Below are 115,343 nucleotides of genomic sequence, written 5' to 3' on the forward strand. Positions count from 1 at the left end.
CCGTCTCCGTCGTTGCGTTCTTGGTCGTGAGGGATGAGATGCTCAAGGCGGAGGAGGACGGTAGTGTGACTGTCGTACTCACATCGATACCGGAGGCACTTGAGGCACTCTCTGAGGTTGAGTTTGCTTCGTCGGCATCACCGCACCCACCAATGCCAAAACCAACGAGCAGAACCGACACCCCCAACGTAACAAGAGAGAAAAAGTGTCTCTTCATACTCCCCCTGTTTCTTCTGATCTGGTCTCCCCCATCAAACGAAGCAATCCGGATGCCAGGGGCCTCTATTCTTATCCCCATAAAATCAATCAGAAAATTGATGGGTAAGAAAAGAAAATGGGTGGAAATGAACCCGATGGGTGTTAGATTGTTGACGGTCACTAGAGCGGGCGTTCGTCACCCGCTCTCGTGTACAAATAAATATGACAGTCACATTAACGGGCTTAAATCGACTGTCACATTTACGAAGACTGGTTGCTTTTTTATCATTTTGAGAATTTGATTGTTGCCATTGATAATCTAACGTGGTATTTTTCTACCCGTTCTGTAACTCATTTATTTGAGACCGTTTTTAACCGACTTCAAGGGGGATAAGTGGGGCGGCTTCATTCAGAGGGTAAAATTCCGGAAAAGATTGATGATTTGAGGGCACTTTTTGAGATTGTCGAGAGGGGAAAAATTACCTGGGAGGCGACTTTTGATGCGATCCTCGATCCTGTTCTGATCATCAACAAAAACTACCAGATAGAGAGGGCTAATCTTGCTGCTGCCGACCGATCAGGTCTTTCCGTCCGCGAAATGGTCGGGAAACGTTGCTACGAAGTCTTTGCAGAGCGTCAAGATATCTGTCCCCGGTGCCCCTTACAAAAGACGATCTCTTCTCGGGCTCCCCACATGGTTGATATTGACCGTTTGAGGAGAAGTTCGGATTTTCAGGTTAATTCCTATCCGTTGTCTCTTGATGCAGAGGAGCCATCGGTTGTCCATCACTACCGTGATGTGACTGGAGAGAAGATGCTCCAGAAAAAATTGATTCAGAGTGAAAAGATGGCGGCGATCGGCATGCTTTCCGGTGGTATTGCCCATGAAATCAATAACCCTTTGGGCGGTATTCTCGCCTTTGCTCAGCTTTTGCAATCAGAACTCCCCCCCGATAGTCCGACTCAGGAAGACGTAAAGGAGATTCAGGAGGCGGCGCTCCGATGCAAAAAGATTGTCGCCGATCTTTTAGCGTTTGCGCGGCCGGCCACGGCGATTGAGAAAAGCCCCCATAATCTTAGTCAGCTTGTTGAGAGGGTCCTCCCGCTCCTCCGGCTTAACCTGAAAACGAAGGGGATTAGCATCAGGACAGATTATGACAAAAACCTTCCCCCCGTCTGGGGGGAGGGGAACCGGCTCCAGCAAGTCTTTCTGAATCTCATTCAAAATGCCGCAGAATCGATGAAAAATGGGGGAGAGGTGCTTGTTCGGACGGAACTGAGCGCCGATCGTTCGGAAGGTTATGTGGAGGTGAGGGATGCCGGTCATGGGATTAGTCCGGAGAACATGGCCCGTATTTTTGATCCATTTTTCACAACCAAGGGAATTCATGGCACCGGCCTGGGACTCGCAATATGCGATTCAATTATCAATGATCATCATGGTCGAATTGAGGTCAAAAGCGAAATAGGTCAAGGGAGTCTGTTCCGTGTCATTCTCCCGATTTATAGCAGAGAGGCCGAGACAACAGAGGAGATTTATGCCCCAGTCCGTACTCATCGTGGAAGATGAACCGGTTCTCCAGAAGGCGTTGGTTCGTTTTTTCGAAAAGAGATCCTATGAAGTAACAGCGGGTTCCAATGGGCAGGACGGTTTGGCTTTTCTGGAGAAAAAACCATTTGATCTCCTGCTCGCCGATCTGATGCTGCCCGATATTTCCGGGATTGACCTGATCCGTCGTGGCCGTGAAATCCAGCCTTCGCTCGTTTCCCTCGTCATGACCGGCTACGGGACGATTGCGTCGGCTGTGGAGGCGATCAAGGCCGGCGCCTTCCATTACATTACCAAACCGTTTGAGTTAGAAGATCTTTACTCGCTTGTGACCAAGGCGCTCGAACTTCGGTATCTAAGGCAGGAGAACAAGGCGTTGAGACAGGAATTGAAAAAAAAGTTTCTTCCGGAGAACATCATTGGGAAAAGCAAAAAAATGCAGGAGATCTTCACCCTTTTGCGGAGGGTTTCGGAGAGCGACAGCACGGTTCTGATCCTGGGTGAAAGTGGCACCGGAAAGGAGCTACTGGCCAAGGCGATTCATTACAGTTCCCGACGGTCCGACCGTCCGCTGGTGACGATCAATTGTGCCGCTATCCCTGAGACGCTTCTTGAGAGCGAACTGTTTGGTCACGTCAAGGGGGCTTTTACAGGGGCGATCCAGACCCATCAGGGGCGTTTTGAGGAGGCGAACGGGGGGACGGTTTTTTTGGATGAAATTGGGGACATGAGTCCGCGACTTCAGGTGAAGGTTTTGCGTGTTCTCCAGGATCACCGTTTTGAACCGGTTGGCTCCAACAAGACTCGTGAGGTCGATGTCCGGATTATTACCGCTACGAACAGGGACCTTGTTCAAGCGGTCAAGGAGGGGACCTTTCGGGAGGATCTTTTTTATCGATTGAATGTTATTCCGATAACCCTGCCTCCCTTAAGGGAGCGGAAGAGTGATATCCCGCTGTTGATTCATCATTTTTTAAACAAGATTAATGGAGAGAACAAAAAGAATATTGCTGGTTTTGAGTCGGAGGCAATGGACTGCCTGATGGAGTATGCCTGGCCTGGTAATGTTCGCGAATTGGAGAATCTGGTTGAACGACTGACGATCCTGAAGGGGGAGGGATGGATCAGGGTAGTCGATCTTCTCCCCCATCTCAGGAGTGAAAAAAGGCCGGAAGAGATGTTCCACTCCCTCTGTTTGCCGGAGGGCGGTGTTTCGATTCGTGCCTTAATGGATGACTTTGAAACTTTGCTTATCCGCAAGGCGTTGGACAAGTGCGGTGGGAACAAGAACAAGGCGGCCGCTCTTCTGCAAATGAACCGGACAACACTTGTTGAGAAGATCAAGCGGTATGAACTCATACTTTCGGGAGAAGGGCTTAAGGAGGGCTGAGCATGGAGGAGAGAGGGGAAATTCTTCTGGTGGACGATGAGGAGTCTCTGATTCATGCCTTCGAGAAGCTGGCTCGTCGCAACCAGTTTCGCTTAAGTGTCGCAAGGAACGGTCTTGATGCGCTTGAAAAGCTTGCAAGCAATACGGTCAGTGTGGTCCTGCTGGATCTCAACTCGTCCGGTCTCGACGGGTTGCAGATCCTTGATTATATCAAAAAGAACCATTTGTCGACGGAGGTGATCATGATGACCGGCCGTGGCTCCATTGAGACGGCCGTCTCCTCTCTAAAGAGCGGCGCCTATGATTACCTCCTGAAACCGTTTGATGATCTGGATCATGTGGTGAACACACTGATCAAGGCCCAGGAAAAGGCAGAACTGGTGCGGCGCCTAAAGACATTTGAAACAGCCGAATCTTCGGAAAATGGATTTGATACACTGGTCGGCCAAAGTCAGAAGATGAAAGATGTTTTTGACCTGGTGGTGAGTGTTGCTCCCAGCGAGTCAACTGTCCTGATTATGGGTGAGAGCGGAACCGGGAAGGAACTGGTGGCCCGATCAATTCACAAGAGAAGCTTCCGAAAAGAACGCCCTTTTATTGTAGTCAACTGTGCCGCCCTTCCGGAAACGCTTTTGGAGAGTGAACTTTTTGGCCATGCGAAGGGATCTTTTACAGGAGCGGTTGCCGACACAAAGGGACTTTTTGAAGAAGCAGATCATGGGACTCTTTTTCTTGATGAAATCGGCGAGATCCCTCCCTCGATGCAGGTCAAGCTGCTCCGTGTCCTCCAGGATGGTGAAATCCGGCGGGTTGGAGGATCGGAGGTCAAGCACGTTGACGTGAGAATCCTTTCGGCAACGAACAAGGATCTTTACCAGAAGGTGAAGCAGGGGAGTTTTCGGGAGGATCTCTTTTACCGATTGAATGTGATTACCCTCTATCTTCCGTCCCTCCGGGACAAGAAAGAAGATATCCCTCTGATGGCCTACCACTTTATGAAGAAGTATGTCGCTAAAATGGGCAAGAAGGTCGGTCAGATCTCTCTGGATGCGATGCAGGCGTTGCAGGCTTATGACTGGCCTGGGAACGTTCGGGAACTGGAGAATGTCATTGAACGGGCGGTTGTACTGACGGAGGGAGACGGCATTTCGGCGAGGGATCTGCCTTCCAAGCTTCTCGGAGAGGTTTTTTATGCGCCGGATCCAAAGCACAATGGGGAGGAGGACATTTTACGGCTTCCCTACCACAAGGCCAAGGAGAGGACGATCCATCTTTTTAACCGCTCCTACGTCTCCCAGTTGCTGCGTTATGCGGAGGGAAATATTTCTATTGCATCGGTCCAGGCCGGCATGGATCGGAGCAACTTTAAAAAAATTATCAAGAAGTGTGAGGTTAGTGTTAGGGAATTCAAAAGAGGAAGGGAGAAGCGATGACGGGAAAAGTCCTTTTAATTGGGTTTCTTGAGAAGCCGGACAAGAAGGTAGGCAGCTTTTTGTCCAAGGAAGGATGGGAACTTGTAGAGGAGACACCGGTAGCGATTCTTGGTACAAAACCGGTTCCCTCCGTGGACGTGGCCCTTCTTTCGTTTGGAAACGAAGAGGTGGATGGGGCGACACAGGCGATTCAAAAACTCCGGTCGGGTGCCCAGGAGATTCCTGTTGTTTGTCTGACGCGCCTCTCTCATGTGGATCAGGCCGTCATGATCATGAAGAGCGGTGCCTTTGATTGTCTTCAGACGCCGGTTGATATGGGAAAGCTCAGTACCGTTCTCAAGAACGCAGCCCAAACGGCCCGCCTCAAGAAAAAGGTGCTTCTTCTCGAGAGCCAGGTCGGATGGGAAGGAAAGTTTGATGATATGGTCGGCGTTTCTCCGCAGATCCGCGAGATTTTCCAGATGGTCCATACCGTTGCAAAAAGTAATGCGACTGCCTTGATCCTCGGAGAGAGCGGAACCGGGAAAGAGTTGGTGGCACGGGCGATTCATCGCCACTCGGAACGGTCCAAAAACAAATTTATTGATATCAACTGTGCGGCGATCCCCAGAGAGCTCCTGGAAAACGAGCTTTTTGGGCACGAACGGGGGGCCTTCACGGGGGCGGACCGTCTTTATGTCGGGAGTTGTGAACGGGCTCATGGTGGAACCCTCTTTCTGGATGAGGTGAGTGAAATGGACCCATCACTTCAGGTCAAGTTGCTGCGTGTCCTTCAGGAGAGGAGTTTTGTCCGGATTGGCGGAAACCAGAATATTCAGGTCGATATCCGGGTGATTGCTGCGACCAACAAAAACCTGAAGTCCGAGGTGGAAAAGGGGGCGTTTCGGGAGGATCTTTATTATCGGCTCAATGTCGTCCCGATCATCCTCCCCCCCTTGCGGGCGCGACGTGAAGACATACCGGTTTTGGCGCAATTTTTCCTTGAGAAGTACGCCAAGGAGAACAGAAAATCATTTAAGGGTTTTACCCCTGAGGCGATGGAGTGCTTCGTTAATTATGACTGGCCCGGGAATGTGCGGGAGCTCGAGAATAATATTGAGCGCATTGTCGTATTGCATGATGAGCCGAGGGTGAAACCGGCCCATCTGCCCCGCTTTATATTGAGTGTGGAGAAAAAGGGGGGGCAGGAGCTTGGTGCCTGGGATGCCAATGGGTATCAAAAAATTCTCCCCCTCCATCTGGTGGAACAGTACGCAATTGAGTCTGCGATTGAACGTTGTCGCGGAGATCTGCTTGCTGCCGCACGCAAACTGGGGATTGGTCAGGCGACGATGTATCGAAAAGTGAAACGATACGGTATCAAAATGGCGAGCTAGTGTAATATCCCATAAATTCCTTTACGCTTCGTTGCCCACTCGTTCGTGATCCTCACGTACATTCAAGTACGCTCCGGTCGCTCGTTTGTGGGTACGAGGCCTATTATCCAATTTTTGACACATTAAAATTCACCCTTAAACTTCCAGGATATGGTTTTCTTGCATTTCTACTCTATCTTTGGTTCCTGGGCCGGCAGATCCGTGGCCGTTCTTCCTCACACAAGACGCTTCTTACATTTGCAACCTATCATCAGAAAAGAGATAGTTCGTCATAAAAGATCACGTTCCTATTATGCCTACACGGAGCTACAGCGTGATCCTGGGGGGCAAGGGATCAGGAGCCCTGTAGAAGCGGAGATACGAATTAGCCGAGCTGAATACGACTCTATCCAGCCCCACCAGAGCCGAATAATCCTTGTTACCAAGCCAGGTTGGTTGGGACAGGAGTGGTTGGTCTCTTATAGAATAGAGTGAGATTTTACCAACAACTCATTGTGACGGGACCCGAACAAGGGGTCAGTGATCACTTTTAATCCATTTGCGCCCGTCCGAAATGGGTCTCTCCAAACGCCTTCTGGGGAAGGGTTGGGAAGGGATAAATGGATTGATCGGTTTGAGATTGTTGATTCTTCCCACCGTCAGCTGTTTTGGTGGACGGCCGGTATTTCTACCCTGGCCTTTTCTGCTGCTGTTCTACGCCTGGGTCATGTCCCTTCTCGTTTTTACTATGGAGTGACGTACCGAGTTCCAAAAGGTCGATTGGGACAACCGATGAGGCTTCTTGATTCAGATTGGATCTTAAAGGTTGAGCAGGTAGAGCCAGGCCTTTGCAGCATTACCTCTGCGGTTCCAGCAAACAAACGACAACCGTTTGTAGAACTTAAACAGGTTCAGGCAGGTAAATTGGGGACGGAAGAGGTTGTTGGCAAGGTAGGGTCAGCCAGAATTTGGCTGGCGGATGATCGGGGTGTCATGTTTTCCATCCTGGATGCCCATCTGGATCAGCCTGTTTATACTTATATCGCCCCGGGAAGCGCCGCACACCGCCTCTTGATGGACAACAGGCACCTCTGGGAGGGACAGGGGGCAGCGATTAAAAACATGAGTGTTGTCCATCTGGCCGCAAACGTTTTCGCGTCTCATCAGGAGAGATTGTTTGAGGCCGCAGCGAAGGGAGGGACATTGACACTCCCTGTCTATAAAACCCAGGGGCCGTGGGGACATCCTCTAACACATATTTTTCGATGGCGTTATGGACAGGGGAGGTCTGTCTATTTCATTCAGGAATTGGGGGAAGACCAAAAACTCTATACAACAACGCTGATCCCCGATGAGATTTACCTGACTCGTCCTGAGGAGAAGTGGCTTAAACTGACCTATGCACAAATAACCTCCGATTCAAAGTTTCCCTGGAATGCCTCCCTGTTGGTGCATGAGGAGTCAACCTTGGGAAAGGCGTTGCTTGCGTTACAGGCCCGGTGGGTTCATGAAGAGAAGGGTGTTTACTACCTTTCTCCGAGTGTCTTCGGGGAGGCGGTAAAGGTTTTTGAGGCACAGTCTTCCGAAGTGATTCAATTTTATCGTAAGGCCGCCTTGGATAAGATCGGGCAACTTTCCTTAGATCCTCTAGCAAAAAATGCCAGCACGGAGGAGATGATTCGCTGGGCCCTGTTTGATGTAAAACCGCCCCGCAGAAGAGCGTGAAGAAAACAGATTCCCTTTCTCCAGGAAGTTATGAAAATTTTGTTTCTCAGCTTGCCGATCGGGAATACTTCGGCCAAAAACTGGGGTTAGAGCGCATTCAAAGGCTCCTTGATCAGCTTGGAAACCCGGAGAAGAGATTTCCCTCTATTCATATCGCCGGTACCAACGGCAAAGGTTCCACCGCGGCGATGATCGCCACCATCCTTAAAGAAGCCGGATATCGGGTCGGCCTTTATACCTCGCCGCATCTGATCGATTTTTGTGAGAGGATCCGCATTCTCTCTCCTTCCATAACTCACCCCCAGCCCCTCTCTTACATTAAGAGAGGGGAGAGCAATCCCCCCATACAACCTGGTCAAGTCCTCCACTACGCCCGTCTTATCAAGGAAGCGGAAGAGGAGCCGCTTACCTTTTTTGAACTTGCGACGGCGATCGGGTTTTTGCATTTCGCGACTGAGGGCGGGTATCCACCGGAGGAGGGTAAGGAACCTGTTGATATCGCCGTTATCGAGGTCGGGATGGGGGGACGACTCGATGCAACGAACGTTATTACACCACTTGTCTCGGTGATCACAACGATTGGATTGGATCACACCCAATATCTTGGGGATTCGATTGAAAAGATTGCCTTTGAGAAGGCCGGGATCATCAAGCCGGGGGTGCCGGTGGTGGTTGGGGATTTGCCGGAGGGGGCCGCAGAGGTGCTGCGAACAATAATATCCCCCCACCGAGATCCCCACGGTCATCAAGAGGCCCCCCTTGGTTTAAGGGGGGCGAAGATTATCCCGGCGCTGTTTGAGGGGGGATACAAGATTGGTCTTTCAGGCTCCCACCAACAACAAAACGCCGCTGTGGCCATGGCGGTTATTGCTGAATTAAGGAGACAAGGCTGGTCCATCTCCGATGCCGCCGTTTCCGAAGGGCTTGCCAACATCGACTGGCCGGGCCGTCTTCAAACGATTCAGGAAGAGCCATGGATCTTGATCGATGGAGCCCACAATCGGGAGGCGATGGAGACCGTCCGGCGGTATCTCGAGCAGAGCCTTCAAGGGCGACGACTAAAAGTCTTATTTACCGCGATGGCCGATAAAGATATTTCAGGAATGTTGGGCGAGATAGGGTCGGTCGCTTCGGAGATCGTTGTGACCGAACTCCCCATGAAGAGGGCCGCCAGCTCCGATGAGCTTTTACGTTTGGTAAAAGAGAATGGCATGGAAGGTCAGTTCATAAGTCCCCCCGAAAAAGCTTTCCAATTGATGAGGGAATCCCTTAAAGAGGATGAGGTGTTGCTGGCAACGGGCTCCTTTTATCTGGTGGGAGAGCTTCTCCGATGCTTGTTAGATCCTTAAGTCTTATCGTCTGTCTCTTTTCATTCTCCCTTTCAGCGGATGATGGGCGTTTGATCATCGAAAAGATGGTTCAGAGGATACGTGGCCACGCCAATATCGCGGAATACGAGATGACGATTCAGCGTCCCTCCTGGACACGCACAATCCGCCTCAAGGCGTGGGATGATCGTGCTCACAGCCGCGTTTTTGTGCGTCTCCTGGAGCCTCCGAAGGATGCGGGGATCTCTTTCTTGAGGCTTGATTACAATCTCTGGAACTATCTCCCGAAGGTGGAAAAGGTTATGAAGATTCCGCCCTCGATGATGCTCCAACCCTGGATGGGGAGTGATTTTTCGAACGATGATCTTGTTAAGGAGTCAAGTTACATCGATGATTATGAGCATCAGGTGGTGGGTCACGAGATGAAGGAGGGGGAGAAGGTCTTTAAAATCGAGCTCATTCCAAAACTGCATGCGCCGGTCGTCTGGGGAAAGGTCGTTTTCTGGGTCCGTGAAAAAGATGATCTGCCGATGGAGCAGCATTTTTTAGATGAGAGGGGAAGGCTGATCAAGGTCTTGACCTTTAAGGATTTCAAAATCATGGATGGTATTCTTCACCCCCTCCTCTGGGAGATGGAAAATAAGCAGAAAGAGGGACAGAAGACGATGATTCGGCTCGTAAATGTTGACTTTGACCCTTTGCCTCCGATTCCCACGTCGGTGTTTACGGAACAGAATTTGCGACGCTAACCTACGTTCTCCTTTCTCAACTCCTGCCAGGCATAATAACCATCAAGATTGAGGATCGGCAGGAGATTTATTAAACAGAGGAGATAGGAACCGGCTGTGAAGAGCCACAGAACCAATTGGGACTCCGATCCTTCGAACAGGAATAAGAGGCAAGAGGAGAGTCCTCCCAGGATGAGATGGGTGTACGGGCCGGCGAGTGAGACAACAATCCTCTGCCACCGACTTGCGAGCCACATGTCGGAGGTATCCACGAAAAGGATCGGGCTGATCCAGTTCCAACCGACTCCTATTCCGAGAATCCGTCGACCAAATGCCTTCGTCGTAAAGGCGTGCCCTCCTTCATGAATGGGGCCGGACAGTAGAAGAAGCACGATGAGAGGTAGAGTGATGCCTGGAATTTCATCGAGATTCATTTGGGACCATTTCAGGGGGAGGTCTTTAAGAAAGAGTAGAAGACCCGATAGGGTGAGGAGGCCGATCAGTAACTGCCCACTCCTGGAGAAGAGGGGACGGATGAACCGGTAGAGACGGGAGATGAGGGGATCAACATTTCGGAGCATGAGTCTCCATTCAAACAGATGTTGCAGTCCTTGTAAAATCCTTTGGCCCCACGAGGGGATCAGAAGGAACGATGCCCTTGTCGTGCGACTCTTGGCAAATCCTGAGGCGACCAGCCCTGAGATAGTCTCTGCAATTGAATGTGGCGCAAAAAGTCCGAACTCTTTCAAGTAAAGAAGGGTTAGATCTTTCAGATTTTTATGGCCGTCGAGATTTTGCCAAATAAATATCCCTTGGGAGGAGAGTCGGAAGTAGGTCCCATCGCCTCTATTGGCAAGGATCGTCATCACGGTTCCATCTTCCGAAGTTGTTGTTTGTTCCTCAATGCCGGTGGTTCGAATCGGTCGATCGCGAAGACTCAAGATTTCAAACATTCCGAGGCGAAGTTCGCGACTCTCGCCGACCACCTTCATGAAATCCTCCCGTTTTAATTCCAGGAGTTCGGTTTCCCCTAACGCACGAACGGTCGCATTTCGGGTAGATTCTGTGAGAAGGGCGGTCTCTCCAAAGAGGGCACCTGCTTCCAGGATAGCCAGTTGCCTTTTCCGCCCATTGTCTTTCTGAATCACTTCAACCCGACCGGTTTTGACAAGAAAACAGGAGCTGGCCACTTCCCCCTCACGAATAATCGTGTCGCCTTGTTTGATGGAAAGGCAATGGATCTTTTGAGCCAGAAGGTGCAGGCGGTCGACTTTAAGGGAGCCAAAAGGGGTGGCCCTCTTCAAGAAATCGATGACAAGGAGCTGCTCTGTCTTTACATTCCCTTGCTGATTTGTGATTTTAATTCCTCGTCAGGTCGGTTCCAGTCGATCTTTCGGAGTGTCGTCAATTCCTCGCTATTTAGCTTGACGCCTGATTTCTGGATCGTCCCTTCAGGATCTTTGCGGAATTCCACCCTGAATTTCTGGTCGTTCATCCACTTGTCGATCAGTTTGCCGATATCTTGGTAGCTCATGGGTTCTGTTCTCCTTTTTGAAAAGTGAGACGTTACCTATATAGGAAACAAGCCTCTCTTGATAGCTTTTTTTTGGGTGGGCCGCCGCGAGACTTTTTTTCGCCCGTTCACAATAGAGCTCAATTAAGAAGGCTGTGAGACGGCCGATCCCCTTGGCAAAGAGAAGGGACCTGGCCTTTTCAAGAGGTCCGAACAAAACCCTCTTTTCGGCCTCGGAACATCTTTGAAGGCAAAGGGCGATCGGGAGTGTCCTCGTACCGTTCCTCAAGTCCCGACTGATGGGGGCCTGAAACAGGTCATAGAAGTCGGTGGCGAGTTGGGTCGCGGTTCCGAGATTTCGTCCCATCTCTTCATAGGAACTGATTTGGTCTTCTGCTCCTCCGGCCAGTAATGCGGCGATTGAGGCGAGGGTCGCGATACCACTGCTCTTGGCCCTCACGGAATCTTCGACCTCTTGTGTCTGGACATTTGTTTTCCCCGTCATTGCGAGTTCCCTTTGCTGCCCGGTGGCGGCCTCCAACAGTCCCTTTGCAAATCGGAGCTGGATCTTTATGCGGAGCTCTTCGGTCGTCTTGAGCTCTGCGATCAAAATCTGGGGGAGTGCTGAGAGAAAGAGTGAGGAGCCGAGTTGGAGTTCTGGCGTTCTGTGGTTCGGCCAGTGAGCTATCGCATCCCCATCGGCGATGTCATCGATAATATCCATTCCCAGGAAGAGGAACTTCCCCAGTGCGGTCAGCGGAAGCGCCTCCTCTTCACGTCCGGCGATTCCGCCATAGACGAGGAGGGGAATATCGACATACGGAGAGTTTTCCCCTGTCGGGAACTGATCGAGAAGCGAATGCAGAAGAGAGCGCTGATCCTGGGAGGAGATAGAGATATCGATGAATGATCGTGCCGGATCACTCTCGTCTTGGAGAGGCAGGGGAGCAAAAGCGACTCGTGACATAAAGTGGGGGGTATGCTACCAGAAAAAGGGTCAAAGAAAAGGATTTTTCCATGGAAAATCAGATCCTACTCGAGGCGGTTGAGAAAGTTTATCGGACCAATGGCCTGCCGGTTAAGGCGCTCACGAATGTCTCTTTGACGTTTGCCTCCGGTGAGTTTGCTGTCCTGGCCGGACCTTCGGGCTCAGGAAAATCGACCCTTTTGAATCTCATCGGGGCGCTTGATCGTCCAACGTCAGGCGGCGTCAAAGTGGCCGGGAGAGATCTTTTACAGATGAATCTCCGGCAGCTCTCGGAATTTCGGCTTCGAAAGATTGGATTTGTCTTTCAGTCCTACAATCTGATTCCTGTCTTAACGGCGATTGAGAATGTTGAATACATCCTGCTCCTTCAGGGAATCGATCCAAAGGAGAGACGTGAGAGGGCCATGGCCCTCCTGGAACGGGTCGGTCTTCTAGACCAGGTTGGCAAGCGACCGGGTGAAATGAGTGGGGGGCAGCAACAGCGAGTTGCCGTGGCCCGGGCGCTTGTGAGTCGCCCCGAGTTGATTTTGGCCGATGAGCCAACGGCGAATCTCGACTCACAGACAGGGGCAACGTTGATTGATCTCTTTCGAGAGTTGAACGAGCAATTTCAAACAACCTTCCTCTTTGCCTCACACGATCCGATGGTCATTGAGCGGGCCCGGCGTGTGGTCCGGCTTAAAGATGGTCGGATTGAGTCATGAGGCTTCTTTTGAAATTGGCGTTTCGAAACATCTTCCGTCATAAGAAGCGTTCTCTCATTACGATGACGGCGATTGCCGTTGGTTTGGGGGCCCTTATTTTTATGAGGAGCTTTATGCATGGGGCCCATCTCCAGATGGTTCGTAATGTCACGCGAACACTGACCAGTGATGCCCAAATTGTTCCTAAGGCGCTTGAAAATTTTTACAATACGAATGGGGCGATCGAAGATCCCGAGCCGATCCGTCGTATTCTCCGTTCGGACCCCCGAATCCTGGCATTTTCTGAAAGGATTATCGGCGGAGGGATGATTGCCTCTGAGAAAAAATCGATGGCGACGTTTATCATCGGTTTTGATCCGGCGCAGGAGGAAAAAATAGGTACCCGCCGGGAGGTTGTTTCTGGTCGGGCCCTGACGGAAGCGGACGAACAAGGTCTCATTTTGGGCGAAAAGATGCGTCAGATTCTGGGAGCCCAAATCGGAGAGTCGATTGTGCTGACGGCGCAAGACTTCTATGGATCCCTCACGGGCGAGAGATTTACCGTTCTGGGGACCTTTCAGACAGGAAATGATCAGGTGGACAACAGTATGGTGATCCTCTTGAAGCAATCCGCCCAAAGACTCCTTTCTTTTGAGCAACGCGTTTCGAAATTCGCCCTCCGGATAGATCCCCGTTATTTAACCGATGATGTTGTGCACGATTTGAGGGGCAAGATTGTAGATCCAAATCTCAAGGTGGTGACCTGGCAGAATCTGATTCCGATGATCGCGCAGATGATCCAGTTTCAGGACGGGATGAGCTTTATCATTATGGCGATTGTTCTGTCCGTTGTCGCCACCGGGATTCTCAATACACTGATGATGTCTATTATGGAGAGAATTCGTGAGTTTGGTCTCATGATTGCTCTGGGAACAAAGCCGTCACAGATTATTCTTCTCATTCTTCTTGAGTCCTTTTTCTTGAGTATCTTTGGTGCCCTCGGTGGGCTTTTTCTGGGATCCGGACTTATCTTTTACTTCGGCCATATCGGGATTGACCTGACACGGTTTGTTTCCGCCTTGTCCAATCTCATGATTGGATCACAGGTCTTCCCCCACTTTGACCTGCGCTATTCTCTGATTTTCCTGCTCGTTGTCCTTGTCAGTAATCTCCTTGTTTCCCTCTATCCGGCCTGGAGGGCCGGGAAGTTAGCGCCCTTGGAGGCGATGAGACAGGTATGACCTCTATTCTAATGCTGGCCTACAGAAATATTCTCCGGCACAAAAAGAGGTCATTCATCATTGTTGCTGCCATTGCGATCGGTCTTGGGGCGATTCTCTTCTTGCGTGGTTTTGCCTCCGGGGCTCAGAGGCAGATGATTGATAACATCGTTTCGGTCATTACAAGCGAAATCTCAATTGTTCATAAATCGATGGAAAACATCTATAACACCAATGGAACGATAAAAGATCCCGAATCGGTTCGGCGTCTCCTCCGTGAAGACCCGCGTGTTGCCGGTTTTGCCGAGGAGGTCTTTGGTTCCGGTATCATTTCGTCTCCGCAGGCCTCCATCATGACCTTTGTATCGGGGGTTGATCCGGGGCAGGAAACGGCGATTGGAAGTCGTTTCCCGATCGTTTCAGGGCGGCTTTATGCCTCGGAGGAGGAGCACAGTGTTGTTATAGGTGAAAAGATGCGGAAGATTCTTGGGGTTGAGTTGGGTGAGAAGGTTGTCGTAACGGTTCAAGATCTGGGCGGAACGCTGACGGGTGAGTCGTTTACGCTCGTGGGGACGCTCGAGATTGGCAATGATCAGCTTGACAGTGGAACCGTTGTTCTTTCTTTGGGGGCAGGAAAGAGACTGCTCGGAATGGGAGATCGACTTTCCAAATTTGCCGTGAAGGCTCACGATCGGCATGAGATTCCGGCGCTTGTGAAAAGTTTGAAAGAGAGGCTTACCGGCACCGATCTCATTGTGATGACGTGGGACGAACTGATTCCGATGCTCTCACAGATGATGCGATTTCAGGATGGAATGATTTTCATTCTCCTTTTAATTGTTCTTTCCGTCGTAACGGCTGGTGTTCTGAATACGCTCCTCATGTCGATTATTGAGAGAACAAGGGAATTTGGACTCATGTTGGCACTAGGGGTAAAACCGTTTCAGGTTGTTTTGCTACTGATTGTCGAAACGCTCCTTTTAAGTCTTATGGGGGTTGTCGTCGGGATTTCGCTCGGTACGCTGGCGATCCTCTATTTTGGTCATGTTGGCATTGATCTGACCCGGTTTTTGTCGACATTCTCCAATCTCCTGGTTGGTTCCCACGTTTATCCGCGTGTTGACTGGAGCTATGTTGGGATTTTTGTGATGGTTGTGTTGGTTGCCAATATTTTTATCGCCTTTTACCCGGCTTGGAGGGCCTCAAGGCTCCAGCCTGTCGTAGCGATGAGGCAGGTGTAATTTTGGAGAGATTCCTCCGACACTTTCCCCTGCTGGTGCTGTTATTTTATTTTAGTACACCTGCTCTTGCCCTCTCTCTGGTTGAAAGAAGCAAGATCTCACTTGATCTCGGCGGCTACTACAAAAACCTCTTTTTTACCTCCAAACGCCAGGCAACGGGGGATTTCTATCTTGCCGACTTAAACCGGTTTCGGCTCGAGTGGGATGCCCATTTTCTGGAAAAATTTTCAGCCAATGTGGTCTGGGATCAGGAACTCATCGGGGGTAATTATATTGCTACGGAGGAGTTTGCGACACGGCAGGCCAATAGAAATATCGCCACTCCTGATCTGGAGTACCAACTTCATAGGAGCAACCATCTTTTTTATGGGCAGAATTTTTACCGCGCCTATTTGCAATATAAGTCTTCTTGGATGACGGTGACGGTCGGCCGTCAGCGGGTTGATTGGGGGGTGATGCGGATCAATCCGATCACCGATCTGTTCATCCGGCCGCCGATCTTTGATGTCGAGAAGGACGAGGTGATAGCGCCAGTTGCTGCTAATCTCCAGATCCCGATCGGTTCCACCTGGAAGCTGAATCCGGTTTATACGGTTCAGTCCGACTTTGACCGTTCGCGCACCGGTTTGCGAGTTACAAAAACGATCTGGCGATTTGATGTTTCGGCGTTGGGGGGAAGATTTCTAAGGGATACAATGGCCGGCTTTGATTTTGATGGGGACATTGCCGACATCGGTGTCCGGGGGGCGCTCACACAGGACTGGACTGGGGCCGGGAATAATTTTATCCAGGCGGCAGTCGGTCTGGACTATGGATTTCCAAACACCCTCTATCTTGCGGCGGAATATTTCTTCAACGGACAAGGGACGAACAACCGGTTAACAGCGCTTCCGTTCCCTGCAACAGCCCCCTTTTTTCAAACGGCTCATCGGCATTTTTTTGGAGCTGAGGCGCGTTACGAGTTGACGCCGTTGTGGAAGATCCTCCTCATTTCACAGACGGATATTGTCGGTAAAAGTATCGTTGGTAATCTGGAGACGACCTATTCCCTCTTTTCCTGGATGGACCTCAATGGGGGGGCGCTCTTTCCGGTTGGTCGTGATGCAGGAGAGTTTGGGGCAGTACCGAATTTGTATTATCTGCAGGCCCAGTGCTTTTTCTGATCGCCTCTGTTGGGACTGTTGAAAAATGCCATCTGCTGCGTTCCCCTCGTCGCCGGCTCCTCGGGGTGCCTTGCAGCTGGGCATTTTTGAACAGTCCCCAAAAGCCATTTTTCATGCGACGTCGCTTGCGTTGGTTTGTAGTGTTGTGGTTGGTCTTTGCAGGCGCTCTTTCATTTAGCCCAAGTCGAATTGCCTTGGGATCAGCATCCACATCTCCCGGGGTAGTGAGTCAGAAGACCTTTCTTGGTTCTCTCAAGGAGAATGCGACAAAGGTCCTAAAGAGATTAAGGACAAATCCAGCCCCAAGCCGGGAAGTGAAGAGACGGTCTCTTGTCAAAAAGACGTTGCCCAAACAATACACGGTGTCAGACGAGACACCTGGCTTTGTATCCGGACAATTAATCATAAGTCTTAAAGACTGCGAAAAGTCATTTCTGGATCCTGGAATTCAGTCAAAAATCAATGGGCAGTATGGTTTTAGGAATGAACGGAAATTTCTATCCAAGATTACAGAAGGTGGGAAGACTCGAGGAGGCTTTCAGAAGGCAAAATTGAGCTGTATTCGTACGATCGATCTGGAGGAAGAGACGGATTTGAGTAAGGTGATCGATACCATAAGAGCCTTGCCAGAGGTTAAATATGTCCAACCGAATTACCGTTATTTTCCGGATGCGATCCCAACAGACCCTCAATATGATCTCCAATGGTCCCATCAAATAACCGAGGCAGAGGCGGGATGGGATTTTCAGACGGGATCCCATGAAGTGGTTGTGGCCGTCATTGATAATGAAATTGGATGGACTCACGAAGAGCTTGTCTCTCGGATTTGGGCAAATCCATCAGATGTGGCCGACGGTATTGATAATGATGGGAACGGATACGTTGATGATGTTCGGGGATGGGATTTTAGTGGTGGTGATAATGATCCGATGCCGGATCCCGGACAAGATATTCACGGGACAAGTGTTGCCAGTATTATTGGAGCGGCCGCCAATAATGGAAGGGGTATTGTAGGGGTCATGTGGGATGTTTCCCTCATGCCGCTTCGCATCTCATATACCACGGAATCAGTTACAGAAGCACTCTACTACGCCCTGCTCCAGGGAGCGGACGTTGTTAATATGAGTTTTGGGAACTATGAAATCGGACGGTATGGTACGGATACCACAGTTCATGAGGCGATCCAGGAGGGGACAACAGCGGGTATTGTTTATGTAGCCACGGCTGGAAATGATTCGATCGAGGCACTGAGATACCCCGCCGCCTTATCCGAAGTGCTTAGTGTTACGGCAACCGATGAGGAAGACCAACGCGCTTCCTTCTCAAATTATGGTGTTTGGTGCGATATAGCGGCCCCCGGAGAGAACATTCGTGCGGCCTCTCTCTATCCGAGCCTTGGTTCTGCCTACGATCGAGACCAGGATGGCACCTCCTTTGCGGCCCCCTATGTTTCTGGCTTGGCCGGTCTTCTTAAGCTTCAGTTTCCGGATCTTGATGCGGCGGGAATTCGCGACCGGATTCTCTACACGGCTGATCCAATCGACACAGATCAGCCGATCGGGATGGGTCGTGTTAACATGAGAAGGGCGCTGGATCCTTCTGTTTCAATTGAGCCATTCGCTATGATTTGGGCGCCATCCGGAAACTCGCGTTACGATACCAGTGAAACAATAACTGTCGTCGGCACTGTTCGGGGCGATTCCTACTTCGTCCGGTATCGCCCTCTATCTTCAACCGGAGGTGAATGGACCACTTTGGTATCGGGGACGGGAAACCATGATAGAGAGGAGTTAGCCGTCTTCGATCTGGAAGAGATTGAGCCAGGTCGATATTCATTACAGCTTCGTTCTGTTCAGGGAAGTAATGAGGCAATCGTTGAGCGTGAACTTCTCGTAGGTCATTTTCTGACAGGCTGGAGACAGCCCATTTCATTGAGACCCTTTGATTCCAGCTGGGAGCTTCTCCATCTAAATTTTGGTGACATGGATCATGATGGCAAGACGGAGACTCTGGTAACAGGAACGGTGCCGGCCCATCTCCTTGATTTCGAAGGATCTGAGATGCCTGGATGGCCAGTTGAACTCGCCGTGGCTGGGACATCAGGTCAGGGGGCAATCGGAGACGTTGATAATGATGGAGATCTCGAAGCAGTCGTTCAGGCAACAAGTACAATTTTCATATTAAACCTGGATGGATCAGTTGTTTCAACTCGTAGTTTAGCGATGGGAACCTCGGGGATAGCAACCCCGGCTCCTATCCTCACAGACTGGGATCAAGATGGAGACCTCGAAATTATTACCGTTGAGTCAACCCACATGGATGCTTTGGGCTACCGAATGGTTGTTGCTCACCATGACGATTTTATCGGGACAATTCTTTTTGACAGGATCGGGAATGGCCAGCGTCTCTTAACTCCCGCCGTTCTGGCCGATTTTGACGGAGATGACAGCGTCGATGTTGGTCTACGGCCAAGACGACAGGTCTTCAGCTCTCCCAACATGGAAACCTTGGTCGTTTCACACGAGGGCTCCACTTTGTTTTCCCGTCTCCTTGATACACTGGAGACGCCCGTTTCAGGCATAGCGCCGGCTGGTTTTACATTTGGTGACGAGTCTCGCGCATGGATTCTTTATACCCACAGTCCCGAAGAGATTCGACTCGTCAGAGTTGATACGGGGGACTTCTACCAATGGAACCTTCAGCAGCTTCTCGGTCTCTCGTTGACTTCGTGGGAGGATAATTATCCTCAGGTTGCCGGAGGTGACATTGACGGGGGCGGAGATTTTGAGATCGCAATTTCCTATGACGACAAAGTTGCGGTGCTCAAAAAAGGTATCTTGAACGGAACCACGCCGGAAACGATGGGCTCTCTTTTAGAGGGCTGGCCGGTTGAGCTCGATGGAGAAGCGTTCTCTCCTCTCCTGGTCGATCTCAATAATGACAACCTGCCGGAAATTATCGTTGCCTCGCAGGGACGTGCTGTTTATGCCTGGCACTCGGATGGAAGTGCCGTGTCAGGATTTCCTCTTCTAACAACCTACCCCGTTGCAACAACCCCTGTCGTGACGGATCTCAACGGCGATGGTCAGGTTGATATTCTGGCTCTTGACCGCAGGGGATATTTTTATCCATGGAGTCTGGAGAGGCCATTCAATCCCAATGGAGTTGTTTGGGATCGTGAAAATGGCAATCCAAGGCTCACCCGAACCTATCCGCCTGGTTTCCCCGTTTATGCTCGTTGTGGAGATGGTTTTTTCTCACCTGGAGAGGCGTGCGATGATGGGAATGAGATCAATGATGATTCTTGCCGCAATGATTGTTCCGTGCCGATCTGCGGAGACGGCATTCAGGACTCCGGAGAAGAATGTGATCTGGGAGAGGGGAACAGTGATACGATTCCCGATGCCTGTCGCACCCGTTGTCATTTAGCATCGTGCGGAGACAGTGTTACGGATGGAGGTGAAGAGTGTGACGATGGAAATGACGTTAATGGCGATTCTTGTCGGAACAACTGTTTTCCCCCGATTTGTGGTGATGGAATTTTAGATTCGGGTGAACAATGCGATGACGGGAACCGTAATGAACGGGATGGGTGTCGACGTGACTGTATCACTTGTCGAAGAGCTGGAGAGATCCCAGCGGTTTCTGGCATTCCCGGCGGGAGTTGTTGCCCCGGGTTGCATGTTCAAGGACATCTTTGTGCGCGGCCTCGCTTTGAGATTTCAAGTGAGACATGGCGTGAGCTGATGCAAAGAGTTTGTCGGAATGTTCCAAGGCTTTGTGGGGTTTTCCGATGAGGTGGGCCTCTATAGCATTTCAACTTTTAGCGGATACGACTGTACCCGCTAAAAGTTAGAAATACTTATGGTTTATCAACAAAAATGTACTAACCAAAAGCTGATCAACCATAATCCTTAATCAAGCGGCGTAGTATCTTCAGATTTTCCACATCCTCCTTCAGATCCTCTCCCTTTGGCGTCTCCAGCGACATCGGATGTTCTTTAAATCTTGGATCGTTCATCAAACACCGAAAACCGGTGAGTCCGATATGCCCCTTTCCGATATGCTCGTGGCGATCGACGCGTGAACCCAGCTCTTTTTTGGAGTCATTTAAATGAAAACATTTGATCTTCGAAATGCCAACGATTTTGTCGAACTCCTCAAATACCTTTTTGTATCCCTCTTCAGTACGTAGGTCGTAGCCGGATGCAAACGCATGTTGGGTATCGAAACAGATGCCGGTCCTCTTTTTCTCCTCTGTTCGTTCGATCAGTTGCGCCAGGTGTTCGAAGCGATGCCCTACGTTTGTTCCCTGTCCTGCCGCGTTCTCATAGCAGACGAGGACCTTAAACCCCTTTGTCTTTTGGTGGGCCCGATTGACTGACTCGGCAATTCTCTTGATCGCCTCCTCTTCGCCCGACCCGACATGAGAACCAGGGTGAAAAACAAGCGCCAAAAGCCCCAGCCTCTCGGCCCGTTCCAGTTCATGAATGAACGCATCGAGCGATTTTTTGTGGAGTGTCTTGTCCGGTGAACCCAGGTTAATTAGATAAGAATCATGCGCGAAGGCGGTTTGGATCTTGTGTTGATCCATGTTTCGTTTAAACGCCTCACACTCTTTGTCAGTTAATGGTTTCGCCGCCCAGTTGTGGTTCGCCTTGGTAAAGATCTGGATAATCTCACAGCCGACAGAGGCACCACGTTCGGGGGCCAGTCCAACTCCGCCGGCGATAGACATATGAGCGCCGAGATAAGGCATTATTAAAAACCAAATGGTCCGAGGTAGGTGGTACGGGCGGGATCTTTCCAATAACTCCTTGCCAGTTTTCTTCCCGATCCCTCTTTGTCCACCTTCTCGAGCCGTGTTTTTAACTTCCTTAATCTTTTTTTATCGGCAGAGGGAAGAGCCTTTTTGCCTCTTTGGTAGAGGTCCAGGAGGGCCAACCCAAAATGTTGTTTTTTGGGGAGTTCCACTTCAATCCAGGTGATTAGCTCGTTTTCAGGCAGGGAATCACTGAGCCACAAGAGAGATCGGGCGGCATTCCAGAAGTCAAGAGTAACGTAGGCCGTCTCCTTGTTGTAGGAGACCTCCCAAATCTTCTGCACGGCGTCTCTGATTTTTTGTGAGTGGGCATCCGAAATATTGAGTTTTCCCAAGAAACGTGAGCGGAAGAGGGGATCATCAGGCCATTTGGACTGTTCAGCAACGACCGCCATGACAATCCCATATTCAAACGATTCCCCTTCAAAAGGGTAGGTCGTCAGGATCGCCCTGATCTGCTCTCCATCGCACCCCCCTCCGGCAAGACCTGCCACTACAAAGTAGGGGAGGGGGCCGTTTGAGGCGGGTCCACCAAAAATCTCCTGATAGGTATTCGCCTCCTGTCCATTCGGAAGAAAACAGGCGTGCTCCTGGGTCCACTTTTTCGAAAGTGCCCTTGTGAGCGAGAGAAAATCGGTATCGGCATAAAAAGGCTGAAGTGTTTCGGCGAGGTCCAGTAGCTGATTCCGGGAGTAGGGGTACTGATTATTCAGCACAAAATAGGATTGGATCTCCTCCCGATAGGCACCGACAAGCCCCCATCGAACCTCCCCCTCCCGATCCCCTGTAATCCCTTTACGACTTAATTCTTCAACGAGGGGTGGGATCGCCTTGTAGGTATCTTCCTTAAGGGAGCTGATCCAGGCCTCGGTATATTCGTCAAGCGTACGGCAGGATGGCGTGTCTTCTTTCTCGCAAGGGGGCTGTCGCAGGATCGCTTCGAGCATCACTCCTTGATTCGTCTCTCTTAAGGCACAAGTTGTTTTATTTCTTGAATTGACTCGGATACTCTTTTGATCAAAAAGGTTTTCTTGATGGGGAGGTTTTATGGGAACAATAGAGGGTAAGGCCGTTGATCGGGCGATTCAGGATTATATCAACCGCTTTGTGCGGGAGAACCGGGCCGCACAGGTTTTTGCGGAGTCTCTTGAGTTAAGCGGTGTCGGTCTCTATCCGTTGGTTGATCACATCACCGTTCGGACGTTTGATGTCGACAAGCGGGCCAAGGAGTTTTTGGCCCTTGGTTTTGAATACGATCGGGAGATCGGCGTGCTCGAATACGACAACTGGTGGGCCAAGGTTTATCGAAAGCCAGGTTATCCGGCGATTTTTGTGGATCAGGCCTACTCCGGTAAGAGGGGAGAGGGGTGTGTGATTCCGCCGTGGGTCGAGAAGTTCGGTGACAAGACGCTTCATCATATTGCGGTACGCGTGAATGACATTGAGAAGGCGATCTCCTTTTTGAAGGCAAAACAGGTTGATTGTGTGGGAGAGATTGTCGGCGCGCGGGGGAGTTATCTCCGGCAGATTTTTACCAAGTCAGAGGTTCGGGACGGCAAACCGTTTTCGGTCCTCGAACTGACCGAGCGCCATGAAGGATATCTCGGTTTCCTGCCGCCGCAGGCGGATGGGCTCATGAAGTCGTCGATTAAGATCTAGATTTCTACCACTGGCCCGCTCCGCCTGTCCTTAGGAGATGCAGAGCCCCTGTGGTCATTCTTTCTACAGTATCGGCCGCGTAAGAAGGTGGGTGTCCTAGCGTAGTTAACAACGCTTCCAGCTCATTTCTCCATCGACTGGCATCAGCGATGTCTTTCGGAGGTGAGACCAGCCTTAGAGCTATTGTAAAATCCCAGCGTCTTATCTCGTCAATTCGATCTACAGCGAATAGAAGATTAGCCCCTCGTCCGCTGCTGCCCCTAAGGTCATGAATAATTTGACGCGGTAGCGACTTTTGAGGCAGCCCTCTGATAGAAACCTCCCTCGCGAGTGTCCCTACAGAGATGATTCCTGCTCTTGCACGGTCGAGCAACGAAGCGATTCTCGCGACGTCAATGGGAGTCTTTGCCTCGCTTGCCAGGAGCTGGAATCCCTCATCCAGGTAGTTTAAGACCAACCTTTCACCCGCAGATAATGCCCTTCCAATCATATCTTCCTCCTTCTCCTTTTAAGTCTTAATGCCGCATATGCGGAACGCCAACGCAGTAGTTATCGTCCCTTTAATAAACTTGTTGCGTCATTTTTTTAAAACAGGTAAATTCTCAAGGGATTTCAATGGGTTTTCCAACAACACGTCTGCGAAGGCTTAGGGTGAGTGAGACACTCCGCCGGATGATTCGTGAGACCCGGCTTCTGCCTGATCAACTGATCCAGCCGTTCTTTGTGGTGCATGGGAGAGATGTTCGAAAACCGATCCGGTCGATGCCGGGGGTTTATCAGTTATCAGTCGACACCCTCATCAAAGAGGCAAAGGAGAGTTACAAACTCGGCATCCCTGCCATCATTCTGTTTGGAATTCCGAAGAAGAAGGACGAACAGGCGTCCGAGGCGTATGATCTGGACGGGATTGTCCAGCGCGCAGTGAGAGAGATCAAATCAAAGATTCCTGGATTGGTTGTTATTACGGACGTCTGTTTGTGTGAGTATATGAGCCATGGGCACTGTGGTGTTGTGAAATCCACCCAACCCCCATTTGTCCTTCGACAGAGCTCAGGACAAGTCAAAGGGGGAAAGAGGGGGGATTTTATAATTGATAATGATTCCTCTCTAGAACTCCTCACAAAAACCGCCCTCTCCCACGCCGAGGCGGGGGCGGATATCGTTGCCCCCTCTGACATGATGGACGGTCGCGTGAAGGCAATTCGTGAAGGACTCGATCAATCCGGTTTTCAAAATACCATCCTCTTGAGTTATGCGGTCAAACATGCCTCCGCCTTCTACGGTCCGTTTCGGGAGGCGGCCGAGTCGGCCCCTAAATTTGGAGATCGAAAGACCTATCAGATGGACCCGGCCAACGCTCGTGAGGCGATCCGCGAGGCGCGCCTTGATGCTGAAGAGGGGGCCGACATCATCATGGTGAAACCGGCTGGCCCCTCGCTGGACCTGATTGCCGCGGTTCGTTGTTCCGTGAATTTGCCCGTGGCGGCCTATCAGGTCAGTGGTGAGTATGCGATGATCAAGGCGGCGGCCGAGAAGGGGTGGTTGGATGAAAAGGCGGCGATGTTGGAGAGCCTAACTGCGATTCGTCGTGCGGGGGCGGATTTGATTGTGACTTATTTTGCCAGAGAGACGGCACGATCACTTTAAATTTTATGCTTTAGATCTTACGGAACCCCGTTGGTTCCGTGGCAGGCGGGGCAGCCGGTGTTTCCTTGTGAGATCGCCTGGTTATAAACGGCCGTGATATCGACCGTGCCACCTGTTCGGTCAACAAGATGCACATTCTCGAGGTTGTGGCATGTCGTGCAGTCGGCGCGTCCCCATCCGCCCGTGTGTTCAACCTCCGTCACGACCAACCCCTCCGGCGAGTCCAGCAGATTGCCGTAGTCTTCTCCTTCATTGAGCTCACTCCCGAGACATCCGGAGAGAAGTAGGATCAGGATAAAAAGAAGAGGGTTCATCGCTTGGAACTCCCGCGCCCGGCGTGACATTCCTGACAAAAGGTTACGGTGTGACAGGCATCACACCTCCGGGGATTTGCCCGTGCTTCAATAGAATGGAAAAGTCTGAAATTTCTGCGATGAACCTTTTCGGAAACAGTGTCACGCCGCTTGTGGCAGTTGATACAGAACGTGGCATTAGTATGGCAGGTCTTGCATTCTTCCGGATTTTGTTTGGCCGGAACCTGATGTTGGCGGGTCCAGTCAACACGATGGCTCTGAGGCTTGGGAGGTCCCTCCTTGTGGCAAAGAGAACAGTCTTTGGTTGCCTCAATAATCGGTTTGGGGCTGTTGTGACAAAGATGACATCCGGCCTTGTTGACCTTGCTTCTGTCTCCGTAGGAGTCGGGATCGGCATGGCAGGTCTCACAGGCAACAGAAAGCGACTCAAAGATCCCCGTGTGCATTTCGTGGTTGTAGAGATCAAAGGGGTGGGGAGGCTTCTTTTTTTTGGCCAGGGAGGGAGAGGCGACGAGCAGGAGCGCGGTGATCAGAAAGAGGAGTCGTTCTTTGTTAAATTTTTCCATAGTGGTAATCCAGTTTTAAAGAACCGCGAACATCGCGGTCAAAAAGGTTGTTTCGGTTGTACTCAGCGCCTCCGGAGATCTTCCAGTTTTCTGCGGGCCGGTAACCAGTCCAGAGAACGGTGGAGAAGGCCTGGTCGTTGTCGCTGGTGATCTTTGTATAGGTGGCAAAATCAGCGCTTAGTTCGGATGAGAATTTCTCGTTCCATTCCTCCATCAGTGAGCATTTTGCGCCATGAACGGTTCCTCCAAAGCTGTTCAAAAAATAGTAAGAGGGATGAATGAGCAGTCCGAGTTGATCAAAGGTGAGAGGAAAGCCGGCCTCAAGAAGGTGTCCCTTTCGCTCGGTCTCTTCTTCGATCTCGTTTATCTGATAGGAGTAGCTTCCGATGAAATCCATCCATTCTTCGACGAGTGTTGAGGTTAGTGCAAAACGTCCTGAGATCGTCTCGCCTTGCGTAAAGAGACTAAGGATACTCGGGCGGTTGGTCTCCCGGTTGGCGTTGAAATAGTTTCCTTCCACGTTAACTGACAGACGCCGGTGAGCAGTTAGTTCTAAACCGGCCGTACCCGTCTCCAGTACCTTTGAGGAGAGATTATATTCCGCCAACCCATAAATTTGTGGTTTTATTTTTGAATTCCATCGTCTGGAGAGATCTGCGCCAAGACGTAGTTCATCATTACGTCCCAGATCGGCAACTCCCCAGTCATTTTTCCGCCAGGCGGCGTGCAGTCCCCCCCTGGTTCCAAACTCTTCCTTGAGGCGTATGGAGAGGCCGGTCAGCAGGCCATCGTCTTTGTTGAAATCCCCCTCCTCAACGGTCCTTGGAATCCCGCCGTAAACGGAGAGACGAAGCGGGCCGGCTGGTAGCAATTCTGCCCGGAGGCCATCCAGCATCTCTGTTGCGAACCCTTCGCTTAAGAATTGACGACCGAAGGTGATACTGGTCGTGGTCAGCGGTTGAAACTGAAGAAGGGCCTGATAAAGGTCGGCGTCGTCTAATCCCTGGTCGAGATCACGGAAGAGACGAAAAGAGGTCTCGCCACGCCAGCGGCCTGCTTGATAGCCGGCGCCAGCATACCCATTCAGTGGGACCTCTACCTCCTCCCTTGTATTTTGACGTCCCTGTCCGAGTAGCGTTACCTCCGCATGGAACGGTTCGGCAAAAATCGGAAGCGACCAGAGGAGGAGGATAATTCCCAGACCTTTAGTGGTCACTTTAGGCATATCTGTTCTTTACTTACCTTCGTTGATGACAGGTAGTACAAAATGCGGATAAAAAACGAGGTTCGACCGGTGTCGTACCGTGGCACTGGGTGCAACGGTCGGTATCACCATCGAGGATCGCCTGGCGGGCATTTGGATGCGCAGTGCTTGCCCAGCGGCCGCTTCGTTCACAACATCCCAAATGGGAGACCGCCCCATAATGCTCATGACAACTGGCACAATCCTTGACGGGATCTCCAGCGCCGCGGAAGTTGTCTCCATGGCATGAGGCGCACGCATTCTGTCTCGCCTCGGTCCCGTCATCGAGCCACTCGTTTATAATAAAACCAAATCCATGCCGCCTCGCCGATAGCCAATCGGAAAGATGTGGATAGTTGATGTGGCAACTGGCGCAAGCAGGGGCCCGTGCATCACGGCCCCGATCGAAGTTAAGGTGACAAACGACACAAGAACTGGCGGCTCCGGCAGGACCAGTACGGTAAGCGGTTCCATGACTTCCTCCATCACTGTTGGACCAATCCGGATCGGAAAGATGTTCCGAGAATCCACTGTGACATGTTCCACCGCAAGAGACCCCCGAGGCACCTCCCTGATAATTGCTACCATGACAAACGGAACAACGATTGGGAGAATCTGGAAAGCCGGCATCCTTTTGTGCAAGGAATGATTCACCATGTCGACTCATGTGGATTATAGAAGAGTCCCAGCAGATGTTTCCATTTCCGTCACAAAAATCTTCGTCACCCTCTTCACAGGGACGACAAAGCTGTTCTACGACCTGTCTCTCTCCAACCCACTCGTCACTCCTTGAGGAATGCGGGAACTCGGTATGACAGGAGTAGCAAGAGGGGGCGGCTTCGTTGCCCGTCAATGATTCACCATGACACCTCTCACCACAGACTCGACGATTGGCGGAATTCAGGGCGGTTTGGCCATGACCCGTTGTTTCCCAATTCGGGATCAATCCGTGGGGATAAAACCCGGCGTGGCAGTCAAGACAACTTCGGGCAGCGGCGTAGCCGCTTCTATCTGCCTGATGACAGTTGAGACAATCGGCATACCCTTCTGCCAGGACCTGTGAGCCGTGGCGGTTTCTTTCGGCCCAGTTGGCGGGATGAAGATTGGCATGACAGCCGTTGCAACTGGGGCCTCGTGTGACACCTCCTGCCGGTATGAGTCCTTCTCCATGACAGTGAGATGTGGCACACCCTTCCTGTCCAAAGTCCCGGACATAAAGGGTGTGGCCTTGGGGGCCGCCGTCCCTGTTCATCCAGCCGGTCGGATGTGGGTAGGCCCTGTGGCAGGAGTAACAGGAGCTGTTTGTCCTGATTCCCCCCGCGAGTTCACGGCCATGACAGAGTGTGCATTCTGCGGTGGAATGACTGAAGGTATATTCCCCATGTTGTTCAAAGTCACGCCAGGCGGCTCCTTCACGACCTCGATGAAGGAACGGATAGGGAGGGTGACAGCTCGAACAGTTCTCCCCGTTAACAAGGCGCTCGCCGCTCTCTCCATGGCATCGTTGACATGTCTCAGTACTTCCTTGCCGTCTCTGTTGGACCCTCTCTCCATGTCCTCCCTGAAACGGAAGCCACTCGTCTCTTGCGGGATGGGGGTAGTCTTCGTGACAGGAGAAGCAGTTTCTTTGGTTCAAGAGACGGCTGAAATCCTCTCCGTGACATCTTTGGCAAAGGTCGTTTCCATATTCACGGGCAACCGCTTTGTGCCCTTCGCTCCAATTTTCCTTGTGGGGATAGACGAGGTGACAGCTGTCACAGGAGATTTTAGAGGCGCCGCCCGCGAGATCATTGCCATGACATCCGGTTGCGCATCCGGCCTTTCCATCCTTAAGGACCTTGTCACCATGTCGGTCGGGACGGGCCCAGGTATCAGAGTGGGGATATAATTCATGGCAAGAATAACAGTTCGCCGCCCTCTCACCGCCGCGGAAATCGACCCCATGACAATTTTGACAGAGCTTTTTCCCTTCACCGAGTGCGGTAGCGCCGTGCTCTCCGATCTCTTTCCAGTTGTCAGGATGGGGATAGGTGGCGTGACATTGCACGCAGGAGACCTGTGAGAGGCCCCCTTTAAAGTCGGCTCCATGACATGTTGTGGCACATTCTCTTCTCCCCTTTTCTACTACGTGGCCTCCATGGGAGCCCTTCTCTATCCAACCTTGTTGATGGGGGAAGAGGGGATGACAACCCTGACAGGCTGGTGCCCCTGTTTTTTTAGAATCTTCCGATGCATGACATGGCAGGCATGAGGCAACCCCTCGCTCCGTTGCGGAGGTTCCGTGGGAAGCGGGACTGCTCCAATTTTCTGGGTGGGGGAAAAGGGCGGGAAGGGAGGCTGCCTCTCCCGGCATGAGATTAGGAGAGGCCGGTTCCGAAGTTTTGGAGGTTGCTTTTCTCTTGGCACAACCAGGAGCAACGATAAGAAGGAGCAAAACAATCCCTGCCCAAATCAAACTCCTTTTTTTTGGGGGCATCACTTAGGAACTCCTTTTCGTTCTAATTCTGCTGCAATTCTAAATTGTTAGCGCCTAGAGTCATATGATCATCATCATATGAAAACTATTTGAAGAGCAGGGGTAAAAGGCATACACTTCCCCCTGTGGATTGGGGGTGGTCTCATGCCCGGCCTGTATGTCAAGTTTGAGATTTTACCCGACGAGTTTTTATCCCATCTTACGGAGGCCGCCTACCGTGTTGCATTAAGACAAGGACTGAAAGGCTCCTTTCTTGATTTTGAGCTCTGCCTCAGAAAAGAAATTTGTGATGTAATTCAAAGGGATATGCTCGTTTCAGATCTTTGTGGGCTTTATACAATCTGTGAAGAAGCGATGAAGTGTCAGCCTTGGTCACGTGAGGCGGAGAATATCTACCACGGAGAACGCTAGCCCTTGTCACCTGTCCCGATAGGTTCTAAGTTATCGGGATGACCCACGCGGAAGATAATACAATTGCCCTGATCGGAAACCCCAATGTGGGAAAGAGTGTTGTCTTTGGTTTTTTGACGGGCCGCTATGCAACGGTCTCCAACTATCCAGGAACGACTGTTGAGATTACTCGGGGAGAAGCAAAGTGTCATGGAAAGCCGTTTTCCCTCATCGATACCCCCGGCATCAATTCGCTCGTCCCTTCCTCCGATGAAGAGGTGGTTACGAGGGACCTGGTCCTCAATAATCGTTTGAAAGGTGTCGTTCAGGTGGCGGATATGAAGAATCTCCACCGCGCCCTTCACCTCTCTCTCCAGCTGGTTGAGATGCAGATTCCGTTCCTCCTTGATCTCAATATGGAGGATGAGGCGTCCTCCCGCGGTATTGAAGTTGATGTGGCAGATCTTGAATCTCGTTTAGGAGTTCCCGTCATCAAGACGGTAGCGATTCAAAAAAAGGGGCTTGGTCTTCTCAAGGATAAAATAGATTCCCTCTGTTCTTCCCGATTCTGTTTTTCTTATCCTGAGAAGATTGAGGAGGCGATACGGAGTATCGAGCCGCTTCTCTTGGAGGGGGCTGTCTCCAGGCGGTTTCTGGCGGTCTCCCTCCTGTCGGGGGATGAGAGCCTCGAGCGGTCTCTTCAGGGATCGGTTTCGGAAGAAAGATTACGGTCGATTCGTCAGATCTGTCTTGAGACATCACGACATTACGCGCAACCCCTCTCCTATCTGATTGAGTCCAGAAGAATGCGGAGTGCCGCCGAATTGATGAATGCAGTCTTGAGGAAACAAGCAGGAGTAAAACGGGATGCGTTGGAGGCGTTGGGGAAGATTTCGATGCATCCCCTTTGGGGCTATCCGATTTTGGCGGGGGTGCTTTTTCTCCTTTACGAATTCGTTGGGAATCTCGGGGCGCAGATCGGGGTTGATTGGCTCGAAAATGGTATTTTCGGACAATACCTGAACCCTTGGGCGATCGATATTTTCTCGAGGCTTTTTTCGTTCCTGCCGATTCTCCGGGATCTCTTTGTTGGAGAGTACGGTTTAATCACAATGGGACTCACCTATGCGCTCGCAATTGTCTTTCCAATTGTGCTTACCTTTTTTCTCTTCTTCAGTGTTCTTGAGGATTCCGGCTATCTGCCGCGACTCGCGGTCCTGATGCACCGGCTCTTTCAAAAGATCGGTCTGAACGGCAAGGCGGTTGTGCCGATGGTCTTGGGTCTTGGGTGTGACACCATGGCGACCCTTTCTGTTCGCATTCTTGAGACAAAAAAAGAGAAAATCATTCTAACACTTCTACTCGCACTCGGCGTCCCTTGTTCCGCGCAACTGGGGATTATCCTCGGGATGCTCTCGGCACTTCCTCCTTGGGCTACGTTTGTCTGGCTCTTGCTCATTGCGGGGGTGATTCTCGGGGTTGGGGCATTAGCGGCACGACTCTTGCCGGGCGAGGCGGCAGGCTTCCTCATGGAAGTGCCTCCACTTCGAAGGCCGACGCTTGCCAATATCATCACAAAAACCCTGGCACGTCTTGAGTGGTACTTAAAAGAGGTGATTCCAATTTTTCTTGCCGGGACATTCTTTCTTTTTCTTCTTGATCAGCTCCAATGGCTTCCTAAAATAAGGAACTTCGGCAACCCGCTTGTGGTGGGGCTCTTGGGGCTTCCTTCGGAGGCAACCGAGGCGTTCTTGATCGGATTCTTAAGAAGGGATTACGGGGCGACCCGCTTTTTCGACCTTTTCCAAAAGGGAGGGATTGACGCAGTCCAGGCGATCGTTGCGCTTGTTGTGATGACCCTTTTTGTCCCCTGCCTCGCGAACTTTCTCATGATTGTGAAGGAGCGGGGAACGAAAGTAGCGCTCGGAATTGTGGCCTTTATCTATCCGTTCTCTTTCGCAATCGGCGCTGCCCTGAATGCCGTCTTGAGGAGACTGGTATGACACAATGTCCCCTTTGTCAGAAAAAATTTGACGAATCGACCTGCTGTATCGGATGTGGGCTCCGAAAAGGGTGTACGCTCATCCGGTGTCCCTCGTGTCAGTATGAGTTTGTAGAGAGGTCCGCGTTGGTCGATCTTTTTCAGAGGGTTGTTCGTGCCCTTCGGCGGTGGTATGGAGGAAAAGATGAAAAAACGGCTCCCTGAAATGGACGAGTTTTTGGAGCGTATCTGGACCCAGAGGGAAAGAGGCTCTTCCAAAAAAGAATCGGTTATTGCGGCGACCCCTGTTTCCCACGCGGAGCGCTGGTTATCGGCCCTGGAGAAGGAACGGTTGATTCATGTCGAGGGGGAACGTCTTGAACTGACTTCCGCCGGCGAACAGGAGGCGGAGAAGATTATTCGAAGGCATCGGTTGACGGAACGTCTCTTCTCGGACCTTTTTGAGACGTCGGAGGAGGTCTGGGAAAAGGATGCCTGTGAACTGGAACATGAATCGGTTCTGTCAGAAGAGGCGATCAGCGCAATTTGTGCCTTTCTGGGACATCCCCCCACCTGTCCGCATGGTCGTCCGATCCCGCGGGGGAGATGCTGTTCGGAGTCAGCTCAGGAACTGACTCCCTTTGTGGTGCCGCTCCATCAGGCGTCGAACAACGGATTTTATCGGGTTGTTTTCATAACCCCCAAGGGGCACGCGCCGCTCGATCGACTGGCCTCGCTCGGGCTCCTGCCGGGGCGGATCGTTCGGATTATTCAGAAAAAGCCGGTGGTGGTCGTCCGAGTAGATGAAACAGAAGTGGCATTGGACGACGAGATTGTTCGTAACATTTTCGTTCGCAAGGCCCTTTCATAGGTGTGTTGAAAAATGACTTTTGGGGACTGTTCAAAAATGCCCAGCTGCAAGGCACCCCGAGGAGCCGCGACGCAGGCGTACTTGAGGGTACGTCGAGGAGCCGGCGACGAGGAGAACGCAGCAGATGGCATTTTTCAACAGTCCCATAGAACCTGCGATATGGCGTGGGCGACTGTTCGGGGAAGACTCACCCCGCCCAGATAATTCCCAACCAATTTTAAGGATTGGAGTGTACGAAGTTCTTGAGAAATAGCCTCCAGGATCCGGTTGTGTCCAAGATTGTATTGGGGGATGGCTGCGGTATGTCGGCGTAGTTCCAGAAGATCGATCGTTTCATGGAGTGAGAGGACCGAAGAGGTCTCATCGAGGATCTTTTGAACAAGCCGGTCTCTCTCCTCCTCAACGATTTGTCGGTTTCTCGCCCCTCCGGCGTAGACGGTAACATAGTGATGCTGTTTATCGGTAAAAAGGGAAGGGAAGGAGCTGGAGTTCCAAAGAATGCCGAGGATCTGACGCTTTTCGGCGGTGGGGATCAGAAGCCCGAAGCCAGAGAGCCGGTTTTTCTCGTTTCGCCTGATCCGGAGGTGTGCGGTGACAAGCGGGGCATACTGGACCTGCCAGAGAAGATCGGCGAGAGAAGGGGTCTGGTTTTGAAATAATCGGGCAGCCTCATAGGCGGGGACGGCGAGATACAATTTTTCCGTTTCGTAAGTCGCCTTGTTCGTCAAGACCTGAAATCCCCGTGGCAGGCGAACAATTGATTGTACCGCCTCGTTTCGATGAAAATTCTCTTCCCCCATTTTTGAGGAGGCCTCCGCAAAAATGGAACCGAGCCCTCCTCGTATCTGATAGAGTGAGGAGGGAGGACCTCCTGTTTTTTTCTTACGGATGAGATGCCGGAGCAGAGAGCCGGATTTGATTTCAGCCTCCCTCATGGTGGGAAAGGCGGCGTCCAGTGAGAGCTGTGAGGAGTCTCCGGCAAAAATTCCGGAGACAAACGGATCGGCGAACGATTGGGCCGTCTCCCGCCCGAAGTGCCTTAAGAAAAAATCGAAGACCGATTCCTCCCCCTGTTGTCGGGGAGAGGCATAAAACAGCTCTCTCAAAAAACGAAACTTTCCGTTCCAGGAGAGGGCGTCGGTTGTGAACAATTCAAACGGATTCGAGGGGAGGCGGCTTATCTGACCTCGTTTGAGGATGAACCGTTGTTTGGCCTCCGGAGCGGGGGAGAGCAACGAATCCTTCATCCCGAGTGCTTCAATCATCTCCAGGATCATCGGAGGTTCTGCCAAGAAGGAGGAGGGTCCCATCTCAAGCAATCCTCCGGAGATTCGCTTTGTCTCCACCTTGCCGCCGAGTCGTGGTGAAGATTCAAGGAGGAGAAACTCCTCTTTCTTTTTCCAAAGGCAGAGGGCGACGGTCACTCCCGCGATACCGCCTCCCACGATCAAGGAACGGATTTTCATTGAAGTCCCCACTTTTTCACCCCTTGTCTCCTTCTGGTCTGATCAGGCTCATCTAGTCGACTGATCTCCATCATGTCGATTGTTCCTGAATACAACCAGAATGAATTTACCATGTATCCCATCCTGGAGCGGGAGGTGTTGGCCCCTTCTACCTATCTTTACATTCTTAAGGCAACGGATCTGTCTCGTGCCTGTCAGCCGGGTCAATTTGTGATTGTCCGTCTTCGAAAAGGGGGAGAGAGGATCCCCCTGACGATTGCCGATTTCGATCGTGAACGAGGCACGATTACGCTTGTTGTTAAAGTGATCGGAAAGACGACGGCCGAGATGGCGACTTTTGAGAGGGGAAGTTTTCTTCTGGATTGTGTGGGGCCGCTGGGACAACCGACCGAAGTTTTGCCGCTTAATCATGTCGTTCTTGTTGGTGGTGGGCTGGGGGTTGCCCCTCTCTTTCCGATTCTTCGCGGATTTCACGAGGCGGGTTCTTACCTCACGACAATCCTTGGCTTTCGATCCAAAAAGGATGCCTTTTGGGAGGGGAAATTTACCCGTTTCAGCGACCGACTTCTCCTCATGACAGAGGACGGTTCGTCCGGAGAGAAGGGAACGACGGTCGATGGGCTTCGTGACCTTGTTGACAAAAGTCCGATCGATCGGGTCATCACCATCGGTCCGCTGGCGATGATGCAGGCGATTGCCGAGGTGACGCGACCGTGGAAAATAACCACGATCGCCTCGATCAATCCGATCATGGTTGACGGGATCGGGATGTGTGGCTCCTGCCGCGTGAGAATGGGGGAACAGGTTCTCTTTGCCTGCGTCGACGGTCCCGACATGGATGCCCACCAGGTTGATTTTGAAGAGCTTAAGATCCGTCAATGCCGCTTTCAGGTTGAAGAGAGGGAGGCGTATCGGCGCTATCAGGAAGACTGCGGATTGCGCCAGAAAGGGATGTTGTCCTCATGACCGGGGTACCGAAAAAACTGAAACCTCAAAGAATTTTGATGAGGGAGATCTTCGCCTCCATCCGTTTAAAGAGTTTTGAGGAGGTGAATGAAGGGTACACCTTTGAGATGGCGCGTGAAGAGGCGACACGGTGTCTTTTCTGTAAAAAGCCGCTCTGTATCCAGGGCTGTCCCGTTGGCATCGATATTCCGGGGTTCATTCGAAAGATTGTTGAGAACGATCTTCCAGCCGCCCATTCGGTTCTTCGGGAATCGAATCCACTCCCGGCGGTCTGCGGTCGCGTTTGTCCCCAGGAGACGCAATGTGAGGCGAAGTGTGTGGTTGGCCGAAAGGGAGACCCTGTCGCCATCGGATGGCTTGAGCGCTTTGTCGGTGATTGGGGGATTGATAACCTTCACGAACATGAAAAAAAATTGTCTCGTCAGGAGAGCGGCAAGGTCGCCATTATTGGATCGGGCCCTGCCGGGCTTGCCTGCGCCCATGATCTTGCGCGTGCGGGTCTCTCGGTCACCATTTTTGAAGCATTGCACGAGGCGGGTGGCGTTCTTGCCTACGGGATCCCCGCTTTTCGTCTTCGGAGAAGAGTTGTTTACGAGGAGATCAGTGCCTTGCAGAGACTCGGTGTTCATTTTGAATTTAATGTCCTCATCGGTCGTCTGTTTACGATTGAACAGCTCCTGAAGGAGAAAGGATTTCAAGCGGTCTTTATCGGGACGGGGGCCGGTCTTCCCAAGTTTATGGGAATTCCGGGGGAGTATTTGTGCGGTGTGATGAGTGCCAACGAATTTTTGACACGGGCCAACCTGATGCATGGCACCGATCATCGTGATACGCCTGTCGGCATGGGGAAAACGGTTGCGGTGATCGGTGCGGGGAATACGGCCCTCGATTCAGCGCGGATTGCGCTGCGCCTTGGGGCCTCCCGCGTCCAGATTGTCTATCGGCGGACGGAAAAAGAGTCGCCGGCTCGGATCGAAGAGTTGCGGCATGCGAAAGAGGAGGGGATCGATTTTCAATGGTTGACCAATCCGGTAGCGCTTGTGGGGGATGCGGTGGGACGTTTGACCGGAATGAAATGTGTCCGGATGGAGCTCGGAGCGCCGGATGAAAGTGGCCGTCGGGCACCCAGACCGGTTCCTGGTTCTGAATTTTTGATCGATCTTGATACGGTCATCTATGCCCTGGGGACCGTTGCCAATCCGATCATCGGCCGGACGACTTTAGGACTGAAGACCAATCGATGGGGATATATCGAGATTGATCCGGAAACTGCGATGACCTCGCTCCCCGGTGTCTTTGCGGGGGGAGATATTGTGACAGGAGCCGCGACCGTTATCCTGGCGCTTGGAGCCGGCCGGCGTGCCGCCCGTGGAATTTTGAGCTACATTGAGAAATTAAAAACATCTGTCTTGCCAGGGAGAGAGGAGGGGGATCGTTATGCCATCTCAGTGTCCTAAATGCCATGAAGTGCTGGACGAGGATTATGTCTGTTGTGCTGGTGTTGAGTTCCAGTGGCGATGCAAAGACTGTTGTAAACGGAGTCGGGGATTTGCCATCCCGTTTGGCCAGTGTGAGTTGTGCGGAGGGAGTCTTGAAAAAATCTGTGAGGAATCTCCCTCCGATGCAAGAATCGCTATTCTGCAGGAGGCGTTTCAGATTGAGGTGGGCAGCAGTCTCTTTTATCAGCGTCTTGCCGAGGCGGTTGATGATCCGGAATCGGCCGACTTCTTTGAGGAGATGGCCGAGATGGAGAGGGAACATGCGTCAGAACTTAGCAAAAAATACCATCTTCACCTGGGAGACAGGGTCTTTCAGGACACCGGTCGACCGCTCCCCTATCCGTTTTTTGAGGACCTTTGTTTCTTTAACGAATCGGGGGAGATCCGTCGTCTCTTTGATTGCGCGATTCGACTCGAGAAAAAGACCCTGACATTTTTTGAGAACAAGGTGCCATTGATCCCGGAGGGGCGTGAGAGAGAACTCTATCAAGAACTTGCGGCCGAAGAGAGGGAACATATTGTACTCCTGGAATCGAGGAGGGACCGAACAGGAGGGGTTCTATGACGAAACTTTTGATCACCGATGAGCGAACGGGGCGGAAGTACGAGGTGCCAGTCCATGACGGGACGGTCGACGGGAAGGTCTTCCACAGTATTCGTACGAACGGGTCAGACCCGGGGCTCCTCGTCTACGACCCCGCCTATTTTAATACGGCTGCCTGCCGGAGTTCCGTGACCTATATTGACGGGGATCGCGGGATTCTCCTCTATCGCGGCTACCCGATTGAACAGCTCGCAGAGAAGAGCCACTACCTGGAGGTTGCCTGCCTGCTCATTCATGGTGAGTTGCCGACACAAAACGCCCTTGCCCGATGGACGGAACAGGTAACGGTCCACACGATGCTCCACGAGAACTTGAAGAAATTTATGGATGGTTTTCTCTACGATGCCCACCCGATGGGTATTTTGGTCAGCACGCTGGCGGCCCTCTCCACCTTTTATAAGGATGCCAAGCAGGTGGAGGATCCCGAAGTAAGGCGTCTTCAGATGATCCGGTTGATTGGCAAGATGATCACGCTGGCGGCCTACAGTTATCGGCACAGCATGGGGCTTCCTTATGTGATGCCAGATAATGATCTCTCTTATGCGGGGAATTTTCTCAGCATGATGTTCAAGATGGCGGAACCTAAATACAAGCCGCACCCCGTACTCGAGAGGGCACTCGACATGCTGTTTGTCCTGCATGCCGATCATGAACAGAACGCCAGTACGAGTGTCATGCGGAGTGCCGGGAGTACGCGCGGGGATCCGTTTACGACAACGGCGGCCGCGGCTGCGACGCTTTATGGCCCACTTCATGGGGGGGCGAACGAGGCGGTCTTGAAGATGCTCCGTGAGATCGATTCGGTTAAAAATGTGCCGGAATTTTTGAAAAAAGTTGTTTCTGGTGAGCGGCGCCTGAGCGGTTTTGGACATCGGGTTTACAAGAACTACGATCCACGCGGAAGGATCATCAAACGGATGGCGTATGAGGTGTTTGAGGTGACCGGAAAAAATCCGTTGCTTGATATTGCCCTTGAGCTGGAACGGATCGCCCTCCAGGACGACTATTTTGTGAGCCGTAAGCTTTACCCTAATGTTGATTTCTATTCCGGGCTTATCTACCAGTCGATGAAATTTCCGGTGGAGATGTTTCCGGTCCTTTTTGCGATTGGTCGGACGGCTGGTTGGTTGGCCCAGTGGGAGGAGATGATCCAGGATTCGGAACAGAAGATTGCAAGGCCGCGCCAGATCTATACCGGTGCGCCGCTTCGCGAATATCAATTGATCGGAAAGAGGGGCTAGATGGTACTTCAAAGCGGCATTTTGGGACGTCTGGAGGAAGGGGCAACGATTGACCTTCGGGCCGATGGGAAGGCGGGGAGTGGTCTTGTGATGATCCTCCAGACCTTTGCCGATGCGGTCTCCCGTGGAGGGATCTATCAATCGCAGGAGTGGCCGTTTTTCAGCTCGGCCCGGAAGGGGGCGAACGTCAGGGTTTTTTTAAGGATCGGGAAGGGGCCTATCCATGTGACCTGCCAGATCGAGAGACCGGACATCGCTGTTTTGGTGACGGAAAGAACGGGAACCGAGATCGATTTTGCCGGTGGGATGTCGGATGGGTTCTACGTTATCAATACGGAGCGCTCTCCCCTGGAGATCGCCAAATCGTTTCAACTGCGTGGAGAGATTTTTACGGTGGCCGGGGATCGATTGGGGCAAGAGTTTCTTGGACGTCCGATTCCAAACATCTCCGTTCTGGCTGCCTTGCAGAAGGCACTACCGCTGATCTCGGTTGAGCAGCTCCTTGAGGCGTTGACGGAGACCGGTCGGAAAAGGAGACTTGCGGATCGCTATCTCTTGGCGAATCAGAGCTGTTTCCGCTCCTCTTTAAAGGAGGTTCGTCACGCAACAGTTTTGGGGGAGGAGGGCTGGACCCATCCGCTTCCCGCTTTTGCAGGGTATAGAGGATATCCGATTGGGGGACAGAGCCGGCTTCGGACGAGTCTCACGAATCAGACTGCCAATTATGCCCCGCCGGGGAGAAGGCTCGTTTTTAGTGATCCGCTCGATCGATGTAATGGTTGTAGTCTCTGTATTTTTAATTGCCCGGAGGGGATCATCGAATTTGAGCCGCATGAAAAGCTCGGAGTTCGTGTGACGGGTGCCAAGTCGAACCAGTTTTGCAAATTGTGCCGGGAATGTATTGAGGTCTGCCCGGTTGAGCTGTTTTCTGAGATGAGGGAAGGGGCCTGAAAGATGCGGTTCAATCAGAAAGAGACAGAATTATTGCATGGCAAGTCATTTGCCGAGGTTGTTGATCTTGATTTGCTACGACGCTTACACCCTCCTCTCTATGAGAAGGCGACACAGGTGCAGAAGGACGGGAACGAGGCGGCCGCGATCGCCTCACTCCAGTTTTGGCGATCACCGATCTACGCCGGTTTTCCGATCACCCCCTCCACCAAGTGGCTTGAAACGATTGCTGCCAAGATTCACAGTGGAAAATTTGTGATCGATCTGAATGGACGGAGGGTCAGCACCAAAAAGATCAAGCAGTTGGAGGCGGAGCATGCGGTTGCTGATTATATGGTGGGAGCGGCGGCTGCCTGCAGGGACCTCCTCTTTATTACTGCTACCTCGTCGGTCGGACTCGACCATATGACCGAGACGACAAAATCGATCGGTTCGAGCGGTCTCGGGAATGTCATGCTCATCAATGTTTGTCGGGCGACCGCCAACTATCCGCTTTGCATTGAAGGAGATCCTTCCGATACTTTTGGACACCGGGATGACGGTTGGATCCAGGTCGTTTGTCGGGGGAAACAACAGATTTACGATACCCTCCTTCAACTCCCCTGTGTCGGGATGAATCCGGATGTCCTGATCCCGACGATGCCGGCCTATTACGGGATTAAAGACAGTCATCGGAGCGAGGTCTTTCAGGTGGAACCGGATCGCAAGATCCATGAGTTTCAGGACTTTCTGATTCCGAACCGATCCCCTCTCCCCGGCTTGATTGACGGAGATACCTCCATGGGAAACTGCGTGACCAGCGAGCATTTTCAGGGATTCAAGTGGGGGCAGAAAAAACGGATTGAACGGGTCCTCGGGGTTCTTGAGACGGTGGCCAGAGGTTTTGAGGGTTGTTTTGGCCGTCCCGGGATTTCCCCCTTTGAGGAGTATTTTATAGAAGATCATCCCTCCCGAATTTTGGTCACGATGGGACCCGATTCCGGAACGGCGTACGAGGTTGTAAGACAAAAGAGAAAAAAGGGAGAGAGGATCGGACTGCTTGTTGTCCGCCTCCTCACTCCGTTTCCTTCGGCTCATCTGCGGGAGATTCTCAAATCGGCGGAGGTTATTGGCGTTGTGAACAACGCCTTTCAGACGGAACGTGGTCACCTGACCGCTTTGGTCAGCGATGCGTTGTCGGGGTTGCCCATCAAGGTCACCGGGCTTTTTGCCGGATTGGGTGGTGCCGATATCTCCGTCGGTTCCTGGGAGAAGATCGTCTCATTGCTCTCGGGGGATGAGGAATCGGACGGACGTTTTGTCCATCAGGGGGTCGTTGTATGAGTATGACGAAGACCAGGCCTGTGATTCCCTACAAGGAGCTTGCCAAAAAACAGAGTTGCTTCAGGCCGGGCTCGACCCTTTGTGTCGGTTGTATGGAGTCGATCGCCTTTCAGGATATTGGCCGTGCGACTGATAACGGGGTTAAAACAATTTATTCGATGGGGACCTTCTGTGGCGAGGTCTCGACCCTTTTCTGGCCCCATGTTATTGCCTGGGGTCGTGGGGATCAGGAGCCGGAGCGATTTGAGGACTCCTTCTCCATTATTCACAATGTCTTTGAGTCGGCGCCGACCGTGGCGGAGGGGATACGCGATACAGCCGACCTCCTGTTCGATCTGGGGGCGTTGAAAAAGCCGATTCAGGTCATTGCCAATTCCGGTGACGGGGGGGCGCTTGTGATCGGGCTCCGATCGCTTCTCCACACGATTGCGCGCCGTACCCGGATTACGATTGTTGTGCTGATCAACGAGTTTTTTGCGAACACCGGGTTTCAGTATGCGGTGACAGCAACGCCTCACTCAGAGACCTCGACAACACCGGCGGGTGACTGGATCCATGGAAACAGTGCAGAACCGATCAATCACATCGGTCTTGCACTTATGGCGGGGGCTGGTTTTGTTGCCCAGGTCTCTCCCGCGTTTCCTAAGGATTTTACCGAGGCGTGCGAAAAGGCGTTGGCCTGTTCGGAGACGGCGGTCCTTTTTATTCCGTCTCCTTGTATTGCCGGGTGGAAGTTTGAAGAGGGGCGAACCATTGAACTGGCAAAACTTGCTGCCGAGTCGGGAATATTCCCCCTCTTTATAAAGGAGAAGGGGAAGGAGGGGAGGGTGCGCCCGGCCTCGTCGAATCCCCAGAACAGAACAGCACTCCTCCGTTTTTTAGCAGCCCAGCAACGGTTCAATCATCTCGTCCGAGAGGAGAAGGAGGGGAGTCTCGTGATCCTCCCCGGTCGTGAACAGGAGGTTCGCGAGATAGAGAACTGGACAGACCGAAATATCAAAAGCTTAAGCCGTCTGGCGGAGTGGAATTTTTAAACTGACGAGAATTATATTGTCACCTGATCTCAATCATATGTAAACGATTGTTGACAGGAGTAAAAGGCGAAGCAAGAAAAATTTAAAAAAAAGGAGAGTCTATGAACAAAATAAAAAGGATGGGAAGCGTCGCGGCCTGGGGGATCCTGTTTTTTGGGTTACTCCATGTTAATGCAGCCTTTGAGTTTCAGAGCGCCGAGGCGCTCGCTCAATGGGCGAGGAAGTATAACGTAAATTGCCAGACCTGTCATACCGCCTTTCCGCGGTTGAATTACTTTGGTGAAAAGTTCAAGAGAAACGGTTATCAGATGCCAGGTTCCCGTGATGGGGATGAGACGAAACAGAACGTTGGGAATCTCTGGTATGACAAGCTCGGTCATTTCCTTGGGATTAGAACGAATGTCAATGCTATCCGTTATGAGGCGAATGCCCTCACCAACAATACCCGTCCCCGTCTGAGTGTTGGAAACCCCAACTGGATCCAGTTTTTTACGGGGGGCAGCATCTTTAAGGATGCCTCGGTTTTTGTGGAAACCGAAATCTTGCCGACAGAGGCTGAGATCAACTGGTTTAGTCTCGGTTATCACAACCTGTTTGATTCCTCCCTTCTGAATGTCAGGGTTGGGAGAATCTCTCCGATGGAGAATCTGGGGCAATCCGGTCGACTCCGAATGATTCCGAATATCCGGATTGAGACTATTTCCGGGATCGCCAGCTCAGGTGGTGCTGCGGCTCCGGAGGATTCTGTTCCGCTCGCGAGTGCTCAGTCCTCCCTGGAGACTTATGGCTATCAAGGTCCATTCCTCTATTCGCTCGGCGTGACGAATGGTGCCCAGTTGACTGACGTTAACAAGTTCAAGAACTTCTTTGGGACCCTTCGTTGGGAGAAGGAGGATGGAGCATTGGCAGGAAGTAATATTGGCACTTGGGGTTATCTTGGTTGGGACACAACCGCTGCCAACACTCAGAGCAACAGATTTTGGCGGACCGCCGGTTCGGCCAATCTTCGTTATGAGAAATGGGATGTCATTGGGCTCTTTATCTATGGGAAGGATGATAATTGGAATCTTTCGACCGGTTTGGATCAGACCTCCAAAGGGGCTTCAGGCCAGGTCGGTTATCTTTTGACCGAACGATGGTTCCCTGCCCTCCAGTATGACTGGGTCGATGGGACCGATGGCTCCGATAATTTCAATCGGGTCAGTCCTGCGATTACCTTTATGCCTCGAGAGAACATGAGGTTTGATCTGATCGGCCGGTTTGATCTTCGTGATACGGCCGGTGGTCGTCGTCATGAAGGGCAGATCAATATTCGGAGTATGTTTTAGCTAGAGTCGGTGAGCATACTCCTCTCCTAGGTCCCACCATCGTGATTACGATGGTGGGGCTTTTTTGTTTGTTCAAATTTCCTCCGCAAACCTTTTGAGCGTCCTGGTGATATCTCGCGGTTGAAGCAAGACCTCGATTAAGGAAAATTGGTCTGAGCGATACGCCTTCTGAACGGCTTCTTTAAATTCAGAAGCCGTTTTGACCCGAAAACCGTTTCCACCCCAGAGCCTGGCCATTTCGGCATAAGGCCAATTGACCAATTTATTATATTTTGCCTCGGGGAGGAAGGTCTCCAGCATCACCCAGCTTTGATTGTTGAGAACGATGATGATCGGGTTGATCCCGTAACGTCGGCAGTGAGAAATTTCAGGCCCGGTCATCTGAAAGGCGCCGTCTCCAACCAGGACGATCGGTCTCTCGCCTGTCCCGAGTTGAACCCCCAGGGCGGAAGGGACGGCGAATCCCATGGTGGCGTAGTAGGTAGAGGCCATGACGCGTTCCGACTCGATTTCATAAGAGGCGAGCAGGGCGTCCCCCGTATCGGCGATGACAATCATCTGCTTTTCCGTCTTCAGGAAGTTGTTGAGGAGATCGACAACGTCCTGGATCTTGATTGGCGCACCGGGAGGGGGGGCGGTCGGCAGGGGAGATTTGTGATGAGGCAAAACGGTCCCCTTCTTTATTTTGCCCCGGTATTTTTCAAGGACCTGATCCAGGAGGTGACTCAAGGGAACCCGTTCATATTTGTGATGCCCGATCAGCAGTTCACCTCCGATACATTGAATAACCTTTTTAGGGCTGATCCCTCGCAGGCGGGCCGCCATGTTGGTGTCGGAAAAGAGGACACCGAGCATCAGGAGACAGTCGGAGCGCTCCACCGCCTCGCGAACCACCGGTTCACTGGCAAAGCCGAGATAAGTCCCAAGGTATTGGGGATGCTTCGGGGGGAAGGTCCCTCGCGCCAGGAACGAGGAGACAACGGGGCAGCCAATTTTTTCTGCAAGGGCAACTGTTTTTTCGGTCAACCCCCGTCGCTGGACCTCGATCCCTACCATGAGGCAGGGCTGTTCTGAATCCTGCAGGCGCGAGACGATCTCGAGAGAGGCCTCTTCAATGCCGGCCTCATCAACCGATGGAAGGCTCTTCTTCGGTCTCTTGGGATGGAGAATTGGTGCGTTGCAGAGGTCGCGTGGGACCTCCAAATAAACAGGGCGCATGAAGTCAGTTGCTGCCTGAAGCGCCTCCTGAATCCTGGTGGCGGCGGTTTTGGGGTCGTCCAGAATTGCTGAATAGCAGGTGAGTTCCTCATAGATATTGAGTTGACCCGTGAGTGCCTTCACCTGGTGGTGCAGGAGGATCCCCTCTTTTACTTTTTCTTGACGGTAAGGCCCGCCGCTGATGACGACCAAAGGGACCATTTCGGCATAAGCGCAGGCGACCTGATTGACCATGCTGAACGCCCCGACCCCATAAGTGACACAGGCAACCCCCAGGCATCGGCCGGCCCTGGCATGGGCCTGCGCGGCGAAGCCGATTCCGGCCTCCGTAGAGAGGGTAATCAGCTTAAGGTCGGAACGCTTCTCGATTTCATGACAGAAGGTGAGGACATAATCGCCAGGCAATGCGAAGATCGTCGAGACACCGTGGTCCACGAGGGAATCGAGAAGATAGGTGGCGAGTGTTAGAGGAGGGCTCATTTTTCCGTGCAAAAAACTCCCCAAGTGATAAGGGGGGACGGCCAGGAGATCAACATGAATTTTAGAACAGAAAACCCCGCCGTCTTGCTGCGGGGAGCTTCATCCCGGAGGTGAGTGTAAAAATTATGGGCTGATACTGCTCTCGTCCAGGACTTCCGGAGAAGGTTGTGGGGCTTGGGTTGGTGTCGGTTGAGGGGGCGTCGGAGGAGTCACTTCTTTTTCAAGAATTGTAAATGTCACTCGCCGGTTCTTTGCGCGACCGATCTCCGTATCATTTGTATCGATCGGTTCAGAGGAGCCGAAGCCCATCGCTCGGAGCCGCTCCGGTGCGACTCCTTTATTAATGAGGTACTGTCGGACCGCCTCCGCCCTCTTCTGTGAGAGGGTCAGATTATAGACCTCATTCCCCTTGCTGTCGGTATGCCCTTCGATCTGGATCTTCTTGATCTGGGGATAATCTTTGAGGGTTTGTGCGACGGCATCCAGAATTTCATAAGAGACCTCCTGGATCTCACCCCTGTTCTTTTCAAAATGAACCCTCTTTTTAATCCCTATCTCCGTTGCTGTGATCGTCACAATTGATTCGTCTGCTGCTTGGGGCGGCGGCTCCGGAATTGGCTCGGCAACCGCCGGGGGAGGTGGTGGGGGGGCGGGGCGCAATTTTTTCTCGCTTGGAGCCGTGTAGGAGAGTGCCCCGAGGGCTCGATAGCTTGGGGCTCCATAGCCATTGTTGAGTCCGGCCATCACTCCGAGAGAAAGATCAAGTCCTTCAACCCAGGGGAGGTGAAAGCGGAGGGCACCGCCTGCCTCGAAAGGGGTCTCCGTTGATCGTTGAAAAGGGTCCGAGGCGAGCAGCGAGGAGGAGATCTCTCCAATAACATCGACCTCAGGAATCGCCTTGATGGCAACACCAAAGCCAAGAAGGATTTCATCATCCCGCCGCGTTGTCGTCCCCGGGAAGGCGAACGCCTTTCGTATCCGATAGCCGGCGTTAAGTGCGAGCTGGACCTTTTCTGCGATCGTCGTGTCAACGACAAACCTTGCCCCTCCCGAGAAGCTGTTGTCACCGATAAAATGATTTCCATCTCCCGTTGGAAGAAAAAAGAATGGGGAGAACGCGATCCCTAATGGAAACTGTTCTGCATCGAGGAGTCTCAGTTTTGTCTCCAGACGAACATCGCCAAGTCCCAGACCTTTATCACGCGTGATGTTGGTGTTGTCGGCGGAGAGTCGATTAAGGCTGACAGCGTCGGCCCGTAACGCAATCGGCAGGTCGAGTCCTGTCTCAAGCCAGGGAAAGAGACCGATCGCCCCATAGAGGTGACTCATGAGGAGTTCATCCACCATCGTTTGCGTTACCGTTCCAACGCGTCGTGTGAGGATCTTTGGCGAAAAGTCGAAGGAGAGGCCGAGATGATACTGCCAGGGATTTAGGAGAGATGAACCTGAAGTAGTCAGGTAGGGGCTGTTATCGGTTGCGGGATGGAAATTTTGAACCGATCCGCTTGTAATTCCCCAAGCGGGGCTAACCCAAAGTCCCATTAAAAAGAGGACGACGATTTTTTTCATAAGGTCAGATCGTTGCATTCTTTCGTGTTTGACCGCGTTGTCAACTTTTTTTAAGACAGCGATCCCCCCCTCACCTCTAAAGAAGTTATTTGAGACAACTCCCCTCTCCCGCTGTGGGGAGAGGGTTATTTAGCGAGGATGAGGAGAAAGGTTCAGATACGAGGTGTGCAGCGATCCCCCCAATAAAAGGAAGGCTCCCCTGTGGCTACCTTCCGGTCTCCTCCAGGGGAGCTGCTTGGGGCATCCTGCCATTGGGTATCCGCATATCGCGGAATGGCAGGGCTAGGGCCTCTTTAATTTACCTTACCAGTCTGAGCATCGTACCGGTCAGGTTAGGTCCTCCGGTACCGATAATCCCCAGACTGGAAGGTGGATCCGAAACAATCAAAATTTGTGAGGAGGTCGCATTTAAATTGACGGCGATCGGGAACGAATCAACCTCGGCCATGGCCGGTCCTTTTAAAATGGTTCCTCGACCATCCTCGGCGTCGCACCGCAGGCAAATTCCACTCCTATTTCCGGTGACGGAGTGTTTGAACGGTGTTTGGTAATTGTACTTTGAATCACTGGTTAGCCCAAGCTCGCTTAATGCGAGCGTCAGAGACCATCGATTCAGGAGATCGGCAAACTCGCCATCCCCGAAGGAGGCCACGATATTCTCGGCGCCACTGGAATTTCCCTCCAGGAGATTCCGGAGAAAGGCCTCTCCCTTTGGTTGCTGTTCATAGAGGTATCGAAGGAAGAGATAGCCCGCTCCCCGTTCCGCGAGTGATGGGGAGGTGGTCGGAACAAGAGAGGTTGTGTTCGGTTTATCCAGAAAGAGTTTGACGCGGGAGTAGTTTTCAAGGCCATAGCCGCACAGGTCTTCCGCGAGGTGTGAGATCGCTTCATTGAGCCAAGGCTCCTCTGTTTTACCTTCTCCCAAGAGGGCATGACGATTGAAACTGATCATGTGCTGGTATTCATGGCAGAGGACCCCCGGCAGAATATTTTGCGTGGCGAACTCTGCGGTGATCGGGACCCCGAATTCTCCCTTGGGATCGGGCACGAGCGTATAAAAGATCTCCTGTTCGTTGGAACAGGGATTGGAGGCGCTTTTTGAGTAAAGGTCACCCGGGAAGAAAAAGCCTGTGACAATACCACCTGAAGAGGCCATTCCGTTGGTGACCCCACTCATGAGGACGCTTATGTAGCCGTCGTTGTTTAAGTCGGATTCATTGCCGAAAAGGTCCCTCTCAAGGGGGATTGAATTCTGATCAAAATTTAGAGCCAGTTCTTCTATTTCGTCATCCTTGATGTTGTCAGAGGCCTCCTTGTCCACATAGACGAGGAGATTAGAGGTGATGGCACGCAATTCCCCCGTGACTATTTTGCATCTTGCAATGGAACTCATCGAGGAGAGGACATTGAACGATTTCTTGTCGCCGATAGACGGGCCTTTTGACAGGCCGGAAAGGAGCGAAGATTGCTGAATAATTCTTTCGTCGGAATCCGGGAGTGAGACCGCTATCTCTCCCAAAAATTGGTGAAACTCGGCCTCTTCGGGATCCTCGCTTGAAAAATAAGAAGAGCTCAAGGCCAAATGGTCGCTTGCGATGAGAGAAGAGGGGAGCGAGAGATCGGCCAGCTGGACGGTGTAGTTACCTGAGGTTGTATTCGAGGCCGAGACGACGAGGAGATAACTGTCGTCCGAGCCCCCTTCCTCCAGGCTTATCATTCCACGACCTGATGAAAAATTGATTTCGGTAATCTCCTCAAGTGACATCTCGCCCAGCTCGTTGGAGGCTGTTGTATCTGTCTGTGAAGTCGATGCGTACCCGCCAGCGGATCTCCTCTCATTATCGCTGCACCCCGCGACCACCACTACCAACAGGAGGAACCCCCCTATACTGCACGCTCTCTGCATCTTCCCCTCGTTTCTTTGGGAAAGCCAACCCCGCCCTGTTGGTTATTAGGTGCAATAGACGTACCATTTTGATAATATAGTTAATAAAATTAAAAATATGTATTAGTATCAATATATTATATAATTATTAACAAACAAAATTTAACTAAAAAAATAATTAAAATGGGTTAATTTAAACCCTTTTATCTCGATTCAGATATTATTTTATTTAAAAACAAACGGTTAGATGTGTTGGCTTTTGCTATGAAACGTGTAGTGACGAACCCTCTGGAGAGGCTATTGTCTCATTGAATAGGACGATTCCTCCACGTCCAGACCTCTTTGCCGTATAAAGTGCTGTATCGGCCTCCTCGAGGAGCTTGGTCGAGCTTTGCGTTGGGATTCTCGAATCGAGGGAGGAGATTCCGATACTTGCCCCTACAGGAAAAATTTTGTTTTGATGAAGGAGTGGATTCCTCTGAATTTCATTGAGGATTCTCCTGGCAATCCTAAAGGCCATTTTTGATTTGGTTTCAGGCAGTAGAATTGCAAATTCGTCACCCCCATAGCGGGCGACGGTATCCAGGGAGCGGACCGATTTTAGAAGTAGATCACCAACCCTGACAAGCACCTGATCACCAACAGGGTGGCCACAGGTATCATTAATCGGCTTGAAACCGTCGAGGTCGATCATGAGCAGAGATAATGGTCTTTGAAAACGGGCGGCCCTTAACGATTCCCTCTCCAGAATCTGTAAAAAATAGCCATGATTGAATAGCCCTGTTAGACTGTCTCGAGACGCTTGGTCCCTCAGATGAAGTTGCCATTTACGGTGGGCGGCGACCTCCTGGTCCTTCAGAAGAACTTCCGAGATCAGATCGAGTAGCGAGATCGACTCAAGCTCCTCTTTGAGAAGATAATCACGGGCCCCTAGCTTAAATGCCTCACGTGCCGTTCGAATTTCCTCGTGGCCGGTAACGAGTACAACAGGTGTATGAATTCCCCCTCGTTGCAGCTCTTTTAACAGATGGAGGGCGTTGATCGCCGGCGGATGGTGATCGGAGAAGATCAGGTCGTAAAAATTTGTCTTGGCTGCCTGGAGTCCACCCTCGGTTTCATGAAAAAGCTCCGCCTTGATCGGGGCATCTGTATGGTACAGTTTCTCGCGGACAATAGAGAATCGGGATGGATCGCTATCGATCAAGAGGATTTGCAGTCTGTTTTTTTCCACGCGCCCTACCCCGCTTTGAAGTATAGCGGGCGATGATTATTTTGACAACTATAATTGTTACTATTAAAAAAATAATGATAAGCAATAAAAAAATATCAAATTGATTGTTTTGTTGAGTCTTTTTTTACTCTGCCAACGGCTGCTTGACCTCCTCGGCGTGTATCACTAGATTCTATTCACTATGTCCAAAATGTCTTTTAGAGGGAAAGAGGGTGGTGAGGCTTCACCCGTGAAGGAAGGTCCTGTTGATCCAACCAACCGGTCGGGGGCAACGGAGGGAAAAACTCAGGAGCTTGAACAAAAAGTGAAGGATCTCGATCAGGCGCTCCTTGAGATGAAGAACAGTTATCTTCGTGCAATGGCCGACTTGGACAATTACAAGAAAAGGGTCATTAAAGAGCGGGCGGAAATTATTCTCTCTACCAGCGAACGTCTTCTAAGGGAGCTACTGGAGGTGAAAGATCATTTAGAGATGGCGGTACAACATTCCCACGGAGCGACGGATGTAAAACCTCTTCATGAAGGGATCCTCTTGACCTTAAAGCAGATGGATCAGTTTTTGGAAAAGGTCGGTGTCACTCCGATCAAATCACTCGGAGAACCGTTCAGCCCCGCTTTTCATGAGGCATTGATGGAGGAGGAGAGCGTGGAGTTTCAACCCCGATCGGTCATTAAGGAATTTCAAAAAGGATATTTGTTTCAAGGCAAATTGCTGCGGGCGGCACGGGTCGTGATTGCCAAGGACAAAAAATTGTGAAGAGAAATTTCTGGATCCTTTTTGTTTTTTTCTTGTTTGCCTGTGGGCCCATGAGGGAACCGCGTGTTGCCGTGCCCCTTCCCCGTACCCCCGAGATGGAAACCGCCTTTCAGGGTGCTGAGGAACTCTTTCTTTCCAGAAAATATCCTGAGGCCGTCTCTGCCTATGAGAATTATCTCGCCCGATTTCCCTACAATTATTTTACGGCGAAGACCCACTACCGTTTGGGAGAAATCTATTTTTCCCGCGAGCAATGGAAGGAGGCGATTCCTCATTATCAGGAGTCACTTCGAAAAAAGATTTCATCGGAGTGGGGAGGAGAGGCGCTCTATGAAATGGCCGCCTGTTATTATCGTCTTGGTGAGCATGAGGCGGTTTTTAAAGCGTTTGGTCGAATGCCTCCGGACATCCCCGCTTCTCTCAAAGTGCGCTCCGGTTCTCTTCGTGTGAATGCGGCAAGAAAGGCAAAGAGTGCTGAGGAGGAGGTTCGTGGATTTCTTGAATTGGTGGATGGATACAGCCTTCTGGCTCCGGCGGAATCAAGTATTGGTGAGCTGACCTGGGTTTTCAATCAGCGGGAGTCGACTGAATTTGTACGTGAGTGGGCTGGTCTGTCCGGCTCTGCAGGAGAGGTTCGCTCGCTCAGACGGCTTTATCAGGACTTCAAGGGGAAGCTGTCGGGGGGATACGTCCTGTGGAAGCTGGTCAAGACGATGCATGCCATGGGCAACTATGAAAAGGTCGCTTCGTGGGGGGAGCTTTATCTTCAGGAACATCCAAAGCACGAGTTTGTTCCATCGGCCCATGCCCTCCTCGCTGAGATTGGCAAAAGAGAGGCTGGTGTCCGGCAAAAAGTGGGGGTTGTTCTTCCCCTTTCAGGCCGACTTTCTGTTTATGGTGAGTCGGTTCTGCATGGTCTCGAATGTGCTGCAGGAATTTTTGAGCCTTGTCGAGGTGATCTCGATTTGATTCTTGAGATTCGGGACACGGAGGGAGATCCTCAGAAGGCTGCGAGGTTTGTAGAGGAGTTGGCTGGAATTCCCGAAGTCGTTTCTATCATCGGGCCACTCTCACAATCAGAGGCAGAGGTGGCTGCGCCGATTGCGGAACGACTGGAGATTCCACTTGTCGCCTTGTCGCAAAAACCGAAATTGCCAGAGGTCGGTCGTTACATCTTCAGGAATTTTCTGACCATTGCGGATCAGGTGGCGACTGTGGTTCATTATGCCTGCCAGGAATTGAATCAAAAAGAGTTTGCAATTCTTTATCCTCAGGGGGAGGGCGGGCAGGAGTATCTTAAGGAGTTTGAAAGAGACGTGGGCGATTGTGGTGGGACGGTTATTGCCAAAGAGAGCTATGCCCTGGAGGCGGCCGACTTTCTTGGCCCACTTCGAAATCTTAAACTCGCTCGGCAGGACTATAATGTTGAGAAGAAGAACCCGTTTGATGTCCTCTTCTTTCCCGGCACCTACCGTCAAATTCCGGATCTGATGTCCGGTTTAAGTTTTTTGAAGATGGATCAGATTTTGGTCCTCGGGGGAGCCGGCTGGGATCATCCCGAGCTCACAACGATCAAGGAGCCGGGACTTGAGAAGGCGGTCTTTGTGAACGGCTTTTATGCGAGATCGGAGGAGTTTCGCACCAAAGACTTCAACGCCTCCTTCAAGGCGTCCTACGATCTCGAGCCGACCTTGCTGGAGGCTTATGCCTATGATTCCCTCAGACTTCTGGGGTCCGTTTTAAGGGGACGTCCGGGGATCACGCGCCCTGATCTTCAGGAGGCGCTTACCGGTGTTAAAAATTTTGAAGGAGTGACCGGAAACATCTCTTTTAATGAGGAAGGGGATGCCCGGAGGAGACTCTTTCTCCTTCAGGCAAAAGGTGGAGAGATTCGAGAGATAAGGTAGCCCATGGTGAAGCGCCTGGGGGAGTTTGAGTTCATCAGAGCAATTTCAAAGGGAAAGCAGAAGGGGCGAGGTGTTCTCTGCGGCATCGGTGACGATGCCGCCATCGTCCGTTCTTCAAGAGAGAAAGATCTTCTCATGACCACGGATATGGTGATCGAAGGGGTTCATTTCCGGACCGACACCTCTTCCCTGATTCAGATCGGTCGCAAGGCGATGCTCGTGAATCTCTCTGATATTGCGGCGATGGGTGGAGTTCCGAGATATGCAGTGGTTGGGGCTGGAATGCCCGTTCGTCTGCCAATGAATCGGAGGGTGTTGCTCATGGAGGGGATGGAGCAGGTGGCCCGTGAGAACCGGTTTTCCATTGTGGGGGGTGATACTAACCGATCGGATAAAATTCTTTTGAGTGTCACCCTGATCGGGGAGGTCGAAACGGGAAGGGGGCTGAAGAGGGATGGAGCGAGAAGCGGCGACCTGATTTATGTGACGGGAAAGTTGGGAGAGGCTGCAGAGGCGCTGAAGAAAAAAACTCACCATGAGCCGCCCAATCGGGTTCAAGTCGGTCGATGGCTCGTTTTCCGGAAGATGGCACGGAGTTGCATCGATATCAGCGACGGTTTTTTGGGGGATTTAAATCACATTCTTGAGGAGAGTCGGGTTGGGGCCGAGATTTGGACAGGTCGGTTGCCAGGAAAAGCATCGCTTTTACTCAAATTAACGGGAGGTGAGGATTATGAGCTCCTTTTTACCGCCTCGCCCCACCGGAAAATTCCCTCAAAAATTCATGGCATTCCGGTGACGGTCGTTGGTACAATAACTTCCCAGATGGGGGGAATCAGCCTTTGCGACGAAAAGGGGAGGAGGCTTCCGTTGCCTCGCCGGCTCGGCTTCTCCCATTTTTAAATGGTAACCTCTGAAAAAGGCCCATCTGCGGCGTTGGCCGCCTCGGACGCTCCTCGACGTACAACCGTAAGTACGCCTGCGTCGCGCCTCGCCGGCCTGCCTTGCATCGGGGCCTTTTTGAGAGCTTACAAATGATTTATCCTTTGCTGATTATCTTTTTTCTGCTGTTGATGTCGGCCTCCTTTTCCAGTTTTGAGACGGCTGTTTTCTCCCTTTCCCCCCTGGAGAAGCATCGATTGAAACAGGCGGGTGGTCTGTCGGCGCTTGTTCTTAAGGTTTTGGAAAAACCTCGAGAACTTCTGACGACCGTTTTACTGGGAAATGAGCTCGTCAATGTCGCGATTTCGATCCTTGCCGGTAGCCTGGCTTATCAGTTTTTGAAGGGGCATGACGTTCGGTTTGTTTATGTTTTATCATTGGCCGTTGCCACTTTTCTGATCCTCGTTTTTGGGGAGATCATCCCCAAAAACATTGCGATTCGAAACCGTCAGACGGTTTCCCATTTTCTGATTTTTCCGTTCAATGTCTTTTCATGGCTGATGACCCCGTTGCGCCGCCTTCTCACGGTGATCACCGACCGTCTTGTAGCACTTTTTGGTATTCTCCCTCAGCGGCGAATGATCGTTGAAGAGGAGTTCAAGACACTACTCGAGATGGGGCGTGAAGAAGGGACCCTGGAGGAGTTCGAAAGGACCTTTCTCCAGAAGGTTTTTGATTTTTCATCGATTCATGTTTCGCAGATCATGACCCCGCGTCGGTCGATCGTGGCGATTCCTGACACCTTTCCGCCGGAGGAGGTTTTGGGGGTTCTTCGCGAGAACCGCTATTCCCGTATTCCGGTCTATAAGGGACGCCTCGATGAGGTCATCGGCATCCTTCATGCCAAGAGCCTTCTCGATTTGAAGGTGTCCGAACCCTCCGTCATTAACCTGTCGGAGAGGATGAAAACATTTGTAACGGTTAGGCCCCATCAGAAGCTCCCGGAGGTTTTTGAGGAGTTCAAACAGAAGCGGGTCCATATGGGGATTGTGAAGGATGAGCATGGAAGTACGGTCGGGATCATCACCATGGATGATCTTTTGGAGGGTCTCTTTCCATGATCTGGGGCGATCTGATTCAGTTGTGTTTCTGGTCTGTTTTCTGCCTGTTTTTTGAGGCGGTTTTTTCCGGCACGGAGATGGCACTCGTTGCCTGTGACAAGCTTAAATTAAGTCATCGGGCCGGGCGGGGGGATCGTCGGGCCCGTATCGCTCTGACGCTCGCGAAAAAACCGGAGTGGTTTTTTTCGACGACCCTTCTGGGGCAGAATCTTTTTATTGTTGGCAATTCCATTCTTGTCACCTTCTTCATCTTTCGCCATTTCGGGATGGAGTATGAGTGGGTCGGTCTCTTGCTCGCGCCGATCGTTCTCATTTTTGGCGAAGCGGTCCCAAAATCTGTTTTTCAGCGTGGGGCGGACCGGCTGGGGCCCTGGTTTTCACCTTTTATCCTGTTCTTTTCGTATCTTTTTTCACCGATTGTCTGGCTTCTCTCCCGTTTGACGCTTCTCTTGATGGGAGGGGTGCGTGGAACGCTGCTCGGGGGGCATCCAGTCACTCCTGAATCGCTCGAATTGTTGGTCAAGAGTTCCGAGGTGCCTTTGAACCTTCCCGTTCATTTTCACAAAACAATCCTTCGAATCCTCTCCTTCCCCAAGAGGAAGGTTTATGAGGTCATGACCCCCCTTGCGGAGGTCTTTTCACTTTGGGACAGCCTTACGATCAAGGAGGCGATTGTACAGACAAGTGAGGGGGGATATTCCCACATCCCGGTTTTTAACAAAAAGGCCCATAACATTGTCGGGATTGTCGGTACCTTTGACCTTCTGATGGCGAAGAAGCTGACCGCTTCCGTCGAGTCTCTCATGCAGCCGCCTCTCTACGTGGCGAACCTCATGGGAATCCGGGATCTTTTTTACCTGTTTCGTGAACGGCGATCCAATATGGCAGTCGTCGTCGATGAGTATGGTGGTGCTGTAGGGATTGTGACTTTTGAGGATCTGATCGAAGAGATCCTCGGAGCGATTGATGATGAGTATGATCAGGCTGAAAAGCAATGGACGGCGGTTTCTGAGGGAAATTACCTCGTCAAGGGCAGGATGACGTTGGATGAAGTGAATGAGACGTTTTCATGGGCCTTGCCCAAAGGGCATTATGAAACTTTGGCCGGGTTTCTCTTAAATCGATTTGGCCGCTTTCCGGGCGTTGGAGAGACTCTGAAATTCGGTCCTTTAGTGTTTACAGTTCAGAAGGGAACCTCCCGGTTGCTTGATGAGGTCATGGTTCAGGTGGATAAAGGGAGAAAAGTTTGAGGGAGGAAAAGGTAGTTGTCATCGAACGTCTGGCCCATGGGGGAAACGGCGTTGGCCGGATCAACAACAAGGTTGTTTTTGTCCCCGGGACCGTGCCGGGAGATCGCGTCAAAATTTGCATTACTGAGAGCCGTGGCCGGTTTGATCGTGGTGAAGTTCTGGAGATTCTGGAACCTTCTCCGGGACGCATCTCCCCCCGATGTTCCGTCTTTGGTCTCTGCGGGGGATGTCAGTGGCAACACCTCGATTATGCCACGCAGCTTCGTGAAAAAACGGCGATCCTCAAGGAGAGTTTGCAACGGATCGGCAAGATTGCGGATGTTATCCCTCTCCCGATCATCCCGTCGCCGCATCACTGGAATTATCGACAACGAATCCAGTTACACACCGACGCCGAATCCCACGTTGGTTTTTACAGATCCGAACGTCATGAGGTTGTGGAGTTTAATCGTTGCGAGATTGCCTTTCCCCGGTTGAACGAACATCTTCAGGGGCTAAAATCCAATGGCTACAAAAATTTTCCGAGACATTTTGAACTTGCAGTTGATGGGGAGGAGGTCACCCTCTTTCCATTGGAAGAGGAGGGGAGGTTCTTTTCTCAGGTTAATCCGGAGTTGAATGAACGTTTGATAGAGACGGTGCTTCACTTCGCGCTGGGTCGCTCCGAACCAGCCTTCACCAAAAAATGGACCCTTGTTGAGCTTTACTGTGGATCCGGGAACTTTACCTTCTCGTTGGCCCGAAGGGTTGGGAAGGTTTTTGCCGTGGAGCATTCGCTGGCGGCATTGCAGGAGGCGGAAAAAAGGGCGGCCCATCTTGGGTTAACAAATATTGAGTTCTTGCAAGGTTCCGCTGAGTGGGGGTTGAAGAGATTTTATCGGAGGAAATCTCCTGTCGATATTCTTCTCCTTGATCCCCCTCGCCAAGGTGCCTCCGAAATTTTGGATCTCATTATTGTTCTTAAGCCGCGGGTGATTGTCTATGTCTCGTGTGATCCCACAACACTTGCGCGCGATGTCGGTTTTTGGAGCCGTCATCGGTACCGACTGGAAGAGGTGCAACCGCTCGACATGTTCCCCCAAACGTATCATCTTGAAACAGTTGTCAAATTAGTTCGTGCGTAAGAGTAATTTCTTGACGCTCACTCCAAAACGGGTCAAATCAGCTCCTGTATGTCGAGGCTGACGCTTGATCGGGATAGAATAGAGAGTTGCCGCAAGATTTCGGAGAAAGTCGCCCGTAATCTTCAGGATGTTGTTGATCATCATACAACCATTTCTGTGGAGAGGGCTGTCCTGAGGCTCTTTGGAATTGAGGAGGCCTACAAGGGGAGGCCATTGGTTGAGGCCGTTTTGAATACCCTTGGGCCAGAGGACCTCTCCAAGGGGATTTGCTATTGGCTCGGGAGGGCGCTCGTTTCACAAAGGACGACACCGATCAGTTTTTGTCTGAGGGTTGCCGAGGGGAGGCTTCGCTTCCAGGAGTTGCCCGATGTCGACCCGGAGGAGATTCGGGTTGTTTTGGTTCCGCTGGCCGAAGGGGCGATTAGCCGGATTGAACAGGCCAAAGAGACACGTAAAAAAAGGCTCCGCTCGCTCCCTCCTTCGCCCAGGCCTCTTCGCTACGTCACGCTCTCACCCTCATCCGTTGAGGAGCAACGGGAGGAGGCAAGGTCTGCCATTCTTCAGGGGGCGGATTGCATCGACATCGGTTCTGTCCCTCATTTGGAATTATTGCCGGAGAGATACCGTCTTTTTCGGAACCTGCTTGACGAGATTTCAGATCGTGAAGGGAGGTATATTCGACTTATTGCCTCGGCGACGGATGGTCAAATAGCAGAGGTGACAACGATCGCCGCCCTGGAGAAGGTCGATTATCTTTCGGGGGACCTGTTTTGTGATGTTTTAGGAGGAAGGGGGACGGTCAAACAGAACCTCATTGAGCATCAGTTCGCGCGAAGGGTCATGGCCTGTGCCGGAATTGTCCTCAATACAGGCGTGAATTTACCGGCCGCATCCGGTGGAAATTACTCCCAGGTGATTGCCACACATTTTCTCACAGAGAGTTTATCCCTTGCTGGAGGCATGGCGTTTGATCAGATCGGTCTGGGGCATCCTTTCCGGTGGTCACCGGAATCAGAGGAGCTTCTTCTCCACGAGATGTCTGGCTCCTGCCTGATTCGTGAGCTGTTCCCAAAGGCCCCCCTTAAATATCTTCCCCCTTCACCGGATTCTCTCCCTGAGGATCTGAACCCCAGGTTTCTTCAGTGGCTCTATCACTGGGTTGCCCTGGTAACCGGTCAGGAGATTTTTCAGGTAAAAGATGTGAAAGGGGATTTAAGGCAGTTGGCGATGATGAAACCCCTCGCGGAGGGATTCATGGACGAGATGGAGTTTGCCTCTAACGGTAAACTGGTTCGTCGGGCACGAACTTTTTTAGATGATGCCTTCCACCTTCTCCAGCGGGTTGAAAGATATGGTTTTTTGAAGTCATTTGAAGAGGGGCTTTTTGGGAACACCTCTCTTTTATCGACGTCGGATGAAGGGTCGATTCATAAGGGAGATCATTATTACAATCCGCTGCTGGAGCTTTTAAACAGGCCGTCTGAAGAGGAGACCTCGCCGATTACCCACACTTATCACAGGGGCTCTGAGAGGGGTCATGGGGAAAGACGAGGACGCCGTGTGGGAGGGCCTCCAAGACGGGGGCATGGCAGAGGACGTCCCAGACGTAAGCAAAGTCGGAAATGATTTATGCCAGGAATCGGCATTGTCCTAAATCCGCATTCCAAGCGTTATCGCAAAAATCCTGAAAAATTGAAGAGGATGGGTTTTATTGTTGGAGAGAGGGGAAACTTTGCGCCAACCAATAACGATCTCGACATCCGGCGTGTTGCTGAAGAGTTCAAAAGGAAGGAGATCGATATCCTCGCGATCACGGGGGGTGATGGGACGAATCATGTCACGCTCACAACGTTTATCCAGGTTTATGGGGATCAACCTCTTCCCAAAATTACCTTCTTGAGAGGGGGAACTCTCAATACGATTGCCTTTGGATGTGGTATCTACGGCGCTCCGGAAAAAATACTGACTAACCTTCTCTATAAATATCACGAGGATGAACCGTTTGAGCAGACGGAGATTGATATCATGAATATCAACGGCAAATACGGTTTTATCTGGGGATGTGGAGTGATTGACCGGTTCATGAACGCCTACTATCGGGGCGGCATTCCGTCTCCCACGCAGGCGGCCGGGACTTTGTTCAAGTCGATCGGTTCCGCGCTGGTCAATGGTCCGTTTGCCTGCAAAATGTTTGAGAGGATGGATGCCGAGGTTCAGGTCGATGGCGAAAGGTGGCCGTTCAAAAATTATTCCGCTATTTATGCCGGCTCCCTCGAATACCTCGGCCTTGCCTTTCGTGTCTTCTACAAGGCGGTGGAGCCAAGGCGATTTCATGCGGTCGGTTTTTCGCTCCCGCCGCGGAATGTGCTTGCTTACGTTCCACGCATGTTTTTGGGGAAGCGATCAGGTTGTCCTGACCTCGTGGAGAACTCCTGTGCTGAAATGGTTATCCGGCTTTCCGAACCGGTGGGGTATACGATTGATGGTGATCTACATCCACCGACCAATCAGTTTCACTTAAAACTCGGTCCCCGTCTCAAGGTCATCGTTCGTTGAGCCTGATTTGTTGGGTGTGTTGAAAAAATGGCATTTTTCAACAGTCCCTTGTTTGGCATGCTCCTTGCAGTTGAGGGATCCGGGTATGGTCTCTCCTTCGATTAAACTTAATGGAAGGCCGTTTCGGCTTCTCAAAATGATAAGTTTTATCATTTTGATAGGCGGTCTCGTCTTGGGTGTCGCCTGCAAGGAGGGAGAGCAGGAGCCTGGCACGCCGGAACCGACCGCGAATGTTCCAGAAGAGCAGAACCCTGATTTAGATGGTTCTACGGAGGGGCTTTCGGATCTGGAGGGGCGAATGGGTGAGCTCCCCCATGATGAGAAAACCGTTCCTCCCCTCCGTGATCCGAAGGTCCTGCAAGGCTCGGGACCGGAGATCATGAGTGCCTTTCCTCCCGAGATTGATGCCGATCAGGATGGGGTCGTCGATCGCTCTCTTCCCAATCAGCCGGAACTGCCGGTTGACAATTGCCCCCAATATTATAATCCGGATCAAGAAGACGGGAATCAAAATGGCATCGGCGATGTGTGTGAGTAATTTTCCAACGAACAATAAGGAGATTTTATGAGAAAAACCACGTGGTCTATAGTAATCCTGTTCGCCTTTGTTTCTCTGACATTAGGCGTAATTTCCGGCCATGTTGAGGCCCAAACTAAGGCGAGGACATCCTCAAGGACCCAACAGGGTATTGCCAGACAACCATCCCGGGTTCTTGAGCCGCGCTGCATTATAGGACGGGACGCCGTGTTAAATGATCCAAGTTTATCTCGTGAACAAATAAAGACCTACCTCGATTACATCGACAAAGATAAAGGATTCGTTTTTGATCGAAACGGTATGCTGGATGTCTTGAGCGGTTCGGGAGGAAGTGCAGCTGCCTGTGATGATGACTGTAATTGGTGCTGCTGTGATTCAAACGGCCAGAATTGTAGATGTTGCTGACCGTCCCTTAAAATCTTGAAAGTGAGCGTGAGCGATGTTAGCACCCGATCATGTCTTTGGGTGTTGGCCTCATGTCTGGAACCTCTATCGATGGGATTGATGCGGCTGTTGTTCGGTTCTCCTCGAAAGCGGATCAAAAACCCCTTCATCTCGTGGCGTTTGAAACCTACCGGTTCCCTCAAAAAATTCGGAAGAGAGTCCTGGCCTGTTCGGACGGCAAATTTTCGGACAAGGAAGAGTTGTGCCGCCTCCATTTTGAATTAGGCGAACTTTTTGCGGGGGCTGTTAAGAAGATTTGTCACAAGGCGAAAATTCCGATCGGCCGGATCGATTTTATCGGCTCCCATGGGCAGACGGTTTGTCATCTGGGGCAGGAAGGGAGCGTTCAACTGGGAGAGCCTTCCATCATTGCGGAGAGGACCGGCATTACCACAGTTGCCGATTTTCGGTCGCGTGACATTGCCGCGGGAGGAACAGGGGCACCGCTCGCCCCCTATCTCCATTACCACCTTTTTCACTCTTCCCGGTTGAGCAGGGCTGTTCACAACCTCGGTGGGATCAGCAATCTGACCTTTTTGCCAAAGAACGCCTCTCTCAAGGAGGTGACCGGTTTTGATACAGGTCCGGGCAACATGGTGATCGATGGTCTGATGCGTGAAAAAAGTGGCGGACGTCATCACTTCGATGAGGACGGAAGAGTGGCACTCCGAGGGCGAATCTCGCTTTCTCTCTTAAAGGAACTCCTTCGGGGACCGTTTATCGGTAAGCGACCTCCAAAAACGTGTGGTCGTGAGGAGTTTGGAAGAGATTTTGTCATGACGTTTCTGTCGCGGGGCGAACGGCTTAAGCTTCGGTTTGAAGATATTGTCTCAACGGCTACTGCCTTCACAGCGGTATCGATTGCCGAGAATTATCGTCGTTTTATCTTTTCCAAGGGGAGGCTTGATGAAATTATTTTTATGGGAGGCGGCGTGCACAACGAGACACTCATGACAATGATTCGTGCGGAACTGGTTGGGACGAAGATCAGCACACTCGACGAGTATCCCTTTGGTATCCCTTCCGATGCCGCCGAGGCGGTGCTTTTTGCCCTGCTGGCCCATGAAACCCTTCAGGGCCGTCCGACGAATCTTCCGCGTGTAACCGGGGCCAGAAAATCGGTAGTGTTGGGTACGATAACGCCCGGAAATTGAAAAGACTGTCCCTCTGGCACCCGATCGCGAGGAAGGTTTAAGAAAATCGGAGAACCCGATATATTCTATAAGAAAACCAACTTGCATATAGTTCGATCATATGAAACCATAGATTCTTATGGTAGAACGTCCGTTTTGGATAGGCCTTCTTCTGGAGGCCCTCAAGAAGCGCCCGATTGTTTGGCTGGCAGGGGTCCGGCGGTCGGGGAAAACCTCTCTCTGTCGCATGCTCTCCGGAGTTCGATACTTCGATTGTGAATTACCATCGGTGCGCCGAGAGGTTGAGAGCGAGAGTTTCTGGGAGGGGCAAAAGAAACAAACAGTCATTCTCGATGAAATCCATCGTCTCTCTCACCCCGCCGAAATTTTAAAAATTGCTGCCGATCATTATCCTTCGATCCATGTCATCGCGACTGGGTCCTCAACTCTGGCTGCTACAACCAAATTTCGCGACTCCCTGACCGGGCGAAAAACGCGTATCTGGCTGACTCCGGCAAACAGCCTCGATTCGCAAGTTTTTGGGATTGGGGACTTTAAAAAACGTCTCCTCCTCGGGGGGCTTCCTCCGTTTCTTCTCGCAGATCAGTGGGACGAATCGGCTTATCAGGAATGGCTGGATTCCTTTTGGTCCCGAGATATTCAGGAATTATTTCGATTGGGCAATCGGTCTTCTTTTCTCAAGTTTTTTGAACTCCTCATGGCGCAGAGTGGCGGTATTTTTGAGGCTCAGAAATTTGCCAGCCCTTGCGAAGTGAGTCGTCCTACGATTTCAAATTACCTTGCCGTCCTGGAAACAACCCTGACGGCCCATGTGATTCGTCCTTATTCCAAACGTCTTGCGACCGAGATAGTAACGGCCCCAAAGGTCTTCGGTTTCGATACCGGTTTCGTCTCCTTTGCCAAGGGGTGGACAACCCTTCCTAACGACCATGCAGGTCTTCTCTTCGAACATTGGGTTCTGAATGAATTTCACTCTGTCTTGCAAGAAACTTCCCTCAATTACTGGCGGGATAAGGCGGGGCATGAAATTGATTTTGTCTGGAAGAGGCGTGGCAAACCACCGGTTGCGATTGAATGCAAGTGGCATCAAGACCAGTTTGATGATTCTTCATTGAGAAGTTTTCGTCATCGCCACCCTGAAGGGGAGAATATTCTGATAACGGCGAATCAGCCGGGGAAGCGCTTGATCAAAAAAGGGCCACTCGAAATTATCCACTTAGGTCCCGAATCCGTACGCGATTGGATTCAGTCGAAGTACTAAGCGTGCCTGATGGAACCGGCGTTGGTCCCCGGTTATCCGATCGCGAGGAAGGTTTGACTTTGGAGGCCGGCTTTCCTAAAGGTATGCCTTCATGAAATTAATTCTTACCCCGCTTGAAAAGGCGTTGAAGCAGCTTGAGAAAGGCCTTTGGTACCTTACCTCCAACGAAAGTCAAAAAGATAGTGAGTTGCGTGAGCAATTCCGGGCTGCGGTGATCCATGCGTTTGAATTTAGTTTTGAATTGTCCTGGAAACTGCTGAAGCGTTATCTCGAAAACTACAGTCTTGAAAAAGTGGATGGGTTCACGACAAAGCAGCTCTTCCGCGTTGGATTTGAACAAGGTCTGATTCGCGATCCGAATGCCTGGTTTGATTATCTGGAGAAGCGGAACCCGACGACCCACACTTACGATGGTGCCGTGGCCGAACGTGTCTACGAGGGGGCGAAGGGATTCTTGCGGGATGCCCAGGATCTACTTCAAAAACTAAAATCAAAGACCGCGTGATCGACCTCCCCCCCCATCATCTTACAACAGTCCGTCGGATCCTTGCCGATACGATCCCCGGGTATGAGGTTCGGGTCTTTGGTTCGCGAGTCACCGGCACCGCAAAACCCCACTCCGACCTTGATCTCGCCGTCGTTGCCGATCACCCGCTTGACCTCAAAACATTGAGTCGCCTCCGTGAGGCGTTTGAGGAGTCGGACCTGCCGATTCGGGTTGATCTGGTAGAATGGAACTCGATCAGCGATGAATTTCGCAAGGTGATCGAGGAAAGTTACGAAATCATTTTGGAGGGGGAGAATTCATCCCCAGGACCGTAGATCTCTACATCGTGGCCACCCCGATCGTAAGTTTTGCAGGACGCCACTTGCTTTTATCTGGAACTTTTCTGTTCTGGTGTGCTAGAATGGTTCTTGTGTCTATAAAACGTATTTATCCGCCTCCGCCAGAAAACCCTGCCGTCTTGCGGCGGGGATGAATGGTCCGGGGATTCGAAGCATTGGCAGAGGAGGGTCGGGGCTACGGGGATTCCGCCAAGAAACCCCGCGGTCTTGCCGCGGGGAGCTTCATTTCAATAAGTTAAAAGTAGAATACTTGCGGAAATTTTTTTAACATGTCCGGCACCCTCTACATCGTTGCCACTCCGATCGGGAATCTCGAGGACATCACACTTCGGGCACTACGGATTTTAAAAGAGGTCGATCTCATTGCCTGCGAAGATACGCGTCACACACGAAAATTGTTGACCCACTATGAGATCACAAAACCGCTCGTGAGTTACTTTGAACACAATAAGATCACTCGGGGAGAACATTTGATACGTCAGCTTAAGGAAGGGAAGTCGATCGCCCTCGTCTCGGACGCCGGGACACCGGGAATCTCCGATCCCGGGTACAATCTTATTCACTCCGTTCTGGAGGAGGGGATCGAGGTTGTTCCGATTCCTGGCCCCTCCGCGGCGATTGCGGCGTTGTCGGCCTCCGGACTTCCAACCGATCAATTTCATTTTGTCGGCTTTTTGCCTCTTAAAGAGGGGAAGAAGAGACGTCTGCTGGAGTCGCTTAAAGGGGAGGGGGCAACTCTTGTGGTGTATGAGTCCCCTTTTCGTGTCCGGAAAACCCTGCAGATCGCCCTTGAACTGTTTGGCAACATCCCGTCTGTTGCGGCACATGAATTAACGAAAATTCACGAGGGGTTCTTTCGTGGCCCACTAGCCGATCTTCTCCCAAAGATCGGAAGGGATGTCCCTGAAAAGGGGGAATGGATCCTTCTTTTTGGTCTTCAGCGGTAGTCTCTCCAGAAATTCCAAAAATCGTTCCGGGCCGCCTCTTCATCATTCTCTTCTGAAGAGGCCGATTGACAGTCAGGGCAGAAACTGGCCTCCCCCTCCTCGCTATGGTTTCCACTACAGACCTCGGGTGGGTGGGGCATGGGAGAGGGAGGCAAGGTGTATGGTGGGGGATACGAATCATCATCGGACTCAGGCAGTTCGGGCAAATCCGGGCAAAGAGCGGGATGGGATTCTGAATCGCTCTGGTAATAGGCCGCCTCGGCGGCCTCTTGGTCCAGACTGTTTCCATTTCGGCTGACGCTTACCTCTGAAATCGTTTCGGTCTCCAAGTGGCACAGGTAACTGATCTCCAATACCCATTGATCGTATGAATTGGAAAGACGGAAGGAACAGTGAACCTCATCGTAGCCCGACATAAACCTGCCGGCGCAGCAGGCACAGGGGTCTTCTGAACCGTAGGGGCCATACGGATCTCTAAAGCAGACGACACAGGAACCGGTTCTGCTCGGATTGGGTGAAGGAGGAGGGGGTACCGGTGGCCGAGAGGAACACTCTTCACATAAGAGGAACTTCCCTGTCACCGGGTCATCATGGAATATATCGTATCCTCCCTCTTCCGTAAGGCAGCTGTAAAACTCGTGGCCGTGCTCTTCCTCAAAGGAACAGGTCATCATCGTTGCCTCACAGGAAACGACTTCCGTTGCGATATCCCGATGACAGACCTCGCCGGTTGCGGGGTCATACCAGACATCCGGATTCATGCGTGGATAGTCGACAAGAGGGTGATCAAAACAGTCCTCCTCGCAGGCACGTGTACAGGGACCGGTGGGGCATGGGAGAGAGGGATCTGTACAGACAGGGCAAATATACTCGTCTTCTCCCCCTTCGCAGATAGTATTACCGCAGGTTGGTACTGTCTCAAAACAGTCCTCCTCGCAGGCGAGTATACAGGGACCCATGGGGCATGGGAGAGAGGGATCTGCACAGACAGGGCAAATATACTCGTCCTCTCCCTCTTCGCAGAGCCCATTGCCGCAGATTGTTAACGACGGTGTCGGTAGACAATTTGGATCGCTCCGATAAAGACCTGTATCGGGATCGAGTCTAAACATGACGATTATTTGATCTCCCCCCTCCACTTTTTGGCAGGTATAGGTGTTTGTTAACACATCGAGGAGACAGGTCATGTCGGTTGTTTCGCAGTCGGTTGCCCCCGTCACTGAATCGTGGTGGCAGATCTGATTGGTTGTGGGATCGTACCACATTTCTGCATCAGGACAGGATGATAGTGAATCATTACCGGTCGGTTCTCCCTCGTCAAATCCAATAGAGACTGTCCCGCTGTTGTCGGGAATTTCATCTGTCTCTGTAGAGGTCGACTCCGGGGGGACTACGAGACAGGAGAGGTTCAAGATCAGGATCAGGGGAAGGAATAATTTCAATATCACGGCGGTTATCCCTGCAAGCGGTATGCCGCACAGAAATTTAGGGAAATCGGTTTATTTTCGATAAAAACTGACCTCATAATAAGAAAACCCGGAAAAGAGATTCCATTCAATTTGGAATGAGGAACGTTTATTCTTACAGCCCCAGATCTCGCATCTTGTTGTAGAGGGTCCGCGAGGTAATCCCCAGCAATTCAGCCGCCTTTCCATGATGCCCACCGGTCTTCTTCAAGGCATCGATAATCATCTGCCTTTCGGTCTCTTGTGCCTTTTTGCGGACGGCATCCGGCAGACTGACCTCGCCCAGTATCGGTACATGAATCTCAGGATCGATTTTTTTGGGTCCGACTTGAGCCTTCTGAACCTCCACCGGGAGGTCATTCACCTCGATCTGGTTTTTGGCAACCACCATTGCCCGTTTAATGACATTGCGGAGTTCCCTCACATTTCCAGGGTAATGGTAGGCCTGAAGTTTCTGCATTGCCGTTGGAGAAATTTCGACCACCTTATGCTGGATCGCATCCTGAAACTTCACGAGAAAGCGGTTTGAGAGCATCGGAATATCTTCTCTCCTCTCCCGAAGGGGGGGGATGGAGATCGGGAATTCATTCAAGCGGTAAAAAAGATCCATTCGGAATTTCTTCTCCTTGGCCAGCTCCTCCAGATCGGTATTCGTGGCGGCGATAATTCGGATGTCAGTCCGGATCGACTTGCGCCCTCCGATCCGTTCAAACTCCCGCGATTCCAGAAAACGGAGGAGTTTGGCCTGAACCGACGTCGGGATGTTGGAGACCTCATCGAGAAAGAGTGTCCCTCCGTTGGCCGTCTCCAGTTTTCCCTGAAGTGTGGCATCTGCGCCTGTAAAGGAGCCCTTTTCATGTCCGAACAGTTCACCTTCAATGAGCGTTTCCGGAATCGCGGCGCAGTCAATCGCAACGAAAGGCCCCTTGGAGCGCGTCGAGAGCTGGTGGATAACCCGGGCGGTTAACTCTTTTCCGGTCCCGGATTCCCCTGTCAGGAGGACGTTGACATCCGCCTTCGCAACCGAACGAACCAGGCCATGAAGGACCGCCTTTTGAACATTTTCAGATGAGAGCATGAACGCCTCGAGGTCCGACATCTCGGCCACCTCAAGCTTTAGCTCCTCAACCTCTTTTTGATAATCGGCATCGAGCATTTGGACGATCCCCCAATTTCCGGAAAACTTTTACCACCTATTGTTTAAATATGGAAGGAGTTTTCCGAATTGGTTTTTTTAAGGTGGTGTTTAAGTACTTCGACTCGTAATTACCATGACGTATCTGAAAAGCCAAAAAAATCAATCAAATTACTCGCTCAGCACTAGTCCTGAGTGAATAAATTCGTCACCTAAGATAATAGAGGGGGTCAAAAAAGCGACAGCTAAGGGGTTGATTTGCACCTGATTTTTGAACTTTCTGTTTTAAAACAAGTTTGTTATTAGCGGGTTAAGAAATTGGGTCTTTGGCACGTCGATTGCTTCATTTGGGAAGTGGGGGTGGGGTTTTATGCTTAACGGGGAAGGGATGGTATGAGAGGGTCATTTAAAAAACTTCTTAAACTGACCACGGTATTTGCTGTTGCCCTTCTTTTTGTCGGGGAGGGCGCCTGCCCGACCCCGGATGGTGGTGACACGACGGGGACGAGCACCGGTACGACAACCAGCAGTAGTGGGACCGCTGCACCTTCTCGGGGTAGCTCCAGCAGCAGTTCAACCGATTCGATTGATGATATTGATGAATCTTCCGATGATGCGTCGGAGGAAGAGCAGCCTGGTGTTGTTCCTCCAACCGCCGGGCCGGTGGAGATACCTGGTCCGTCTGCCTTCCGCTTTCCAACGAGGGTAACAATCGATATCTCCTCGTTGACGGGGGAGGCCAACCGTTCACAATCTTTGGTGGTTCAAAACCGGTCTAAGAGTGTCTGTACCGGCGGTGTCTGTAGTCTCATCACGATGGGGACTGATCTCGTCGATCTTTTACAGGAGATTGGGGACAAGGTCTTTTCGTCCGACGGGATGTTTAGCTGTATTGCGGTTGAGAGCTCCGCCACACAAACCTCTTATGACGGCAAGGTTTGTTCAGCTGACGATACCTACGGAGGTTGGGATCTTCATATTGATTTTGGAACCTTCTCTTCTTCGCGCACCGAGACCTCCCAATGCTCCGGTAGCACCGTTTCTCTGCCGATCTGTTTCCGTGTCTGGATCCGATCGGATAGTTCCTCTTCATGGCAACGATTTATGGCAGGATTTTTGAACACGGCCCCCGGTGATACAACGGGTGAAGGGGCGGGTGCCTTCTGGCTCCACCCGAGTGATTTCTTTCCCAGTGATTCATTGCCGGGCATCGACATGCAGTTTAAATGGAATCATGAGGACTTAACTGACAGGGGGACGGAGATTGCTTATGGCTACCATGTTGGACAATCGGATGGTGAGAAGGGGAGGGTCCTTGTGGCGGATGAAGAGCTCTCTTCACTCTGCTTCTCGAAACTCGTGAAGGTTCGGAAATACCGGGAGAGTTTCCTGTTTGGAGGGGCCTCTGACCTGAAGACAGTTGGATTGTGGGATGAGTGCCAGCCGTACTGGAGCGGTCAGCTCGTACACGACAACATCGGCGGACCGATCGATTGGCAGGACCGGAGTATCTGTGCCTACCGGCTGACCGGGGAGAGGATCAATTATGGTATTTGTACTAATGCGGGGATTAACTCAGCCTCCGAGAATTTTATTGATCTGCCGGAGACGGCGGAATTTACTTATCCCTCAACAACTGTTTTCCCTTTAAGTCCTCCGTAAGGAGTGCTCCTGTTCAAGCGAACGGAGATTCTGAGATCGCAGTGGATCCTCCAGATAGGCAACTCGATACTCCTCCGGCAGCAGGGAGGCGATCTCCTGATAAATCGTGCCCCCCCTTTTATCCGGAATTTGGGCGTACGCCTCCGCAGCGATCTCCATGAGGCCGTTTTGTTCACAGGTTTTTGCGAGTTCACGCAATCTGTCGTTAAGCTTTTCCTCCGGTGGGAGTCCCCCCTTTTTTTGAAGGGTCAGATTTAGAAGCTGCATTCGAAGAGAGAGCTCCTGATCGAAACGATCGGAAAGCTTTGCAGCGCTTTGGTACTCCGCCGCCGATCTCTCCGACTGCCGCACCTCAAGGTAGATCTCCGCCAGTGCATAGTGTCCCCAACCGTTCAAGAGGGGATCGGCTGTCTTTGTTGCCTGATCGACAACCTCTTCGAACTTCTCACGCGCCTTTTCATGGGATTGGATTGCCCGGTAGTAGTAGCCCCAGGCCAGTGTGATCCATGCGGTGAGTCCGGGGAAAGGGCCGGTTGAAGTCAGTGAATTAATCCTGCAGAGCATGTCATGTGCTGTTTGCGAGAGACCGAGGTTCAGATAGAGGAAGGCCCCCTTGAGATAATTTTGTATGATCTGATAAGGGGGGCTCACAAGATTCCGGTATCGGGTTGCCTCTTCAAGATATTGAATCGCCTCGTGGTACCGTCCTCGGCGTTGCGCGATCGTGATGAGGTTGTCGAGCATGATGAGGATATTATGGAGGTCACCAAGCTCCTTGGAGAGTGAAAGGGACTCCATAAAATAACGGTCGGCGTCTGTCACCTGTTGTCCCTGAAGCTCAATAAAGCCGAGCTGACTTAAGCTGACGGCGATCTGGTGCTTCTCTCCCAACTTTCGAAACAGCTCCAGTTTCTCTTTTTCAAACCGCCGTGCCTCATCAATCTGACCGGTGAGGGAGAGGGCGAGTCCCAGATTGTTGTTGATGAGGAGGCGGAATTTTTCCTTGTCGGGAGTGTTGGGGGAGGGGAGGGTTGTTTTAAAGAGGGTGATCGCCTTCTGGAACTCCCGGGTTTGAACATAAACGTTGGCGAGCGCGTTCATCAGCTCACTATGGAGGGGGTCCTTGTCATCGCTCTCCTGAAGTGCCTCAACATAAAATTCTGCTGCCTCATGAAATTTTCCGGACCGTGTCAGGACCCAGCCCATCAGCTTTCGTTCCTCCAGAGACAGTTTTTCACGGGGAGGAAAAAGGCGGAGTGCGTCGTTGGGCCGGCCTGCCAAGACAAGCAGGGGGATCAACTTTTTTTTAACCTCGAGAGTCCCCTTTTTGTCCTTGGTGAAAGACTGGAGATAATCCTTGTAGTTTTCAATCGCCCGCCGGGTCTGAAAAGTCGACTGATAGTAGGAACCGAGTTCCAGAAGATATCGCTTGGCCCACCGCTTTTCGCCCGATTCAAAGGCGTAGGCGACGAGATCTTCCAGCGACGGATCTTTCTCCTTCTGTGTGCTGTGCAGGATTCTCTTGCCCTTTTTTTGGCGGAGCAGTTTTTTTTGCCGTTGTTGCAAGAGACGCACGAGTGCCTCGTTTGGAATCTGGTAACGGGCCTCCATCTGACCGAAGGTTGACTGTCGGTTCAGCAAGCCCCGTTCCACAAGGGACGGAACAAAGATGGCTAGTTGTGTCATCGGGAGAGCCGAAGAGTCGGCCAGTTCTTCCAGCGTGATGCTTTTTCTCCAGAGGGCCGTTGTTTCAAGGATCGTCTGGGCTTCGGGAGCAAGCGTTTCGAGATTGTTTTGATAGAGATTTTCAATGGTATCAGGCAGCCTTCCTTCCCCTTTTCCCTCAAGGTAGTATCGGGCCCCTTCTGCAACGAGTAGCGGAATGCCGGAAGAGAAGGAGGAGAGCCATTCCTCAAATTCGGGCGGTACCTTTTTTCCTCCGAGGAGTTCAGTGAAGTAGAGGCCGATCTCCTCCGTTGAGAGTGGAGGGAGGGGGTGGATTTTTGCCTTTTGGAAAAGATTGGCGAATGCCCCGTGCGAGGGGAGTGTCCCTTGCCAACTGAGCATGAGACAGACGGTCCCGATCTCTCTTTGAACCTGTGCCAGCCACTCGGCGAACAACGGGTCCGAGTCCTGCAGATCATCGGCAAACAGGATCAGCGGGGCCTTCTTGTGAACGGTCTTGAGGGAGTGTTCAAAAAAATCGGCCGCTGTTTTGGAAGGAGGGAGCTCAAGCCCCTTGCGTAGTTGTGAGAAGGCATCCTTCTGGTTGAAGCGGTCAAGCCATAGACAGGGGATCTCCTTGAATTCTGCCTGATACTTGATCTCATGGAGCAGCCGGCTTTTGCCGATTCCCAATTCGCCCGTAAAAAGAAACGCCTGACCCGCCGGGTTGTTCAACGCCTCCCTCGCCTCCTCCATCTCCTTTTGACGTCCCACGAGCCGCCCCTCTTCCGGCAGGGGGGAGGCACTGCTGGCCTCTCTCTCTCCGTAACGATTTTGCGTGTGGAGGTTGATCCAGTTGATTGCGCTGAAACCTTGCGAGACCCGTTCGCTTGGCTCTTTTTTGAGCAACATCTCAAGGAGCTTCCGGAGATAAGCAGGAATTTTTGATTCCTCCTCCTCGTTCCAGGTGACTGTTTTTCTCAAGTGCCAGTTGAGTGCCTCGCCAGGGTCCTTTTCACTGAATGGAAAATGACGGGTGAGTGCCCGATAAAAAACGATTCCTAGCGAGTAAAGATCGACACGACGATCGGTATGGGGCGATTTCAAAAGAATTTCAGGGGGTGAATAAAAAAGAGTACCGGCCAGCTGTTTTAACGGCTGGGTCTCAAGATGGGCAACGCCGAAATCGAGCAGTTTTACCTTTTTCTCTTCGTTGATGAGGATGTTAGGGCATTTGATATCAAAATGAATAATCCTGTGTTTGTGGAGATAGTCGAGGATCTCCAGTGTTTGGATGGCGAGTTCCTCTATCTCCAAAACCGATTTGTTGGCAGTCCCCTTGAAAAAATCTTCTCCCCGAACAAAGTCGGAGAGGATGAGGTAACGTTTCAGTTTGTCGGAATAGACAAGGTCATGTGGCTTGCAGAGACCAGGGTGTTTGAGCTGGGTTAGCAGGAGGAATTCATTTTTAAAGGACGCAATCCGGCTCGGATTCGATGCGGCATAGAGAATCTTGAATGCATATTCCCGGCCAGCCTCATCGAGGGCCAGGTAGACCTCCCCGAACCCCCCCTGTCCGATCTTTCGGATCAGTCGATAATCCTTCCCTGCGATATGAAGTTCTGTTGTTTCTTCTCCCACCGATAGAGGAGCTTACTGTATTTTGAAGCACCAAGAGAAGGGTAATTTTAACTGTAAAATTCTTTAACCTTCTGTTCCATCTCATGAAGGTGCCGGCTGTCGACCACCTTCCCGCGTCGGAGGGCCAGACGGTTGTCACAGAATAGTTTGACGGCCTTTGCCAGGACATCCGCCTCGAGCTTTTTCCCTTTTACCGCAATCGACTCGAGCGATTCTTTGGATTTGTTGATCCGGAACGCCCCCTGCGTAATGATCGGCCCCTGATCCAGATCGGTGGTGACAAAATGGGCGGTGACACCGACAACCTCTACCCCTTTATGGAATGCTTGGGAATAGGCACGGGCTCCCGGGAACGACGGGAGGAGTGACGGATGGATGTTGATAATTTTTCCCTCATAGCGAAAACAGAATTCCGGTGAGAGGATTTGCATGTACCGGGCCAGTACAATGAGGTCGATTTCATGGCGGGAGAGTTCCTTTAGAATTTTCTGCTCCTGTTCCTGCTTTTTCGCCGAAGGAAAATAATGGAAGGGGATTTTGTATTGATCCGCGGTTGGTTTGAGTTCTCGTCGGTTGGAAAGAATCAGACGGGCCTGTCCGTGAATCTTTCCCTCTCTCATCTTCTGTAAAATGGTTGTGAGGCAGTGGGGTTCCTTTGTAACCAGAAGGGCCACATTTTTGATCCGGCGCTCCTCCAGGACCTCCAGGGTGATCTCCATCCCGATCGAGCGCCCCACTTTTTTTAACCCTTCGCGGAAGAGCGGGAGGGGTCCTCTGAGACCTGATAGATCGACCTGCATGTTCATGACCAGAAAACCTTCAAGGATCCTCTGGTCGATATCTTCGATATTCAGATTGTTCTGGAAAAGATGGGTCGTCACCGTGGCGATGATCCCCTTGCGATCCGGTCCTGCGACCCGTATCCGGGCCATTTTTTTACCCCCTGCCAGCATGGAATTCCATGGAGATTACCACATTTTGGGCTGATTCTAACCTAAAATTTCACACCCTTGACATTCCGTCAGTCGTTCTCTAAAGATCACCCCCCTATGGCAGTGAAACTAAGACTCATGCGTGTTGGTGCTCGTTCAAAGCCGTCTTATCGGATTGTGGTGATCGATTCCCACGCTGCTTGCAAGGGGGCGGCCCAGGAGGTTGTCGGCTTCTACGACCCTCGGCAGGGGATTGAAAAGGCAAAGGTTGATGGTGACAGGGTTCGTTATTGGCTTGGGTGTGGCGCCCAACCGTCTGTGGTCGTTGGACATATCCTCAAGAAGGCAGGTGTTGGGAAGGCTGCTTAATCGGAGTCGTCTCATGTCGGACATGAAAAACCTCGTTGAGGTGATGGCAAAGTCGCTGGTTGATAATCCTGACAAGGTCGAAGTGATTGAGGTGGGGGGAGAGCAGACGACCGTCTATGAACTGAAGGTGGCCAAGGAGGACTTGGGTAAGATCATCGGCAAGGAGGGGAGAAACGCCCGGTCGATGAGGACAATTCTTGGGGCCGCCTCCACAAAGATTGGCAAAAAGTCGATTCTTGAAATCATCGAATAAATTCTGATGCAGTTTGATATCCTGACCCTCTTCCCGGAGTTTTTTGAGACTCCGCTCAAGACCTCTTTGGTGGGAAAGGGGCTGGAGCGGTCGCTCTTTTCGGTACGGCTCTGCAATATCCGTGATTTTGCTTATAACAAACACCACCAGGTTGATGACCGGGCCTATGGCGGTGGGGCGGGCATGGTGATGAGTCCGGAGCCGATTGTCACGGCCCTGGAGGCGATCCCTTCCCACGGGAAGAGGCGCCGGATCTATTTTTCACCTCAGGGGGAGCCGCTTCGGCAGGAGAGACTCTCCTCCTATCTCCAGTATGACCAGCTCGTTCTTTTATGCGGGCGGTATGAAGGGGTGGATCAACGTGTGATCGATCATTTCATCGATGAAGAGATCTCGATTGGCGATTACGTCCTTTCAGGCGGAGAGGTGGCCGCCCTGGTCTTTCTGGAGGCACTCGTTCGATTGATCCCCGGCCTGCTTGGCAAAGAGGAGTCTCTCTCACAGGAGTCATTTACCTCATTCAATCCCAAGGAACCTTCCTTGCTGCTGGAGTATCCCCAGTATACACGCCCTGAGGAATTCAGGGGGCATCGCGTCCCCGAGGTCCTTTTGAGTGGGGATCATTCCAAAATAGAGCGCTGGCGTCAGGAGCGGGCGATGGAGAAGACCAAAAAAAGGCGTCCCGATCTTCTCCGATGACCACAAGGTATCGTGGTGCAGGATGTTGACAGCAGGGGTCGAACTGTTTAGGTCATCCAACCGATGGGGAAATTTTTTAGTCTCTCTCTTTTGATCTGTGTTGTTTTTTTTGCCTGTTCCAAGGGCAACTATGTTTACAAGAGCCCCAATCGTCTCGATTGGGTTCGCATTGCGAAGGCGAAAAAGCAGGAGAGAGGAGGGGGGCTTCGTCATCCGTACGACTTTGACTCAAGGCAAATGAGGGAGATTTTGAGCTCTCTCCGCTTCAACAAGAAGTTTCTGATCCAGAGGGATATTGAGGAGCAACAGCTCTTTCAGGAGAGGCATGTGGAGTACCTGCTTCCGTATCTTCTTCAAGCGTTTCGAAGGGTGGGGCCGGAAGAGGTTGTCTCTGTCTCCTTTTTTACCCAGAGCCGCAAGTATGGCCTGGCCAACGACCGCTTAACGATTTTCCGGGCCTATCTCCAGGAGGACGGGCTCCATCTCCAGTTTCAAAAGATTTACGCAAAACTCATTGGAGATCGAACGACACAAGGTTCACTTCAGGCGACGCAGGAGGCGAGGGGGATTGGCGTCACCCTGGAATTACAGCCAGGACAAAACCGGATTTCCTGGGATCCTGAGGAGATTGTTTTTGATCTTAATGTTTTTACGAAGAATGGAATCCGTAACAACGTCAAAAATACAGCCGGCCCAAAATTCTCGAATCCCAAACCGGAAAAGGTCCCTCCCAAAACACTTGATGCAAGGGATCGACTCAAAGAGCTCGAGCGTCTCAGGCAAGAAGAATTGATCACCGAAAAGGAATACGAGAAAAAGAGGAAAGAGATCCTAAAGGATTTGTAGGTCGCGGGGGAGGATGGAGAGGATCTCACAACCTTTATGGGTGACATAAACGTCATCCTCAATGCGAACCCCACCCAGTTTTTCGTAATAGAGACCCGGTTCGACGGTTACAACCTGTCCTTTTTTGAGGAGGGTACTTCTGGGACCGATCCGGGGTGGTTCGTGGATATCAAGGCCGAGCCCATGCCCTGTCGTATGGATAAAGCCCTCCGGCCTCCCGTTTTTGAAGTCCGTCTTGAAACCCTGCTCTTCCATCGTTTTGGCGACGGCGGCATGGACATCACGCGCATCAACGCCGGAACGGACAAGCGAGAATCCTTTCGCCTGCGCCTTCCGCACCGCTTCATACATTGAAATCACCTTTGAAGAAGGGGTTCCCTTGAAAACCGTTCGTGTCACGTCGCCGTGATAGCCGGACTCCAGTGACTTGGGGAAGACATCCAGCACGATTGTTTGGTACGGTTGAAGCGGTCCAAAACCGATACAGTGCGGGTCAGCCGCCTGTTTGCCACAGGCAACGATCGTCTTTTGTCCCAGGTAACCCCGTTCCATCATTTTGAGCTCCATCAAGTGGCGCAGTTTCTCGCTTGTGAGTGGTGCGCCGTTCCAGAGGAGCTTGTTCCCGCGGATCCGGGTGCCCCGGATTGTCTGAATCGCAAAACGGATCGCCTCTTCGGTCGCGCGGATGCTGTTCACAATCTTTTTTTTCTCTCCTTCGGATTTGATCTGGCGTTCGGGATAAAACGGATCAGGAATCGCATCCACCGTAAATCCTTTTTCTTCCAGAAGCCGCGCCAGCCGGATCGGAAAATAGGAGGGGACCTCGAGGGAGGTGATTTTTCTTTCGTGCAGAACGGTGGTAAGGATCTCTATTTCACTAACCTCCTTCTTCCCCTGTGACTTGAGCTTTCTTGAATAGGAGGAGGTCGAGATGACCTCATCCACCTCCGCCTCTTTTTTGGCGCGACCGTATTCAAGATCGGACATGAGCAGGCTTTTTTTGCCCCTCTGCTCAATAAAGATGACCGGGTCCGGTGCGGAGAAGCAGGTGGCCCAATAGACATCGGCACAGGTCTCGGGACAGGCGATAATGAGGCGTGCTTTTTGCGACATGAATTAAATTCCATAGCATGTCGGACCCCGCTCGGCAACTGGGGTTGTAAGACATCAATTTAGGGCATTTATCCTTCCTGTAGAAGGTCCTCTAAAAAAACAGGTGTTGATTTATCTTTTAATTTCGGATGGTTGGCAGACGATTTTTTTCAATCACCTGGTACGTATCTTGCTCAAGTATACGAGTGATGCGGATTAGAGAGGCCCTTTTTATATCCTTTTTGTCGATCGTTCTTTCGGTCCCTCTTCATTCGGCCCCGGGGGATCTCGATTTTACCTTTGGCCTAGAAGGGGTTGGATTGACAGACTTTGAGCAGGAGATCGACGGGGTTGCTGATATCGCCATTCAACCGGACGGGAAAATAATTGTGGTCGGAACGATGAAGGAGGCGAGCCACCAGTCGTTTGCGGTCGCCCGGTTTCTCTCCGATGGCTCTCTTGATACCACCTTTGGCAATGACGGTCTCGTTACGGACGACTTTGGCGGAGTAGGGGTCAATCAGGCCTCGGCAGTTGCTGTCAGCAATAATGGAAAGATTATTGTTGTCGGTCGTTCGGGACTTTATATCGGTGTCCTTCGTCTGACGCCTCAGGGAGCCGTTAATTGGAGGGTAAGACCCAATCCGTACCCCTGGGTTGATATCGCGACGGATGTTTATACGCATCCCAATTTAGGCAATATTCATATTGCGGGAATCACCGGCTATTCGTCGACCTGGGTTCCGATTATCGGTTGTCTCCATGACACTGGAACTCCTTGCACCTTTTTTGGTCAGTGGGAGGAGGGGCGGCCAGGATGGAATGACGCAAACTTCCCCGATACGACACAAGACGTCGCCTCATCCATTGCCTATGATTCCCATAATGAGCGATTCATCCTGGGGGGATTTGCGGGTGATGGAACGAGTGACCGTTTTGGTCTTGTCCAGTTTGACCTCAAGGGAGATTTGAGGACGAGTTTCGGGACGAGTGGTTACGTGAGACGCGATATCAGCGGTTCGACAATGGAAAGGATGACCGAGATTGCGGTTCAGGAGTGGGATCAGAAGATTGTGGCGGTCGGTTTCGGGCAGGTCTCCGGTAATAATCAGATCGTCGTTGCTCGCTACAACATCGATGGGACTTGGGATAACAGCTTCAGCAGCGATGGGTCGACAATAACGAATGTCCCCGGTTGTACGAATGCAAAGGCGGCGAGTGTTGCGATCCAGGAAGACCGAAAGATTGTCGTTGCGGGTACCTGCCGTGAGAGTAGCGGGACACCGCATTTCACCCTTATTCGCTATAACACCAACGGGTCGATTGATACGACATTTGGAACAAACGGTTTCATGACACTTTCCCTCCCCGGAACCTCAACGGGCGGTGAAGGGTATGCTGTGCAACTCCAGGGGGATGGTCGGATTCTTGTCGGTGGTATTGCGGATGAAGAGCTTGCCGTTGCCCGGTACTATCACGATAATGCGATGGGGGTTACATTAAGTCTGACGGGAGAGATTCCCACAACGATCATTCCCGAACAGACGATCAACGTCGGTCTCCTTGTTCAGAGTGACGGTCCTGACGACGGTTCTGCTGAGTTAACGGCCTATTTCCCTCTGCAGACGGAATTTGTCTCCTCCTCTCTCTCCGGCTGTACGTCGACGGTGGTAAATTATTGCGGTCTGCTCCACACCACGACCGTTTGCGGAGATCACCGGCGGGTTCGATGTCCTGTTGGGACGCTTGCTTCGGGGGCTTCTCTGCCGGTCACCCTCTCCGTCCGTCCCAAGGCGGTTGGCCCGTTTGAGAGTCGCGTTGAAGTTGTCGGGGAGTTTTTGGATTTTGATCTGTCTAATAATGTAACATCCTGGGGACGAACCGTCGTGGCTGCGGCGAATCTTGGTGTCACGATTGAGAATGGATCATCCCTGGTTGTTGGAGATGAATCGAGTTTTCGCGTCTCTGTTGAGAACCATGGCCCCAATAATACGACGGGAGTTGTCTTGACGCTTGAGCTTTCTGACAGTGCTATTTTTGAATCGACCAGTTCCAGCCTCTGTCATGGTGAGTCACCGGTCATCTGTGATATTGGCTCGCTGGCGTCCGGTGCCTCCTTTGAGGTTGAGTTAACATTCTCCTCCAATCAGGAGGGGAAGATCCTGCTCGATGCCTCTACCTCCTCCGCAATTATGGATCCAGACAGCTCGGATAACACAAAAAGAGGAGAGATAACCTCCTCATTGTCGGAAGAGGAGATTGAAGAGGAGGAGAGCCGTCTCTGTTTCTTCAATGGTTCCCGTTGTCGGGATGAGGAGACCGAGGAGGAGGAGCCTCCCTCCGGTTGCCAACCCGGTGATCCCGGTTGTAATACGACGGGGCAAGGCAACCTGAATCAGACAGTTGCAGAGGCCGGTGGTTGCGGTTGCCGGATCGCCTCCAATACGAGTGGCCCCGATTCAACAGCCCTTCTCTTCCTGTTTTTCCTGATTCCACTTGCCTGGGTACGTTTTGGTAGAGACTGGGGTCTGTAAACCTTCCTTTGAATTCGGTCATCATCTCAACACCATGAAAGCAATGGTATTTTTTAACGATCGTATTGGCATTTCACTTGCAGTTCTACCTAAGGCATGAGGAAAATATACCTTACTCTGTTCGCGCTCCTTTTAATGACCGGTCAGCTTTTTGCGGGCCTTGATGATTTAGATACGAGCTTTGGCCCGGCTGGGACCGGGATTGTCACGCTCGATCTGGACGTAGCGGACGCGAGTGACAAGACGGTTATCAACGATGTTGAGATTCAAGCGGATGGCAAGATCGTCGTCGCGGGATATCATCTGCAGGGAACCGATAATGACATTGTTCTGGCCCGGTTTAATGCCGATGGGACGATTGATAGTTCATTCGGAGCGGATGGTAATGGTGTTGTTATTACCGATTTGGGAACCGATCAGGATATCGGTTATGCGCTCTCGCTTGGCTCTAGTGGTGGCAAAATTGTCGTTGCGGGTGAGAAGGACGGAAATTTTGCGGTCCTTCGCTATAACACCAATGGGACTCTCGATACGAGTTTTGACACCGACGGCATTGTGACAACCGACTTTGGGGGTGCCGATACCGCACGGGATGTTGTTGCTATCTTTGGCGGGGGAATCGTTGCTGTGGGATACTCTGTGGGGTCAGGGGCTGCGACCGACTTCGCCCTGGCCAAATATACAAGCTCTGGTGCCCTGGATCCCGCCTTTGATGGGGCCTCGTCCGGCAATGGAAAATTCAAGACCGATTTTGGGAGTTCTGACAAGGCGTATGCCTTTGCCTTTGTTGGTTCCCGGCTTATTGTTGCCGGTCAGTCCGCAAACAATTTCGCCCTAGCCAAGTATAATGCCACTACGGGGGCACTCGATACGACCTTTGATGGGGATGGAAAGCTCACGACCGATTTTGGCGGCTCTGATGCGGCCTACGCGATAAAGACAGTCGGGACGACCTCTCTCATTGTTGCCGGCAAGGGTGGAAATGACTTTGCCATGGCGAAATACTTGAACTCCAACGGGGCGCTCGATACGACCTTCAGCGGTGACGGGAAGCTCACGACCGATATCGGGGCCTCATCCGTTGACTATGCCAATGACCTTGTGATCGACAATTCCACCAGTACAATTCTTGTTGCCGGAAAGGCGGGGGGCGATTTTGGGATTGCCCGTTACGATTTCAGCGGCACTCTTGATCCTGCTTTTGATTCGGATGGGAAGCTCACCCTCAATTTGGGGGGTGATCAGGACATTCCGACCTCCATTGAGCTGCTGTCTAACGGCAGGTTTCTTGTTGGCGGAAAGAAGGGGGTTGGGGGCAGTGTGGGAGAGATGGCGCTCGTCCAATACGGCTCTTACTCGGCCGATGCCAGTGTCTCCCTTACAGCGAGTGCTGATTCGATCCTCGTCGGATCGGAGGTCACTTATACGATTGGGCTTTCCAATAACGGGTTGGATACAATGACGGTCTATGGTCTCGATGCTGACTTCGATTCATCGTTTGAATTTGTCTCTGTCGCAATCACCCAAGGGACCTGTGAGTTTTATGAGGGGGATAACGAGCTTAATTGTGGAGGTATTGGCCCCTTGGCAGGTGGAGGGTTTGTTGAGGTGACATTGGTCTTGAAGGCAACGGTCGCTGGTTCGTTAAACGGCTGGGCCGGAGTCTCTGCCTCCCCCGACAATAACAGTTCAAACGACAGCATAACCCTTATTGTAACAGCGTTTGCTACGGAAGAGGAGTTGCCTCCTCGTTGCGGTGACGATCAGTGTGGTGGCGATGAGAGCTGCTCCAGTTGTGAGGCCCCTCTATCAATATTCCTGGTGGAACGACCCCCGGCACTCCTGGCACTCAACAGAATGTCACGGTTGGTGAGGCGGGCGGTGCGGGCGGTTGCTCGATGTTGGGAAACGAGTCGTCCCGATCAACCGACCTTCTGCTGACGATCCTTCTGACGGGGATCTCTCTCCTCATGATCTGGCGGGACTCGCTCAAACGGACGATTAAACATTAAATCTGAAGAAGAGGATATCGCCGTCCTTGACGACGTAGTCTTTCCCTTCCAGGCGCATTTTCCCTGCCTCCCGGACCTTGAGTTCAGAGCCGTAGGTGAGCAGGTCATCATAATGGTAGCATTCAGCCCGGATAAACCCTTTTTCAAAGTCGGAATGAATAATACCGGCCGCTTGCGGCGCCTTTGTCCCCCGATTGATCGTCCAGGCCCGTACCTCCTTCGGGCCGGCGGTGAAATAGGTTGTGAGGCCGAGCAAACGGTATCCGGCATGGGCGAGTTGGTCGAGTCCTGATTCTTTGAGTCCGATCTCCTTGAGAAAGGCAGGGCGTTCCTCCGGCGGGAGGGCGGCGATCTCCGATTCGATCTTTCCACTGATCGTCACGACCTCGGATCCCTGTTTTTGGGCCAGTTCACACAACGCCTCTACTTTTGCATTGGATGAAGCAAGGTCCGACTCTGAGACATTGGCGACATACAAGATCGGTTTGGAGGTGAGCAGGAAGAGGTCTCTTATGAACGGCCTCTCCTCCTCTGAAAGTGGGACCGTTCTTGCGGGTCGTCCCTCCCCGAGCGCCTGTTGAACCTTTTGATAAACAGGGAGGCAGAGCGCGGCCTCCTTGTCTCCGACCTTCGCCTGCTTCTCCGTTTTTTCAAGTCGCTTGGTGATTGCCTCAAGATCGGCGAGCATCAGTTCCGTCTCAATCACACCGACATCCCGAAGCGGATCGACACCTCCATGGACATGAACGACATTTGCGTCGTCAAAACAGCGGACAACATGTGCGATCGCATCGACCTCGCGGATATGGGCGAGGAACTGGTTCCCCAGCCCCTCGCCTTTAGAGGCCCCCTCGACGAGGCCGGCGATATCGACGAACTCGATTGTTGTTGGGGTTGTCTTCTGCGGTTTGAAGATCTCGGTCAACTTCTGAAGCCGTTCATCCGGCACGGAGACGACGCCGACGTTCGGTTCAATTGTGCAAAACGGATAGTTCTCCGCCGCCACACCGGCGGCCGTCATCGCGTTAAAGAGGGTCGACTTGCCGACGTTGGGCAGTCCAACAATACCGCATCGAAATCCCATAGGTTTGGCGACTATAAGGGGATCTTGATGGGGATACAACAACTTCTCTGACTTAAGCCGATTTCAGGAATCCCAGGATTCCAAAGTTTCATACAACAAGTGGGGCGGAATGATTCGGTGGGTTCCCTCTTTTGCGGGATGAGGAGTGCGGCAAATAAGAACCGTCTGGACTTTAAATTTTTTGTCCTCCATCAATGTTCGGAAGGTTTGAAGGTGAGCAAGATCTGTCCGCCTAAACCCTTGGGACCATTTGACTTCGATAGCTAGAAGATTATTGCCTCTCTTCATAATCCAATCGATTTCCCGTTTCTGTGTTGTCCTCCAATAATATAAGTGTATGGGAGGCTCCTGATTATTCATCCAGCCGATGAGCTCCAGTCCAACCCACTGTTCAAAGAGGCTTCCATATTCTGGCTGAAGAGCCTTTTCATCCAACATCCTTTCTGCAGCGGCATTGCGCACACCGAGATCAAATAAAAGAAGCCTTGGTGTTGAGAGCCATGTCTTTGTGTCACTCAAAGAAAAACCGGGAATGAGATAAGCAGTCAACGTATCAACCAAAACCTCGACATGGTGTTTAATTGTATTGATGCTGGCCCCGGCCTCCTGGCTTAAGGAGGAATAGTTGAGGAGGGTACCTGATCGGGAAGCCATGACGACAAGAAATCGCCCAAATTGTCCCACATCTTTTGTCAGGGCATCCCCCAAAATTTCTTGTTCCAAATAGGTCTGAACATAGCTTCGCAAATGTCTGGCCATTCTGGATGCGGGCATTTTTTGAATGCCCGGCAAATTTCCGCGGGTCATCATGGATAATAGAAGTTTGTCCCGTTCGTCGGCTGTTTTTGCATCGTAGTAACCGAGTTCTTTTGCAGTGAGTGGACCCAGGTGCCATTGGAGGACACGTCCTGGGAGTGTATTCACTGCGCCGCGTTTGATTTTTCTGGCACTCGACCCGGTCAAAAGAGTTTGATAGGGATGTTCTTTGTCATCCAGTAAAACCTGGACAGCGTCAAAGATAAGCGGGACTTTTTGAACCTCGTCTATGGTGAAAAGTCCTCCCTGAGGAAGTCTGGCTCGGACCTCACTTGCCAAAAGTCCCGGGTTCTTGGCAATCTGAAGTCTTTCATTCGGTTCGGCAAAATTGTAGTGAATCGCTTCAGGACAAAGAAGGTTTAAAAGAGTTGTTTTCCCCGTTTGTCTGGGACCTAAAACAAGAACGGAATCTCCTTCTTTAAGCAGGTTTTGAAGGCCTAAAAGGGCCTTTCGCTTGTACACATATGCAAATATATCTTATTAATTTGCATATATCAACTTGAATTGTTGGCACAACTTCTAGCCCTTGACCTGCTCTGCTGGTGTGACTAAATCCTTCGATTCATAAATTCGGTGACGAATTTATTCACTCAGGACTAGTGCTGAGTGAGTAATTTGATTGATTTTTTTGGCTTTTCAGATACGTCATGGTAATTACGAGTCGAAGTACTAAATGCCGCCTATGCCCGAATCAACGCAGACGACCAACCTCTCCCGAAGGCTCCCGCATGTCAAAAATGTTGTTGCGGTCGGGAGCGGCAAGGGGGGGGTTGGTAAATCGACGGTTGCGGTTAATCTTGCCCTAGCCCTCAAGAAGGAGGGGCAGGCGGCCGGCCTTCTCGATGCGGATATCTACGGTCCTTCTATACCGATCATGTGTGGTGTGAAGGAGGGGGAGAAACCGAGGATTGCCGAAGGAAATCGAATCTTGCCCCTTGAGCGGTTTGGGCTCCCTCTGATGTCGATGGGATTTTTGATGGGGGAGGGGGATGCGGTCGTCTGGCGTGGTCCGATGCTCGCCAAGATGCTCCAGCAGTTTTTGGAACAGGTGGAGTGGGGCCGACTTGACTATCTTATTGTTGATCTTCCACCGGGCACAGGGGATGTCCAATTGACGCTCGCCCAGCTCATTCCATTAACAGGGGCCGTTGTTGTGACAACACCACAGGATGTCGCCTTCGCCGATGTTCGGAGGGCGATCAAGATGTTTCAGATGACCCAGGTGCCGATCTTGGGGATCGTCGAGAATATGGGCAGTTTTTCCTGTCCCCACTGTCATAAGGAGTCGTCGATCTTCGGCCAGGATGAGAACCATTCCCGCTACCGCACGTTGGATCTGAGACTTTTGGGGGAGCTCCCCCTGGAGATCGAAACCCGTCTGGCGGGTGACCAAGGGACGCCGATCGTCGAGCGTGATCCAAAATCAAAACAGGCGGAACGTTTTCGCCAGATTGCTCATAAATTAATTGAGAGCCAAAAAGAGCGTCAGGATTTTGAGCTCCCGTCGTTTTAGTGGGGCCTTACGACCTCTGACTGTTTTTCCTCCGCTGCCGGAGGGGGAAAGATCTCTGAGCAGCTTTTGTCAACCCTTGTTTTATAGGTAGCATCCTCAACAACGTAAGCCGATATCATAACAGGGGGATAATATTCCTTCTTGTTTTTGAGGTAGAGAATCCTCCCAGCCACACCAATGGCAAGACCCAATAGGGCCCCTCCCCATCTAGAGGCTGTGTCACTCCACCGTGGGAACAACAGCATGAACGGGATGGATAGAAAGATGGCACCAACGACAAGTCCAATAATGCCGGTCATGACGATCGACGGAAAGGGACTGCCAAAATGGGTATCAGCTACAGCCGAGGTGTTGGACAAGGCTCTCCAGAAATTTTCGTGTTCATTGAAATCGTCAGTATTGAAAAAAGATGAGAGGGGACGCGAATCATTTCCTTTTACTTTTGCCCCTCCCTTATTGTCGAGCTCGACAAATGGAAAACGTCCTTGATACCCCTCCTTCAGCTTTTCGTAGAGATCTCTGTAGGCAAGGTGTTTGTCCCAACGTGATTGCTCCCTGGATGCTGCAATCTTGTTGAAATCTGTCTCTAGTTGACAGCTTGCTTCGAGAAGCTTTCGTTGTCGGACAAGGTCAATAGAGGAGGGCATATTATTTTCCCCCTCCTTGAGTTACGTTCTGATCGACGTTCAGATGCAACATTGGAATAGACCCATCCGGCCCAAGCGGGATGTAGACCATTTTAAGACCCGGATTGGCCGCCAACAGTTTCTGTGCCTGGACAGCCTCGAGGGCAATATAGCCTGGGGTGATAGCACCAGCCAACCTTTTGGCGACTGTGGCGCGGGCGGAGCCCAGAATAATCTCTGCATTCGCCTCGGCGCTTGCATTAATCGCCCTAAGACTTGCCGCAATCCCTGCCTCAAGCTCTTTGAGACCTCTTTCCCTTGCCTTGACATCTTTCTCCAACGCGATCTCAAGAAACCGTTTCTCCACCTCCTGTTTTAAGGCCAATTGTCTGTCGATATTCTCTTGAACCTCTTTCGGAAAATATATGTCACCTACCATCACCTCGTGTAACACAAACGGCTTCTCTTTAAGAAAGGCATTCATTTTTGTTGCGATGCGAGAGGCTATTTCCCCCGACTGATCTTTGAGGCTTAAGGTGGGGATATCCATTGCGACATCGCGTATGGTGGAAGCCAAAGAGGGCTTGACATACGACTCATACCAGTTGTCTCCAATCCCTTCGATCACCTCTCTTGAAGTACCGGGCTTTACTGAGATCTTTACCTGAACAGGTAAAGGGACAAGAACCTTATCAAGGGTTCTTACCATGACCTCTGTCGCGTAGGTGGTCGGTCGCAACTCAATGTTGATAACCTCTAACTTTAGTAAAGAATTTCCAAAATTTCCCGGCCCCTTGATCGTTCCCTTATAGCCCCCCTTTCCAAACCATCTCGGCTTCTCATAAACATACCCCTCCTGGCCCGCGGGGGTATAAGGATTGGAACAGCCTGACAGAAAACCTAAGAGTCCTACGCCTCCGATGACACCGGCACCAACGGTAATTCCTCGGGCGAGATTGATACTCATGAGACCCTCCTTTCGTTTTTTTATACTGTTGGCTACCAATTCGTATTGATCGGAATTTGGTTGCGGGGAAAATTTAAGTCAATCCCACCGTCCAGGGATTTTAAGATTGCATTTCGGGCAGTGGCCACCTTGTTTAAGATGGTAAGACAAGACCTGAAATCCGTAACGCTCGATCAGGAGGGTATTGCAGGAAGGACAATAAGTATTCTCCCGATTCCCCACCTCTCCCGGCCGGTTACCGGGATAGACAAAGTGTAAGCCTTCTTCCTTTCCAATCTCGTAAGCCTTAAGAAGCTGCTGGATCGACGTGTCGTGATGGTCTTTCATCTTATAATCTTTATGAAACGCGGTGATGTGCCACGGGATCTCTCTTGAAATGCCGGCCAGAAATTGGGCGATGCCACGTAGTTCTTCCTCGGAATCGTTGAAGTCGGGTACAATGAGGGTAACGACCTCAAGCCAGAACCCCATTTCATAAAGTCGTCCGATCGTCTCCAGGACGACGGGCAGGACACCCCCCAACTGCCGATAATGCTTGTCGTCAAAACCCTTTAGATCGACCTTGTAGAGATCGACCCATGGCCGGATAAATTCCAGGACCTCGGCAGTTCCGTTGCCGTTGGAGACATAAGAGGTGATCAGCTTTTCTTTTTTTGCAACTTTGAAAATCTCCACGGCCCACTCACTCGTGATGAGAGGTTCATTATAGGTGCTCGTGACAATCCGGGCCCCTTCCTGCTTGGCATGGTTGACGAACTCTTTTGGCGACAACGGGATCGGTTTCGCGGTTGCCTTGGAATCCCGGAGCGACTGGGAGGTGTACCAGTTCTGACAATATCCGCAGTGATAATCACATCCCAGCATCCCAAAACTCATCGCCAGGGAGCCTGGATAGGCATGGAAGAACGGCTTTTTTTCAACCGGATCGAGTTGAAGAGCGCCGACGTAACCGTAGGGGACAAACAACGTTTCCTCCTTATTGTAACGAACCAGACAGATCCCTGCCTTCCCCTCCGGGATGAGACAACGATGACCACACGAGAAGCAACGGACCTTCCCATTGTCAGATTTTTCGTAGAGCAGCCCTTCCCGAGCCTGCCTTTGCAAAACGTCACTGAGACCGCGAACCTCTGGGGAAGGAAGGGCCATACCCGTATGATACCGTTTGATTAAGTCTTTGACAACACGTTGCGTCATCGTTAGACTCTCAAACAAGACTCTAAAGCTATGGGGATTACCATAGTTCAAAAAAGCGACCTGTCGAAAAAGAAGTCACATGCAAAGATTGCGTTGGTGCTTGCCGGCGGGGCGATAACCGGTGGGACCTACAAGGTCGGTGGACTCAAGGCGCTGGACGATTTTCTGGTCAATCGGAAGGTGACCGATTTTGACATGTATGTTGGTGTCTCCGCCGGCGGGCTCCTCGCAGTTCCGCTCGCAGGCGGTATCGGCCCGGATGAGATTTTAAAAAGTCTGGATGGCTCCTCGAAATTGTTTTCCCAGCTTTCACCCTGGGAGGTTTATTATCCGAACTTCAGGGAATTTTTTGAGAGGCCTCTTGGCTATCTCTACCACAAAATGACCTACTTTCCCGGAATTCTCTATGACTCCCTTCTGGCCTTTCCCAAGTTGTGGAAGCCTCTCCGGTCCGGCTTTGAGAAGTTTCTGGCAGATCCCGATTACAGTCATTTTGAATCGATGCTGCGTCCGTTGGCCAAGATTGCCTATTCAGGAAGGAGCATGCCCTCGCTTTCCGAGGCGTTTCCGTCGGGTCTCTTCGATACCCGTTCTTTGGAGAGGTTCATGCGAAAAAATTTGGTTCGGAATGATCTGCCGAACGACTTTAGGGCATTTCAGAAGATCAACGGAAAATCTCTTTACATTTGTGCCATGAACATCGATTCCTCGGAGCGTGTTGTGTTTGGGGCGGACGAGAAGAATGATGTCTCGATCTCTGAGGCGGTTCAGGCCTCTCTCTCACTGCCGCCGTTTTACAAACCGGCCCGGATCAAGGGAATTGATTACATTGATGGAGCGGTTCGTAAGACATTGAATGCGGATGTTGCGATTGCCAAAGGGGCCCAGCTCGTTATCTGCTATAATCCTTTTCGTCCTTATTCGAACAAACTGGTTATGGAATATCTGCGTGAGGAGGATGAATATGTCACCCGGAGCCGGAGACTCTCCTCCAGCGGTATTTTTATGATACTGAATCAGGTTTTTCGGACCGTCCTTCATACCCGTGTTCGCTATTTTACTGACCAGATACGTTCCGATCCGAAGTTTAAAGGGGATCTCATCCTGATTGAACCGAAGGAGGATGATCCGGTCTTTTTTGAGATGAACCCGTTCTCTTTCTGGAGTCGCGCCCAGGCCGCGCAACACGGTTTTAATTCTGTCCGGCAAACAATCCGGGCGCGGTATGACGAGGTTGAAAAAATCCTTTCAAGCTATGGGATTACAATGACTCAGGAGCTCGTGGATCTGGATTATGAGACGATGAAAAAAGCGACCTCCGACGATGTTACGATCATGTCCGTTCTCGAACAAAAAGGTTTTCGAGGTCAGTCCAGGAATGCCATTTCGCGCCTCCGCCTTGTGGCCCATTCGTGAGAGTCTATTCCGTTACCGAGATCAATCGGGAGGTCAAGCAGCAGCTTGAGTCAGGCTGGTCGGATATTTGTGTTCAGGGAGAGATTTCCAATTTCAGACGTTCCCAGAAAGGGCATTGTTATTTTTCCCTCAAGGATGAACGTTCCCAGCTCGAGGTGGTCCTGTTTCAGGGGGCTGCTTCCCGTCTCCGCTTTCTGCTGGAGAACGGGTTGTCGGTCAGGGCGTTCGGCTCCCTGACACTCTATGAGGCCGCAGGCAGGTATCAACTTACCGTCGTTCATCTGGAGCCGGAAGGGCCGGGTGAACTTCAGCTCGCCTTCGAACAGCTTAAAAAGAGACTTGAGGTGGAAGGTCTTTTTGATACGGCAAGGAAGCGTCCCTTGCCAAAGTTGCCGAGGACCATTGGCCTCGTGACCTCTCTCCAGGGGGCGGTGATTCGGGATATGATTCATGTTGCTCGGCGCCGGTATCCAAATATCGAAATCTTGATTGCACCGGCACCCGTTCAGGGACGGGAGGCAGCGCCGGAGATCGCCGATGCGATCCGGAACCTGGACGCAGAAGAGATCGATCTCTTGATTGTTGGACGGGGAGGCGGTTCGATCGAGGATTTATGGGGTTTTAATGAGGAGGTTGTTGCACGGGCGATCTTTCAATGTCGTCACCCCGTGATTTCGGCGGTAGGGCATGAAACCGATTTTACGATCGCCGATTTTGTGGCGGACCTTCGGGCGCCGACACCGTCTGCGGCGGCAGAGCTGGCGGTGCCGGTTAGGGAGGAGATTGAAGCTACTCTGCAGGATTTGAGGGAACAGCTGGCCCATCTGATTAAATCCAAAATTGGTCATGAGAGGCTTCGCTTGAAACAATGGCGGGGGTATCTTCGTGATCCGCGGCGTTGGCTCGAAGAACGACTTCTCCGTCTCGATGCCTTGAGGGAGAAAATGAAGCTGGTTGTTTCTCACCAGATTTCGGCCTTGTCCGAAAAACTCCTTCGTTTCAAGACTCATTTACGGGTGATCGGTCCGTTGGCGACCCTGGAAAGGGGATATGCGATTGCCGTCGGTCCATCCGGCATTCCCCTTCGTGATGCTGATCAGGTGAGGGTTGACGATCTCGTCACGATTCGTCTGGCGCGCGGTTCACTCACGAGTCGAGTCACACAGAAGAACCGTTAAGCGATCGGTTGCATTGCGGCCTGTCGTGCGCTAGGGATGCCCGCTGTTATGCCCAAGAGCGAAAAATTTGAAAACTCCCTGGAGAGACTGGAAAAAATTGCGGAGCGTCTTGAGTCGGGAGAGCTTTCCCTTGAGGATTCCCTGAAGGTGTTTGAAGAGGGGATGAAGCTTTCGGAGCAATGTGAGAATCAGCTGAATGCGGCACAGAAAAAGATCGAAATTCTCATGAAGGACAAGTCGAAGAAGAAGTGGGAGCCCGAAGAATAGTTTATGGATATTAAGGCTTATCTTGAAGATCAAAAAAAGAGAGTCGACCGCTTTTTAGAATCTCTTTTTACTGACAGAAAAAGGCTCTCATCACTCACGGAATCGGTTCGCTACAGCCTTCTGGCAGGCGGGAAGAGAATTAGGCCTGTTTTGACGCTGGCCGCCTGTGAAGCTTGCGGGATGGGAGAAGAGGGGGAGACTCTTTCCCTTCCGGTGGGGGCCGCCCTGGAACTGATTCATACCTACTCCCTCATTCATGACGACCTTCCGGCGATGGACAATGACGACCTCCGTCGTGGACGGCCGACCAACCACAAGGTGTATGGAGAGGCGATGGCGATTTTGGCCGGGGATACACTTCTGACTGAGGCGTTTCATCTGATCTCAAATTTAAAGACAAAAAATCCGGAGCGATTGCTGAAGGTTATAGGTGAGATTTCACAGGCGGCCGGTGCTAACGGAATGGCCGGAGGTCAGGCGATCGATCTGGAGGCTCAGGGAAAACTTCTTTTGCCACAACAGTTGGAACAATTGCATCGGATGAAAACGGGTTGTCTTATGGAGGCCTCTGTTGTTGTTGGCGCGATGCTGGCGGATGCCGATACATCAAAATTACGGGCAATTCGGGACTATGGTGCGGCGATCGGTCTCTCTTTCCAGATTGCGGATGACATCCTGGATGTCGAAGGGGGAACGGAGGAGCTGGGGAAACCGGCCGGGAGCGACGAGGCCAAATCAAAACCGACCTACCCCTCGATTTTGGGACTTGAGGCCTCAAGAAGGCTGGCCCAGGAATCGACCGATCGTGCCCTCAATGCACTCCATTCTTTTGATGAACGGGCAGAACCTTTGAGAGAGATTGCCCGCTACATCATTTCGAGGCGGAGTTGAAAGTTAAGGGATTACTGCGATCTTGAGCGGATTCTCGACAGCCCCTTTACGAAAGATCTGATTTAGGTCTTTCAATTTTGTTTCGCCCACAATCAACGGTCTCACGTTGATCTTCCCTTCAACAATGAGTGAGAGAGACTTTTCAAAGTACTTCGGCGTGTGATGGAAGACGCCGTGCATCGAGACCTCTTGGTAGTGAAGTTTGTGTGTATCCAGAGAAACCTGTGTTCCCCGCGGGCACCCGCCGTAAAACCAGACGCGCCCCCCCTTGCGGACAAGGCGAGTCGCAAGCTCCCAGGTGGCCGGTTGACCGGCCCCCTCGATTACAAGATCAGGGCCATAGTTTCCCTGTGTCAGATCCTTAACCCTTTCCAGATATCCTTCATGGAGACTACTCACGATATGGTCGGCCCCCAGACCTTTCGCGACGTTCAGTTTTTCCTCCCCACGTCCCAGCACAATGACCTTGAGGCCGTAGAGTTTTCCCAATTGTACAAAGAAAAGCCCGCAAGGACCGGCGCCAATGATGCAGACCGTTTGATCGGTGCGTTGGATCGCCTTGTCGATACAATGAACGGCACAGGCGAGCGGTTCTGTAACAGCCGCCTCTCTGAATGAAAGGCCCGCTGGAATTTTATAAAGATTTTTTTGGACAATTTTTGCCGGGACACGGATGTACTCGGCATAAGCCCCCGTCAGAAACTCGAGATTTTCGCAGAGATTTTCCTGCTCTCTATGGCAGAAGAAACAGTCTCCACAAGGGGCGGAGTTGGCGGCGACAACCCGGTCACCGACATGAAACCGGCGGACCTGGGAACCAACCTCCGCGATCGTTCCCGCCATCTCATGACCAAACGGTGCCGGAATGCTCTTGACGAGCATCGGGTGTCCTTTTCGGAACAGTTTAAAATCGGTCCCGCAGGTCATGGCGGCCCCAATCCGGATCAAGACCTCATCCGGGTTAATCTGGGGGATCTCAACCTCTTCGACCCGCATCTCTTCGGGGCCATACCAAAGTGCCGCTTGCATCTTCATAGCGACCTGGATGCCTAATTCGTTTATTTTTACTTGTCAATTTTCTCGATGGGGTCTGTAAAATCTCAAATTTCACCGCGGCGGAATTGTGAAACCTTTTTTTTGCAAGAGCCGAATACCCCCGCATGACATTACCCATCGGCCCAGCCGCCGCCAGAGCAACCCAAACACCGGGCGTTGAAAAAACAGGGGGGGTTCTCCGGCATTCTTGGCGGCAACTTCAACCTTTGTGGTCGGCGGAGTCTTGACAGCCCTTGCGCGGCGGCTTGGCGTCTACGGTTCCGGGCCACTTCTCCCACGGCTTTTTGGAAATCCGCTTCCTCCAAAAATTCCCCATATCCGTTTCTGGATCGGCTATGCCGATGACCGTTTGACAAAACCTGAATTTTTGGAGGGCCTGAAAAAAGTTTTGATTCCCGATACGACGGCCGTTGGAAGCGGAAAAGGTCTTATCGGTTACATGCCCGTAGTACCCGGCAAGGCGTTTTATCGTACCGGCTCACCACCGGGTGTCCTTACAACGCCTGACGAATTTGCGCTTGTTGTTTACCGAGATGAGGCCGTCTACCAGGCGATCCGAAAAACCCCTGAAGGGGCCGCATACGGGGCACATCATTTCAATCTGGACGATATTGCCGATAAAATTGGGCTTCCCTTGTTAAAGGGAAAAGGGTTTTTTGTTAAAGAGGCTTCCGGAAAAGGCACCAGCGGAAGCGCCGTTGTCCAGGCTTATCAGGGAAAGGTAGAAATCGGTTCCGCCTATGTGACAAGGCTTAAAGAGCGGTTCGACTGGCAGGGCCGTACCGTTTACGTAAGGATTCGAATCCGCAATACCGGAGTCAGCGATTCGGATTATTTGTCGAGTATCCAACGGTCCCTCAACTGGACCTCCAAACAAAAACAACTCACGGGCCATATCGTTCGTGTTGAGAAAGATTTTACCTTGGAATATTTCATGGCCGACGACATGGGAGACTGGGTGCGTTTCTTATCCAATGAAACCGCGAAAATCTTGCGCAAGCGCCATCCCTTGTCCCACATCACTCACAGCGACTGGATGATAGAGGTGAAACCGCTCCCAAACAGCGCCGCCCAGTCGGGCACATTCCCTCTAGATTGGAGAAGCGGCTATCAGTTGGTCTTTCCGACCGAACCTTGGGATCCCACGCATCGAGCGTGATCTCGGAGAGTGAAGTCGATTTTGGACCACCCCCTCAAAAACGTCGTTGCATTCCAATGCCAAAACCACCACCCCATTGCCTCCGTTGTGGAGCGGGATTCCAGCCGTTGATGGCGGCGAGTTCGAAAATGATTCCCCACCCTGATCGGCCTGTAGCACCTATTGTGAGACCCGTTCGCATGCTTGTTAGGTTCCAGGTGCTTGGCTCTCTGGAAGAATGATCGCCAACTGGCCTGTCATGGGCCGGTATTATTTCCGGTCCCAAGAGGAAAAAGAGTGACATTTCCGATTCAAAGAGCAACCTTCTCGAATCAAAGAGTGAGGTCCGACCGATTTTAACACCGGTCGACAGGCCACCTTGGAGCCTCATTTTATGGGAGTGGATATCAATCTCTGGTCTTCTGTGGGAGGGGGCATCGGACGAATAATGCCGAAAGGCATGAAATTGTGAGTAGGAAAAATCAGTTCGTGGTGCAATGAAATAGGTTTCAGGTTCACGGCTAGATCCACCCTCCTTAAGAGTAAAATCTCGTTGGCACGAAAGGGTTAACGTCCTGTAGTCTGCTTCGATTTGGGGTGATTCCTCCCTTTTGTCATTGAGATCAGTGCCCCCTGGCCCTTCCCAATGGAGATAATCGGTTGTAAAATCCGTCCCCCCTTGTACCGCCAGCCGCCAATTTTTTTGTGACATAGAAACCTCCCTTCAACCGCTTGGAGGGTCGTCGTTTTTGGAGTTGAAAAAGGTGCTCGAGTTTCCGAGAAATTGTACCCTTGCGGGGTACAGGGCCTATTTTTTCGGAGGCAATTTTATCTGTTTGAAAATGGGGCCAAGCTTGTAGAGTTTTTGGCTCGATTGGGTCTTCTCTGATTTCTCTTTGTCCACTTGATCTGGAAGTGCCAAGTCTTTTTCCTTTGGATCAGGGGGAGAATCAAAAAAATCAGGCTCTTCATCGACGTTATCGGCCTCCTCTTCATATGGCTCGTTCTTTTCATGGGGGATGAGATGGATATCAATCCCTTCTCCCCTCCTTTTGAGCAGGAGCAAAAAGTCGCCGGGACTACTTTTGAGAGTTCCATCAAGGTCAGTTTGGTAGGGAGCGGATGTTTTGTCGCACGGTTCTTCGGCCTCAGGCGATTCATACGTTGTCAGGTGGAATTGTTTATCTTCCGTATCAACCTCTACCTCGAGATAGGGACATTTTCCCCACCCTTTGTTCATCCAAATTTTTTCTTTCTCCTGGGGGGTCTCTTCGGTGTAAGAGGGCTTCTCTTGCGGATTGTCTTGGGGGTCAAAGGTTGGTATCTCCTCTGCTTCGGTCTCCTCATTTGTATCACTCTCTTCCCCTTCCGGGTTGGGGTTCCCCGCCCTCGTAATCGACTGTTCTGAATCGATGAGTTGATCCAGCCCACAGCCGTTGATCAACAGCAGAGAAGTGATGCTTATTATAGTGAGAATGAATTTATTCATGGGGGACTCCATTTAAATCGGTTAACGTAAATAATTGGCAGTTGAATTGACAAACTGTTGTTGCCTCGGTATCTGGTTTTTCGAATCTCTGCATGATTTTTGTCTGAAACTCCTGAATCTCCTGCTTGATCTGCTTGAATTGGGTCAGTGTCAGCGCCGCGGTGAGTCCGGAGACCTCGCGGTGCCACCCGCTATCTCTTAAGAGAGATTCCTTCGCTTGATTCAGCATCTCTTGATGAAACTGGGTCATGCAGACATCGGCTACTTCCGCAGGAGTGGTGAGTGTTGAATCGGTTAGTTTGAATTTGTTTCCCTTTTCTCGCGTGAGGAGTCCCAATTCGAGCAATAGCTGAATTGCCCTTTTTGCTTCAGCAGGAGATATCTTGTATCGCAATTTTTTGCTAATCCATGAGGGGTCATCGCGAAAATCCTGTAAGGCCGCCATTTCTCGTATAACGGGGATGTACCAGCGTGAAAAATACTCATATTGGCCCTTTGTAAGCCGCGTTCCATGTTCCTTCTTTAAGATGGGCAAGAGCTGTTCGTAATAATGACGCTTGATCTCCACACTTTTGGCCTGATTAAAATGCACCAGATTCTCAAAAAAATGCCGCTCCCGGGCGGTAAGGCAGAGGGCACGAGAAAAACCGTCGAGAGATTTACCGATAATGTTTCTTTTACCTTTAATAGTATCAAGGAGATAGCTTGGTGAGGAAAGACCTGCCTTGCGGGAAAAAAGGCGGTAGGAGAATTTCGGATTCTCCTCCTTCTTGGCATTGTAAAAATCGGCCAGATAATGCCGGTAATTGGTGTACCCCAGGAGATTGAGCTTCTTTCTTTTCGGTAGTTCCATGTCGATATGATTATCGGGACTAACCGGCCATTAGTTGCCAAAAAAGTACCCTGTCAGGGTACAATTTTAAGTTTTTCGACGAATCGGGAAAGGGCCATCTTGATTGACAGATAATAAAATTGCCTCACGACCTCCCGGAGTCTACAAGAGAGGTTATGAAGAGGATTCGTGCGGACCAGCTTCTCGTCCAAAAAGGTCTCGTTTCCTCTCGTGAGAAGGCCCAGCGGCTCATTCTGGCGGGTGGGGTTTTGTCTCCTGGCGGAGTAGTCAAAAAGCCGGGTGCGTTGTTCCCCGAAGAGGTTGTTTTTACGATCAAGGAGAAAGAGCCGTTTGTGAGCCGGGGGGGATCAAAACTGGCGCCGGCTCTGGATGAATTCGATATTCAGGTTCAAGGGAAAGTCTGTCTCGATGTTGGTGCCTCGACCGGCGGATTTACCGATTGTCTCCTCCAGCGGGGTGCCTGTCGGGTTTACGCGGTTGATGTAGGTCATGGTCAGCTCGACATCCGCTTGCGTGAGGACCCTCGTGTTGTCGTGATGGAAAAGACGAATGCCCGCTATCTGAAGAATTTACCGGAACTGATTGATCTGGCGGTCATCGATGTCTCGTTTATCTCGCTTACAAAGATTTTGCCGGTGGTTGTCCCGTTGCTTGTCCAGAAGGGGGAGCTGATCGTCTTGGTTAAGCCGCAGTTTGAGCTTTCCGCACCAGAAGTGAAAAAAGGGGTGGTGAGGGAGGACGTGCTTCGTAAAAAGGCGGTATTGAAGATTCGGCAGACGGCCGAGAGGATGAATCTTGGGGTCAGTGGTGAGTCAGAGTCGAAACTTGCCGGACCCAAGGGGAACCGGGAGGTGTTTCTTCTTCTCCATATTTGAAGAGCGTGCATTTTTTGGGTATGATAAGAAAAAACGGGATGGGGGGCTCTTGAAGGGTCAAATGAAGATTATTTTTCTGATAGTTCTATTGATCGGAGGAGGGTGTGCCCCTCGTCGGCTCAAGGTTTCAACCTCTCCGGTGCCGGAAAACGAGGATCTTTTTCATGATTTTCTCCTGGCCAATATGGAGATCTACTCGTCACAACCGGACAAGGCACTGGCGCGTCTTGATCGAATACTCAATCAGGAGAAGGGTCATTATTACCTCTGGCTTAAACGGGCCAGTTTGAGGGCCTCGTTGGGTGATTTCAAAGGAGGACTCCAGGATCTTCAGAACTCCTTGACCCTTGAACCATCGAATCCCGAATCGCTTCTCTTGCAAGGAAAGATCCATCAGAGTGAAGGGAGATTTGAAGAGGCGGCGGAGTTCTACCGACAGCTCCTCCTGCATGACCCTGATCACCAGGAGGTTCGTTATCTGCTCGTTGATGTCTATCTCGCCTCAAAAAAAAATGATCTCGCGATTCAGGTTCTGGAGGACTGGTACACCAGAGATCCCGATGATCTACAACCGCTCTTTCATATGGCGGCCCTTTACGAGAGCCTGCTCAAGGAGAATGAAAAGGCGACTCATGTCTATGAGAGAATTTTAAAAATGGACCCGTCCAATCTTCAAGCCTTAGCCAGCTTGGCCAAGATCTACTTTGAAAAAGGAGCTGAGGATAGGGCGATGAAGGTGTTGAAGAAAGTTCGCAAGGGCGAGGGGCTCGATAGTGCGGCGCAGATGAAGATAGCCCTTATTTACTACGAGGCCAAAAAATATGATGAGGCGGTTCAGGTCTTCCGCGAAATTCTGCTTCAAAACCCAACGGACGATCGTGTGATCTACTACCTGGGGGTTATTTTAGAGAACATGAAACGATTCCGGGAGGCGCTCCAGGAGTTTGCAAAGATCCCCGAACAATCCCGTTTTTACAAGGACTCACAACTCCACCGGGCCTACCTCTTTTTTCAAGAGGGACAGAAAGGGGAGGCGGTCAGTCTCCTTCAGGCGGCTATCGGAAAGCTTCCCCACGAGTCGGCGCTCTATGAATATCTGGCAGAGATCTACAGCAAGCAGGAGCAGTTTGGCGAGGCCGTCCGGATCCTGAAAGAAGGTTTGAAAAAGGTCCCCCGTCGGGAATCCCTTCACTACAGTCTTGGGCTTGTCTATGATCGCGCTGGAAATTATCTTGAGGGGATCCGTGCGATGAAGGAGGCGTTAAAGGTCAATCCCAATAACGCGAATGCCTTAAATTACATCGGGTATACCTATGCCGACCGGGAGGTGAAGGGAAAGCTCGATGAGGCGTTGTCGTTTATCTCAAGGGCGATGCTGATCAAGCCGAATGATGGTTTTATCACCGACAGTCTCGGTTGGGTCTATTTCCGGATGGGGGATTTCGATCAGGCCTATCTCTACATCCAGAAGGCGTATGATTTGGTTCCGCAAGAACCGACGATCGCAGAGCATCTGGGGGATCTTTTTGAGAAAAAAGAAGAGAAGGCCAAGGCGCTCAGATATTTTGAAGAATCGCTTGCGATTTTGAAGAAGAACGGCGAGGATTCGAAGGTTCAAAAGGAAATTGAGCGTCTCAAGGGGAAAATTGAAAAAATTCAAAGCAGCCTGCGGTAGTCTTGCCAGTCTTTTTCTCTTTGCTGCCTGTGCTTTAACTCCGGAAACGCGAGGTGGTGAGCCGTTATGGGCAACGCCGGAGGTCCAGGAAAGAATTGTTGAGGATCTTCAGGAACGCGAGGAGTTCATCCAGGTTTTGCGCGCCAGGGTTCTCTTTAAAAAGGGCGGACGTTCCGTCGGTCGTGGAGGAGAAGTCCTCCTTCTTGTCAAGGCCCCCTTGAGCTTTCGGGTCGACCACCTTTCCGATTTTGGCACCTTGCAACATCAGTTGTTCTCGGATGTCGGACGGCTGGGGGTCATTTGGTATCAGGAGAATCGTTATTTTGAAGGGGTCGGTGTGAGTGAGGAGTATGAGAGGTACCTTTCCCTCTCCCTGTCAACCCATGAGGTGGTTCGGTTCTTGTTGACGCATGTTCTTCTTGGAAAGTCGGAGGATTACCAGATACAGAAAACAAGAAAGGGGATGTTGCTCCTCAAGAGTTCGCGGCAAAAAATTTGGGTCGTGAAGCAGGGGGGGGATTACCTGCCGGTGCGGGTTCAGTATTTTGATCTGGAAGGGGAGAAAAGGTTTGAAGTTCAGTATGCCGATTACGATGAGGCGGGTGAGACTCTCTTTCCGCGTCGTATCAAGGGGATTTCGGCTGGAGGGAGGGTGGAAATTCTTTTTGATGAGTTGGAGATCAACCCCTCGCTCGCCCCGCATCTGTTTGACGTTGAAATTCCAAAAGGGGCAACACGTGTCTTGCCGTAGCATCGCGGGGCTTCTCTTTCTGATTTTCTGTTCGGGGGCCTGCTCCTATCAGGTTCCCAAGGAGCCGATGACGCTCGTCTGGAATCTGGGTGTTGAACCGGACACGCTGAATCCGATCACTTCGACCGACGCCTATTCCGGAAGGATCCAGAGCCTTGTGGGTGACACCCTGATCACGCGCGACAACCAGACACTTGCGTGGGTTCCGCAAATGGCGTCGCGGTGGGAAATGTCTCCTGACCAGAGACAATTCACCTTTTTTCTCCGTGACGGAATTCGCTGGCATGACGGCGTTCCCTTGACCGTTGAGGATATTATTTTTTCCTATGAACGGATTCAGGATCCCAAGGTGAACAGTCCTCATTTGCGTGTCTACTACAAGGATCTGATCCGCGTCGAAAAAATCAGGGAACGGGTCGTCCGCTTTACGTTTCGTGAGCCGTACTTCAAGGCGTTTGATTTTTGCGGTGAACTTCCGCTCGTTCCAAAACATCTTTTCAAGGAAGGGGAGGATTTCAACGCTCACCCGATCGGAAGGGCTCCTGTCGGTCTGGGGCCTTACAAATTTCTTGTCTGGGAGACAGGGAAGAAGGTCCTCCTCGTACGGAATGAGGATTATTGGGGAAGGGCAATCGGAAAATTTCCGGAGATCGAGCGGATCCGCTTTGAATTTATAGGTGATGATGCCGTCGCTCTGCAGGTTCTCAAGAAGGGGGATCTCGATTATGCGGGTCTTCGTCCAATCCAGTGGGTTCGCCAAACCCAGACCCCTGCCTTTCAGGAGCGATTCCAGCGGTACGAGTTCTATACCCCCAACTACAGTTTTATCGGCTGGAATTTGAGGCGGCCCTTTTTCTCCGATCCAAAGGTCCGACGGGCGCTGACCTTGCTTGTCAACCGGGAGCAGATCCTCAAAAAGATCGACTTTGGGATCGGGCGTATTGTAACAGGTCCTTTTTACTTCGGTGGGGCTGATTATGATGCCGAGGTGCCGGTCCTTCCGTACGCCCCGCTTGAGGCGTTACGTCTGATCGAAGAGGCGGGATGGAAGGACCATGATCAAGACGGACTTCTCGACAAGGAGGGGGTTCCGTTCCGGTTTGAATTTCTGATTCCGGCAGGCACGAAAACCTCTGAAAGACTGGCCGGCATTCTGAAGGAGGACCTCCGGAAGGTTGGTATTCGTATGGAAATCCGTCAGGTGGAATGGGCGTTGTTCACTCAACGTCTTAACACGCGGGATTTTGATGCCGTGGTGTTGGGATGGGGGCTTCCGTTTGAACAGGACCCGTACCAACTATGGCATTCCTCTCAGGTGGAAAAAGGCTCCAATTTTGTCGGTTACAGCGATCCGGAGTCCGATCGCTTGATTGAAAAGGCCCGGACGGAATTTGACCGCGAGAAGAGGGCAGCCCTCTACCGTGAGCTTCATCGTCGGATTCATGAGAGCCAGCCGTATACCTTTCTCTTTACGCGTCCCCATCTGATCGCGCTTCATCGTCGGTTTGAAAACACAAAGATATATCCCGTTGGTATGGATCCGCTGGAATGGAGGGTCAATCGGGAGGCCTCTTTGTAATGAGGCAATATCTTTTAAAGAGACTCCTCCTTTTGATCCCCACCTTTCTTGGAATCACCCTTATTACTTTTTCTATCGTTCAGTTGGCCCCTGGAAATCCTGTCTCTCTGAAGCTTCGTGAGTGGGGAGGGGAGGCTTATAAGTCAGAATTGATTTCCCAGGAGGTGATTGAGCAGACGAGAAAATTGTATGGCCTCGATCGCCCGCTGCCGGTTCAGTATCTTCTTTGGGTGAAGAGGTTTGTGACCTTCGACTTTGGAAATTCGTACAAGGATTATCGACCGGTGATCGAGAAAATCGCTGAGGCGATCCCTTCGACCCTGCTGCTGAACCTCCTCTCTATTTTTCTCGTCTACCTGATTTCGGTTCCTTTGGGGATTGTGACGGCGCTGCGCCCGGACAGCTGGTTAGACCGGATGACGACTTTCGGTCTCTTTATGCTCTACTCGCTCCCTTCGTTCTGGGTGGCGATGATCCTCATTATTTATCTGGGAGGTGGAGAGCATTGGAATTTCTTTCCAATCGTCGGTCTTACCTCGGAGGGATTTGCAATGCTCTCCGTTTGGGGAAAAATAGGAAATCTACTCTGGCACCTGGTCCTTCCGGTCGCCGTTCTGACCTATGGGGGACTTGCCTTTTTGTCACGGCTGACTCGTGCCCAGCTACTTGAGGTGATGCGGCAGGATTATATCCGGACGGCCTATGCGAAGGGTCTTCCTCCGTCACGTGTCATCCTGAAACATGCCCTCCGAAATGCCCTGATTCCTTTTGTCACGCTGGTTGGGACCCTTCTGCCGGCGATGATCGGAGGCTCGGTCATTGTGGAGCAGATTTTTTCTATTCCGGGCATGGGGCGTCTCGGGTTTGAAGCGGTTTTGTCGAGGGATTACCCGACGATCATGGCGATCGCCTCGGTCGAGGCCCTTTTAACAATGGTCGGAATTCTTGCCTCCGATTTTTTATATGTAATTGTCGACCCAAGAATCAGTTTTGAGAAGATGAAGAATTAAATATGAGACACGATACTTATTCGTCACTCGTCTGGCACCAGTTTAAAAGAAACCGGCTTGCCGTGGCCGGTCTCGTTGTTGTCCTGTTGTTAATGGCCGTGGCACTTCTCGCCCCCTGGCTCTCGCCTTATTCTCCAACCGCATACAATCTGGATGCGATCCTTCAACCCCCTTCGAGTGCCCACCTGTTTGGAACCGATGAGGAGGGGAGGGATATTTTTTCGCGTCTCTTGTACGGCACCCGGATCTCACTCTCCGTCGGGATTGTTGCCGTTTCTCTCTATGTGGTCATCGGATTGATACTGGGGGCGCTGGCTGGTTATTATGGAGGGGCGGTTGATATGCTGATCTCACGCATGATCGAGATCATGATCTGTTTCCCCACCTTCTTTCTGATCCTGGTGGTTCTCGCATTCGTCGGTCCTTCCATCTACAACATTATGATTGTTATCGGCCTGACCAGTTGGCCCGGAATCGCGCGTCTGGCGCGGGGGGAGGTGCTTAAACTGCGGAACCAGGATTTTGTTCTGGCCAGCCGTGTCGTCGGAGCCTCCTCATGGAGGATTATCTTCCGTCATCTCCTTCCAAACAGTTTGGCTCCGATTCTCGTCTCGGCGACCTTCGGCGTCGCGTCGGCGATCCTTGTTGAATCGGCCCTTTCTTTTCTCGGTTTTGGTGTTCAGCCGCCGACCCCATCCTGGGGAGAGGCGCTTTCCCAATCGAGGGATTTTATGGATTTTGCCTGGTGGCTTGCCTTCTTTCCGGGCGGCGCCATTTTTCTAACGATTACGGCCTATAATTTAGTGGGAGAGGGATTGAGGGATGCTATCGATCCAAGAATGAAGATATGAAGTTAGAATTTTGGATTTGAGATTTGTTTGGGGTTAATATGTCAAATGTCCTTCTGGAAGTTAAAAACCTCAAAACGACCTTCCACACCTCCCATGGACTTGTGAAGGCGGTTGATGGGATCAGTTTTTCAATTCCTGAGGGGGGGGCTGTTGGAATAGTCGGAGAGTCCGGTTCCGGCAAATCGATGACCGCTCTCTCCCTGCTCCGCCTTGTTCCACCCCCCGGCCATATTGCAGCGGACAGGATTTTTTTTGGCAAGGCCGGTCAATACAAAAATCTTCTTGATATCGATCCGACCTCTCTTCGTCAGCTTCGCGGAAAACAGATTTCGATCGTTTTTCAGGAACCGGCCAGCTCGCTGAATCCCGTTTTCACCCTTGGAAACCAGATTGAAGAGGTTTTTCAGCTTCATGAGCCTCGGTTGAGGCGTGACGAGAGACGTCGGAAGGTCCACGAATCTCTTGAATTGGTTCAAATCGCCGATCCAGAGAGAGTTTCCCGCTCCTATCCGCACGAGGTTTCGGGGGGGATGAAACAGAGGGTGATGATTGCGATGGCACTCGCCTGCAGGCCCGACCTCCTCATTGCCGATGAACCAACGACCGCCCTCGATGTGACGGTTCAGGCGGAGATTCTGGAGCTTCTTCGAACTCTTCGAAAAAAACTTGGAATGGCCCTTTTGCTCATCACGCATGATATGGGGGTTGCGGCGGAGATGGTCGATCAACTCCTCGTCATGTGTCAGGGCCAGATTGTAGAGAGCGGAGAGACGGAAAAAATTTTGAGAAGTCCGGTGCACTCCTACACCCAAAGGCTCCTGGAGGTTTATGGAAGACTTGCTCGTCGTTAACAATCTCGCCAAAAGTTTTCCGATCCGCAGTGGTTTTTGGGATCGGGAGGGGACGTCTGTCAAGGCGGTACGAGGGATCAGCTTCAAACTTGGTTCCGCTGAAACGCTCGGTCTCATCGGCGAATCGGGATGCGGTAAAACGACGCTGGCGCGGCTCCTGGTTCGGCTCCTTCAGCCGGAGACAGGACAGATTTTGTACCGTCACAGAGATCTCTCCCTTCTTCGGGGGAGGGAATTGAAGGAGACACGCCAAAAGATCCAGATGATCTTTCAGGATCCCTATTCCTCTCTTAATCCCCGTATGTCGGTCGGAGAGATCATTGCGGAGCCGCTCATCATTCATCGGAAAACTACGGGGCGGGAGAGACGGGAAAGGGTCGATGCCCTTTTGAAACAGGTTGGTTTGTCATCCGACTTCTATGGCAGGTATCCGCACGAATTTTCAGGAGGACAAAGGCAGCGAATCGGAATCGCCCGTGCGATTGCCCTCCTGCCGGAGATTATTATTGCGGATGAACCGGTCTCCTCCCTTGATATTTCCATCGCCTCACAGGTGCTCGAACTGATGAAAGAGCTGCAGCAGAAGCATCACTTGAGTTATCTTTTTGTTGCCCACGATTTGCGTATGGTTTGCTACATGAGTCACCGGATCGCCGTCATGTATTTGGGGAAGCTTGTAGAGACTGCCAGCCGTGATGACTTCGAGCACCCTTTGCATCCTTATTCCCAGGCGCTTGTTGAGGCAGTTCCCTCGCTCGGATTCTCTTCAAGAAGAAAAAAAATCTTCCTTTCGGGAGAGGTGCCATCGCCGGTTTCACCGCCAAAAGGTTGTTCTTTTCATCCACGCTGTCCTTATGCTAAGGAGCTTTGCCGGACTGAGGAACCTTCGTTGAAGGAGTGGAGGGGGGGACATGGGGTTGCCTGCCACTATGTTGATGAGATTAACCGTTAAGCTCGGTTTCCTTTTGATCGCGGTGAGCGTTCTCTCCGGTTGTGCCGGAAAGCGTCCCAAGATCAGGACGTTTGAGGCGAGGGCGGGTGATTTCATTGCCGGACACGGATTTTCTATCGGCGCCTCCTACGATCCCCGCCTGGACAAACTGGCTCCGAAACAGAAGGTCCTCACGGTTGCGATACGCAATACATCGCTCAATGTCATTCCGATGGATGCGAGAAAAGACCGTTGGTACATCGTTGATGCTCGTGGCAAGAAGCACCGGGCGGTCAACCGACTTAAAAGTATCCAGGGAAAGCGGTGGGAGAAATTGCCTGAGAGGATCAAGAGCCTCGTTGATTACCCTGAAACCGTGCCGATCGGTTACATGGTAACATTCAACCTCTTTTTCTCCGGTCCTGTCTCCCTGAAGGACTTTGAGGAGCTACACTATGAAAATGCGGCGGGACAACTTCACTTCAAGATTTACAATGAATAATTTTTTTCTCAAAAAAAGGAGACAAAAATGAAAACTATTAAACCCGGACGGATCGCCTCTTTGGGTGCTATCAGCCTCATCCTCCTGTTTTTGGGGTGCGCCTCCGGCCAACGCCATTGGGGGCAAAACCTGGATCCTGATAAGGAGTGGTGGAAGGTGGAGGGGCAGTCCTGGGATCGGAAGGATAAAATTTTTATGGTGATCGGCTATTCCAATCCCGAATGGACGGATCAGTTCGACTTAAGAAAGAGTGCCGACTTGAATGCCCGTGGTGAGGCGGCGAGCTTTATGCAAAGCCTCGTTCAGAATTACATGGAGGAGATTCGGGGCAAGAACTTTGCTGTCGGTGAATCGATGGTTAAGGCCTCCTCAAAGGAGGCCCTTCTTGGTTCCGTGATCGTCTCCCGTCACTATGAAAAGAAGCCCAAAAAATATTACTCCCTTCTCAAGGTTGACCTCAGTTACTTTTTTGGCCAAATTTACGACCGCTACAAGGAGACCGAGTCGGCTAAGTTGCGCCGTTCCTCAGAGGGCTTAAGTGGTGCGGAACTGGACCAAAAGATTGCAGAGGTAACAGCAAAAACAGTTGCTGATTTGAAGGAGATCGAGACCTCTGTTGTGGAGAAGACCCTTTCCTCGAAGGAGGGTCGATGAAGTCGTCAACTTTCTTTTTGAGATTTCTGGCGATCGCCCTCCTTCTGATCCCTCCCGTTGCATTGGCCAAGAAACAGCCTGACTGGATCTCCGGGGGTTCTACCAAGTATCCCGAGGAACGTTATTTCATCGGTGTAGGCGCGGTCTCCTCGGCCAAGGGAGGCAAGAAACAACAACACGAATGGGCGGGGGATCAGGCCCGTGCTGAGATCGCCAAGATTTTTAAGACCCAGGTGAGTGTGACGACGCGGGCGGAGCGGCAGGTTGAAAGTGGTGGGGAAGGGGATCAGAAAAAGTTGAATGTACAGGCGAGCCAGACCGATCTTGTGACGGCTAGTGCGAGTGAGATGCTGCAGGGGGTTGAGATCAAGGAGTATTACGAGGATAAAAAAGGGCAGAGGTTGTTTGCCCTGGCGGTACTCGATCGAGCCAAGGCGTCACGTCGCCTGGAATCTTCCATTGAACAGCTTAAACGGGAGATGTTAACGGAGATCGAGGCGGGGCGCGCGGCCCAGGAAGAGAAGCAGTTATTTCTCTCGCTCCGACATTATCGGAAGGCGCTGGAGGTGGCCCAGGCGATTCCACCCCTCGGTGAGCATCTCTCCATTCTTCGTCCCGGTGCCCTTTCTTCTGCTGAGTCAGAGACAGATCATGCGTCAGAGATAAAATCGGTCCTCTATGCACTTCGAAAAAGGATCCGCTTCAACCTGGAGATCAGCGGTCCGGCCGAAGGGGTCAAGATCTATCTCATTCAGGGGCTCTCCAAAGAGGGATTTCTGACCGAAAAACAGTCGTCTTCGGATTCAACCTTTGAGACCTATAGACTGGTGGGGACGACCGATCTGACCTCTCGTGGGTCGATGCCGATGGGAAGTTTTGAAGTGCAGATCTATCAGGCCGATCTCGATCTCGAAGTAAAAAACCCCCAAAATGGGGAGACACTCGGTGCCTTGACCTGGTCGGTGAGTGCCAATGAAAAGTCATCCGATCTGGCGGCCAAGTCGGCGGTTCGGGCTCTCGGACAGGCGGTGAAAGAACAGGTCGGAAAACGTTTGATGGAAATATTTTAAGGAGGAACTCATGATGAATCGCAACGATCTGACAAAAATCGGTCTTCTTTTCGTGATCGTTTTCTTCACTTCCTGTGCAAGTACGGGGGGGGTCTATACCAAGGGGCAGTACGTTGACGCCGACCGTGTCGACCTTCTGAGTGACAAGTTTGTGGAGGCGGACCTCCAGACAATCTCGGAACAGTTGACCCGCTCTTTCCTGACGAGTCCTCTTCTGGCCCGACAGACTGCAAAGCCGGCTGTTATTGTCAGTCTCGTTACCAATGCAACCGACGAGCATATCGATATCCTGTCGCTTACGAACAAGATTCGGACCAGTCTCATCAAGGCGGACCGCTTTACCTTCTTGAATGAGCGGTTGAGAGAGGCGATGGCAACGGAATACGAATACCAGCAGTCTGGTTATGTTAATCCCGAAACCGCGAAACAGAAGGGGCGGCAGATTGGTGCCGACTGGCTCATTTCAGGCCATATCACCTCGATCAAGCAACCGGTCGGCAAGCAGGAGATCGTCTATTACAAGACGACCCTGGAGGTGACCGATCTCGAAACCTCGGCGATTCTCTGGGCGGATGAGGTTGAGATTAAAAAGGCCTTTCAGAAAAAAAGGGTTCGTCCCTGATTTTTAGACCCTGTTGCCTCTCATGAAAAGAATTCTCCTGTTGGGTCTCTTTTGGGCAGCTGGTTTGAGTCTCACTTCTTGCGCCTCCGGCTATCAGGCCAAGGTTCGACCGATCCACCAGGCGTATCAGCGTGGAAACTATGACAAGGCACTGCTTCAGATTGACCAGTTGAAGCCGAGTCCGCGCGATCGATTGCTTTATCTCCTCGACAAGGGGATGGTTCTGCAGGCGGCCGGTCGCTACGAGGAGAGCAATAAGGTGCTCACGGAGGCGGAGGATTTAAGCGAACTTTTGTCTATTAAAAGTGTCTCGCGTGAAACCGCAGCAACCTTCTGGAGCGAAGAGGCCCGGGAATATCCCGGAGATCCGCACGAACGGGTGATGATCCCTGTCGTACGGATGCTCAACTACCTCCTTTTAGGGAATTGGGACGGGGCGCTTGTGGAGCTGCGTCGTACCCTTCATCTCTTCGAAAAGGTGTATGGGGGGATCCAAAACAGTGATAACGGCTTTGTTCTTTATCTTTCATCGATCATTTGGGAGGCGGCAGGCCACCTGAATGATGCCTTGATCGACTTAAATCGTATGAATGCCGGGAAGAGTTCCGCACCCTATTATGCGAAAGACATCAAGTTTTTAAGTCAACGGCTCGGCCTTGCAGCACCACTTCCGCCTGCTGACCACCCCTCCTGGACAACGACTGCTCGCTATCGCGAGGAACGAGGGCAGTTGGTGGTCGTTGCGCCGCTCGGTCAGGCACCCATTTTTCGCTCGGAATCGGTTTCAACCGGTTACTTCACGGTCGCCATGCCGGTTTTAAAGGTCAGTACCCCGCGAATTTCCTATGCGACTGTCTCGGTCGATGGTGAGCCACGTGGCCGGACCTACCCTTTTTATCGCACCGTTGAGGAGAGCCTCAAGGCGCTTCGTGATCGTCGCAAGCAGAGCTTCAAGCGAAAAATGGCGAAGGTGACCGTTCAGACCGGTCTCTATGCCGTGAGTCAGAAGCTTCTTGATGACGACTCTACGGGAGGTCAAGTGGCCGGCCTTGGTTTGGGACTTTTGAGCCTGAGTATGTCGGCTGCTGAGAAGGCAGATGAAAGGAGCTGGATAACACTGCCCGCGGAATGGCATCTCGCCCGATTCTACCTCTCAGAGGGGGAGCATGAGGTGGTGATTTCCCCGGCTGGTGGTTCACTTCCCGACCTGATCCACACCGTTAAAATTTCGCGTGAAAAACCGACTGTTATTGTTGCCCGCTTTACGGAAGATTCTTCCGGAGGAGAGGTCATCTCCTCTGCCGGTTCCACGCGGATTCAGAAATTAAAGGAGAGGGAGGAGGAACTCGAGAGAAACGCAGGTCGGGAGACCGGTAATGGATCTCTTCTCATTGAATTGGCACGAACCCGTCTGGCGCTTGGTCAGTACGATCTGGAACCGCTGATTCTGAAAGGGATGAAGAGGGGCGGAGACCCGGGAGAGGGGATTTGGATGCTTGTCCTGTTAAATGTCGTTAAAAACGAATATAATGAGGCTCTTCGGTGGGCGGAAAAGGGAGCCGATCTGCAAGGTGGAGATAAAGATCTCTTCCGTTTCTATCGTGAGGAACTCACCTTTCTGAAAGGCTCCCAAAAGAAGACCAATTTGGGCCGTAGAATTCCAACAAACAAAAATTTTGATCTGGCGAACGGGTTCCACCACTATCTCGCTGGTCTCAATGATGAGAAGGGAAAAGATTTTGAGGCGGCCACCAAGAAATTTGTCGAGGCCTATGGCAAGGGGTTGATCGGGAAGCCGATTGAGGACAAAATAATGGCGACCTTGGAGAAGACAGAACCCAAATTCAAGAAATCAGCCGAGGGAATGGCCCTTTATGACAAATTTGCCAGGGTCTATCTCGAGACCCATTAAGGGTTAAATTTCCAAGAACAAGAGGGATTGGCGTGCTGCATATTTTTTGCTATTTTGGATTAAAATTTGTGATACAATCGGTCCCTTAAATGAAGAGACTTTTTCTGGTAGTTCTCATTTTTATTCTTCCCTCCCTCGTGGGGGGGTTCCTTGTCCTTCGTCTCAATTTGGAGCAACTGACCGTTCTGGCCGACCGGGTTTTCGTGGGGCGATGTCTTTCTGTTGAAAAGGGAAAGGATAAAAACGGTCATCCCGTTCAGTATGTCAGTTTCAAGGTGAGTGAAAATCTCAAGGGAGAGAATGGGGAGACGGTGACCTTTAAACAGGTCAGGATGGAGACTCTTCCGCTGAACGCCTACGAGTCAGCCACAACCGCTTTCAGTGGGCTCCCTCAATATCAGGTGGGGGAAGAAGCGGTGATTTTTTTGAGTGGAGAGAGTGAATTGGGTTTAACGGCGCCTGTCGGTCTCGCACAGGGTAAATTTGATATTAAAGAAGATCAGCAAGGAAAGAGGGTTGTGGTCAATGGTCTCCAAAATCAGGGGCTGCTTTTGGGGCTCCGGAAAAGCCCTCGTTTCAAAGTGATGTCGCTTTCGACCGGGGAGAAGGCGCTTCTGGATGGGAATCCCAACAAGGCAGAGATTTCTTACGACGATTTTCTCTCCTTAGTCAAAAAGCTTTCTCAGTGACATTATGAGGAATAAGATCCCGTTATTTTTGGTATCTCTTTTTATTGTCTTATCGGGTGGTCTTGAGGCGTATGGCCCTCGTTCTGTCACGAACTCCGGCAATGTTGTTAAATGGAGCCTCCCGGTTCGGATCGATCTGGAGTCGGATCTGGATGTCCGCGGGAAGGATGTGACGGCCCTGATCAATGAAGGCTTGAATCAATGGGCTGACTTGTCCGAGTCGAACGTCACCTATACGCGAGAATCACTCGGTGTGGCGGTTGATGCCGATAATGTCTGTTGTTATTTATATGATTCCGCCGCTTGTCCGAGCGGTCCCACCGATGACGGCAAAAATCCGATTGTCATTGATGATGATGGAGCTGTTGTTGCGAAATTTTTTGGCTCCTCCAACAAGCTCACAACGCTCGGTTTTGCGGCAGTGATTGCCTACGATGCGACGACGGGTGCAGCGGTGAAAGGGGAGGCGGTTTTTAATGCCGCCTGTCTTAAAGGGGTGGAGCTCGCGGATTGCACGGCGGTCAACCTCAGTTTTGCTGAGGATGATTTTATCTCGTTTATTGTGCATGAGATTGGACATTTTCTCGGGTTGAACCATGCCCAGGTTAATCTGACGGAGGCGGATAACAGTACGACATCCGATGACGACAAGATCACCACGATGTACGCCTTCTTCATTCAGGGGAATGGGTCCAACTTCAAGACACCCGAAAGGGATGATCAGGTGGGGCTTGCCTTTCTCTATCCGGAGAGCAGTTTCACCTCTTCCACGTTCATGGCGGAGGGGACTGTTTTTGATACCAACGGCACGACTGAATTTGCCTGCGCCAATGTTATTGCCAGAAGCACAACTACTGATAAGACACGTACGGATGCGGTCTCCTTTGTCTCCGGTCAGCTTTGCCCGGGTGGTACCTTCAACGATACGTGTGATGGAAACTACCAGATTCAGGGATTGAGCCCCTCCTCGAGCTACACGCTGGAGGTCGAGGCGATTAATACCAGTTTTCGAGGCTCTTCGGGTATCCCTCCCTGTGAGGCGGCCGGGGAACAGCCAACTTTTACGTCCCAAACTCGTTCTGGTTCGATCTCCGGCTCTGCTGGCGGGACCTCCAGCGCAAATAATTTTACCTTGTCCGGTACCAGTGGGAACGTGAACACCCTCCTCCTCCCCCTTGACGATGAGGATCTTCCGGAACTAGAGAGGGAGACGATATCGGACGCGATTTTGGCGATCGAGGCAAAGAGCGCTACAACAGACTGTTCCACGTCAACCACAGGGACAGACAGTGCGGATAGTGGTGATACCGCGGGGAGTAACAATAGCTCCGGTTGTTCCCTGATCCGTTCGAATCAAAAATGAGGGCATCACGAGAAATTCAGATCGGTCGCCTCCGGCTTGGGGGACAAAACCGGATTGCCATTCAGAGCATGTGTGCCACCCGCACACAGGATCTGGAAGGGACCCGTCGGCAGATCAGGATTCTGACTGAAGCGGGAGCCGATCTAATCCGGGTTGCGATTGACAGCGCCAAGGATGCCGAGGCATTGCAACAGCTTTCCCGGGAGACGGATGTTCCTCTCTCGGTCGATCTGCAGGAAAATTATCGCTTGGCTGAGGTGATCGCCCCGTTTGTCCGGAAGATTCGTTACAATCCGGGACACCTCCATCATCATGAAAGAGAGAAGTCGAACAGGGAGAAGGTTGCCTGGATCGTGGAACAGGCGTCCAAAAATAGCTGTGCCATCCGGATTGGTGTGAATTGTGGTTCGATCGATCCCGTTTGGAAGGGGCGGTATCCCGATAATAATGAGGAGGCGATTGTTGGATCTGCCGTTGAACATTGTGAGATCCTGGACCGGCTTGGGTTTAAAAATTATCTCGTCTCGCTTAAGGATTCAGACCCGGCGGAGGTGATCAAGATTAATCGCCGGTTTCATCAGGTCCGTTCCGATGTGCCGATTCATCTGGGTGTGACCGAGGCGGGTATGCCGCCCGAGGGTATTATCAAGACAAGAATCGCTTTTGAACAACTCCTCTCTCAGGGGATCGGTGATACGGTCCGGATCTCTCTGACCGTTCCATTTGATCAGAAGGGGATGGAGATCGCCGTTGCCCGTGAGATTTTGACAGATATTGCCGAGGGGCGTTTCCGTTCCGTGCCCGATTTTGGAGACCAAAAACTCAATATCATATCGTGCCCCTCCTGCTCCCGTGTGGAGAATGAAAAGTTTGTGGAACTCGCCCAGGCCGTGAAAGAGATGTCTCAGTATGCCAAGGGACATGCGGTTACGATTGCGGTCATGGGTTGCCGTGTAAACGGTCCGGGTGAAACCGATGATGCTGATTTGGGGCTCTGGTGCGGCCCCAACCTTGTGAATCTCAAGAAAAAAGAGGACTCCCTTGGTAGTTATTCTTACGAAGAGATTCTCCCCCGCCTTCGTTCTGAATTGAATCGGTTGATCTCAGAAAAACGGGCATCTTAGGCTGTTGCCCCTCCAACGACCAGCTTCGGGATTCTGATGGTGGGTTGTGCATCACCAACCGGGACCCCCTGATTATCCTTGCCGCAGGTGCCGATTCCAAAACCGGAGTCGTTGCCGACCTTGTCAATAATCTGCAAGACTTTAGGCCCATTGCCAGTCAGCGTTGCCCCGCGAACCGGATCTCCGATCTTTCCTTTATCGATCAGATACGCCTCGTTGACTTCAAAGATGAAGTCCCCGTTCACCGTATTGACCTGTCCTCCCCCCATCTTCTTGACAAAAAGTCCCCTCTCCGTGGAGCGTAAGATCTCCCCCGGGTCATCATGGCCAGGAAGGATCATCGTATTGGTCATCCGGCAGATCGGTTTATGGCGGTACGACTCACGACGACCGTTGCCGGTGGAGCGAGCCCCATTTTTCATCGCCATCCGACGGTCGAACATATAATTTTTGAGGACCCCTTTTTCAATTAAAACGGTCCGTTCGGCAGGGGTCCCCTCATCATCAAAGACAAAAGAGCCCCGCTTATTCGGAACGGTCGCGTCATCCACGACTGAGATCTTCTCATTTCCAACCGTCTGGCCGATCTTCTTGTGATAGACGGAGAGCCCCTCACAGGCCAGGTCGGCCTCTAAACCGTGTCCAACCGCCTCGTGAACCATTGTTCCTCCAGCCTCCGAAGAGAGGACAATGGGCATCGTTCCGGCGGGGGCCCTGCGGGCGCAAAGCATCCGGATCGCCTGTTCACACGCCTTTTTGGCGACCTCTTCGGGCGGATTCTCCTCCAGTAGTTCCAGACCAACAAGTCCACCGACCGGATGGTATCCGGTCTGAAGCTCTCCATTTTTACCGGCCACCACCTGAAGATAATAGAGGGTGTAGATTCGGTGGTCGCATGCCAGTTCCCCGTTGGAGTGGGCGATCTCCACCTTTTTCTGGATGTCGGCATAGAGCACCTTCACCTGTTTGATCCTTGGATCAAAACTCCAGGCAACCTCTTCACCCCTCCGGATAAACTCGCTTTTTTTCTGGAGGGAGAACCGGGACGGATCCCTCTGAATGGTGACTGTCCAAGGGGAGGGGATCGCATGAACGGTTATTGGCTCTTTGAACTTTCCCGCATGGACCGCCGAGGCGATTCGATCGGCCAATTCGAGGAGTGATCTCTCCGAGATTTCATTGGTGAAACCATAGGCTGTCTTTCCATTCCATAAGACCCGGATTCCGATGCCGGAATCAAGGGAAGGTGTGATTTTATCGAGGCGGCGCTCCTCCGAGATTAATTGGAGGGACTCTGTCTCCTCGGCATAAATCTCGGCATAGTCCCCGCCGTGAAAAAGGGCTTTCTGCAGGATTTTTTTGAGATCAAAATTTTCGATCATTGTTCCCCCCGGATGCGTACGTAACACGGGGCCTCACAAGTCGGCAACCTGAATTTCCCCGCAACCCCTTTTGAGGAGAGGTCGAATAGGTCCTTGATTAACGGAAGGGGAGTCAATGATCAAAAATTACATCAACGGCCAGTGGGGTGAGAGTCAGGGACGTGAATCGGTTGAGGTGGTGAACCCTGCCACAAAGGAGCTTTTAGATCGGTGTCCGTTAGGAACTCCTGGGGATGTTGATCGAGCGGTTCAAGCCGCATCAAGCGCCTTTGTTTCCTGGCGCAGGACGCCAGTCATTGACCGTGTTCAGCCATTTTTTCGTCTTAAGACCTTGATGGAAGAGAATCTTCCGGCGCTTGCCCGCCAAGTCACGATTGAGAATGGCAAGATCCTTGCTGAGGCGATCGGGTCAGTTCGTCGTGCGATCCAAATGGTGGAGACCGCCTGCGGGATGCCGTCCCTCATGATGGGGCAGTTCTCCGAGGACATTGCCGGAGAGATCGATTGTCTCTCTGTCCGTCAACCCATTGGCGTTTTTGCCTCAATCAACCCATTCAACTTTCCTGCCATGGTCCCGTTCTGGTTTTGGCCGTTCGCCGTTGCAGCCGGCAACACGTTCATTGTGAAACCGAGCGAGAGAGTTCCTCTCACACAAATCAAAATTTTTGAGCTTATTGAAAAGGCCGGTTTCCCCAAAGGGGTTATCAACATGGTGCAAGGAGGGAAGGAGGTTGTAAACGCCCTTCTGGCCCACCCCACTATCAAAGGCATCAGTTTTGTCGGCTCCACGCCGGTTGCCAAGTATGTTTATCAGACAGGGACGGCGAATCTGAAACGGGTTCAGGCGTTGGGCGGGGCCAAAAATTCTATGGTCGTGCTGCCGGATGCCTCACTGGAGAAGTCGGCCCGCGTTGCGTTTGAATCGATTACCGGTTGTGCGGGGGAGCGTTGTCTGGCCGGCTCAGTGGTCATTTGTGTTGGAGATGAGGTTGACCGGAAATTTCGTGATCTGGTTATCCCGATTGCGAGCGACACCATTGTGGGAAACGGGCTTGAGGCTCGGGTTCAGATGGGTCCTGTCATTTCGGAGGCGGCCAGGGAGAGGATCAAGGGGCTGATCCAATCAGCCGTCGATGAAGGAGCCGATCTCCTTCTGGATGGCCGGAAAAATTTGGGTGACCTGCCTGGTTTCTTTCTCCGCCCGACGGTCATTGGAGGTGTTCGTCCAGGGATGAGGATTGCAGAAGAGGAGATTTTTGGTCCGGTTGTCTGTCTTGCCAAGGTCGATTCATTTGACGACGCGATCCGGTGGATCAACAGCTCTCCGTATGGAAATACGACGACCCTTTTTACGACGAGTGGTGCGGCGGCGCGGAAATTCAGTTACGAAGTTGATCCGGGGATGGTCGGTATCAACATCGGTGTTCCGGCCCCGATGGCGTTCTTCTCATTTGGAGGAAGAAAGGATTCATTTTTTGGCGATGTGAAGGCGCATGGAAATCAGTGCATTAACTTTTTTACCGATACCAAGGTGATTACCGAGCGTTGGTTGAAGGATTCGAGTATTTGGTGAGGGTTTAAAAAAGAGGTTTTATGGCGACTCTCTTAATCAAGGGCGCTGAAGTGGTTACGGCGACAGATCATTACAAGGCTGATGTCTACATTGTTGGCGAACAGATCCAGACGATTGGTAAAGATCTGAGACTTTCAGCTGACCGGGTCATTGATGCAACCGGCTGTTACCTTTTTCCTGGCGGGATTGATCCCCATACCCATATGGAGCTTCCGTTCATGGGGACATTCGCAAGCGACGATTTTGAAACGGGCACCTTGGCTGGCCTGCATGGGGGGACAACAACCATTATTGATTTTGCCATCCAGACCCAGGGAGATACCCTCCATCATGCCCTGAATCAGTGGCATGAGAGGGCGGATGGAAAAGCGGTTGGCGATTATGCCTTTCACATAGGTGTCACTGATTTTAATGAAAAGAGCCGTGTCGAGATTCGGGAATTAATCGAGAAGCGAGGCGTCACTTCCTTCAAGACCTTCATGGCGTACAAAGGGGCGCTCATGATCGATGACCGCCAGATGGTGGGGCTTTTTGCTGAACTGAAGAAATATGGTGGAATTCTCACGACGCATGCCGAAAATGGTGATCTCGTTGATCACCTGATTCAAAAAAACAGGGAGGCTGGCAACAAAGCACCGAGGTTTCATCCGTTGTCACGCCCTGCAATTTGCGAGGCGGAGGCGACAGGGCGCGTTATTGATCTGGCCTACGAGGGAGGGCACCCCCTTTATATTGTGCACATGACTTGTGAAGAGGCGCTTGATCGTGTGAAGAATGCCTCCTTCCGTCGGCAGACGGTTTTGGCCGAGACCTGCATTCAATATCTGTTGCTCGATGAGTCACTTTATTTTCAGGAAGGTTTTGAGGGGGCGAAGTACGTCATGAGTCCGCCGCTCCGTAAGCAAAAAGACAGGGAGGCGTTGTGGGAGGGGGTCAATCAGGGCTTGATTTTGACCGTTGCCACGGATCATTGCCCATTCTGCATGAACCAGAAGGAGATGGGGAGGGATGATTTCTCCAAGATTCCAAACGGGGCCCCTGGCGTTGAGAACCGGATGGAACTCCTC

The 115,343-nt window shown here is 51.6% G+C and carries 99 protein-coding genes and 1 pseudogene (1 of these 100 running past the window's edge); 70 read left to right on the top strand and 30 right to left on the bottom strand.

The genetic code is table 11. From position 1 onward, the window contains the following. Positions 1-217: hypothetical protein (locus HYT77_02825; protein ID MBI2066927.1), on the bottom strand; the 217-nt coding region annotated here is incomplete at its 3' end. A 375-nt stretch (positions 218-592) separates the two neighbouring features. Here HYT77_02825 and HYT77_02830 point away from each other — a divergent pair. The 7 genes from HYT77_02830 (at position 593) to HYT77_02860 (ending at position 9,727) form a co-directional block, all read left to right on the top strand. Further along, positions 593-1,768: a PAS domain-containing protein gene (locus HYT77_02830; protein MBI2066928.1), complete on the top strand. Its 1,176-nt coding sequence runs from the start codon at positions 593-595 to the stop codon at positions 1,766-1,768. Continuing rightward, complete coding sequence (locus HYT77_02835) at positions 1,737-3,137, top strand: sigma-54-dependent Fis family transcriptional regulator (GenBank protein MBI2066929.1); 1,401 nt, start codon at positions 1,737-1,739, stop codon at positions 3,135-3,137. The genes HYT77_02830 and HYT77_02835 overlap by 32 nt, the downstream gene beginning before the upstream one ends. A 2-nt stretch (positions 3,138-3,139) precedes the next feature. Then, a complete protein-coding gene (locus HYT77_02840) occupies positions 3,140-4,570 on the top strand; it encodes a sigma-54-dependent Fis family transcriptional regulator (protein MBI2066930.1) in 1,431 nt (476 codons plus the stop codon). Further along, positions 4,567-5,946, top strand: coding sequence for a sigma-54-dependent Fis family transcriptional regulator (locus tag HYT77_02845; protein ID MBI2066931.1), 1,380 nt, complete (start codon positions 4,567-4,569; stop codon positions 5,944-5,946). Before HYT77_02840 ends, HYT77_02845 begins: the two co-directional genes overlap by 4 nt. A 585-nt stretch (positions 5,947-6,531) precedes the next feature. Continuing rightward, positions 6,532-7,650, top strand: coding sequence for a hypothetical protein (locus HYT77_02850; GenBank protein MBI2066932.1), 1,119 nt, complete (start codon positions 6,532-6,534; stop codon positions 7,648-7,650). Continuing rightward, positions 7,647-8,999: a bifunctional folylpolyglutamate synthase/dihydrofolate synthase gene (locus HYT77_02855; GenBank protein ID MBI2066933.1), complete on the top strand. Its 1,353-nt coding sequence runs from the start codon at positions 7,647-7,649 to the stop codon at positions 8,997-8,999. Before HYT77_02850 ends, HYT77_02855 begins: the two co-directional genes overlap by 4 nt. Continuing rightward, positions 8,981-9,727 carry an outer membrane lipoprotein-sorting protein gene (locus tag HYT77_02860; GenBank protein ID MBI2066934.1) on the top strand — a complete coding sequence of 249 codons (747 nt, stop codon included), beginning with the start codon at positions 8,981-8,983 and terminating at the stop codon, positions 9,725-9,727. Before HYT77_02855 ends, HYT77_02860 begins: the two co-directional genes overlap by 19 nt. Here the strand turns inward: HYT77_02860 and HYT77_02865 are convergent. Genes HYT77_02865 through HYT77_02875 form a run of 3 tightly spaced genes read right to left on the bottom strand, consistent with a single transcriptional unit; the run spans position 9,724 to position 12,186 of the window. Then, positions 9,724-11,010 carry a cyclic nucleotide-binding domain-containing protein gene (locus tag HYT77_02865; protein MBI2066935.1) on the bottom strand — a complete coding sequence of 429 codons (1,287 nt, stop codon included), beginning with the start codon at positions 11,008-11,010 and terminating at the stop codon, positions 9,724-9,726. The two genes, HYT77_02860 and HYT77_02865, sit on opposite strands and share 4 nt — an antisense overlap. A gap of 29 nt (positions 11,011-11,039) precedes the next feature. Next, a complete protein-coding gene (locus HYT77_02870) occupies positions 11,040-11,180 on the bottom strand; it encodes a hypothetical protein (protein MBI2066936.1) in 141 nt (46 codons plus the stop codon). Next, positions 11,158-12,186: a polyprenyl synthetase family protein gene (locus HYT77_02875; protein ID MBI2066937.1), complete on the bottom strand. Its 1,029-nt coding sequence runs from the start codon at positions 12,184-12,186 to the stop codon at positions 11,158-11,160. Before HYT77_02875 ends, HYT77_02870 begins: the two co-directional genes overlap by 23 nt. Before the next feature lie 50 nt (positions 12,187-12,236). Here HYT77_02875 and HYT77_02880 point away from each other — a divergent pair, with 50 nt between their 5' ends. The 5 genes from HYT77_02880 (at position 12,237) to HYT77_02900 (ending at position 20,311) form a co-directional block, all read left to right on the top strand. Beyond that, positions 12,237-12,911, top strand: a complete 675-nt coding sequence (locus HYT77_02880) for an ABC transporter ATP-binding protein (GenBank protein MBI2066938.1) — start codon at positions 12,237-12,239, stop codon at positions 12,909-12,911. Continuing rightward, positions 12,908-14,131 carry an ABC transporter permease gene (locus HYT77_02885; protein ID MBI2066939.1) on the top strand — a complete coding sequence of 408 codons (1,224 nt, stop codon included), beginning with the start codon at positions 12,908-12,910 and terminating at the stop codon, positions 14,129-14,131. Before HYT77_02880 ends, HYT77_02885 begins: the two co-directional genes overlap by 4 nt. Further along, positions 14,128-15,351: an ABC transporter permease gene (locus HYT77_02890; GenBank protein MBI2066940.1), complete on the top strand. Its 1,224-nt coding sequence runs from the start codon at positions 14,128-14,130 to the stop codon at positions 15,349-15,351. Before HYT77_02885 ends, HYT77_02890 begins: the two co-directional genes overlap by 4 nt. A gap of 2 nt (positions 15,352-15,353) precedes the next feature. Beyond that, a complete protein-coding gene (locus HYT77_02895) occupies positions 15,354-16,514 on the top strand; it encodes a hypothetical protein (GenBank protein MBI2066941.1) in 1,161 nt (386 codons plus the stop codon). 224 nt (positions 16,515-16,738) lie between these two features. After that, a complete protein-coding gene (locus tag HYT77_02900) occupies positions 16,739-20,311 on the top strand; it encodes a S8 family serine peptidase (GenBank protein MBI2066942.1) in 3,573 nt (1,190 codons plus the stop codon). Between the two features lie 104 nt (positions 20,312-20,415). Here HYT77_02900 and nfo read toward each other — a convergent pair whose 3' ends face one another. Continuing rightward, entirely contained in the window at positions 20,416-21,273 is an 858-nt protein-coding gene (gene nfo, locus HYT77_02905; GenBank protein ID MBI2066943.1) for a deoxyribonuclease IV, read from the bottom strand. 2 nt (positions 21,274-21,275) lie between these two features. Further along, a complete protein-coding gene (locus HYT77_02910) occupies positions 21,276-22,286 on the bottom strand; it encodes a hypothetical protein (GenBank protein ID MBI2066944.1) in 1,011 nt (336 codons plus the stop codon). A gap of 97 nt (positions 22,287-22,383) precedes the next feature. Here HYT77_02910 and HYT77_02915 point away from each other — a divergent pair, with 97 nt between their 5' ends. Next, on the top strand, positions 22,384-22,995 hold the full coding sequence (locus tag HYT77_02915) for a hypothetical protein (protein ID MBI2066945.1): 612 nt from the start codon (positions 22,384-22,386) through the stop codon (positions 22,993-22,995). Between the two features lie 615 nt (positions 22,996-23,610). Continuing rightward, the gene (hemB, locus tag HYT77_02920) at positions 23,611-24,642 is read left to right on the top strand and encodes a porphobilinogen synthase (GenBank protein ID MBI2066946.1); all 1,032 of its coding nucleotides are present in this window, start codon (positions 23,611-23,613) and stop codon (positions 24,640-24,642) included. Positions 24,643-24,659: 17 nt separating this feature from the next. Here hemB and HYT77_02925 read toward each other — a convergent pair whose 3' ends face one another. From HYT77_02925 to HYT77_02940, 4 genes are read right to left on the bottom strand one after another with little or no spacing between them, the layout of a single operon-like run. Then, positions 24,660-24,956 carry a hypothetical protein gene (locus tag HYT77_02925; protein MBI2066947.1) on the bottom strand — a complete coding sequence of 99 codons (297 nt, stop codon included), beginning with the start codon at positions 24,954-24,956 and terminating at the stop codon, positions 24,660-24,662. Continuing rightward, positions 24,953-25,522, bottom strand: coding sequence for a hypothetical protein (locus HYT77_02930; GenBank protein ID MBI2066948.1), 570 nt, complete (start codon positions 25,520-25,522; stop codon positions 24,953-24,955). The genes HYT77_02925 and HYT77_02930 overlap by 4 nt, the downstream gene beginning before the upstream one ends. Then, positions 25,509-26,747 (bottom strand): hypothetical protein, encoded by a 1,239-nt coding sequence (locus HYT77_02935; GenBank protein MBI2066949.1) that lies wholly within the window; start codon positions 26,745-26,747, stop codon positions 25,509-25,511. The genes HYT77_02930 and HYT77_02935 overlap by 14 nt, the downstream gene beginning before the upstream one ends. Before the next feature lie 13 nt (positions 26,748-26,760). Then, positions 26,761-29,241, bottom strand: coding sequence for a hypothetical protein (locus HYT77_02940; protein MBI2066950.1), 2,481 nt, complete (start codon positions 29,239-29,241; stop codon positions 26,761-26,763). Positions 29,242-29,385: 144 nt separating this feature from the next. Between HYT77_02940 and HYT77_02945 the strand changes: the two genes are divergently transcribed. The 4 genes from HYT77_02945 to HYT77_02960 are packed head-to-tail and all read left to right on the top strand — an operon-like array spanning position 29,386 to position 32,483. Then, positions 29,386-29,652: a hypothetical protein gene (locus tag HYT77_02945; GenBank protein ID MBI2066951.1), complete on the top strand. Its 267-nt coding sequence runs from the start codon at positions 29,386-29,388 to the stop codon at positions 29,650-29,652. A gap of 38 nt (positions 29,653-29,690) precedes the next feature. After that, on the top strand, positions 29,691-31,634 hold the full coding sequence (feoB, locus tag HYT77_02950; GenBank protein MBI2066952.1) for a ferrous iron transport protein B: 1,944 nt from the start codon (positions 29,691-29,693) through the stop codon (positions 31,632-31,634). Beyond that, positions 31,631-31,837 (top strand): hypothetical protein, encoded by a 207-nt coding sequence (locus tag HYT77_02955; protein MBI2066953.1) that lies wholly within the window; start codon positions 31,631-31,633, stop codon positions 31,835-31,837. Before feoB ends, HYT77_02955 begins: the two co-directional genes overlap by 4 nt. After that, positions 31,818-32,483, top strand: a complete 666-nt coding sequence (locus HYT77_02960; GenBank protein ID MBI2066954.1) for a FeoA domain-containing protein — start codon at positions 31,818-31,820, stop codon at positions 32,481-32,483. The genes HYT77_02955 and HYT77_02960 overlap by 20 nt, the downstream gene beginning before the upstream one ends. Positions 32,484-32,617: 134 nt before the next feature. On the opposite strand, the gene hemG is transcribed toward HYT77_02960, so the two are convergent. Continuing rightward, on the bottom strand, positions 32,618-33,949 hold the full coding sequence (gene hemG, locus HYT77_02965; GenBank protein ID MBI2066955.1) for a protoporphyrinogen oxidase: 1,332 nt from the start codon (positions 33,947-33,949) through the stop codon (positions 32,618-32,620). Positions 33,950-34,060: 111 nt separating this feature from the next. On the opposite strand from hemG, the pseudogene gltA reads away from it, so the two are divergent. From gltA to HYT77_02995, 6 genes and pseudogenes are all read left to right on the top strand, one after another. Beyond that, positions 34,061-36,979, top strand: a pseudogene (gltA, locus tag HYT77_02970) (NADPH-dependent glutamate synthase). Beyond that, the gene (locus HYT77_02975) at positions 36,976-38,259 is read left to right on the top strand and encodes a citrate synthase (protein ID MBI2066956.1); all 1,284 of its coding nucleotides are present in this window, start codon (positions 36,976-36,978) and stop codon (positions 38,257-38,259) included. Before gltA ends, HYT77_02975 begins: the two are co-directional and overlap by 4 nt. Then, on the top strand, positions 38,260-39,210 hold the full coding sequence (locus HYT77_02980; GenBank protein MBI2066957.1) for a 2-oxoacid:acceptor oxidoreductase family protein: 951 nt from the start codon (positions 38,260-38,262) through the stop codon (positions 39,208-39,210). A 3-nt stretch (positions 39,211-39,213) separates the two neighbouring features. Beyond that, entirely contained in the window at positions 39,214-40,533 is a 1,320-nt protein-coding gene (locus HYT77_02985) for a hypothetical protein (GenBank protein MBI2066958.1), read from the top strand. Positions 40,534-40,535: 2 nt separating this feature from the next. Next, the gene (locus tag HYT77_02990; GenBank protein ID MBI2066959.1) at positions 40,536-41,567 is read left to right on the top strand and encodes a hypothetical protein; all 1,032 of its coding nucleotides are present in this window, start codon (positions 40,536-40,538) and stop codon (positions 41,565-41,567) included. A gap of 101 nt (positions 41,568-41,668) precedes the next feature. Next, positions 41,669-42,895 carry a hypothetical protein gene (locus tag HYT77_02995; GenBank protein MBI2066960.1) on the top strand — a complete coding sequence of 409 codons (1,227 nt, stop codon included), beginning with the start codon at positions 41,669-41,671 and terminating at the stop codon, positions 42,893-42,895. Positions 42,896-42,967: 72 nt separating this feature from the next. Here the strand turns inward: HYT77_02995 and HYT77_03000 are convergent, their stop codons facing one another. The 4 genes from HYT77_03000 to HYT77_03015 form a co-directional block, all read right to left on the bottom strand. Next, positions 42,968-44,593 (bottom strand): indolepyruvate/phenylpyruvate decarboxylase, encoded by a 1,626-nt coding sequence (locus HYT77_03000; GenBank protein MBI2066961.1) that lies wholly within the window; start codon positions 44,591-44,593, stop codon positions 42,968-42,970. Between the two features lie 123 nt (positions 44,594-44,716). Next, positions 44,717-46,180, bottom strand: a complete 1,464-nt coding sequence (locus tag HYT77_03005; protein ID MBI2066962.1) for an OmpA family protein — start codon at positions 46,178-46,180, stop codon at positions 44,717-44,719. A 280-nt stretch (positions 46,181-46,460) separates the two neighbouring features. Further along, positions 46,461-48,068 carry a hypothetical protein gene (locus HYT77_03010; protein ID MBI2066963.1) on the bottom strand — a complete coding sequence of 536 codons (1,608 nt, stop codon included), beginning with the start codon at positions 48,066-48,068 and terminating at the stop codon, positions 46,461-46,463. Positions 48,069-48,309: 241 nt separating this feature from the next. Next, positions 48,310-49,278 (bottom strand): GGDEF domain-containing response regulator, encoded by a 969-nt coding sequence (locus HYT77_03015; protein ID MBI2066964.1) that lies wholly within the window; start codon positions 49,276-49,278, stop codon positions 48,310-48,312. Between the two features lie 181 nt (positions 49,279-49,459). Here HYT77_03015 and HYT77_03020 point away from each other — a divergent pair, with 181 nt between their 5' ends. The 15 genes from HYT77_03020 (at position 49,460) to rsmI (ending at position 64,065) form a co-directional block, all read left to right on the top strand. Further along, entirely contained in the window at positions 49,460-50,035 is a 576-nt protein-coding gene (locus HYT77_03020) for a nucleotide exchange factor GrpE (GenBank protein ID MBI2066965.1), read from the top strand. Beyond that, the gene (locus tag HYT77_03025; GenBank protein ID MBI2066966.1) at positions 50,032-51,942 is read left to right on the top strand and encodes an ABC transporter substrate-binding protein; all 1,911 of its coding nucleotides are present in this window, start codon (positions 50,032-50,034) and stop codon (positions 51,940-51,942) included. Before HYT77_03020 ends, HYT77_03025 begins: the two co-directional genes overlap by 4 nt. A 3-nt stretch (positions 51,943-51,945) precedes the next feature. Further along, entirely contained in the window at positions 51,946-52,845 is a 900-nt protein-coding gene (gene thiL, locus HYT77_03030; GenBank protein MBI2066967.1) for a thiamine-phosphate kinase, read from the top strand. Positions 52,846-52,976: 131 nt separating this feature from the next. Further along, positions 52,977-53,945: an HlyC/CorC family transporter gene (locus tag HYT77_03035; GenBank protein MBI2066968.1), complete on the top strand. Its 969-nt coding sequence runs from the start codon at positions 52,977-52,979 to the stop codon at positions 53,943-53,945. After that, a complete protein-coding gene (locus HYT77_03040) occupies positions 53,942-55,195 on the top strand; it encodes an HlyC/CorC family transporter (protein MBI2066969.1) in 1,254 nt (417 codons plus the stop codon). Before HYT77_03035 ends, HYT77_03040 begins: the two co-directional genes overlap by 4 nt. Next, positions 55,192-56,319: a class I SAM-dependent RNA methyltransferase gene (locus HYT77_03045; protein MBI2066970.1), complete on the top strand. Its 1,128-nt coding sequence runs from the start codon at positions 55,192-55,194 to the stop codon at positions 56,317-56,319. Before HYT77_03040 ends, HYT77_03045 begins: the two co-directional genes overlap by 4 nt. A gap of 48 nt (positions 56,320-56,367) precedes the next feature. Beyond that, a complete protein-coding gene (locus HYT77_03050) occupies positions 56,368-57,945 on the top strand; it encodes a hypothetical protein (protein ID MBI2066971.1) in 1,578 nt (525 codons plus the stop codon). Positions 57,946-57,948: 3 nt separating this feature from the next. Beyond that, a complete protein-coding gene (locus HYT77_03055; protein MBI2066972.1) occupies positions 57,949-58,875 on the top strand; it encodes a hypothetical protein in 927 nt (308 codons plus the stop codon). Positions 58,876-59,011: 136 nt separating this feature from the next. Next, the gene (locus tag HYT77_03060) at positions 59,012-59,413 is read left to right on the top strand and encodes a hypothetical protein (protein ID MBI2066973.1); all 402 of its coding nucleotides are present in this window, start codon (positions 59,012-59,014) and stop codon (positions 59,411-59,413) included. A 27-nt stretch (positions 59,414-59,440) separates the two neighbouring features. Beyond that, a complete protein-coding gene (locus tag HYT77_03065) occupies positions 59,441-59,818 on the top strand; it encodes a hypothetical protein (protein ID MBI2066974.1) in 378 nt (125 codons plus the stop codon). Positions 59,819-59,868: 50 nt separating this feature from the next. Beyond that, on the top strand, positions 59,869-61,011 hold the full coding sequence (locus HYT77_03070; GenBank protein MBI2066975.1) for an anhydro-N-acetylmuramic acid kinase: 1,143 nt from the start codon (positions 59,869-59,871) through the stop codon (positions 61,009-61,011). 118 nt (positions 61,012-61,129) lie between these two features. Further along, a complete protein-coding gene (locus HYT77_03075; protein MBI2066976.1) occupies positions 61,130-62,272 on the top strand; it encodes an ATP-binding protein in 1,143 nt (380 codons plus the stop codon). Positions 62,273-62,363: 91 nt separating this feature from the next. Further along, positions 62,364-62,777, top strand: a complete 414-nt coding sequence (locus HYT77_03080) for a nucleotidyltransferase substrate binding protein (protein ID MBI2066977.1) — start codon at positions 62,364-62,366, stop codon at positions 62,775-62,777. Next, positions 62,774-63,094 (top strand): nucleotidyltransferase domain-containing protein, encoded by a 321-nt coding sequence (locus tag HYT77_03085; GenBank protein ID MBI2066978.1) that lies wholly within the window; start codon positions 62,774-62,776, stop codon positions 63,092-63,094. Before HYT77_03080 ends, HYT77_03085 begins: the two co-directional genes overlap by 4 nt. A 293-nt stretch (positions 63,095-63,387) precedes the next feature. Then, entirely contained in the window at positions 63,388-64,065 is a 678-nt protein-coding gene (gene rsmI, locus HYT77_03090) for a 16S rRNA (cytidine(1402)-2'-O)-methyltransferase (GenBank protein MBI2066979.1), read from the top strand. Here the strand turns inward: rsmI and HYT77_03095 are convergent. Then, positions 64,056-65,513, bottom strand: coding sequence for a hypothetical protein (locus tag HYT77_03095; protein ID MBI2066980.1), 1,458 nt, complete (start codon positions 65,511-65,513; stop codon positions 64,056-64,058). The genes rsmI and HYT77_03095 overlap by 10 nt on opposite strands. Before the next feature lie 133 nt (positions 65,514-65,646). After that, positions 65,647-66,687 (bottom strand): sigma 54-interacting transcriptional regulator, encoded by a 1,041-nt coding sequence (locus HYT77_03100; GenBank protein ID MBI2066981.1) that lies wholly within the window; start codon positions 66,685-66,687, stop codon positions 65,647-65,649. Between the two features lie 372 nt (positions 66,688-67,059). Here HYT77_03100 and HYT77_03105 point away from each other — a divergent pair, with 372 nt between their 5' ends. Beyond that, the gene (locus HYT77_03105; protein ID MBI2066982.1) at positions 67,060-68,328 is read left to right on the top strand and encodes a hypothetical protein; all 1,269 of its coding nucleotides are present in this window, start codon (positions 67,060-67,062) and stop codon (positions 68,326-68,328) included. On the opposite strand, the gene HYT77_03110 is transcribed toward HYT77_03105, so the two are convergent. Then, entirely contained in the window at positions 68,314-71,634 is a 3,321-nt protein-coding gene (locus HYT77_03110) for a protein kinase (protein ID MBI2066983.1), read from the bottom strand. The genes HYT77_03105 and HYT77_03110 overlap by 15 nt on opposite strands. A 47-nt stretch (positions 71,635-71,681) precedes the next feature. Further along, positions 71,682-72,566: a formyltetrahydrofolate deformylase gene (locus tag HYT77_03115; GenBank protein MBI2066984.1), complete on the bottom strand. Its 885-nt coding sequence runs from the start codon at positions 72,564-72,566 to the stop codon at positions 71,682-71,684. Between the two features lie 117 nt (positions 72,567-72,683). On the opposite strand from HYT77_03115, the gene rpsP reads away from it, so the two are divergent. From rpsP to HYT77_03135, 4 genes are all read left to right on the top strand, one after another. After that, the gene (gene rpsP / locus HYT77_03120; protein ID MBI2066985.1) at positions 72,684-72,935 is read left to right on the top strand and encodes a 30S ribosomal protein S16; all 252 of its coding nucleotides are present in this window, start codon (positions 72,684-72,686) and stop codon (positions 72,933-72,935) included. A 22-nt stretch (positions 72,936-72,957) separates the two neighbouring features. Further along, positions 72,958-73,188, top strand: a complete 231-nt coding sequence (locus tag HYT77_03125) for a KH domain-containing protein (GenBank protein MBI2066986.1) — start codon at positions 72,958-72,960, stop codon at positions 73,186-73,188. 6 nt (positions 73,189-73,194) lie between these two features. Next, positions 73,195-73,887 carry a tRNA (guanosine(37)-N1)-methyltransferase TrmD gene (gene trmD, locus HYT77_03130; protein MBI2066987.1) on the top strand — a complete coding sequence of 231 codons (693 nt, stop codon included), beginning with the start codon at positions 73,195-73,197 and terminating at the stop codon, positions 73,885-73,887. Between the two features lie 63 nt (positions 73,888-73,950). After that, entirely contained in the window at positions 73,951-74,733 is a 783-nt protein-coding gene (locus HYT77_03135) for a hypothetical protein (protein MBI2066988.1), read from the top strand. On the opposite strand, the gene HYT77_03140 is transcribed toward HYT77_03135, so the two are convergent. Continuing rightward, positions 74,719-75,846, bottom strand: coding sequence for an aminopeptidase P family protein (locus HYT77_03140; GenBank protein MBI2066989.1), 1,128 nt, complete (start codon positions 75,844-75,846; stop codon positions 74,719-74,721). The two genes, HYT77_03135 and HYT77_03140, sit on opposite strands and share 15 nt — an antisense overlap. A gap of 221 nt (positions 75,847-76,067) precedes the next feature. Here HYT77_03140 and HYT77_03145 point away from each other — a divergent pair, with 221 nt between their 5' ends. Together HYT77_03145 and HYT77_03150 are read left to right on the top strand one after the other, a co-directional pair. Then, a complete protein-coding gene (locus HYT77_03145) occupies positions 76,068-78,359 on the top strand; it encodes a hypothetical protein (GenBank protein ID MBI2066990.1) in 2,292 nt (763 codons plus the stop codon). A gap of 96 nt (positions 78,360-78,455) precedes the next feature. Further along, a complete protein-coding gene (locus tag HYT77_03150) occupies positions 78,456-80,300 on the top strand; it encodes a hypothetical protein (protein ID MBI2066991.1) in 1,845 nt (614 codons plus the stop codon). A 60-nt stretch (positions 80,301-80,360) separates the two neighbouring features. Here HYT77_03150 and ychF read toward each other — a convergent pair whose 3' ends face one another. Together ychF and HYT77_03160 are read right to left on the bottom strand one after the other, a co-directional pair. Then, complete coding sequence (gene ychF / locus HYT77_03155) at positions 80,361-81,455, bottom strand: redox-regulated ATPase YchF (protein MBI2066992.1); 1,095 nt, start codon at positions 81,453-81,455, stop codon at positions 80,361-80,363. A 63-nt stretch (positions 81,456-81,518) separates the two neighbouring features. Beyond that, positions 81,519-82,733, bottom strand: a complete 1,215-nt coding sequence (locus HYT77_03160; protein ID MBI2066993.1) for an ATP-binding protein — start codon at positions 82,731-82,733, stop codon at positions 81,519-81,521. A 220-nt stretch (positions 82,734-82,953) separates the two neighbouring features. On the opposite strand from HYT77_03160, the gene HYT77_03165 reads away from it, so the two are divergent. After that, complete coding sequence (locus HYT77_03165; GenBank protein ID MBI2066994.1) at positions 82,954-83,784, top strand: Mrp/NBP35 family ATP-binding protein; 831 nt, start codon at positions 82,954-82,956, stop codon at positions 83,782-83,784. Here HYT77_03165 and HYT77_03170 read toward each other — a convergent pair. The 3 genes from HYT77_03170 to amrS all read right to left on the bottom strand — a co-directional run bounded on the left by HYT77_03170 (position 83,781) and on the right by amrS (position 86,526). Beyond that, complete coding sequence (locus tag HYT77_03170) at positions 83,781-84,431, bottom strand: DUF3995 domain-containing protein (protein ID MBI2066995.1); 651 nt, start codon at positions 84,429-84,431, stop codon at positions 83,781-83,783. The two genes, HYT77_03165 and HYT77_03170, sit on opposite strands and share 4 nt — an antisense overlap. Before the next feature lies 1 nt (position 84,432). After that, positions 84,433-85,377, bottom strand: coding sequence for a hypothetical protein (locus tag HYT77_03175; GenBank protein ID MBI2066996.1), 945 nt, complete (start codon positions 85,375-85,377; stop codon positions 84,433-84,435). Between the two features lie 78 nt (positions 85,378-85,455). Beyond that, positions 85,456-86,526: an AmmeMemoRadiSam system radical SAM enzyme gene (gene amrS, locus HYT77_03180; protein ID MBI2066997.1), complete on the bottom strand. Its 1,071-nt coding sequence runs from the start codon at positions 86,524-86,526 to the stop codon at positions 85,456-85,458. 78 nt (positions 86,527-86,604) lie between these two features. Between amrS and HYT77_03185 the strand changes: the two genes are divergently transcribed. Genes HYT77_03185 through HYT77_03200 form a run of 4 tightly spaced genes read left to right on the top strand, consistent with a single transcriptional unit; the run spans position 86,605 to position 90,326 of the window. After that, entirely contained in the window at positions 86,605-87,990 is a 1,386-nt protein-coding gene (locus HYT77_03185) for a patatin-like phospholipase family protein (protein MBI2066998.1), read from the top strand. Next, complete coding sequence (gene xseA / locus HYT77_03190; GenBank protein MBI2066999.1) at positions 87,987-89,168, top strand: exodeoxyribonuclease VII large subunit; 1,182 nt, start codon at positions 87,987-87,989, stop codon at positions 89,166-89,168. Before HYT77_03185 ends, xseA begins: the two co-directional genes overlap by 4 nt. A gap of 48 nt (positions 89,169-89,216) precedes the next feature. Continuing rightward, entirely contained in the window at positions 89,217-89,435 is a 219-nt protein-coding gene (locus HYT77_03195) for an exodeoxyribonuclease VII small subunit (protein ID MBI2067000.1), read from the top strand. Positions 89,436-89,438: 3 nt separating this feature from the next. After that, the gene (locus HYT77_03200) at positions 89,439-90,326 is read left to right on the top strand and encodes a polyprenyl synthetase family protein (GenBank protein ID MBI2067001.1); all 888 of its coding nucleotides are present in this window, start codon (positions 89,439-89,441) and stop codon (positions 90,324-90,326) included. Positions 90,327-90,329: 3 nt separating this feature from the next. Here HYT77_03200 and HYT77_03205 read toward each other — a convergent pair whose 3' ends face one another. After that, positions 90,330-91,361, bottom strand: coding sequence for an alcohol dehydrogenase catalytic domain-containing protein (locus tag HYT77_03205; GenBank protein ID MBI2067002.1), 1,032 nt, complete (start codon positions 91,359-91,361; stop codon positions 90,330-90,332). Positions 91,362-91,569: 208 nt separating this feature from the next. Between HYT77_03205 and HYT77_03210 the strand changes: the two genes are divergently transcribed. After that, on the top strand, positions 91,570-92,541 hold the full coding sequence (locus HYT77_03210) for a hypothetical protein (GenBank protein ID MBI2067003.1): 972 nt from the start codon (positions 91,570-91,572) through the stop codon (positions 92,539-92,541). 34 nt (positions 92,542-92,575) lie between these two features. On the opposite strand, the gene HYT77_03215 is transcribed toward HYT77_03210, so the two are convergent. The 3 genes from HYT77_03215 to HYT77_03225 all read right to left on the bottom strand — a co-directional run bounded on the left by HYT77_03215 (position 92,576) and on the right by HYT77_03225 (position 94,862). Then, a complete protein-coding gene (locus tag HYT77_03215) occupies positions 92,576-93,232 on the bottom strand; it encodes a hypothetical protein (protein MBI2067004.1) in 657 nt (218 codons plus the stop codon). A gap of 96 nt (positions 93,233-93,328) precedes the next feature. Next, entirely contained in the window at positions 93,329-94,009 is a 681-nt protein-coding gene (locus HYT77_03220; GenBank protein MBI2067005.1) for a hypothetical protein, read from the bottom strand. Continuing rightward, entirely contained in the window at positions 94,002-94,862 is an 861-nt protein-coding gene (locus HYT77_03225) for a TIGR02147 family protein (protein MBI2067006.1), read from the bottom strand. The genes HYT77_03220 and HYT77_03225 overlap by 8 nt, the downstream gene beginning before the upstream one ends. A gap of 155 nt (positions 94,863-95,017) precedes the next feature. On the opposite strand from HYT77_03225, the gene HYT77_03230 reads away from it, so the two are divergent. The 16 genes from HYT77_03230 (at position 95,018) to ispG (ending at position 111,321) form a co-directional block, all read left to right on the top strand. Further along, positions 95,018-95,737, top strand: a complete 720-nt coding sequence (locus tag HYT77_03230; GenBank protein ID MBI2067007.1) for a TlyA family RNA methyltransferase — start codon at positions 95,018-95,020, stop codon at positions 95,735-95,737. Positions 95,738-95,798: 61 nt separating this feature from the next. Beyond that, entirely contained in the window at positions 95,799-97,412 is a 1,614-nt protein-coding gene (locus tag HYT77_03235) for a tetratricopeptide repeat protein (protein MBI2067008.1), read from the top strand. Beyond that, the gene (locus HYT77_03240) at positions 97,384-98,163 is read left to right on the top strand and encodes a DUF4292 domain-containing protein (protein MBI2067009.1); all 780 of its coding nucleotides are present in this window, start codon (positions 97,384-97,386) and stop codon (positions 98,161-98,163) included. The genes HYT77_03235 and HYT77_03240 overlap by 29 nt, the downstream gene beginning before the upstream one ends. Then, positions 98,150-99,742, top strand: a complete 1,593-nt coding sequence (locus tag HYT77_03245; protein ID MBI2067010.1) for a hypothetical protein — start codon at positions 98,150-98,152, stop codon at positions 99,740-99,742. The genes HYT77_03240 and HYT77_03245 overlap by 14 nt, the downstream gene beginning before the upstream one ends. Continuing rightward, the gene (locus HYT77_03250; GenBank protein ID MBI2067011.1) at positions 99,742-100,752 is read left to right on the top strand and encodes an ABC transporter permease; all 1,011 of its coding nucleotides are present in this window, start codon (positions 99,742-99,744) and stop codon (positions 100,750-100,752) included. The genes HYT77_03245 and HYT77_03250 overlap by 1 nt, the downstream gene beginning before the upstream one ends. Before the next feature lie 2 nt (positions 100,753-100,754). After that, on the top strand, positions 100,755-101,603 hold the full coding sequence (locus tag HYT77_03255; GenBank protein ID MBI2067012.1) for an ABC transporter permease: 849 nt from the start codon (positions 100,755-100,757) through the stop codon (positions 101,601-101,603). A gap of 38 nt (positions 101,604-101,641) precedes the next feature. Beyond that, positions 101,642-102,454 carry an ABC transporter ATP-binding protein gene (locus HYT77_03260; GenBank protein MBI2067013.1) on the top strand — a complete coding sequence of 271 codons (813 nt, stop codon included), beginning with the start codon at positions 101,642-101,644 and terminating at the stop codon, positions 102,452-102,454. Then, entirely contained in the window at positions 102,432-103,406 is a 975-nt protein-coding gene (locus HYT77_03265; protein MBI2067014.1) for an ATP-binding cassette domain-containing protein, read from the top strand. Before HYT77_03260 ends, HYT77_03265 begins: the two co-directional genes overlap by 23 nt. Next, positions 103,384-103,887 (top strand): hypothetical protein, encoded by a 504-nt coding sequence (locus tag HYT77_03270; GenBank protein ID MBI2067015.1) that lies wholly within the window; start codon positions 103,384-103,386, stop codon positions 103,885-103,887. The genes HYT77_03265 and HYT77_03270 overlap by 23 nt, the downstream gene beginning before the upstream one ends. Positions 103,888-103,914: 27 nt before the next feature. Next, positions 103,915-104,541, top strand: coding sequence for a hypothetical protein (locus tag HYT77_03275; GenBank protein ID MBI2067016.1), 627 nt, complete (start codon positions 103,915-103,917; stop codon positions 104,539-104,541). After that, positions 104,538-105,611 (top strand): LPP20 family lipoprotein, encoded by a 1,074-nt coding sequence (locus HYT77_03280; protein MBI2067017.1) that lies wholly within the window; start codon positions 104,538-104,540, stop codon positions 105,609-105,611. Before HYT77_03275 ends, HYT77_03280 begins: the two co-directional genes overlap by 4 nt. 10 nt (positions 105,612-105,621) lie before the next feature. After that, positions 105,622-106,233: a penicillin-binding protein activator LpoB gene (gene lpoB, locus HYT77_03285; protein MBI2067018.1), complete on the top strand. Its 612-nt coding sequence runs from the start codon at positions 105,622-105,624 to the stop codon at positions 106,231-106,233. Between the two features lie 22 nt (positions 106,234-106,255). Continuing rightward, complete coding sequence (locus tag HYT77_03290) at positions 106,256-108,145, top strand: hypothetical protein (GenBank protein MBI2067019.1); 1,890 nt, start codon at positions 106,256-106,258, stop codon at positions 108,143-108,145. An 89-nt stretch (positions 108,146-108,234) separates the two neighbouring features. Further along, entirely contained in the window at positions 108,235-108,834 is a 600-nt protein-coding gene (locus HYT77_03295) for a hypothetical protein (GenBank protein MBI2067020.1), read from the top strand. A gap of 4 nt (positions 108,835-108,838) precedes the next feature. After that, positions 108,839-110,197, top strand: coding sequence for a hypothetical protein (locus HYT77_03300; protein ID MBI2067021.1), 1,359 nt, complete (start codon positions 108,839-108,841; stop codon positions 110,195-110,197). Next, a complete protein-coding gene (gene ispG, locus HYT77_03305) occupies positions 110,194-111,321 on the top strand; it encodes a (E)-4-hydroxy-3-methylbut-2-enyl-diphosphate synthase (protein MBI2067022.1) in 1,128 nt (375 codons plus the stop codon). The genes HYT77_03300 and ispG overlap by 4 nt, the downstream gene beginning before the upstream one ends. Here ispG and HYT77_03310 read toward each other — a convergent pair. Then, on the bottom strand, positions 111,318-112,703 hold the full coding sequence (locus tag HYT77_03310) for a TldD/PmbA family protein (protein MBI2067023.1): 1,386 nt from the start codon (positions 112,701-112,703) through the stop codon (positions 111,318-111,320). The genes ispG and HYT77_03310 overlap by 4 nt on opposite strands. A 115-nt stretch (positions 112,704-112,818) precedes the next feature. Here HYT77_03310 and HYT77_03315 point away from each other — a divergent pair, with 115 nt between their 5' ends. Together HYT77_03315 and hydA are read left to right on the top strand one after the other, a co-directional pair. Further along, positions 112,819-114,276, top strand: coding sequence for a CoA-acylating methylmalonate-semialdehyde dehydrogenase (locus HYT77_03315; GenBank protein ID MBI2067024.1), 1,458 nt, complete (start codon positions 112,819-112,821; stop codon positions 114,274-114,276). Between the two features lie 20 nt (positions 114,277-114,296). Next, positions 114,297-115,343, top strand: partial view of a dihydropyrimidinase gene (hydA, locus tag HYT77_03320; GenBank protein MBI2067025.1) — the 5' portion only. Its footprint extends 354 nt past the window's final position; the window shows 1,047 of its 1,401 coding nt (coding positions 1-1,047); the start codon lies at positions 114,297-114,299; its stop codon lies beyond the right edge, outside the window.

Source organism: Deltaproteobacteria bacterium (assembly GCA_016180855.1).
In the GTDB taxonomy this organism is placed as follows: Bacteria; UBA10199; UBA10199; order JACPAL01; family JACPAL01; genus JACPAL01.

Bases quoted from the DNA above. Each gene is read 5' to 3' on its own strand.
- HYT77_02835 (MBI2066929.1), top strand. From the start codon at position 1,737: ATGCCCCAGTCCGTACTCATCGTGGAAGATGAACCGGTTCTCCAGAAG.
- HYT77_02840 (MBI2066930.1), top strand. From the start codon at position 3,140: ATGGAGGAGAGAGGGGAAATTCTTCTGGTGGACGATGAGGAGTCTCTG.
- HYT77_02845 (MBI2066931.1), top strand. From the start codon at position 4,567: ATGACGGGAAAAGTCCTTTTAATTGGGTTTCTTGAGAAGCCGGACAAG.
- HYT77_02860 (MBI2066934.1), top strand. From the start codon at position 8,981: ATGCTTGTTAGATCCTTAAGTCTTATCGTCTGTCTCTTTTCATTCTCC.
- HYT77_02875 (MBI2066937.1), bottom strand. From the start codon at position 12,186: ATGTCACGAGTCGCTTTTGCTCCCCTGCCTCTCCAAGACGAGAGTGAT.
- HYT77_02880 (MBI2066938.1), top strand. From the start codon at position 12,237: ATGGAAAATCAGATCCTACTCGAGGCGGTTGAGAAAGTTTATCGGACC.
- HYT77_02885 (MBI2066939.1), top strand. From the start codon at position 12,908: ATGAGGCTTCTTTTGAAATTGGCGTTTCGAAACATCTTCCGTCATAAG.
- HYT77_02890 (MBI2066940.1), top strand. From the start codon at position 14,128: ATGACCTCTATTCTAATGCTGGCCTACAGAAATATTCTCCGGCACAAA.
- nfo (MBI2066943.1), bottom strand. From the start codon at position 21,273: ATGCCTTATCTCGGCGCTCATATGTCTATCGCCGGCGGAGTTGGACTG.
- HYT77_02915 (MBI2066945.1), top strand. From the start codon at position 22,384: ATGGGAACAATAGAGGGTAAGGCCGTTGATCGGGCGATTCAGGATTAT.
- hemB (MBI2066946.1), top strand. From the start codon at position 23,611: ATGGGTTTTCCAACAACACGTCTGCGAAGGCTTAGGGTGAGTGAGACA.
- HYT77_02925 (MBI2066947.1), bottom strand. From the start codon at position 24,956: ATGAACCCTCTTCTTTTTATCCTGATCCTACTTCTCTCCGGATGTCTC.
- HYT77_02930 (MBI2066948.1), bottom strand. From the start codon at position 25,522: ATGGAAAAATTTAACAAAGAACGACTCCTCTTTCTGATCACCGCGCTC.
- HYT77_02935 (MBI2066949.1), bottom strand. From the start codon at position 26,747: ATGCCTAAAGTGACCACTAAAGGTCTGGGAATTATCCTCCTCCTCTGG.
- HYT77_02940 (MBI2066950.1), bottom strand. From the start codon at position 29,241: ATGCCCCCAAAAAAAAGGAGTTTGATTTGGGCAGGGATTGTTTTGCTC.
- HYT77_02945 (MBI2066951.1), top strand. From the start codon at position 29,386: ATGCCCGGCCTGTATGTCAAGTTTGAGATTTTACCCGACGAGTTTTTA.
- feoB (MBI2066952.1), top strand. From the start codon at position 29,691: ATGACCCACGCGGAAGATAATACAATTGCCCTGATCGGAAACCCCAAT.
- HYT77_02955 (MBI2066953.1), top strand. From the start codon at position 31,631: ATGACACAATGTCCCCTTTGTCAGAAAAAATTTGACGAATCGACCTGC.
- HYT77_02960 (MBI2066954.1), top strand. From the start codon at position 31,818: ATGAAAAAACGGCTCCCTGAAATGGACGAGTTTTTGGAGCGTATCTGG.
- hemG (MBI2066955.1), bottom strand. From the start codon at position 33,949: ATGAAAATCCGTTCCTTGATCGTGGGAGGCGGTATCGCGGGAGTGACC.
- HYT77_02975 (MBI2066956.1), top strand. From the start codon at position 36,976: ATGACGAAACTTTTGATCACCGATGAGCGAACGGGGCGGAAGTACGAG.
- HYT77_02980 (MBI2066957.1), top strand. From the start codon at position 38,260: ATGGTACTTCAAAGCGGCATTTTGGGACGTCTGGAGGAAGGGGCAACG.
- HYT77_02985 (MBI2066958.1), top strand. From the start codon at position 39,214: ATGCGGTTCAATCAGAAAGAGACAGAATTATTGCATGGCAAGTCATTT.
- HYT77_02990 (MBI2066959.1), top strand. From the start codon at position 40,536: ATGACGAAGACCAGGCCTGTGATTCCCTACAAGGAGCTTGCCAAAAAA.
- HYT77_02995 (MBI2066960.1), top strand. From the start codon at position 41,669: ATGAACAAAATAAAAAGGATGGGAAGCGTCGCGGCCTGGGGGATCCTG.
- HYT77_03000 (MBI2066961.1), bottom strand. From the start codon at position 44,593: ATGAGCCCTCCTCTAACACTCGCCACCTATCTTCTCGATTCCCTCGTG.
- HYT77_03005 (MBI2066962.1), bottom strand. From the start codon at position 46,180: ATGCAACGATCTGACCTTATGAAAAAAATCGTCGTCCTCTTTTTAATG.
- HYT77_03010 (MBI2066963.1), bottom strand. From the start codon at position 48,068: ATGCAGAGAGCGTGCAGTATAGGGGGGTTCCTCCTGTTGGTAGTGGTG.
- HYT77_03020 (MBI2066965.1), top strand. From the start codon at position 49,460: ATGTCCAAAATGTCTTTTAGAGGGAAAGAGGGTGGTGAGGCTTCACCC.
- thiL (MBI2066967.1), top strand. From the start codon at position 51,946: ATGGTGAAGCGCCTGGGGGAGTTTGAGTTCATCAGAGCAATTTCAAAG.
- HYT77_03035 (MBI2066968.1), top strand. From the start codon at position 52,977: ATGATTTATCCTTTGCTGATTATCTTTTTTCTGCTGTTGATGTCGGCC.
- HYT77_03040 (MBI2066969.1), top strand. From the start codon at position 53,942: ATGATCTGGGGCGATCTGATTCAGTTGTGTTTCTGGTCTGTTTTCTGC.
- HYT77_03050 (MBI2066971.1), top strand. From the start codon at position 56,368: ATGTCGAGGCTGACGCTTGATCGGGATAGAATAGAGAGTTGCCGCAAG.
- HYT77_03055 (MBI2066972.1), top strand. From the start codon at position 57,949: ATGCCAGGAATCGGCATTGTCCTAAATCCGCATTCCAAGCGTTATCGC.
- HYT77_03060 (MBI2066973.1), top strand. From the start codon at position 59,012: ATGATAAGTTTTATCATTTTGATAGGCGGTCTCGTCTTGGGTGTCGCC.
- HYT77_03065 (MBI2066974.1), top strand. From the start codon at position 59,441: ATGAGAAAAACCACGTGGTCTATAGTAATCCTGTTCGCCTTTGTTTCT.
- HYT77_03070 (MBI2066975.1), top strand. From the start codon at position 59,869: ATGTCTTTGGGTGTTGGCCTCATGTCTGGAACCTCTATCGATGGGATT.
- HYT77_03075 (MBI2066976.1), top strand. From the start codon at position 61,130: ATGGTAGAACGTCCGTTTTGGATAGGCCTTCTTCTGGAGGCCCTCAAG.
- HYT77_03080 (MBI2066977.1), top strand. From the start codon at position 62,364: ATGAAATTAATTCTTACCCCGCTTGAAAAGGCGTTGAAGCAGCTTGAG.
- rsmI (MBI2066979.1), top strand. From the start codon at position 63,388: ATGTCCGGCACCCTCTACATCGTTGCCACTCCGATCGGGAATCTCGAG.
- HYT77_03100 (MBI2066981.1), bottom strand. From the start codon at position 66,687: ATGCTCGATGCCGATTATCAAAAAGAGGTTGAGGAGCTAAAGCTTGAG.
- HYT77_03105 (MBI2066982.1), top strand. From the start codon at position 67,060: ATGAGAGGGTCATTTAAAAAACTTCTTAAACTGACCACGGTATTTGCT.
- HYT77_03115 (MBI2066984.1), bottom strand. From the start codon at position 72,566: ATGGCCCGGATACGGGTCGCAGGACCGGATCGCAAGGGGATCATCGCC.
- rpsP (MBI2066985.1), top strand. From the start codon at position 72,684: ATGGCAGTGAAACTAAGACTCATGCGTGTTGGTGCTCGTTCAAAGCCG.
- HYT77_03125 (MBI2066986.1), top strand. From the start codon at position 72,958: ATGAAAAACCTCGTTGAGGTGATGGCAAAGTCGCTGGTTGATAATCCT.
- trmD (MBI2066987.1), top strand. From the start codon at position 73,195: ATGCAGTTTGATATCCTGACCCTCTTCCCGGAGTTTTTTGAGACTCCG.
- HYT77_03135 (MBI2066988.1), top strand. From the start codon at position 73,951: ATGGGGAAATTTTTTAGTCTCTCTCTTTTGATCTGTGTTGTTTTTTTT.
- HYT77_03140 (MBI2066989.1), bottom strand. From the start codon at position 75,846: ATGTCGCAAAAAGCACGCCTCATTATCGCCTGTCCCGAGACCTGTGCC.
- HYT77_03150 (MBI2066991.1), top strand. From the start codon at position 78,456: ATGAGGAAAATATACCTTACTCTGTTCGCGCTCCTTTTAATGACCGGT.
- ychF (MBI2066992.1), bottom strand. From the start codon at position 81,455: ATGGGATTTCGATGCGGTATTGTTGGACTGCCCAACGTCGGCAAGTCG.
- HYT77_03165 (MBI2066994.1), top strand. From the start codon at position 82,954: ATGCCCGAATCAACGCAGACGACCAACCTCTCCCGAAGGCTCCCGCAT.
- HYT77_03170 (MBI2066995.1), bottom strand. From the start codon at position 84,431: ATGCCCTCCTCTATTGACCTTGTCCGACAACGAAAGCTTCTCGAAGCA.
- HYT77_03175 (MBI2066996.1), bottom strand. From the start codon at position 85,377: ATGAGTATCAATCTCGCCCGAGGAATTACCGTTGGTGCCGGTGTCATC.
- amrS (MBI2066997.1), bottom strand. From the start codon at position 86,526: ATGGCCCTTCCTTCCCCAGAGGTTCGCGGTCTCAGTGACGTTTTGCAA.
- HYT77_03185 (MBI2066998.1), top strand. From the start codon at position 86,605: ATGGGGATTACCATAGTTCAAAAAAGCGACCTGTCGAAAAAGAAGTCA.
- HYT77_03195 (MBI2067000.1), top strand. From the start codon at position 89,217: ATGCCCAAGAGCGAAAAATTTGAAAACTCCCTGGAGAGACTGGAAAAA.
- HYT77_03200 (MBI2067001.1), top strand. From the start codon at position 89,439: ATGGATATTAAGGCTTATCTTGAAGATCAAAAAAAGAGAGTCGACCGC.
- HYT77_03205 (MBI2067002.1), bottom strand. From the start codon at position 91,361: ATGAAGATGCAAGCGGCACTTTGGTATGGCCCCGAAGAGATGCGGGTC.
- HYT77_03215 (MBI2067004.1), bottom strand. From the start codon at position 93,232: ATGTCACAAAAAAATTGGCGGCTGGCGGTACAAGGGGGGACGGATTTT.
- HYT77_03220 (MBI2067005.1), bottom strand. From the start codon at position 94,009: ATGAATAAATTCATTCTCACTATAATAAGCATCACTTCTCTGCTGTTG.
- HYT77_03225 (MBI2067006.1), bottom strand. From the start codon at position 94,862: ATGGAACTACCGAAAAGAAAGAAGCTCAATCTCCTGGGGTACACCAAT.
- HYT77_03230 (MBI2067007.1), top strand. From the start codon at position 95,018: ATGAAGAGGATTCGTGCGGACCAGCTTCTCGTCCAAAAAGGTCTCGTT.
- HYT77_03235 (MBI2067008.1), top strand. From the start codon at position 95,799: ATGAAGATTATTTTTCTGATAGTTCTATTGATCGGAGGAGGGTGTGCC.
- HYT77_03250 (MBI2067011.1), top strand. From the start codon at position 99,742: ATGAGGCAATATCTTTTAAAGAGACTCCTCCTTTTGATCCCCACCTTT.
- HYT77_03255 (MBI2067012.1), top strand. From the start codon at position 100,755: ATGAGACACGATACTTATTCGTCACTCGTCTGGCACCAGTTTAAAAGA.
- HYT77_03260 (MBI2067013.1), top strand. From the start codon at position 101,642: ATGTCAAATGTCCTTCTGGAAGTTAAAAACCTCAAAACGACCTTCCAC.
- HYT77_03265 (MBI2067014.1), top strand. From the start codon at position 102,432: ATGGAAGACTTGCTCGTCGTTAACAATCTCGCCAAAAGTTTTCCGATC.
- HYT77_03270 (MBI2067015.1), top strand. From the start codon at position 103,384: ATGTTGATGAGATTAACCGTTAAGCTCGGTTTCCTTTTGATCGCGGTG.
- HYT77_03275 (MBI2067016.1), top strand. From the start codon at position 103,915: ATGAAAACTATTAAACCCGGACGGATCGCCTCTTTGGGTGCTATCAGC.
- HYT77_03280 (MBI2067017.1), top strand. From the start codon at position 104,538: ATGAAGTCGTCAACTTTCTTTTTGAGATTTCTGGCGATCGCCCTCCTT.
- lpoB (MBI2067018.1), top strand. From the start codon at position 105,622: ATGATGAATCGCAACGATCTGACAAAAATCGGTCTTCTTTTCGTGATC.
- HYT77_03290 (MBI2067019.1), top strand. From the start codon at position 106,256: ATGAAAAGAATTCTCCTGTTGGGTCTCTTTTGGGCAGCTGGTTTGAGT.
- HYT77_03295 (MBI2067020.1), top strand. From the start codon at position 108,235: ATGAAGAGACTTTTTCTGGTAGTTCTCATTTTTATTCTTCCCTCCCTC.
- HYT77_03300 (MBI2067021.1), top strand. From the start codon at position 108,839: ATGAGGAATAAGATCCCGTTATTTTTGGTATCTCTTTTTATTGTCTTA.
- ispG (MBI2067022.1), top strand. From the start codon at position 110,194: ATGAGGGCATCACGAGAAATTCAGATCGGTCGCCTCCGGCTTGGGGGA.
- HYT77_03310 (MBI2067023.1), bottom strand. From the start codon at position 112,703: ATGATCGAAAATTTTGATCTCAAAAAAATCCTGCAGAAAGCCCTTTTT.
- HYT77_03315 (MBI2067024.1), top strand. From the start codon at position 112,819: ATGATCAAAAATTACATCAACGGCCAGTGGGGTGAGAGTCAGGGACGT.